Source organism: Streptomyces sp. NPDC031225 (assembly GCF_055570355.1).
Window position 1 is genome coordinate 72,157 of record NZ_JBVIHJ010000009.1, and the last position, 115,343, is coordinate 187,499.

92 protein-coding genes and 4 tRNA genes (1 of these 96 running past the window's edge) are annotated in these 115,343 nt (G+C 70.1%); 26 read left to right on the plus strand and 70 right to left on the minus strand.

What is annotated here, in order from left to right:
• Both ACZ48Z_RS17325 and ACZ48Z_RS17330 read left to right on the plus strand, forming a co-directional pair.
• Nucleotides 1-3,133: HAMP domain-containing protein (locus ACZ48Z_RS17325; protein WP_468736696.1), on the plus strand; the 3,133-nt coding region annotated here is incomplete at its 5' end.
• 13 nt (nucleotides 3,134-3,146) lie between these two features.
• Nucleotides 3,147-3,692, plus strand: coding sequence for a response regulator (locus tag ACZ48Z_RS17330; protein ID WP_468736697.1), 546 nt, complete (start codon nucleotides 3,147-3,149; stop codon nucleotides 3,690-3,692).
• A 116-nt stretch (nucleotides 3,693-3,808) separates the two neighbouring features.
• On the opposite strand, the gene ACZ48Z_RS17335 is transcribed toward ACZ48Z_RS17330, so the two are convergent.
• Entirely contained in the window at nucleotides 3,809-5,683 is a 1,875-nt protein-coding gene (locus ACZ48Z_RS17335; protein WP_468736698.1) for an AMP-dependent synthetase/ligase, read from the minus strand.
• Nucleotides 5,684-5,918: 235 nt separating this feature from the next.
• Nucleotides 5,919-7,787, minus strand: coding sequence for a translation elongation factor 4 (gene lepA / locus ACZ48Z_RS17340; protein ID WP_468736699.1), 1,869 nt, complete (start codon nucleotides 7,785-7,787; stop codon nucleotides 5,919-5,921).
• Nucleotides 7,788-8,017: 230 nt separating this feature from the next.
• On the opposite strand from lepA, the gene rpsT reads away from it, so the two are divergent.
• The gene (rpsT, locus tag ACZ48Z_RS17345) at nucleotides 8,018-8,278 is read left to right on the plus strand and encodes a 30S ribosomal protein S20 (RefSeq protein WP_468736700.1); all 261 of its coding nucleotides are present in this window, start codon (nucleotides 8,018-8,020) and stop codon (nucleotides 8,276-8,278) included.
• A 326-nt stretch (nucleotides 8,279-8,604) separates the two neighbouring features.
• Here rpsT and holA read toward each other — a convergent pair whose 3' ends face one another.
• The 8 genes from holA to leuS form a co-directional block, all read right to left on the minus strand.
• Nucleotides 8,605-9,594, minus strand: a complete 990-nt coding sequence (gene holA / locus ACZ48Z_RS17350) for a DNA polymerase III subunit delta (protein ID WP_468736701.1) — start codon at nucleotides 9,592-9,594, stop codon at nucleotides 8,605-8,607.
• A 168-nt stretch (nucleotides 9,595-9,762) separates the two neighbouring features.
• On the minus strand, nucleotides 9,763-10,008 hold the full coding sequence (locus ACZ48Z_RS17355) for a hypothetical protein (protein ID WP_468736702.1): 246 nt from the start codon (nucleotides 10,006-10,008) through the stop codon (nucleotides 9,763-9,765).
• Nucleotides 10,009-10,180: 172 nt separating this feature from the next.
• On the minus strand, nucleotides 10,181-11,050 hold the full coding sequence (locus ACZ48Z_RS17360) for an arylamine N-acetyltransferase family protein (RefSeq protein ID WP_468736703.1): 870 nt from the start codon (nucleotides 11,048-11,050) through the stop codon (nucleotides 10,181-10,183).
• Nucleotides 11,051-11,054: 4 nt separating this feature from the next.
• Nucleotides 11,055-13,760, minus strand: a complete 2,706-nt coding sequence (locus ACZ48Z_RS17365; protein ID WP_468736878.1) for a ComEC/Rec2 family competence protein — start codon at nucleotides 13,758-13,760, stop codon at nucleotides 11,055-11,057.
• An 83-nt stretch (nucleotides 13,761-13,843) separates the two neighbouring features.
• Nucleotides 13,844-15,112, minus strand: a complete 1,269-nt coding sequence (locus ACZ48Z_RS17370; protein ID WP_468736704.1) for a ComEA family DNA-binding protein — start codon at nucleotides 15,110-15,112, stop codon at nucleotides 13,844-13,846.
• Between the two features lie 128 nt (nucleotides 15,113-15,240).
• The gene (locus tag ACZ48Z_RS17375) at nucleotides 15,241-16,086 is read right to left on the minus strand and encodes a DegV family protein (RefSeq protein ID WP_468736705.1); all 846 of its coding nucleotides are present in this window, start codon (nucleotides 16,084-16,086) and stop codon (nucleotides 15,241-15,243) included.
• A 72-nt stretch (nucleotides 16,087-16,158) separates the two neighbouring features.
• Nucleotides 16,159-16,893, minus strand: coding sequence for a hypothetical protein (locus ACZ48Z_RS17380; RefSeq protein WP_468736706.1), 735 nt, complete (start codon nucleotides 16,891-16,893; stop codon nucleotides 16,159-16,161).
• A 116-nt stretch (nucleotides 16,894-17,009) separates the two neighbouring features.
• Nucleotides 17,010-19,889: a leucine--tRNA ligase gene (gene leuS / locus ACZ48Z_RS17385; protein WP_468736707.1), complete on the minus strand. Its 2,880-nt coding sequence runs from the start codon at nucleotides 19,887-19,889 to the stop codon at nucleotides 17,010-17,012.
• A 445-nt stretch (nucleotides 19,890-20,334) separates the two neighbouring features.
• Here leuS and ACZ48Z_RS17390 point away from each other — a divergent pair, with 445 nt between their 5' ends.
• Nucleotides 20,335-21,672 carry a cytochrome b/b6 domain-containing protein gene (locus ACZ48Z_RS17390; protein ID WP_468736708.1) on the plus strand — a complete coding sequence of 446 codons (1,338 nt, stop codon included), beginning with the start codon at nucleotides 20,335-20,337 and terminating at the stop codon, nucleotides 21,670-21,672.
• Nucleotides 21,669-23,282, plus strand: a complete 1,614-nt coding sequence (locus ACZ48Z_RS17395) for an NADH-ubiquinone oxidoreductase-F iron-sulfur binding region domain-containing protein (protein ID WP_468736709.1) — start codon at nucleotides 21,669-21,671, stop codon at nucleotides 23,280-23,282. The genes ACZ48Z_RS17390 and ACZ48Z_RS17395 overlap by 4 nt, the downstream gene beginning before the upstream one ends.
• 135 nt (nucleotides 23,283-23,417) lie before the next feature.
• On the opposite strand, the gene ACZ48Z_RS17400 is transcribed toward ACZ48Z_RS17395, so the two are convergent.
• The 3 genes from ACZ48Z_RS17400 to ACZ48Z_RS17410 form a co-directional block, all read right to left on the minus strand.
• Nucleotides 23,418-23,490 (minus strand) — tRNA-Ala (locus ACZ48Z_RS17400).
• Nucleotides 23,491-23,619: 129 nt separating this feature from the next.
• Nucleotides 23,620-23,853, minus strand: a complete 234-nt coding sequence (locus ACZ48Z_RS17405) for a hypothetical protein (protein ID WP_003976229.1) — start codon at nucleotides 23,851-23,853, stop codon at nucleotides 23,620-23,622.
• A gap of 247 nt (nucleotides 23,854-24,100) precedes the next feature.
• Nucleotides 24,101-25,573 carry an MFS transporter gene (locus tag ACZ48Z_RS17410; protein ID WP_468736710.1) on the minus strand — a complete coding sequence of 491 codons (1,473 nt, stop codon included), beginning with the start codon at nucleotides 25,571-25,573 and terminating at the stop codon, nucleotides 24,101-24,103.
• Nucleotides 25,574-25,707: 134 nt separating this feature from the next.
• Here ACZ48Z_RS17410 and ACZ48Z_RS17415 point away from each other — a divergent pair, with 134 nt between their 5' ends.
• The gene (locus ACZ48Z_RS17415; protein ID WP_468736711.1) at nucleotides 25,708-26,571 is read left to right on the plus strand and encodes a helix-turn-helix transcriptional regulator; all 864 of its coding nucleotides are present in this window, start codon (nucleotides 25,708-25,710) and stop codon (nucleotides 26,569-26,571) included.
• 54 nt (nucleotides 26,572-26,625) lie between these two features.
• On the opposite strand, the gene ACZ48Z_RS17420 is transcribed toward ACZ48Z_RS17415, so the two are convergent.
• The 7 genes from ACZ48Z_RS17420 to ACZ48Z_RS17450 form a co-directional block, all read right to left on the minus strand.
• Nucleotides 26,626-26,698: transfer RNA gene (locus tag ACZ48Z_RS17420), tRNA-Ala, on the minus strand.
• 105 nt (nucleotides 26,699-26,803) lie between these two features.
• Nucleotides 26,804-27,463 carry a histidine phosphatase family protein gene (locus ACZ48Z_RS17425; protein WP_468736712.1) on the minus strand — a complete coding sequence of 220 codons (660 nt, stop codon included), beginning with the start codon at nucleotides 27,461-27,463 and terminating at the stop codon, nucleotides 26,804-26,806.
• The gene (gene rsfS, locus ACZ48Z_RS17430; RefSeq protein ID WP_468736713.1) at nucleotides 27,460-27,903 is read right to left on the minus strand and encodes a ribosome silencing factor; all 444 of its coding nucleotides are present in this window, start codon (nucleotides 27,901-27,903) and stop codon (nucleotides 27,460-27,462) included. Before rsfS ends, ACZ48Z_RS17425 begins: the two co-directional genes overlap by 4 nt.
• 112 nt (nucleotides 27,904-28,015) lie before the next feature.
• On the minus strand, nucleotides 28,016-29,869 hold the full coding sequence (locus ACZ48Z_RS17435) for a LytR C-terminal domain-containing protein (RefSeq protein WP_468736714.1): 1,854 nt from the start codon (nucleotides 29,867-29,869) through the stop codon (nucleotides 28,016-28,018).
• A gap of 16 nt (nucleotides 29,870-29,885) precedes the next feature.
• Nucleotides 29,886-30,524 carry a nicotinate-nucleotide adenylyltransferase gene (gene nadD, locus ACZ48Z_RS17440; protein ID WP_468736715.1) on the minus strand — a complete coding sequence of 213 codons (639 nt, stop codon included), beginning with the start codon at nucleotides 30,522-30,524 and terminating at the stop codon, nucleotides 29,886-29,888.
• A 79-nt stretch (nucleotides 30,525-30,603) separates the two neighbouring features.
• Nucleotides 30,604-30,768: a hypothetical protein gene (locus tag ACZ48Z_RS17445; RefSeq protein WP_468736716.1), complete on the minus strand. Its 165-nt coding sequence runs from the start codon at nucleotides 30,766-30,768 to the stop codon at nucleotides 30,604-30,606.
• A 136-nt stretch (nucleotides 30,769-30,904) separates the two neighbouring features.
• Nucleotides 30,905-31,063 carry a hypothetical protein gene (locus tag ACZ48Z_RS17450; RefSeq protein WP_328747460.1) on the minus strand — a complete coding sequence of 53 codons (159 nt, stop codon included), beginning with the start codon at nucleotides 31,061-31,063 and terminating at the stop codon, nucleotides 30,905-30,907.
• A gap of 146 nt (nucleotides 31,064-31,209) precedes the next feature.
• Here ACZ48Z_RS17450 and ACZ48Z_RS17455 point away from each other — a divergent pair, with 146 nt between their 5' ends.
• Nucleotides 31,210-32,346: a M48 family metallopeptidase gene (locus tag ACZ48Z_RS17455; RefSeq protein ID WP_468736717.1), complete on the plus strand. Its 1,137-nt coding sequence runs from the start codon at nucleotides 31,210-31,212 to the stop codon at nucleotides 32,344-32,346.
• Between the two features lie 300 nt (nucleotides 32,347-32,646).
• Here ACZ48Z_RS17455 and ACZ48Z_RS17460 read toward each other — a convergent pair whose 3' ends face one another.
• From ACZ48Z_RS17460 to proB, 5 genes are all read right to left on the minus strand, one after another.
• Nucleotides 32,647-33,714 (minus strand): SCO2583 family membrane protein, encoded by a 1,068-nt coding sequence (locus ACZ48Z_RS17460; protein ID WP_468736718.1) that lies wholly within the window; start codon nucleotides 33,712-33,714, stop codon nucleotides 32,647-32,649.
• Between the two features lie 112 nt (nucleotides 33,715-33,826).
• Nucleotides 33,827-34,393, minus strand: coding sequence for an SCO2584 family spore wall biosynthesis protein (locus tag ACZ48Z_RS17465; protein WP_468736719.1), 567 nt, complete (start codon nucleotides 34,391-34,393; stop codon nucleotides 33,827-33,829).
• 95 nt (nucleotides 34,394-34,488) lie between these two features.
• Nucleotides 34,489-35,775 (minus strand): glutamate-5-semialdehyde dehydrogenase, encoded by a 1,287-nt coding sequence (locus ACZ48Z_RS17470; RefSeq protein WP_468736720.1) that lies wholly within the window; start codon nucleotides 35,773-35,775, stop codon nucleotides 34,489-34,491.
• 100 nt (nucleotides 35,776-35,875) lie between these two features.
• Nucleotides 35,876-36,373: a hypothetical protein gene (locus tag ACZ48Z_RS17475; RefSeq protein ID WP_468736721.1), complete on the minus strand. Its 498-nt coding sequence runs from the start codon at nucleotides 36,371-36,373 to the stop codon at nucleotides 35,876-35,878.
• Between the two features lie 214 nt (nucleotides 36,374-36,587).
• On the minus strand, nucleotides 36,588-37,694 hold the full coding sequence (gene proB, locus ACZ48Z_RS17480; protein WP_468736879.1) for a glutamate 5-kinase: 1,107 nt from the start codon (nucleotides 37,692-37,694) through the stop codon (nucleotides 36,588-36,590).
• 312 nt (nucleotides 37,695-38,006) lie between these two features.
• Here proB and ACZ48Z_RS17485 point away from each other — a divergent pair, with 312 nt between their 5' ends.
• Both ACZ48Z_RS17485 and ACZ48Z_RS17490 read left to right on the plus strand, forming a co-directional pair.
• Nucleotides 38,007-39,932, plus strand: a complete 1,926-nt coding sequence (locus ACZ48Z_RS17485) for a hypothetical protein (protein WP_468736722.1) — start codon at nucleotides 38,007-38,009, stop codon at nucleotides 39,930-39,932.
• A 155-nt stretch (nucleotides 39,933-40,087) separates the two neighbouring features.
• Nucleotides 40,088-42,106 carry a hypothetical protein gene (locus ACZ48Z_RS17490; protein WP_468736880.1) on the plus strand — a complete coding sequence of 673 codons (2,019 nt, stop codon included), beginning with the start codon at nucleotides 40,088-40,090 and terminating at the stop codon, nucleotides 42,104-42,106.
• Here ACZ48Z_RS17490 and ACZ48Z_RS17495 read toward each other — a convergent pair.
• The 18 genes from ACZ48Z_RS17495 to ACZ48Z_RS17580 all read right to left on the minus strand — a co-directional run bounded on the left by ACZ48Z_RS17495 (nucleotide 42,090) and on the right by ACZ48Z_RS17580 (nucleotide 66,645).
• Complete coding sequence (locus tag ACZ48Z_RS17495) at nucleotides 42,090-43,283, minus strand: glycosyltransferase family 2 protein (protein WP_468736723.1); 1,194 nt, start codon at nucleotides 43,281-43,283, stop codon at nucleotides 42,090-42,092. The genes ACZ48Z_RS17490 and ACZ48Z_RS17495 overlap by 17 nt on opposite strands.
• Nucleotides 43,284-43,390: 107 nt before the next feature.
• On the minus strand, nucleotides 43,391-45,436 hold the full coding sequence (locus ACZ48Z_RS17500; RefSeq protein WP_468736724.1) for a hypothetical protein: 2,046 nt from the start codon (nucleotides 45,434-45,436) through the stop codon (nucleotides 43,391-43,393).
• A 130-nt stretch (nucleotides 45,437-45,566) separates the two neighbouring features.
• Nucleotides 45,567-47,066, minus strand: coding sequence for an SDR family NAD(P)-dependent oxidoreductase (locus ACZ48Z_RS17505; protein WP_468736725.1), 1,500 nt, complete (start codon nucleotides 47,064-47,066; stop codon nucleotides 45,567-45,569).
• Nucleotides 47,067-47,219: 153 nt separating this feature from the next.
• A complete protein-coding gene (locus tag ACZ48Z_RS17510) occupies nucleotides 47,220-48,413 on the minus strand; it encodes a hypothetical protein (protein WP_468736726.1) in 1,194 nt (397 codons plus the stop codon).
• Nucleotides 48,414-48,502: 89 nt separating this feature from the next.
• Nucleotides 48,503-50,053 carry an alkaline phosphatase D family protein gene (locus ACZ48Z_RS17515; protein WP_468736727.1) on the minus strand — a complete coding sequence of 517 codons (1,551 nt, stop codon included), beginning with the start codon at nucleotides 50,051-50,053 and terminating at the stop codon, nucleotides 48,503-48,505.
• A gap of 202 nt (nucleotides 50,054-50,255) precedes the next feature.
• Nucleotides 50,256-51,773, minus strand: coding sequence for an FG-GAP-like repeat-containing protein (locus tag ACZ48Z_RS17520; protein WP_468736728.1), 1,518 nt, complete (start codon nucleotides 51,771-51,773; stop codon nucleotides 50,256-50,258).
• Between the two features lie 101 nt (nucleotides 51,774-51,874).
• Nucleotides 51,875-53,311: a GTPase ObgE gene (gene obgE, locus ACZ48Z_RS17525; RefSeq protein ID WP_468736729.1), complete on the minus strand. Its 1,437-nt coding sequence runs from the start codon at nucleotides 53,309-53,311 to the stop codon at nucleotides 51,875-51,877.
• A gap of 104 nt (nucleotides 53,312-53,415) precedes the next feature.
• The gene (gene rpmA, locus ACZ48Z_RS17530) at nucleotides 53,416-53,670 is read right to left on the minus strand and encodes a 50S ribosomal protein L27 (RefSeq protein ID WP_042172004.1); all 255 of its coding nucleotides are present in this window, start codon (nucleotides 53,668-53,670) and stop codon (nucleotides 53,416-53,418) included.
• Nucleotides 53,671-53,684: 14 nt separating this feature from the next.
• Nucleotides 53,685-54,005, minus strand: coding sequence for a 50S ribosomal protein L21 (rplU, locus tag ACZ48Z_RS17535; protein ID WP_030601628.1), 321 nt, complete (start codon nucleotides 54,003-54,005; stop codon nucleotides 53,685-53,687).
• 207 nt (nucleotides 54,006-54,212) lie between these two features.
• Nucleotides 54,213-54,815: a dTDP-4-dehydrorhamnose 3,5-epimerase gene (rfbC, locus tag ACZ48Z_RS17540; RefSeq protein ID WP_468736730.1), complete on the minus strand. Its 603-nt coding sequence runs from the start codon at nucleotides 54,813-54,815 to the stop codon at nucleotides 54,213-54,215.
• Between the two features lie 10 nt (nucleotides 54,816-54,825).
• Nucleotides 54,826-56,823: a glycosyltransferase family 2 protein gene (locus ACZ48Z_RS17545; RefSeq protein WP_468736731.1), complete on the minus strand. Its 1,998-nt coding sequence runs from the start codon at nucleotides 56,821-56,823 to the stop codon at nucleotides 54,826-54,828.
• Nucleotides 56,820-57,716: a dTDP-4-dehydrorhamnose reductase gene (rfbD, locus tag ACZ48Z_RS17550; RefSeq protein ID WP_468736732.1), complete on the minus strand. Its 897-nt coding sequence runs from the start codon at nucleotides 57,714-57,716 to the stop codon at nucleotides 56,820-56,822. The genes ACZ48Z_RS17545 and rfbD overlap by 4 nt, the downstream gene beginning before the upstream one ends.
• Entirely contained in the window at nucleotides 57,713-58,699 is a 987-nt protein-coding gene (gene rfbB / locus ACZ48Z_RS17555) for a dTDP-glucose 4,6-dehydratase (RefSeq protein ID WP_389109493.1), read from the minus strand. The genes rfbD and rfbB overlap by 4 nt, the downstream gene beginning before the upstream one ends.
• Nucleotides 58,696-59,763 (minus strand): glucose-1-phosphate thymidylyltransferase, encoded by a 1,068-nt coding sequence (locus tag ACZ48Z_RS17560; RefSeq protein ID WP_468736733.1) that lies wholly within the window; start codon nucleotides 59,761-59,763, stop codon nucleotides 58,696-58,698. Before ACZ48Z_RS17560 ends, rfbB begins: the two co-directional genes overlap by 4 nt.
• Nucleotides 59,764-59,974: 211 nt before the next feature.
• Entirely contained in the window at nucleotides 59,975-63,979 is a 4,005-nt protein-coding gene (locus tag ACZ48Z_RS17565) for an Rne/Rng family ribonuclease (protein ID WP_468736734.1), read from the minus strand.
• Between the two features lie 263 nt (nucleotides 63,980-64,242).
• Nucleotides 64,243-65,007 (minus strand): TIGR03936 family radical SAM-associated protein, encoded by a 765-nt coding sequence (locus tag ACZ48Z_RS17570; protein WP_468736735.1) that lies wholly within the window; start codon nucleotides 65,005-65,007, stop codon nucleotides 64,243-64,245.
• A gap of 48 nt (nucleotides 65,008-65,055) precedes the next feature.
• Nucleotides 65,056-66,102: a hypothetical protein gene (locus tag ACZ48Z_RS17575; RefSeq protein WP_468736736.1), complete on the minus strand. Its 1,047-nt coding sequence runs from the start codon at nucleotides 66,100-66,102 to the stop codon at nucleotides 65,056-65,058.
• Nucleotides 66,103-66,117: 15 nt separating this feature from the next.
• Nucleotides 66,118-66,645: a GNAT family N-acetyltransferase gene (locus ACZ48Z_RS17580; RefSeq protein WP_468736737.1), complete on the minus strand. Its 528-nt coding sequence runs from the start codon at nucleotides 66,643-66,645 to the stop codon at nucleotides 66,118-66,120.
• 184 nt (nucleotides 66,646-66,829) lie between these two features.
• Here ACZ48Z_RS17580 and ACZ48Z_RS17585 point away from each other — a divergent pair, with 184 nt between their 5' ends.
• A complete protein-coding gene (locus ACZ48Z_RS17585; RefSeq protein ID WP_468736738.1) occupies nucleotides 66,830-67,414 on the plus strand; it encodes a TerD family protein in 585 nt (194 codons plus the stop codon).
• A gap of 508 nt (nucleotides 67,415-67,922) precedes the next feature.
• Here the strand turns inward: ACZ48Z_RS17585 and ACZ48Z_RS17590 are convergent.
• The gene (locus ACZ48Z_RS17590) at nucleotides 67,923-68,522 is read right to left on the minus strand and encodes a TetR/AcrR family transcriptional regulator (RefSeq protein ID WP_468736739.1); all 600 of its coding nucleotides are present in this window, start codon (nucleotides 68,520-68,522) and stop codon (nucleotides 67,923-67,925) included.
• Nucleotides 68,523-68,660: 138 nt separating this feature from the next.
• On the opposite strand from ACZ48Z_RS17590, the gene ACZ48Z_RS17595 reads away from it, so the two are divergent.
• On the plus strand, nucleotides 68,661-69,395 hold the full coding sequence (locus ACZ48Z_RS17595) for an SDR family NAD(P)-dependent oxidoreductase (RefSeq protein WP_468736740.1): 735 nt from the start codon (nucleotides 68,661-68,663) through the stop codon (nucleotides 69,393-69,395).
• 316 nt (nucleotides 69,396-69,711) lie between these two features.
• Nucleotides 69,712-70,335, plus strand: coding sequence for an NADPH-dependent F420 reductase (locus tag ACZ48Z_RS17600; protein ID WP_468736741.1), 624 nt, complete (start codon nucleotides 69,712-69,714; stop codon nucleotides 70,333-70,335).
• A 457-nt stretch (nucleotides 70,336-70,792) separates the two neighbouring features.
• Here the strand turns inward: ACZ48Z_RS17600 and ACZ48Z_RS17605 are convergent, their stop codons facing one another.
• Nucleotides 70,793-71,917, minus strand: coding sequence for a glycosyltransferase (locus tag ACZ48Z_RS17605; protein WP_468736742.1), 1,125 nt, complete (start codon nucleotides 71,915-71,917; stop codon nucleotides 70,793-70,795).
• Nucleotides 71,918-72,174: 257 nt separating this feature from the next.
• Between ACZ48Z_RS17605 and ACZ48Z_RS17610 the strand changes: the two genes are divergently transcribed.
• Together ACZ48Z_RS17610 and ACZ48Z_RS17615 are read left to right on the plus strand one after the other, a co-directional pair.
• The gene (locus ACZ48Z_RS17610) at nucleotides 72,175-72,906 is read left to right on the plus strand and encodes a hypothetical protein (RefSeq protein WP_468736743.1); all 732 of its coding nucleotides are present in this window, start codon (nucleotides 72,175-72,177) and stop codon (nucleotides 72,904-72,906) included.
• A gap of 177 nt (nucleotides 72,907-73,083) precedes the next feature.
• On the plus strand, nucleotides 73,084-73,782 hold the full coding sequence (locus ACZ48Z_RS17615) for a DUF899 domain-containing protein (RefSeq protein WP_468736744.1): 699 nt from the start codon (nucleotides 73,084-73,086) through the stop codon (nucleotides 73,780-73,782).
• 29 nt (nucleotides 73,783-73,811) lie between these two features.
• Here ACZ48Z_RS17615 and ACZ48Z_RS17620 read toward each other — a convergent pair whose 3' ends face one another.
• From ACZ48Z_RS17620 to ACZ48Z_RS17675, 12 genes are all read right to left on the minus strand, one after another.
• Nucleotides 73,812-74,882, minus strand: coding sequence for a DNA polymerase III subunit beta family protein (locus tag ACZ48Z_RS17620; RefSeq protein ID WP_468736745.1), 1,071 nt, complete (start codon nucleotides 74,880-74,882; stop codon nucleotides 73,812-73,814).
• A gap of 76 nt (nucleotides 74,883-74,958) precedes the next feature.
• A complete protein-coding gene (locus tag ACZ48Z_RS17625; RefSeq protein ID WP_468736746.1) occupies nucleotides 74,959-76,932 on the minus strand; it encodes a TIGR03960 family B12-binding radical SAM protein in 1,974 nt (657 codons plus the stop codon).
• 88 nt (nucleotides 76,933-77,020) lie between these two features.
• Nucleotides 77,021-78,520, minus strand: a complete 1,500-nt coding sequence (locus ACZ48Z_RS17630; protein WP_468736747.1) for a CYTH and CHAD domain-containing protein — start codon at nucleotides 78,518-78,520, stop codon at nucleotides 77,021-77,023.
• Nucleotides 78,521-78,655: 135 nt separating this feature from the next.
• The gene (rodA, locus tag ACZ48Z_RS17635; RefSeq protein WP_468736748.1) at nucleotides 78,656-79,855 is read right to left on the minus strand and encodes a rod shape-determining protein RodA; all 1,200 of its coding nucleotides are present in this window, start codon (nucleotides 79,853-79,855) and stop codon (nucleotides 78,656-78,658) included.
• Nucleotides 79,852-82,101 (minus strand): penicillin-binding protein 2, encoded by a 2,250-nt coding sequence (mrdA, locus tag ACZ48Z_RS17640; RefSeq protein ID WP_468736749.1) that lies wholly within the window; start codon nucleotides 82,099-82,101, stop codon nucleotides 79,852-79,854. The genes rodA and mrdA overlap by 4 nt, the downstream gene beginning before the upstream one ends.
• A 158-nt stretch (nucleotides 82,102-82,259) precedes the next feature.
• Complete coding sequence (mreD, locus tag ACZ48Z_RS17645; RefSeq protein WP_468736750.1) at nucleotides 82,260-82,937, minus strand: rod shape-determining protein MreD; 678 nt, start codon at nucleotides 82,935-82,937, stop codon at nucleotides 82,260-82,262.
• A 12-nt stretch (nucleotides 82,938-82,949) separates the two neighbouring features.
• Entirely contained in the window at nucleotides 82,950-83,891 is a 942-nt protein-coding gene (mreC, locus tag ACZ48Z_RS17650; RefSeq protein WP_468736751.1) for a rod shape-determining protein MreC, read from the minus strand.
• Nucleotides 83,892-84,038: 147 nt separating this feature from the next.
• Nucleotides 84,039-85,058 (minus strand): rod shape-determining protein, encoded by a 1,020-nt coding sequence (locus tag ACZ48Z_RS17655; protein WP_004931372.1) that lies wholly within the window; start codon nucleotides 85,056-85,058, stop codon nucleotides 84,039-84,041.
• 325 nt (nucleotides 85,059-85,383) lie between these two features.
• Nucleotides 85,384-85,800 carry a nucleoside-diphosphate kinase gene (gene ndk, locus ACZ48Z_RS17660; protein WP_328747491.1) on the minus strand — a complete coding sequence of 139 codons (417 nt, stop codon included), beginning with the start codon at nucleotides 85,798-85,800 and terminating at the stop codon, nucleotides 85,384-85,386.
• Nucleotides 85,801-85,864: 64 nt separating this feature from the next.
• Nucleotides 85,865-86,221 (minus strand): DUF4233 domain-containing protein, encoded by a 357-nt coding sequence (locus tag ACZ48Z_RS17665; RefSeq protein ID WP_468736752.1) that lies wholly within the window; start codon nucleotides 86,219-86,221, stop codon nucleotides 85,865-85,867.
• A gap of 7 nt (nucleotides 86,222-86,228) precedes the next feature.
• Nucleotides 86,229-87,713, minus strand: coding sequence for a bifunctional tetrahydrofolate synthase/dihydrofolate synthase (gene folC, locus ACZ48Z_RS17670; protein WP_468736753.1), 1,485 nt, complete (start codon nucleotides 87,711-87,713; stop codon nucleotides 86,229-86,231).
• 184 nt (nucleotides 87,714-87,897) lie between these two features.
• Nucleotides 87,898-90,522 (minus strand): valine--tRNA ligase, encoded by a 2,625-nt coding sequence (locus tag ACZ48Z_RS17675; RefSeq protein WP_468736754.1) that lies wholly within the window; start codon nucleotides 90,520-90,522, stop codon nucleotides 87,898-87,900.
• A gap of 136 nt (nucleotides 90,523-90,658) precedes the next feature.
• On the opposite strand from ACZ48Z_RS17675, the gene ACZ48Z_RS17680 reads away from it, so the two are divergent.
• Nucleotides 90,659-91,696, plus strand: coding sequence for a hypothetical protein (locus ACZ48Z_RS17680; protein ID WP_468736755.1), 1,038 nt, complete (start codon nucleotides 90,659-90,661; stop codon nucleotides 91,694-91,696).
• A 71-nt stretch (nucleotides 91,697-91,767) separates the two neighbouring features.
• On the opposite strand, the gene clpX is transcribed toward ACZ48Z_RS17680, so the two are convergent.
• The 5 genes from clpX to ACZ48Z_RS17705 all read right to left on the minus strand — a co-directional run bounded on the left by clpX (nucleotide 91,768) and on the right by ACZ48Z_RS17705 (nucleotide 96,605).
• Nucleotides 91,768-93,054 (minus strand): ATP-dependent Clp protease ATP-binding subunit ClpX, encoded by a 1,287-nt coding sequence (gene clpX, locus ACZ48Z_RS17685; RefSeq protein ID WP_468736756.1) that lies wholly within the window; start codon nucleotides 93,052-93,054, stop codon nucleotides 91,768-91,770.
• A 160-nt stretch (nucleotides 93,055-93,214) separates the two neighbouring features.
• The gene (locus tag ACZ48Z_RS17690; protein ID WP_468736757.1) at nucleotides 93,215-93,895 is read right to left on the minus strand and encodes an ATP-dependent Clp protease proteolytic subunit; all 681 of its coding nucleotides are present in this window, start codon (nucleotides 93,893-93,895) and stop codon (nucleotides 93,215-93,217) included.
• Between the two features lie 69 nt (nucleotides 93,896-93,964).
• Nucleotides 93,965-94,585 carry an ATP-dependent Clp protease proteolytic subunit gene (locus tag ACZ48Z_RS17695; protein WP_389109426.1) on the minus strand — a complete coding sequence of 207 codons (621 nt, stop codon included), beginning with the start codon at nucleotides 94,583-94,585 and terminating at the stop codon, nucleotides 93,965-93,967.
• A gap of 325 nt (nucleotides 94,586-94,910) precedes the next feature.
• Entirely contained in the window at nucleotides 94,911-96,311 is a 1,401-nt protein-coding gene (gene tig, locus ACZ48Z_RS17700) for a trigger factor (RefSeq protein WP_468736758.1), read from the minus strand.
• Between the two features lie 217 nt (nucleotides 96,312-96,528).
• A tRNA-Pro gene (locus ACZ48Z_RS17705) sits at nucleotides 96,529-96,605 on the minus strand.
• Between the two features lie 175 nt (nucleotides 96,606-96,780).
• On the opposite strand from ACZ48Z_RS17705, the gene ACZ48Z_RS17710 reads away from it, so the two are divergent.
• Nucleotides 96,781-96,854 (plus strand) — tRNA-Gly (locus tag ACZ48Z_RS17710).
• Nucleotides 96,855-96,985: 131 nt separating this feature from the next.
• Here ACZ48Z_RS17710 and ACZ48Z_RS17715 read toward each other — a convergent pair.
• A complete protein-coding gene (locus tag ACZ48Z_RS17715) occupies nucleotides 96,986-97,417 on the minus strand; it encodes a DUF7144 family membrane protein (RefSeq protein WP_468736759.1) in 432 nt (143 codons plus the stop codon).
• 263 nt (nucleotides 97,418-97,680) lie between these two features.
• Here ACZ48Z_RS17715 and ACZ48Z_RS17720 point away from each other — a divergent pair, with 263 nt between their 5' ends.
• Complete coding sequence (locus ACZ48Z_RS17720; protein ID WP_468736760.1) at nucleotides 97,681-98,100, plus strand: DUF6083 domain-containing protein; 420 nt, start codon at nucleotides 97,681-97,683, stop codon at nucleotides 98,098-98,100.
• 272 nt (nucleotides 98,101-98,372) lie between these two features.
• On the opposite strand, the gene ACZ48Z_RS17725 is transcribed toward ACZ48Z_RS17720, so the two are convergent.
• Nucleotides 98,373-98,567 carry a hypothetical protein gene (locus ACZ48Z_RS17725; protein ID WP_328976437.1) on the minus strand — a complete coding sequence of 65 codons (195 nt, stop codon included), beginning with the start codon at nucleotides 98,565-98,567 and terminating at the stop codon, nucleotides 98,373-98,375.
• Between the two features lie 365 nt (nucleotides 98,568-98,932).
• Here ACZ48Z_RS17725 and ACZ48Z_RS17730 point away from each other — a divergent pair, with 365 nt between their 5' ends.
• Entirely contained in the window at nucleotides 98,933-100,057 is a 1,125-nt protein-coding gene (locus tag ACZ48Z_RS17730; protein WP_468736761.1) for an acyltransferase family protein, read from the plus strand.
• On the opposite strand, the gene ACZ48Z_RS17735 is transcribed toward ACZ48Z_RS17730, so the two are convergent.
• Nucleotides 100,054-100,518, minus strand: a complete 465-nt coding sequence (locus ACZ48Z_RS17735; RefSeq protein WP_468736762.1) for an HD domain-containing protein — start codon at nucleotides 100,516-100,518, stop codon at nucleotides 100,054-100,056. The two genes, ACZ48Z_RS17730 and ACZ48Z_RS17735, sit on opposite strands and share 4 nt — an antisense overlap.
• Before the next feature lie 117 nt (nucleotides 100,519-100,635).
• Nucleotides 100,636-101,817, minus strand: a complete 1,182-nt coding sequence (locus ACZ48Z_RS17740; RefSeq protein ID WP_468736763.1) for a SpoIIE family protein phosphatase — start codon at nucleotides 101,815-101,817, stop codon at nucleotides 100,636-100,638.
• A 148-nt stretch (nucleotides 101,818-101,965) separates the two neighbouring features.
• Between ACZ48Z_RS17740 and ACZ48Z_RS17745 the strand changes: the two genes are divergently transcribed.
• Nucleotides 101,966-103,195, plus strand: coding sequence for a GNAT family N-acetyltransferase (locus ACZ48Z_RS17745; RefSeq protein ID WP_468736764.1), 1,230 nt, complete (start codon nucleotides 101,966-101,968; stop codon nucleotides 103,193-103,195).
• A gap of 34 nt (nucleotides 103,196-103,229) precedes the next feature.
• On the opposite strand, the gene ACZ48Z_RS17750 is transcribed toward ACZ48Z_RS17745, so the two are convergent.
• Nucleotides 103,230-104,045: an Fpg/Nei family DNA glycosylase gene (locus tag ACZ48Z_RS17750; RefSeq protein ID WP_468736765.1), complete on the minus strand. Its 816-nt coding sequence runs from the start codon at nucleotides 104,043-104,045 to the stop codon at nucleotides 103,230-103,232.
• Nucleotides 104,046-104,187: 142 nt separating this feature from the next.
• Nucleotides 104,188-104,673 (minus strand): ribose-5-phosphate isomerase, encoded by a 486-nt coding sequence (locus tag ACZ48Z_RS17755; protein ID WP_468736766.1) that lies wholly within the window; start codon nucleotides 104,671-104,673, stop codon nucleotides 104,188-104,190.
• Between the two features lie 205 nt (nucleotides 104,674-104,878).
• Here ACZ48Z_RS17755 and ACZ48Z_RS17760 point away from each other — a divergent pair, with 205 nt between their 5' ends.
• Entirely contained in the window at nucleotides 104,879-106,291 is a 1,413-nt protein-coding gene (locus ACZ48Z_RS17760; RefSeq protein ID WP_468736767.1) for an amino acid permease, read from the plus strand.
• Nucleotides 106,292-106,351: 60 nt separating this feature from the next.
• Here ACZ48Z_RS17760 and ACZ48Z_RS17765 read toward each other — a convergent pair whose 3' ends face one another.
• Nucleotides 106,352-108,865 (minus strand): serine/threonine-protein kinase, encoded by a 2,514-nt coding sequence (locus tag ACZ48Z_RS17765; protein ID WP_468736768.1) that lies wholly within the window; start codon nucleotides 108,863-108,865, stop codon nucleotides 106,352-106,354.
• Nucleotides 108,866-109,105: 240 nt separating this feature from the next.
• Between ACZ48Z_RS17765 and ACZ48Z_RS17770 the strand changes: the two genes are divergently transcribed.
• Complete coding sequence (locus ACZ48Z_RS17770; protein ID WP_468736769.1) at nucleotides 109,106-109,825, plus strand: LPXTG cell wall anchor domain-containing protein; 720 nt, start codon at nucleotides 109,106-109,108, stop codon at nucleotides 109,823-109,825.
• Nucleotides 109,826-109,925: 100 nt separating this feature from the next.
• Here the strand turns inward: ACZ48Z_RS17770 and ACZ48Z_RS17775 are convergent, their stop codons facing one another.
• Nucleotides 109,926-110,501 (minus strand): biotin transporter BioY, encoded by a 576-nt coding sequence (locus ACZ48Z_RS17775; protein ID WP_468736770.1) that lies wholly within the window; start codon nucleotides 110,499-110,501, stop codon nucleotides 109,926-109,928.
• 424 nt (nucleotides 110,502-110,925) lie between these two features.
• On the opposite strand from ACZ48Z_RS17775, the gene ACZ48Z_RS17780 reads away from it, so the two are divergent.
• The 5 genes from ACZ48Z_RS17780 to ACZ48Z_RS17800 form a co-directional block, all read left to right on the plus strand.
• Entirely contained in the window at nucleotides 110,926-112,113 is a 1,188-nt protein-coding gene (locus ACZ48Z_RS17780) for an ROK family protein (RefSeq protein ID WP_468736771.1), read from the plus strand.
• 261 nt (nucleotides 112,114-112,374) lie between these two features.
• Nucleotides 112,375-113,442, plus strand: coding sequence for an ABC transporter substrate-binding protein (locus ACZ48Z_RS17785; RefSeq protein WP_468736772.1), 1,068 nt, complete (start codon nucleotides 112,375-112,377; stop codon nucleotides 113,440-113,442).
• Nucleotides 113,439-114,284, plus strand: a complete 846-nt coding sequence (locus ACZ48Z_RS17790) for an ABC transporter permease (RefSeq protein ID WP_468736773.1) — start codon at nucleotides 113,439-113,441, stop codon at nucleotides 114,282-114,284. Before ACZ48Z_RS17785 ends, ACZ48Z_RS17790 begins: the two co-directional genes overlap by 4 nt.
• The gene (locus ACZ48Z_RS17795) at nucleotides 114,260-114,985 is read left to right on the plus strand and encodes an ABC transporter ATP-binding protein (protein WP_468736774.1); all 726 of its coding nucleotides are present in this window, start codon (nucleotides 114,260-114,262) and stop codon (nucleotides 114,983-114,985) included. The genes ACZ48Z_RS17790 and ACZ48Z_RS17795 overlap by 25 nt, the downstream gene beginning before the upstream one ends.
• Nucleotides 114,982-115,343, plus strand: partial view of an LLM class flavin-dependent oxidoreductase gene (locus tag ACZ48Z_RS17800; protein WP_468736775.1) — the beginning only. It continues 976 nt past the right edge of the window; only the first 362 of its 1,338 coding nucleotides appear in the window; it begins with the start codon at nucleotides 114,982-114,984; its stop codon lies off the right edge, out of view. Before ACZ48Z_RS17795 ends, ACZ48Z_RS17800 begins: the two co-directional genes overlap by 4 nt.

Below are 115,343 nucleotides of genomic sequence, written 5' to 3' on the forward strand. Positions count from 1 at the left end.
ACTCAAGTCGACCATCAACACCATGGTCGACCAGCTCTCCGCCTTCGCCGACGAGGTCACCCGCGTCGCCCGCGAGGTCGGCACCGAGGGCAACCTCGGCGGCCGGGCCCAGGTGCGAGGCGTCTCCGGGGTCTGGAAGGACCTCACCGACAACGTCAACTTCATGGCCGACAACCTGACGTCGCAGGTCCGCAACATCGCGCTGGTGTCGACGGCGGTCGCCCAGGGCGACCTCGGCAAGAAGATCACGGTGGAGGCGAAGGGCGAGATCCTGGAGCTCAAGTCGACCATCAACACCATGGTCGACCAGCTCTCCGCCTTCGCCGACGAGGTCACCCGCGTCGCCCGCGAGGTCGGCACCGAGGGCAACCTGGGCGGTCAGGCGCAGGTGCGCGGGGTCAGCGGGGTCTGGAAGGACCTGACGGACAACGTCAACTTCATGGCCCTGAACCTGACTTCGCAGGTGCGGAACATCGCCCAGGTGACCACCGCCGTCGCCAACGGCGACCTCTCCAAGAAGATCACGGTCGACGCCCGCGGCGAGATCCTGGAGCTGAAGGACACCGTCAACACGATGGTGGAGCAGCTGCGGGCCTTCGCCGACGAGGTGACCCGGGTGGCCCGCGAGGTCGGTACCGACGGCCGGCTGGGCGGGCGGGCCCAGGTGCTGGGCGTCTCCGGCGTCTGGCGGGACCTGACGGACAACGTCAACTACATGGCGGACAACCTGACTTCGCAGGTGCGGAACATCGCCCAGGTGACCACCGCCGTGGCCAACGGCGACCTGTCCAAGAAGATCGACGTGGACGCGCGCGGCGAGATCCTGGAGCTGAAGACCGCCATCAACACCATGGTCGACACGCTCTCCTCGTTCTCCTCCGAGGTCACCCGGGTGGCCCGCGAGGTGGGGTCCGAAGGCCAACTCGGCGGCCAGGCACGGGTCGAGGGCGTCTACGGCACCTGGAAACGGCTCACGACCAACGTGAACGAACTGGCGTCCAACCTGACCACCCAGGTCCGGGCGATCGCCGAGGTCGCCTCCGCGGTGGCGCAGGGCGACATGTCGCGCGCCATCACCGTGGAGACCCAGGGCGAGGTCACCGAGCTCAAGGACAACATCAACCTGATGGTGGCCAACCTCCGCGAGACGACCCGGGCGAAGGACTGGCTGGAGTCGAACCTCGCTCGCCTGGCCGCCCTGATGCAGGGCCACCGGGACCTGATGGAGGTCGCCGACCTGATCCTGCGCGAGCTGACCCCGCTGGTCAACGCCCAGTACGGGGCGTTCTTCCTGGCCGATCCGGACGAGGACGGCACCTCACTGCACACCCCCGTTCCCGCGAAAGGCCTCGCGTTCATCGCGGGCTACGGCTCGGCGCAGGGCGCGACCGTCGACACCGGCGGCATGCCGGTGCACGGCCTGGTGCGGCAGGCGGCCCGCGAGAAGAAGCGGATCCTGGTGGAGGAGGCCCCGCCGGACTACATCAAGATCAACAGCGGGCTCGGGGAGGCGGCCCCGGCCAGCGTCGTCATCATCCCGATCCTCTTCGAGGACAAGCTCCTCGGCGTGATCGAGCTGGCGTCCTTCTCCCGCTTCTCCGACGTCCACCTGGCCTTCTTCGACCAGTTCGTGAACACCATCGGCGTCGCCATCAACACCATCATCGCCAACTCCCGCACCGAGTCCCTGCTCGGCGAGTCCCAGCGCCTGGCCCGGCAGCTCCAGGAGCGCTCGGACGAACTCCAGGAACAGCAGGCGGAGTTGCAGCGCTCCAACGCCGAACTGGAGGAGAAGGCGGCCCTCCTGGCCACGTCGTCCCAGTACAAGTCGGAGTTCCTGGCGAACATGTCGCACGAACTGCGCACCCCGCTGAACTCCCTGCTGATCCTGGCCAGGCTGCTCTCCGACAACCAGGACGGCCATCTCTCCGACCAGGAGGTCCAGTTCGCGACGACGATCCACCGGTCGGGCTCCGACCTCCTGCAACTCATCAACGACATCCTCGACCTGTCGAAGATCGAGGCAGGCCGGATGGACGTACGGCCCAAGAAGCTGCCGCTCATCAAGCTGCTCGACTACGTCCACGCCACCTTCCGGCCGCTCACCCTGGACCGTGGGCTCGCCTTCGAGGTGGCGGTCGGCGAGGACGTGCCGCGCGAGATGTACTCGGACGAGCAGCGCCTCCAGCAGATCCTGCGCAACCTCCTCTCCAACGCGATCAAGTTCACCGCGACGGGCCGGGTGGAGCTGCGGGTGAACCGCTTCCACGACCCCGAGCGCCGGTTCGTCCGCGACAACGACGAGGTCATCGCGTTCGCCGTCAGCGACACCGGCATCGGCATCGCGCGGGAGAAACTCCCGGTGATCTTCGAGGCGTTCCAGCAGGCCGACGGCACGACCAACCGCAAGTACGGCGGCACCGGGCTCGGTCTGTCCATCAGCCGGGAGATCGCGGGCCTGCTGGGCGGCCGTATCGTCGCCGAGAGCGAACCCGGCAAGGGCTCGACCTTCACGCTCTACGTCCCCGTCGTCAGCCCCGGCCACCCGGCGACCGGCCCGGCCACCGAGGACCACCTCCTGCCGGCCCCCGAGGACCTGTCCACCGAGTCCTACCCGACCGCCCACGACGCCGAGGACTCGTGGCCCGCGCCCACCAGGCTAGAGGCGTGGAAGGCGGGGCGGGCGGGGCAGGTGCTCTCCGGGCGGCGGGTGCTGATCGTCGACGACGACATCCGCAACGTCTTCGCCCTCACCCATGTGCTGGGCCGGGTCGGCATGCCGGTCCTGTACGCGGAGAACGGCCGCGAGGGCATAGAGACCCTGGAGCGCAACCCGGACGTGGAACTCGTCCTGATGGACATCATGATGCCGGAGATGGACGGCTACGAGACCATCGCCGCCATCCGTCGCACCCCGCGCTGGACCGGTCTGCCCATCGTCGCCCTCACCGCGAAGGCGATGCCCGGGGACCGTGAGAAGTCGATCGCGCGCGGCGCCAACGACTACGTGCCCAAGCCCGTGGACGTCGACCAGTTGCTGACCGTCGTCTGCGCGCTCCTGGACCCCGAGGGTCCGGAGGCGGAGGAACCGGCCGAGGCCGAGGAAGCGGTGGTCCCGCCCGCGGACGACTGAATGAGGCAGCCAGATGAGCGCTGAGGCAACGACCGACGACAGTGCGGGCATCCTCCTGGTCGACGACATGGAGGACAACCTGATCGCACTGGAGGCCGTCCTGGGGTCCCTCAACGAACCGCTGGTCCGCGCCCGTTCGGGCGAGGAGGCGATGAAGGCGCTGCTGCGGCGCCCGTTCGCCCTGGTCCTCCTGGACGTCCGCATGCCGGGCATGGACGGCTTCGAGACGGCGGCGAACATCAAACGCCTGGACCAGACGAAGGACGTCCCGATCATCTTCCTCACGGGCACGGAGGACGAACCCGGCTACGCCTTCCGCGGCTACGCGACCGGCGCGGCGGACTACGTGACCAAGCCGTTCGACCCGTGGGTGCTGCGCGCGAAGGTGAGCGTCTTCCTGGAACTGCACAGGAAGAAGCAGCAGTTGGAGCGGCTGCTGGCACGCCAACGGGCCGACTACGAGGAGGTGACCAAGCGCCTGACCGCACTGGAGGACGAGTTGACGGAACCCCAGCGCGCCCAGGTGAGGGAACTCCGGCTCCTTCTGGAGAAGCGCTGACTGTGTGCTTTCAGGGGCGCGGGGCTGTGTCGATATGCGGCTCCGCCGCGTGGCGCGACAAGCCACGACGAGCCGCAAGCCGCCAAGCAGTCCCTCGCCACCCCTCCGCTGACGCGCTACGCCTCGCGAGAGCCCGCGTACATCTCGTCGATGAGCCCCTTGTACTCCCGCTCCACGACAGGCCGCTTCAGCTTGAGGCTCGGCGTGATCTCACCGTGCTCGATGTCCAGGTCCCTCGGCAGCAGCCGGAACTTCTTGATGGTCTGCCAGCGCTGCAGCCCCTCGTTGAGCTCCTTCACATAGCCCTCGACCATGGCCACGGTCACCGGCGCGGCGACGACCTCGGCGTACGGCTTGCCCTCGAGCCCGTTCTCCTTGGCCCACTCCAGGATGGACACCTCGTCCAGCGCGATGAGAGCCGTGCAGAAGTTCCGGTCCGCCCCGTGCACCAGGATGTTGGACACGTACGGGCACACCGCCTTGAACTGCCCCTCGACCTCGGCGGGCGCGATGTACTTGCCGCCGGACGTTTTGATGAGGTCCTTCTTGCGGTCGGTGATCCGCAGATACCCGTCGGGCGACAGCTCACCGATGTCCCCGGTGTGGAACCACCCGTCGGCCTCCAGCACCTCGGCCGTCTTCTCCGGCAGCCCGTGGTAGCCCTCCATGATGCCGGGCCCGCGCAGCAGGATCTCGCCGTCGTCGGCGATCCTGACCTCCGTGCCGGGCAGCGGCTTTCCGACCGTGCCGGTGCGGTAGGCCTCACCGGGGTTCACGAAGGAGGCCGCGGAGGACTCCGTGAGGCCGTATCCCTCAAGGATGTGGATGCCGGCACCGGCGAAGAAGTACCCGATCTCCGGCGCGAGGGCGGCGGACCCGGACACACACGCCCGCAGGTTCCCGCCGAACGCCTCCCGGATCTTCGAGAAGACCAGCGCGTCGGCCACCTTGTGCTTGGCGCTCAGCCCGAAGGACGCGCCCGCGGTGCCGGTGCGCCGGAAGTTGTCCTGGCTCTCCTTGGCGTAGGCGCGGCCGACCTCGGCGGCCCACTGGAAGATCTTGTACTTGGCGCCGCCGCCGGCGCGGGCCTTCGCGGCGACCCCGTTGTAGACCTTCTCGAAGATGCGCGGGACGGCCGCCATGTACGTCGGCTGCACGATCGGCAGGTTCTCGATGATCTTGTCGACACGGCCGTCGACGGCGGTGACGTGACCGACCTCGATCTGCCCGGAGGTGAGCACCTTGCCGAAGACGTGCGCGAGCGGCAGCCACAGGTACTGCACGTCCTCGGCGCTGACCAGCCCGGTCGCGGCGATCGCCTTCGCCATGTACGCCCAGTTGTCGTGCGGAAGGCGCACGCCCTTGGGGCGGCCGGTGGTGCCCGAGGTGTAGATGAGGGTGGCGAGCTGGTCCTTGGTGATGGCGCCGACCCGCTCCTCGATCAGGTCGGCGTCCTTCTCCAGACGGGCCGCGCCACGGGCCTCCAGCTCGGCGAGGGTGAGGATCCAGTCGCTGGTCTCGACGCCTGCCGGGTCGATGACGACGACGTGGGTGAGGTGGGGCAGCTCGCCCTTCTTCTCGACCGCCTTGGCGAGCTGGGCCGCGTCCTCGGCGATCAGCACCCGGCTCTCGGAGTCGGAGAGGATGAACGCCGACTCGTCGGCGTTGGTCTGCGGGTAGACCGTGGTCGTGGCGGCGCCGGCACACATGATGCCGAGGTCCGCGAGGATCCACTCGAGCCGGGTCGAGGCGGCGAGGGCGACCCGCTGCTCCGGCTGCACCCCCAGCTCGATCAGTCCGGCCGCGATGGCGTGCACCCGCTCCGCGGCCTGCGCCCAGGTGAGCGACTTCCATGCGTCCGGGCCCTGGCCGGAGGCCGCGGGCACCGGGTACCGGTACGCCTCGGCGTCCGGTGTGGCCGCAACGCGCTCCAGGAAGAGGGTCGCCACACTCGGCGGACGGTTCTCGATCAGTGTCTGTGTGTCGCTCACGACATCCTCCGGGGCCCGCGACAGTGCGGCCGGCTCAGGTTTGGCGGCTGTTGTTTAACTCGCGAGTAACTATCGAGCAGAGATCAGACTAAGGCGCGCTCGACCCGTTCGTAAGGGGCGACGGCCTGTCACTTCCTACAGAGCGCGACGTTACGCACGCGTAGGGGCCCGGCGCACTTTCGCACGACGGACCCCTTTCCATCCGGTTCGACGGTCAACCCCGTGTAACCGACGGTTACTTCTTGCCCTTGCCCGACCCCGCGTTTTCATCGCTGGAGAGCACGGCGATGAATGCCTCCTGCGGAACCTCCACGGAACCCACCATCTTCATCCGCTTCTTGCCTTCCTTCTGCTTCTCGAGGAGCTTCCGCTTACGGGAGATGTCACCGCCGTAGCACTTGGCGAGGACGTCCTTGCGGATGGCGCGGATGGTCTCGCGGGCGATGACCCGGGAGCCGATGGCGGCCTGGATGGGCACCTCGAAGGCCTGCCGCGGGATGAGCTCGCGCAGCTTGGCGACCAGTCGCACGCCGTACGCGTAGGCGGCGTCCTTGTGCGTGACGGCCGAGAAGGCGTCCACCTTGTCGCCGTGCAGCAGGATGTCGACCTTGACCAGGCTGGAGGCCTGCTCGCCGGTGGGCTCGTAGTCCAGCGAGGCGTAACCGCGCGTCTTGGACTTCAGCTGGTCGAAGAAGTCGAAGACGATCTCCGCGAGGGGGAGCGTGTAACGGATCTCGACCCGGTCCTCGGACAGGTAGTCCATGCCGAGCAGGGTGCCGCGCCGGGTCTGGCACAGCTCCATGATCGACCCGATGAACTCGGTCGGCGCGAGGATCGTGGCGCGTACGACGGGCTCGTACACCTCGTCGATCTTCCCCTCGGGGAACTCGCTCGGGTTGGTGACCGTGTGCTCGCTCCGGTCCTCCATGACGACGCGGTAGACGACGTTGGGGGCGGTGGCGATGAGGTCGAGCCCGAACTCGCGCTCCAGCCGCTCACGGATCACGTCGAGGTGCAGCAGGCCGAGGAAGCCGACCCGGAAGCCGAAGCCCAGGGCGGCCGAGGTCTCCGGCTCGTAGACCAGCGCGGCGTCGTTGAGCTGCAGCTTGTCGAGGGCGTCGCGCAGCTCCGGGTAGTCCGAGCCGTCCAGGGGATACAGCCCCGAGAACACCATCGGCTTGGGGTCCTTGTAGCCGCCGAGCGCCTCGGTCGCACCCTTGTGCAGGGTGGTGATGGTGTCACCGACCTTGGACTGACGGACGTCCTTGACGCCGGTGATGATGTAGCCCACCTCGCCGACGCCGAGGCCGTCGGCCGCCTTCATCTCGGGGTCGGAGACACCGATCTCCAGCAGCTCGTGGGTCGCGCCGGTGGACATCATCCGGATCCGCTCACGCTTGTTGAGCTGACCGTCGATGACACGCACATACGTCACGACACCGCGGTAGGAGTCGTAGACCGAGTCGAAGATCATGGCGCGCGCGGGAGCGTCCTGGACGCCGATCGGCGCGGGGACCTCGGCGACGACCCGGTCCAGCAGCGCCTCGACGCCCAGACCGGTCTTGGCGGAGACCTTGAGCACGTCCGCGGGGTCGCAGCCGATGAGGTTGGCGAGCTCCTCGGAGAACTTCTCCGGCTGGGCGGCCGGCAGGTCGATCTTGTTCAGTACGGGGATGATCTTGAGGTCGTTCTCCATCGCCAGGTAGAGGTTGGCGAGGGTCTGGGCCTCGATGCCCTGGGCGGCGTCGACGAGGAGAACGGTCCCCTCGCAGGCGGCGAGCGACCGCGAGACCTCGTAGGTGAAGTCGACGTGCCCCGGGGTGTCGATCATGTTGAGGATGTGCGTGTTGCTCTTGTCGTGGGTCGGGGCCCACGGCAGACGCACCGCCTGCGACTTGATCGTGATTCCGCGCTCACGCTCGATGTCCATGCGGTCGAGGTACTGAGCACGCATCTGGCGCTGGTCGACCACGCCGGTCAGCTGGAGCATCCGGTCGGCGAGCGTGGACTTGCCGTGGTCGATGTGCGCGATGATGCAGAAGTTGCGGATCTGAGCCGGGTCGGTACGGCTCGGCTCGGGCACGTGGCTGGGGATCGCGGGCACGCAGGGTCCTGATTCTTGAGGCGTCCGCAGTGTCTGCGGTCTCGGGTCGGATCGATACGTAGCCTCCATGGTCCCACGGGCGGGGACCGGCGACCGGTTTGGGCCACTCGCGGGCCCGCTGGTACTGTGGGTAGCTGTGCCTCCTGCCCTCTCAGCACGAGGCACATCGTGTAGAAATCATCGGCACGGGACCACTGCGGCCCCATGCCTGAACCTGTAGAGGCTCATTCGTGGCGAACATCAAGTCCCAGATCAAGCGGATCAAGACCAACGAGAAGGCTCGGCTGCGCAACAAGGCCGTCAAGTCCTCCCTGAAGACCGCGATCCGCAAGGCTCGTGAGGCCGCTGCCGCGGGTGACACCGAGAAGGCCACCGAGCTGAACCGCGCTGCTGCGCGTGCGCTCGACAAGGCCGTCTCCAAGGGTGTCATCCACAAGAACCAGGCCGCCAACAAGAAGTCGGCGCTTGCTTCGAAGGTCTCGTCCCTCTAAGGCCGACCACTTCTGATCTGACCGGTCCCGTCTTCACGGGGCCGAACCGCCGGAAGGACCAGAGCGGGCCCTCTCTCATCCGCTCCCGACCGGCACCCAAGGAGCCACGCGCGGCCTGCGTTCGCCACGCGGGCGTGACTCCGACAGCTTGGACCGAAGGCCCCGACGCACTGCCCTTCCCCAGGGCAGGACGCCCGGGGCCTTCGTCATGCACTCCGGGGGCTTCGTCATGGACTCCGGGGGTTGTGGTGACTCCGGGGGCTCAGTGAGGTCGGGGCTCTGTGAGTTCGGGGGCTCAGTGGCTGTGGCTCCGGGGCTTTGGCGGGCTAGCCACGCCCCCTGGACCGCGCCGCCCGCGCGATCGCGACGACCGCCTTCTCCAGGGCGTACTCAGGGTCGTCGCCCCCGCCCTTCACCCCGGCATCCGCCTCAGCCACGGCGCGCAGCGCAGCCGAGACCCCGTCCGGGGTCCAGCCCCGCATCTGCTGCCGCACCCGGTCGATCTTCCACGGCGGCATCCCCAGCTCACGCGCGAGATCAGCCGGCCGTCCACCCCGGGCGGACGACAACTTCCCGATCGCCCGCACGCCCTGCGCCAGCGCACTGGTGATCAGGACCGGCGCGACCCCCGTCGACAACGACCACCGCAACGCCTCCAACGCCTCCGCGGTCCGCCCCTCCACGGCCCGGTCGGCGACGGTGAAGCTGGAGGCCTCGGCCCGCCCCGTGTAGTACCGCCCCACGACGGCCTCGTCGATCGTCCCCTCGACATCGGCGACCAACTGCGACACGGCGGACGCGAGCTCCCGCAGATCGCTCCCGATCGCGTCGACCAACGCCTGACACGCCTCGGGCGTGGCCGACCGCCCGGTCCCCCGGAACTCCTGCCGTACGAAAGCCAGCCGATCCGCCGGCTTGGTCATCTTCGGACAGGCGACCTCCCGCGCCCCCTCCTTCCGCGCGGCGTCGAGCAGCCCCTTGCCCTTCGCTCCCCCGGCGTGCAGCAGCACGAGGGTGATCTCCTCGGCGGGTGCACCGAGATACGCCTTGACGTCCTTGATCGTGTCGGCCGAGAGGTCCTGCGCGTTACGCACGACGACGACCTTGCGCTCCGCGAACAACGACGGGCTGGTCAACTCGGCAAGTGTTCCCGGCTGCAACTGCTCCGGGGTCAGATCCCGCACATCCGTATCAGCGTCAGCGGCCCGCGCAGCAGCCACCACCTCCTGCACAGCCCGGTCGAGCAGAAGCTCCTCCTGCCCCACACCGAGGGTCACAGGAGCGAGAGGGTCGTCATTCGCAGTCTTCTTGGCCATCGCGACAAGCATCCCACGGGCCACTGACAACACCGCCGCCGTCGGACCGGCGGCGGTCGGGTGCCCACGCGGCCCGGCGCAGGCCTACGACTCTCCGCCACCCGTCCCACTCCCCAACCTCAGCCGTCGGACCGGCGGCGGTCGGGCGCCCACGCGGCCGACACAGGCCTAGGGCTCTTCCCGCCACCCGTCCCACTCGGCCACGAACGCGTTCAGCTCCCCGGGATCCAGCCGCCCCGCCTCGTCCCGCAGCACCACGAGCCACTGCGCGTCCTCCGCATCGTCCTCCCCCGCCAACGCGTCCCGGACGACCTGCGGCTCCTCAGTCACCGCGAACCGCTCCCCGAGCGCCTCGACGACCGCCTCCGCGGCATCCCGGTCGGGCAGCACCAGCACATGTCTCACATCGCTCACGACACCATTTTCCAGGTCGGCTCCAACAGCCCGAGCACCCCCCGCCCATCCCGGTGCCGAGCAGTCCGCGCCAGCACATCACGCCAACCGCACGTGCGAACCGCAGACCCCGGACCACGGACCGCAGACCGCAGACCGCAGACCCGTCCCCACCTCATGTTCATGGGCCGAATCAACCGTCCACGTCGAGGCGGCCCCGCACAGTCGGCACACGGCCGAGCCGGATACCGAACCTCTCCCGGTACACCTCCAACACCTCCTCGTCCGTCCCCAACTCCCGTTCCTCCCGCGCCCCGTCGGCCGCCGTCACCTTGAAGACGCGCCCGCTGAGCGTGATCCGCCCTCCGTCCTCCGTCACCCTGGAACACACCAGGGACTGCGTGAAGTGCGAGGCCGGCGAGGTGCTGTGCCACCAGGCTCCGGCCACGAAGTCACCGAGCACCCGAGGCCTCGTCTCCAGCCGGTACTGGCGCCTGTCGCCCAAGAGGACATCCACATCCCCGGTGTCACCCCGTCCACTTGTCACCGCACCGTCCCCGTTCCCCGCCTCCGCCCTCACCGCAGCCGCATCCGGCCCCGCCTCGACGATCCGGAAGGTGCCCCCGGGGTCCTCCTGCTCGCCCCGCACCCCGAACGCCAGCGGGTAGTGGCTGTGCGCCCCGAACCCGACATCGGCCAGCCACTCGTCCCCGTCCACGGTCCGCACCCGCAGCGCGAGATGGTCGTACGGGATGCCGAGCCGCCCATCGTTCCCGTACACCCGGCCCGCGAGCAGCGTGACGTCGAAGCCGAGCGCGGCCAGCAACGCCCCGAACGCCCCGTTCAGTTCGTAGCAGAAACCGCCTCTTCCGGCGCCCACCACCTTGTCCACCAGCCGCTCCTCCTCCAGGACGATCTCCTCGCCGAGGTGGACCGACAGGTTCTCGAAGGGCACGGTCCGCAGATGGCGCAGATGCAGCCCGCGCAGGACCTCCGCGGTGGGCCGCGCCGGGTGCTGGGCTCCCAGGCGGCGGAGATATGCGTCTACCTGTGTGGGATTCATGCCGTCAGTCTCGCGCCACCCACAGCTCCCCACCGCCCGCACCACCTCCTGTACCGGCACCGGCGCCTCCACGTGCCCCTTCTTCGCCATCACCCGTCCCGACGACCGCCAGTGCCCCGTCCCGGTCCGTCCGCAGCACCACCGCACCCCCGGCTCGCAGCGCGGCAACCGTGGTTGGAGCCGGGTGGCCGTACGAGTTGTCGGCCCCCACGGAAATGAGCGCCAGCCGCGGGGCGGCCCGGCGTATCAGCTCCGGGTCCTGGTAGGCCGAACCATGGTGAGCGACCTTGAGCACGTCCACCCCGGCCAGCCGTGCACCCGCCGGTGACCTCAAAAGCGCCTGCTGGGAGGGGGGTTCGAGGTCCCCGAGCAGGAGGAAGCGCAACCCGGCGGAGCGGACGAGCATCGTGACACTGGCGTCGTTCGGCCCATCCGCCACCGCCGGTTCCGGGCCCGCCGGCGGCCACAGCACCTCCCAGGTCAACTCCCCCGTGCGCCGTTCCTCCCCGGCCACGGCACGCGTCACCGGAATGCGCCGGGCCGCCGCCTCCCGCCGTACGAACGCGGCCTGGTCCACCGGCTCCTCGAACCCCGTCGTCTCGATCGCCCCCACCGACCGCCCGCGCAGCACCCCGGGCAATCCGGCCACATGGTCGGCGTGAAAGTGGGTCAGCACCACGAGCGGCACTTTGGTGATGCCGAGCGTGCCCAGACAGTCGTCGACGAGCGTGGGATCGGGTCCGGCGTCCACGACCACACCCGTGTTCTCGCCCGCCGCCAGGACCGTCGCGTCGCCCTGGCCCACGTCACACATTGCGAGCCGCCAGCCGGGGGGCGGCCAGCCGGTGACCACCCTGGTCAGCGGTGGCGGCTGCACGACCGCCAGCACGAACAGCACCGCGCAGACCGCACACCACCAGGGATGCCTCAGCAACCGTCGCCCCACAAGCAGCACGACCACCGTGACAAGGGCGAGCAGCCCCGCTCCCGTCCAGCTGCCCGGCCAGTCCACTCCCCCGCCGGGCAGTGACGCCCCCGTGCGGGCGACATCCGCGATCCATCCGGCGGGCCAACTCGCGCACCAGGCAAGCCCCTTGGCCACCGGCATCGCGAAGGATGCCGTCGCCAGCGCCGCGAAGCCCAGCACCGTGGCCGGTGCGACCGCGAACTCCACGAGCAGATTGCACGGCACCGCCACGAGGCTCACCCGCGCCGACAGCACGGCGACCACCGGCGCGCACAAGGCCTGTGCGGCAGCCGCCGCTCCCAACGCCTCCGCCAGCCGCGGCGGCACCCGGCGCCGGCGCAACGCCAGGCTCCAGCGCGGCGCGAGCGTGAGCAGGGCTCCGGTGGCCAGGACGGAGAGCAGGAAGCCGTAACTGCGGGCCAGCCACGGGTCGTACAGGACCAGGAGCAGTACGGCCGTCGCCAGCGCCGGGATCAGCGATCTGCGGCGGCCGGTCGCGAGGGCGAGCAACGCGACGGCCCCGCAGGCCGCTGCCCGCAGCACACTCGGGTCCGGTCGGCACACGACCACGAATGCCAGCGTGAGCCCTCCGCCGAGCAGCGCGGTCGTCCGCAGTGACACCCCGAGGCGGGGCGCCAGTCCCCGTCGCTCGACGAGCTGGGCCAGTCCGGGGGGCCCGATGAGCAGGGCGAGCAGGATCGTGAGGTTGCTCCCGGAGACGGCGAGCGTGTGCGCCAGGTCGGTCTCCTTGAAGGCCTCGTCCAACTCCGGCGTGATGCGCGCGGTGTCCCCCACGACCAGTCCCGGCAACAACGCCCGGGCATCTCCCGGCAACCCGTCGGTGGCCTCCCGCAGCCCCGCCCGCAACCGCCCCGCGAACCGCTGCGCCCTGGAAGCCTCCTCCACGACATCGGGTCCCGCCCGGTCCCGCACCCTCAACACGGCCGCGACACGACCGCCCCCGACCAACGGCGGCGCGACACGCGCGGTGACCCGCACCCGTGTGGACGGCAGCAGTCCGAGCCAGGGTGAGCGCCGCGGATCGTCCACCGCGGCCGCAGAGCCGGACGTCACCTCACCGGCACCAGGCCGACCGAAGCCCACCACGTCTCGACCCGAATCCGAACCCGAGCCCGAGCCCGAGCCCCAACCCGCACCCGCGCCCGAGCCCCAACCCGCACCCGCACCCGCACCCGCACCCGCACCCGCGCCCGCGCCCGCGCCCGCGCCCGCGTCAACGATCAACAGCACCGGCGCGCGCGTCGTCTGCACTCTCCCGTCCAGGGTCTCCACCCGCCGGACGTCGGCTCCGATGACCACGGCGGTCGGAGCCGCGTGGTCGCCCGTGATCCGGGGCCGCGTGAGCCGGGGGTCGGCGGTCACCTCGACCTCGGCGGTCACGGTGGCGTACTGCCGGGCCAGCGCGGGCACCGGCCCCCGCCGCAGATCGGCGCCGTGCAGTCCGGCGGACACCGCGGCAGCCGCGACGCAGAGCAGCACGGCTGCGACCGGGATCCGACCCGCCCCACCAAGCCCCCGCAACCCACGCCACCGTCCCGACAACAACACACAGGCGACGACGAGACACCCGGCCACCAGCCCCGCGCCCCAGCCCGACGGGCTGTCCAGGACCACGGCGGCTGTCACCCAGGCTGCCAGCGCCGCCGGTACGAGCCGCAGATCCGTGGGCCCTTCCTGCCTCGGGTGGGCATCCCCGAGGCGCTTCCCGGAACCGGCGTGCACAGCTGACCGCGCACGCCCGCCGCCGACACCGCTCTCCCTCAGCCCCTCGTCCTCATCCCCACGCGACACCTCCGGCCCGTACCTCATGGCCGTACGAGATTCCTGAGGTCGGCGAAGCGACGATCGCCGATGCCGTTGACTTCGCGCAGTTCGTCGACCGAGCGGAAACCGCCGTGCTGGGTGCGGTAGTCGAGGATGTGCCGGGCGAGCACGGGCCCGACCCCGGGCAGGGTGTCGAGCTGCTCCACAGTGGCCGTGTTCAGGGAGACGGGGGCCGGCGCCGCACCGACCGGGCCGCCGCCCGTCGCCGGACCACCGACGCCGGGCGCGGGTGCGGGCGCCGCAGCCGGGCCACCGACGACGACCTGCTCGCCGTCCACGAGAAACCGCGCACGGTTGAGAGCGTCGGTGTTCGTGCCCGGCCGCACTCCACCTGCCGCTTTCAGGGCGTCGGCGACCCTGGATCCGGTCGGCAGCCGATGCACCCCGGGCTCACGGACCTTGCCGCTGACGTCCACGACGATCATGGCTCCGGCCGTTCCCGCCGTGTTCGAGACCCCGCCCGGGGCCGCCGGCTCGGCCTCCCCGCGCTGTCCGCTCCCCCTGCCCCCGTCCTCCCCGACCTCTCCGAACGGAGCCCCCGCGCGCACCACTTCCGGCGCCTGAACGCCCTGCGTGCGACCGCTCCAGAAGTGCTGTACGGCGAACACGGCGGCCACGACCAGCAGTACCGAGAGCGCGACCACGTTCCGCCGCTCCAGTCCGCACCGCGCCTGCAACCACACCGGCATCCGCTCCCGCAGAGCGAACCCGGCCCGCTCCCGCCAGGCCCCCCGTCCGGGGTCGGGGTGCCGCCAGTCGACGTCCTCCGGCACGTCGTCCCGCCAGGCAGCCTTCCCCGAACCGGCGTCACGCCGGCCTTCCTCCGAAGAACCAGCCTCCCGCCAGGCCACCGCCGCGGAACCCTCGGCGTCCCGCCAGGCCTCTTCGGCAGATCCAGCCGTCCGCCAGTCCTCTTCTTCCGCAACTCCCCTCTCCGGCCGAACCCCCGCCACGGAACCAACCGCGTCCCGAGCCGAGGAGGGACGGGAGCTCAGGACGGCCTCCGATCCGGTACTCGTCCCGCCGTCGTTCGTCCCCCGTTCACCCCCGCCCGGCGGCCCCTTCCCGGCGCGTTCGGCGAAGAGCACCTCCGCCCGCCGTTGGAGTTCGCCCGCCGAGGCGTCGTACCGCTGCCGTGCCCGGCTTCGGGCGGCGGGCGGACGACGGTGCCGTGAGCGCCCGTCGGAATGGGGGCCGCGTCCCGGCCCGCTGGTCGCCGTCGCTGTACCTGAGCGTGATCGAAGTGCCATGCGCCGAGGATCGACCACACACGCACTCTCGCGATGATCTTGGTCAATTCCCGGGGACTACCCACCGGTTGTGGAAAACTCCACCACTCGCACGAGTGACTCACGCACTCCGTGCGGCCTCATGTCCGTCAGCGGGGCGAGACCACGACACCCAGCAGCCCGGGTCCCGTGTGTGCCCCGATCACCGCCCCGACCTCGCTGACATGCAGGTCGACAAGTCCCGTCACCCGCGCCCTCAGACGGTCAGCGAGGGCCGCCGCCCGGTCGGGGGCCGCCAGATGATGCACCGCGATGTCGACCGGCGCGCTGCCGGCCCGGTCGGCCGCGATCTCCTCCAGACGGGCGATGGCCCTCGACGCGGTGCGCACCTTCTCCAGGGGCTCGATCCGGCCGGCGTCGAGCTTCAGCAGAGGTTTCACGGCGAGTGCGGAACCGAGAAGTGCCTGCGCGGCCCCGATCCGGCCACCGCGGCGCAGATAGTCGAGGGTGTCGACGTAGAAGTAGGCGGAGGTGCCCGCGGCCCGCTTCTCCGCGGCGGTGACCGCCTCGTCGACCGTGCCGCCCGTCTCCGCAGCCTCGGCGGCGGCGAGCGCGCAGAATCCGAGGGCCATCGCGATCATGCCGGTGTCAACCACGCGCACCGGCACCGGTGCCTCGCGCGCCGCCATGACCGCCGCGTCGTAGGTGCCGGAGAGCTCGGCGGACAGGTGCAGCGACACGATGCCCGCGGCGCCGGACTCGGCGACCTTGCGATAGTGCTCCGCGAAGAGCTGGGGGCTGGGTCGCGAGGTAGTCACGGAGCGCCGCTTCTGGAGCGCCTCGGCCAGTGAGCGGGCCGTGATCTCGGTGCCCTCTTCCAGCGCGCGGTCACCGAGGACCACGGTCAGGGGTACCGCTGTGATGCCGTGCCGCTCCATCGTCCCCTGCGGCAGGTAGGCCGTTGAATCCGTGACGATCGCGACATGGCGGGACATGAGCTGGAGGTTACCTGCCGTAGCGTCCGGGCGGCAGTCCGGCCCCTGTCACCCTGGACTGCCGCGGCGGGATCAAGTCGTGCTCTCGGGACGGGGTTTCTTCTGCCAGGGGTAGGCCGGGCGCGGGCCCGGCGGCGTGATCGCGGGCCGTGTCGGTTCCTCGGCGGTGCGGGAGCGGGGCGTCTCGGGCCACGTCTGCTGCTCGGCGCTGCCGTCGGCGACGGGGGTCTCGGGCCACGGGGGCGGCGTCGCGGCGGGCTCGGTCTTCGTCCAGTGCCGCAGGGCGCCGGACTCGACGTCGATCTGCGCGCTCAGCGTGTCCAGGTCGTCGTCGGCGAACCGGCGGGCCCGGTCGCGTGCCGCCCAGCGCAGGGAGTCCGCCGACTCGGTGATCCGCTCCGTGCGTTCACGCAGTCCCGGCAGGCGTCCGGCGAGGGTCGCGCGGTCGGGCTCGGACTCCAGGCGCTTGAGTTCGCCGTCCAGTTCGTGGCCGTGGGCGCTGAGCCGCTGGAAGAGGCCGAGGGACTCCTTGAGGGACTGGTCCTCGGCCGCGCCCGCATGCAGTGCTTCCTGGGTGGCCCGCATCGAGGTGCGCAGCTTCAGCCGCAGCTGGGCCAGTTCGCCCACCGGGCCGAGCTGGGCGAAGGACTTGGCGCGCAGGGTGTGGTCCTCGACCGTGCGCCGAGCCTGGGTGATGGTGCGGTCCACACCGCGCTTGGCGGCGCCGACCACCTTCACCGTCGCGTACGCGCCGAGCGCCACGAAGAGCACGAAAAGCAGGGCCACGATTGCGATCGCTGCTTCCACGAAACTCCTCCTCCGCCCCGACACGGCACTCACCGCTCTTCAAAGGTAAACGCGACGGGCAGGCCCGGAGTTCCGGAAGAACCCCGAACCTGCCCGCACGCAACCCCTAGGGGGTGTTACGCCGGAACGATGTTCACCAGCTTCGGCGCCCGCACGATCACCTTGCGGATGTCTGCCCCGTCCAGCGCTGCCACGACCTTCTCGTCGGCCAGCGCGACCTTCTCCAGCTCGTCGTCGGAGATGGCCGGGGAGACCTCCAGACGGGCCTTGACCTTGCCCTTGACCTGGACCACGCAGGTCACGGTCTCGTCGATGACGTACCGCAGGTCGGCGACCGGGAAGTCCTGGTGGACGACCGAGTCGGTGTGGCCCAGCTTGCGCCACAGCTCCTCGGCGATGTGCGGGGCCAGCGGCGTGATCAGCAGGACCAGGGACTCCGCGACCGCGCGAGGAACCGGGCCGCCCGCCTTGGTCAGGTGGTTGTTCAGCTCGGTGACCTTGGCGATGGCAGTGTTGAAACGCAGGCCCTCCAGGTCCTGGCGCACTCCGTCGATCGCCTTGTGCAGGGCGCGCAGGGTGGTCTCGTCGGGCTCGGTGTCGGTGACGGTCACCTCGCCGGTGGCCTCGTCGACGACGTTGCGCCACAGCCGCTGCAGCAGCCGGTACTGGCCGACCACCGCGCGCGTGTCCCACGGGCGCGAGACGTCCAGCGGGCCCATGGCCATCTCGTACAGGCGCAGCGTGTCCGCGCCGTACTCCTCGCAGATCGCCTCGGGGGTGACGGCGTTCTTCAGGGACTTGCCCATCTTGCCCAGCTCGCGCTTGACCGGCTCACCCGCGTGGAAGAACTGCCCGCCGCGCTCCTCGATCTCGGTGGCCGGAACCGGGAAGCCCCGGCTGTCGCGGTAGACGAAGGCCTGGATCATGCCCTGGTTGAACAGCTTGTGGAACGGCTCGGGCGACGAGATGTGCCCCAGGTCGAACAGCACCTTCGACCAGAAGCGCGCGTACAGCAGGTGCAGCACGGCGTGCTCGGCGCCGCCGACGTACAGGTCGACTCCGCCGTGCGGCTGCCCCGCGCGGGGGCCCATCCAGTACTGCTCGATCTCCGGGTCGACCAGCTGCTCACTGTTGTGCGGGTCCAGGTAGCGCAGCTCGTACCAGCAGGAACCGGCCCAGTTGGGCATGGTGTTGGTCTCGCGGCGGTACGGGCGGGGACCGCGTCCGTCGCCCAGGTCCAGGGTGACGTTCACCCAGTCCTCGTTGCGGGACAGCGGGGTCTCCGGGGAGGTGTACGCGTCGTCCGGGTCGAAGGTGCGGGGCGAGTAGTCCTCGACCTCGGGCAGCTCCAGCGGCAGCATCGACTCGGGCAGGGAGTGGGCGACACCGTCCTCGTCGTAGACGATCGGGAAGGGCTCGCCCCAGTAGCGCTGGCGGCTGAACAGCCAGTCGCGCAGGCGGAAGTTGACGGTGCCCTCGCCGATGCCCTTGCGCGCCAGCCACTCGGTGATGTGGGCCTTGGCCTCGGCGACGCCCAGGCCGTCCAGGGAGATGTCCTCGCCGTGCGAGTTCACGATCTTCGCGTCGTACGAGGCGAAGGCGTCGTCCCACGTCGAGGCGTCCGTGCCCCGGTCGTCGCTCGGCTCCACCACACAGCGGACCGGCAGCTCGAAGGCGCGCGCGAAGGCGAAGTCACGCGTGTCGTGGGCGGGTACGGCCATGATCGCGCCGGTGCCGTAGCCCATCAGCACGTAGTCGGCGATGAAGACGGGGATCTGCTCGCCGTTAACCGGGTTGGTCGCGAACGCGCCGGTGAAGACGCCGGTCTTGTCCTTGGCCTCGGCCTGGCGCTCGACGTCCGACTTGGAGGCGGCCTGCGCGCGGTAGGCGGCGACGGCCTCGGCCGGGGTGGCGTGACCGCCGGTCCACACGTCGTGCGTGCCCTCGGGCCAGGCGGCCGGGGTGAATTTGTCGACCAGCGGGTGCTCGGGGGCCAGCACCATGTAGGTCGCGCCGAACAGGGTGTCCTGGCGCGTGGTGAAGACCGTGATCGCCTCGCCGTCGACGGGGAAGTCGACGCGGGCGCCCTCGGAGCGGCCGATCCAGTTGCGCTGCTGCAGCTTGATGGCCTCGGGCCAGTCCAGCTCGTTCAGGTCGTCCAGCAGACGGTCGGCGTACGCGGTGATCCGCATGTTCCACTGGCGCAGCTTGGCCTTGAAGACGGGGAAGTTGCCGCGTTCGCTGCGGCCGTCAGCGGTGACCTCCTCGTTGGCCAGCACGGTACCCAGGCCGGGGCACCAGTTGACCGGCGCGTCGGAGGCGTACGCCAGGCGGAACCCGCTCAGGACGTCGGCCCGCTCGATGGCGCTCAGTTCCTGCCACGCGCGCGTGTGGCCCGGTACGGCACGCTCACCGGACTCGAACCGGGCGACCAGCTCGGAGATCGGGCGGGCCTTGTCCGCCTCGTCGTCGTACCAGGAGTTGAAGATCTGCAGGAAGATCCACTGGGTCCACTTGTAGTAGTCCGGGTCGATCGTGGCGAACGACCGGCGCTTGTCGTGGCCCAGGCCCAGCCGGCGCAGCTGGGACTTCATGTTGTTGATGGCGGCCACGGTGGTGACCCGCGGGTGCTCGCCGGTCTGCACGGCGTGCTGTTCGGCGGGCAGGCCGAAGGCGTCGAAGCCCAGGGTGTGCAGGACGTTGTGGCCGGTCATCCGCTGGAAGCGGGCGAAGACGTCGGTGGCGATGTAGCCCAGCGGGTGGCCGACGTGCAGTCCCGCACCCGAGGGGTACGGGAACATGTCCATGATGTACTTCTTGGGCTTGGCGGCCAGTACGGGGTCGCCCGCCAGGTCACCCTTGGGGTTCGGCGCCGCATAGGTGCCGTCGGCGTCCCAGACGTCCTGCCAGCGTGCCTCGATCTCGACCGCGACGGCGGCCGTGTAGCGGTGCGGCGCGGCCACCTCGGCGGGGGCGGCGGGGTTCGTCTCGCTCATGGTCCTCAAAGCTCCATCGATCGTCTCTGCCAGCGGCTGTGTCGTCCGGAAACGAAAAATCCCCTCGCACAGGAGGGGACGCCGCGCCGATTCCGACCACGTCTTCACCGGTGGTCGGGACTGATCAGCGCGGCTCACTAAGCAGAAGGCGTACGGCACGCATGGCGTCAGAGTACCGCAGCCGTTGAGCAAGCCGCGACGAACTTACGTATGCCTCTGTGGCACCGGGTGCCGCACTCGCCGCCGCAGTCGAGCGCACCGTCCTACCCGACAGGAACTGAACAAAGGTCAAAAGTTACTCCGCGTAACAGCTACTAAGGGGCATCGCAGCAGCCTCATAGTCGTTTGATAACAACGCAATAACTCAAACGTCGTACCCACCGGTATGGCGCCACTTAGAGTGCGGCAGCGGGACCGCCTTCCCGAACCGCTCGGAGTTGCCCCCATGAACGCTCGCAGTAGTTACAGCACGCCCCCCAAGGCCGGCCGGTCGGTCTACGGGGTGGCGACGGCCGTCTTTCTGCTGGCCATCCCCCTGGTCGTGATCTACGGAGGTGTCTGGCTCCAGGACTTCCTCAACTTCGGGGCGGGCGTGGTGACGCTCGTCCTGCTCACCTGTTCCGTGATCTGGGGACTCGTCGCGCAGGACCGGTTGATCCTCAACATCCGGCAGCGGATCGTCGCGCAGGGCATCCACCGGATCACCGCCGTGGGCTCGATCGCGTTCCTCCTGCTGCACATCGGGATCAAACTGGCCCTCGACCACACGACGTGGATCGCCGCGTTCATCCCCTTCGGGCTCGGCTTCTCCAGCAGTGGAGGGCTCATCGGCCTCGGCACCCTGGCCGGTCAGCTCATGATCTTCGTCGGCATCACCGGCGCGCTGCGCAACCGGTTCGCCTCCCCGGCGCCGGTCGCGGCACGCTGGCGGGCGATGCACATGCTGGCCTACCCGGCCTGGTGCGCCGGGCTGGTCCACGGTCTGTACGCGGGTCGCGCGGTGAAGGCCCCGATCTTCACGTACATGTACGTGCTCTGCCTGCTCGGCGTCATCGCGGCCCTCGCCCTGCGCTCGGCACCACGCCCGTTCAAGCGCAAGGTCACCGACCGGCTCGCCATGCTCCTCGGCGCCGAGGAGCGGCCGGGCCGCGAGGAACTGGAGGCCAGCCGTGCCAGGAGGGCCGCGGAGACCGCCGCCCCGCGCCGTGAGGGACGTCGTGCGGCCGAGTCCGGCGCCCGACGGTCCGGGCCCACCCTGCCCGGCTACGAGGGCCTGACACAGCAGACCGGCGCCACGCCCCTCTACGAAGCCCCCGCCCCCGAGCCCGCGGCGAACGGTTTCGCGGCCGCCTATCGCGCCGTGACACCCAACGCGCGCGCGCAGCAGCCCTATGAGACCGGCCAGACCGCACGCATGGACATGCCGATGGACATGCAGGCGGCCACAGATCCCATCGCGCGCGTGGACGGCGGCGGCAGCACGTCCGGCAGCTGGCCCATCCCGTCGCCGCCGCCGGTCGGTGAGGCACCCCCCTCCGCCTACGACCCGCTGCAGGACACGGGCTACAACATCCCGACTTATAACAGCAATTCGGGCAGTGCCAGCTATCTCTCGGGTGACGTGCGCGACACCGGTGAGTCGAACAACCTTTACGGCACGTACAACCCGAATGACACGTACAACAGCGGTCCCGCCACAGATCCAGCGCCCGGTCAGTCGTACGACTTCGACTCGCCGGGATCGGGCGAACCTTGGAACACGCCTTCCGGAGGCTATAGGTGAACGAGGCCCTGCCCGACGTACCAGAGGTCCGCGTGGTCGGACTTCCCCAGCTCACGTCGGGCTTCGACCTTGTCGAACGACTTGACCTGCCCATGCACCTCAAGGTGCACGGGCCGCTCGAACCCATGGGCGGAGAACAGCTCGCGAAGCTGTCCGAAGCCATCAACCTCAAGGGGCGCGGCGGTGCCGGCTTCCCCTTCCACAAGAAGCTGCGCTCGGTCGCCGAGGCCGCGATCAAGCGCGGCGTCCGGCCGGTCGTCGTCGTCAACGGCAGCGAGGACGAACCGGCCTGCCGCAAGGACACGGTGCTCATCAACCGTGCCCCGCACCTCATCCTCGACGGCGCCCTCCTGGCCGCCGAAGCCCTGGGCGCCCGCACGCTCGTCATAGGCGTCACGCGGGAGTCCACCCAGCGCTCCATGGAGGCCGCCCTCGCCGAGCGCGGCCTCAGCAACGGCCGCAGATCGGCTCTACGCGCACGCGTGCAGCGCAATCCCGTCCGTATGGTCACCGGCGCGGCGGCCTCGCTGATCCGTTCGATCGACGGCGGCCCGGCCATCCCGCCCGGCCGCAAGGTCAGCGCCTCGCAGAACGGCGTCGGCGGCGCACCCACACTTCTGTCCAACGCCGAGACCTTCGCGCAGCTGGCGATCGCCGCGCGCATCGGCCCGGAGCGCTACGGCAACACCGGTCTCTACGACGAGCCGGGCACCGTCATGCTCACGGTCTCCGGCGCCGTCGCGCGCCCCATGGTGCTCGAGGTCCCCACCGGCGTGCCGCTGCGCTACGTCTTGCAGCTGGCCGGCGCCCCGCCGGTTCCGCAGGGCGTGCTGACCGGCGGCTACCACGGCAAGTGGATCGACGCGGCGACGGTCAACGAGGCGGTCGTCTCCCGCAACTCCCTGGATGCCGTGGGCGGCGCACTCGGCGCCGGCGCGATCCTGCCGATCACTCAGGAGACCTGCCCGCTGGGCGAGTCACTGCGCGTGGCGCAGTGGCTGGCGGAGGAGAGCGCGGGCCAGTGCGGCCCCTGCTACCTCGGTCTGCCGGCCGCCGCACGCGGCCTGGAGGACATCCTCAACGGCGGCGGACCTGCCGCCCTGGAGGCGCTCAAGCAGGTCGCTAAGAACGTGAAGCGGCGCGGCGCGTGCTCGCACCCGGACGGCTCCGCGATGTTCCTGGAGTCGACCATCAAGGCGTTCACGGACGACTTGGCCGCCCATGTCCTCGGCAACGGCTGCGGACGGCCCGTGGAGGGCGTTCTGCCGCTCTTCGAGGGCGGCAAGATGCCCACGGGCATCGCGGGCGGCGGCGAGGCCGAGGAGACCGGCCCCAGCCGTCAGAAGATCTACGTCGACTGGACGCTGTGCCGGGGCCACGGACTGTGCGCCGACATCCTCCCCGAGGTCTTCGAACTCGGCGCCGACGGCTTCCCGACCGTCGCCCAGGCACAGGTACCGCGCTACGCGGAGGCCAAGGCTCTACGCGCGGTGCGTCGCTGCCCCGCCCTCGCCCTGCGCCTGGAGGAGGAGACCCAGCGCGACAAGGCTCCCGCCCGCAACCTGCCGGTCCTCTCCCAGGGCCGTGGGCGCCGCGCACTGGGCCGCTGAGCCGACAACACCGAGGGGGCCGTCCGATATCGGACGGCCCCCTCGGTCGTGTAAGGACAGTCTCCTGTGCGGAACAACTGCCCCTGGAAACACAAGAATCCCGCCGGATCAAGATGATCCGGCGGGATCTTTCTGTGGAGCTAAGGAGATTCGAACTCCTGACCCCCTGCATGCCATGCAGGTGCTCTACCAACTGAGCTATAGCCCCGTGTCGCAATCCGCCGGGTTCCCTCGGCGGCGACGCCAACATTACACGGTCCCCCGGGTGCAACACCAAATCGTTTCCCCCGGGCTCCAAGGGCCTTCGGGACCTTGCGGCCCACCTCGACCACGGGCCTCAGGCAGTCACGAACGAGTAGAACCGTTTGAGCGTGCAGTGTTCTTCGAGGAGGCGGCCGTAGATCGGCTCACCCTCCAGTTCGCGGTACGTCTCGATGGGGTCGCCTTTTATGATCAGCGCCCGAGCGCACTCCTCGCACCAGTACTGGTAGTCGGGATTGACCGGCTCCATGTCGCGTACGATCGGCGTCCCGCTGCCGCACCAGTCGCACTTTCGCCTGTGTGCACCCACTCGATCAGCTCCAGCTGTGGCCGCAGGCCGTGCACACGTAGGAAATTCCGCCGTTGTCACCGAGTACCTGGGCAACGTGGACGGAACCGCAGGAAGGGCAGATGAGGCGCACCGTCGTGTCCCTTGACGACGCCCCTTCGCGGAGGTGGCCGCCCTCCACGAGGATGCTCGCAGGCATCACTACTCCCTCCCGTCGGGCCGCGCCCCCTTCCGGCCGTTTGATTCTGCCACGGCCGGACCAATACGGTCAGCGACGCCTGAGTACCAGTCCGGACACGGCACCCACCACAGCGGTCCCGGCCAGCGCGAACATGCACGCCAAAAGCGTCTCCGCAGAGGTATACGCCTCAGAGGGCCCCAGTGACTCAAGCCGGTTCAAGAAGAGTGTGCCGAAGCCCGCGACACCGATCAGCTGGCCGAGCTGGGTGACCGTGGCGAGCAGGCCGCTGGCGTCCGCCGCGTGCGCGGGCGGCACCGTGGCCAGGGCCCGGGTGAGTGTGGGACTGAACGCGAGCGCGAGCCCCACTCCCACGCCGGCGTACGCGGCGTACACCCCCGCGCCTCCCGTGCCGCCGTCCTTCAGGGACAGGCCCACGCCCAGCGCGGCCGACGCGGTGACGGCGAACCCGACGGGCGTCAGATGACGCTGCCATGAAGCCGGCCAGGTGCGCCAGGTGAGCCCGACCATGCCGAAGATCACAGCGGTGGGCGCGAAGGAGAGCCCGGCCCGCAGGGCACTGAAGCCGAGGTCGCCCTGCACGTACAGGGTGAGAACGAAGAGGAAGCCGCCGTTGACCGCCATGACCGCCGTGATCCGGAAGACGGCGAGGCCCATCCCGGGGTGACGCAGCACGCTCGGCGCGATCAGCGGGGCACCGCCCTGCCGGGCCAGCCGTGACTCGTAGACGCAGAAGACCGTGAAGAAGAGCACGGAGGCGGACATGGACAGCCAGGACCACGCAGGCCAGTCCTCCTCCTGCCCGAGGACCAGCGGCACCGTGCACAGCGACACGGCCGCGCCGAGCAGCACCAGACCAGGGAGGTCGAGACCACGCGCCCGGTCCCGGGGCGTCGTACGGTCCCCGGGCAGCAGGAGCCGGCCTCCGAGGGCCAGCAGGACGAGACCCACCGGCACGTTCACGAGGAACACCGGCCGCCAGCCCGTGCCGAACAGGTCGGCGCTGACCAGGACTCCGCCGACGACCTGCCCGGCGGCGGCCCCGACCGCGATGACCGCTGAGTACGCACCGAGCGCCTTCATCCGGGCCTCGCCGGTGAAGTTGCGCTGGATCAGGCTGAGCACCTGCGGGATCATCACCGCCGAACCGGCGCCCTGCACCAGCCGGAAGACGATCAGTTCGGTGGAGCCCTGCGCCAGCCCGCAGGCCAGCGAGGCCACCGTGAACAGGGCGAGCCCGGTGAGGTGGACCCGGCCGTGACCGAACCGTTCGCCGAGCCGGGCGCCGGTGATCAGCAGCACCGAGTACGTGATGGCGTATCCGGCGACGACCAGCTGGAGTTCGGCGCCCGAGGCGTGCAGATCGGTGCCGATGGTGGGGGCCGCGACATTCACGATGAACACGTCGAGCAGGGCCATGAACTGGGCGGCGAGAACGAGGGCGAGCAGCGGCCGGGGCCGGTTGTCAGTGGTGGGTGCTTCACTTTCTGCAGGTGAGGAAACGGGTGCGGAACCCGGTCCCGTCCGGGGTGTTGTCGTCATGCCGTCGAGCCTGAGGGCATTGCGGTACGGGTGCCGAGAGCCCGCCGATGCTGGTACTGCCAGCACCTGGCAGGCGACGGTTCCGGCACCGAGGATGGTCGTGACGAGGGGGCAAGACGATGGGGGACGTGACGATGGGGGACGTGAAAGTGGCGACTGCACAGCGACGACGGCCCGAGCTGGCCTCGTTCCTGCGCGGCAGGCGCGCCCGGGTGACCCCGGCCGACGTGGGCATGCCGCCGGGTCTCAGGCGGCGCACCCCGGGGCTGCGCCGCGAGGAGGTCGCCCAGCTCTCCGGCGTCGGCGTGACCTGGTACACCTGGCTGGAGCAGGGGCGGCCGATCAACGCGTCCCCGCAGGTCCTGGACGCCGTGGCCCGCACCCTACGGCTCGACCCGCCGGAGCGGGAGCATCTGTACCGCCTGGCACAGGTGCCGTTCGCCCCCGACCCGCAGGGACTGAGGCGCTCGACCGGCCCGGAGGTGCAGGGCATCATCGACGCCCTCGCCCCGCTCCCGGCGGTCGTCTACACCTCGCGCTACGACATCCTGGCCACCAATCCGGGCTACCGCGACCTGTTCCTGATCCCGGAGATCGTCGACATCGGGGTGCCGAACGCGCTGTGGACGCTGTTCACGGTGTCCGAGGAGGCCTGTCCGGTGATGTACCGGGAGCGCGAACTGCCCGTCATGGTGGCGACCTTGCGGTCCTCGTACGGCAGACACGTGGGCGAGCCGGCCTGGGAGGGCTTCATAGGCGCGCTGGCGGCGGCCAGCCCGTACTTCGCCGAGCTGTGGGCGAGCGGAGAAGTGGTCCAGCCGGGGCCCCGGGTCAAGACGTTCCGTCACAAGGCCGTCGGTGAGCTGCGGATGACTTCGCAGTCGCTGTCGATCGACGGGATGCCGGAGTGCCGGATCGTGGTCTACACACCGGAGGACGAGGAGACACGAGAGAAAGCCGCACGGCTACGGGAACACGCAGAAAATCCCGCCTCCTGAAGAAGACGGGATCCTCATAACCGATCTTTGACAACTCAACAGAGTGTCGATGTGTGGAGCTAAGGAGAATTGAACTCCTGACCTCCTGCATGCCATGCAGGCGCTCTACCAACTGAGCTATAGCCCCTTGTGTTCTTCCCGCTCCGCGGGGGCGAACAAGAAGAACTTTAGCCTGCGACCAGCCGGAAAGTGAAATCCGGGTCCGGGCCCTGCTGAACGCCGGTTCCGCCGCTCAGTCGTCGTCGCCGAGCACCGGCTCCGGCAGGGTGCCGGCGTTGTGCTCCAGAAGGCGCCAGCCGCGGGCGCCCTCGCCGAGGACGGACCAGCAGCAGTTGGAGAGGCCGCCGAGGCTCTCCCAGTGGTGGGACTCCAGACCGAGCAGCCGTCCGATGGTGGTGCGGATCGTGCCGCCATGGCTGACCACGACGAGGGTGCCGTCGTCGGGCAGCTTCTCGGCGTGCCGGAGCACGACGGGGGCGGCACGGTCGGCGACCTCTGTCTCCAGTTCGCCACCTCCGCGGCGCACCGGCTCGCCGCGCTTCCACGCGGCATACTCATCGCCGTGCCGGGCGATGATCTCCTCGTGCGTCAGCCCCTGCCAGACGCCGGCGTAGGTCTCGCGCAGGCCCTCGTCGTGGGCCACGTCCAGGCCGGTGAGCTCGGCGAGCTCGGCGGCCGTGTTCGCGGCCCGCTGGAGGTCGGAGGCGACGATCGCGTCGGGTTCGAGCGAGGCCAGCAGCCGGGCGGCGCGGCGGGCCTGGCCGACGCCGGTCTCGGTGAGCTCGACGTCGGTGGTGCCCTGGAAGCGGCGCTCCACGTTCCAGGAGGTCTGGCCGTGCCGCCACAGGATGACGCGGCGGCCCCGCCCTTTGCGGCCGGCGGGAGCGGTCACCGCGGCTCCCCGAATCCGGCGTCGGCCTCCTCGGTCCGGAGCTCGGCGTGCTCCGCGGCCTTGCCGCGCGTCGCCTTGGCGTCGGCCGGCAGCTCCAGCTCGGGGCAGTCCTTCCACAGCCGCTCCAGGGCGTAGAAGACACGCTCCTCGCTGTGCTGGACGTGGACGACGATGTCGACGTAGTCGAGCAGGACCCAGCGGGCCTCGCGGTCGCCCTCGCGGCGCACCGGCTTGACGCCGAGCTCCTTCTGGAGCCGCTCCTCGATCTCGTCGACGATGGACTTGACCTGACGGTCGTTGGGTGCGGACGCCAGCAGGAAGGCGTCGGTGATCGAGAGGACGTCGCTGACGTCGTAGGCGATCACGTCGTGGGCAAGCTTGTCGGCGGCCGCCTGTGCGGCGGTGCGGACGAGCTCGAGAGAACGGTCAGTGGCGGTCACTACAAGGCTTTCGGTCGGTGGTCGATTGACGTCAAGGGTCTCACGGACCGCCGACGCCACCCCACGCGATGGTGGAGATCACGCGGGGTGGCACTACGGCCCGGAGCCGGGCCTAGGACGAGGTGTCCGGCTTGTAGTCCTGGCCGAGGATCACGGATACGTTCGCGCTCGACGCGATCGTGCCCTTCTTGACGGCGCCGGTGGACAGGCCCAGCGTCTTGGCGACCTCGGTGGCGTTCGCCTTGTCCGAGGCATCGGAGTAGAGAACCTGGGACGTGGCCCGGGAAGCGGCGGGCGTGCCGCCGTCGACGAAGGTGAAGCCGCCGTTGAGGAGGGTGACGCGGGCCTTCTCGGTGTTGTCCTTGGCGCCGGTGGCGTTCTGGACGGAGACGCTGACGGCCGCGTCCTTGTCGGGGCTCTTCGCCTTGCCGCCGAGGACGTCCTTGACCACGCTCGCGCTGGCCTCGGCGCTCAGGGTGCCGTCCTGCTGGACGGGCAGCAGCGCGGTCTTGTAGTCGCCGCCCTTGGCGAGGTCGGCGAGCTTGGCGAGGAAGGCGCCGAGGTCGCTGTCGGTCAGGGGCGGGTCGAGGATCTGCGCCAGCGTCTGCACGGTGGTGGTCGCGGCCGTCGGGTCGGAGGACAGCTTGCGCAGCACGCCCTGCATGACCTGGCCGAAGCGCTCCAGCTGGGCGTTCTGGGCCTCGCCGGAGGCGCGGTAGGTGGCGTAGGCGACGGCCATCTTGCCGCTGAGGGTCTGGCTCTTCCCCTTGTTCACCAGGGGTGCCTCGCCCTTCTTCTTGGCGGCCGGGTCGGGCACGGCGGTGTTGGTGTCGACGTCGATGTTGCCGACGAGGTCGACCAGGTTCTGGAGGTAGGGGGTGTCGAGCCGCCAGGTGCCCTGGATGTCGGTGCCCAGGACGGTGTTGAGGGAGTCGAGGGTTCCGGAGGAGCCGTCGTCGTCGACCGACTTGGCGAGGGTGGTCGTCGAGCCGTCGTCGGCCGTCAGGGTGAGGGCGTTGGGGATCAGGACGGTGGTGCCCTGCTTGGTGGTGGTGTTGTCGACGAGCAGCGCCGTGGAGGTGCCGCCCTTCGCGGTGTTGTGCAGATGGACGACGATCACGTCGCGGTTCTGGGCGCTCGCGGCGATCGTGGTGCCCCGCCTGGAGTCCGGCGTCGACAGGCCGGGCAGCTTTCCGGCCTGCCAGAGGTAGCCGACGCCGCCCGCCACGACCAGGGCGAGGACGACGACGAGGGCGACGAGCCGGCTGCGGGCGCGGCGCTTGGCCTCTTCGCGGCGTTCGGTGCGGTTCTCGGTGAAGTTGAGCCAGTCGATGACGTCCTCGGAGTCACCGTCGGGCTCCTCGATGAACGCGAACTGCGCGGTGTGGTACTGCCGTTCGTCGACGTCGGCAGGGTCAGTCCCGGGGCCGTCCGCACCGGGACGGCCCACGCGGTCCTCGTCGGCCGCGGGACGGAAACCCTGGCCGGCCTGGGTGTCCTCGGCGTAGCCCTGGCCGCCCTGTGTGGTCGGCTGCGTGCCCTCGCCGCGGGCGCCCTGCTGCGGGATGTAGGCCGTTTGCTCGGCGACGCGGGGCTGCTGACCGCTCGCGGCGGCCCGGCCGTAGGGGTCGTACGCCGTCGCCGAACCGCCGCCGTGCTGGGTCCCGTTGGCGTACGGGTCGTAGGGCGGCACGGGCGCCTGGTGCCCAGTGTCTCCGGTGCCGTAGGGGTCGTATGTCGGGACGGGGTTCTGGCTGCCCGTGTCGTACGGAGCGGGCTGCTGCCGGCCGCCGGTGGCGTACGGGTCGTAGCCGTAGCCCTGCTGTGCGTAGGGGTCGTACTGCTGCTGGGGGGCTTGCTGTGGCGGGGCCTGTTGGTAGACCGGCCTGCCGTAGTCGTCGTAGCCGACGAGTACGTACTGGTTCTCCTGGTCGTCGCCGTAGCCCGCGTCGTATCGGTCGTTCACCGGTGCCCCTCTCGGCTCACTCGCCGCGGTACAGCTCGCGTTTGTCGATGTAACGCACGACACCGTCCGGCACCAGATACCAGACGGGGTCGCCCTTGGCGACTCTCACCCGGCAGTCGGTGGAGGAGATGGCCAGGGCGGGGACCTCGACGAGCGAGACGCCGCCCTCGGGCAGCCCGGGGTCGGCCAGGGTGTGCCCGGGCCGGGTGACTCCGATGAAGTGCGCGAGGGAGAACAGCTCTTCCGCGTCCCGCCAGGTGAGGATCTGGCCGAGGGCGTCGGCGCCCGTGATGAAGAAGAGGTCGGTTTCGGGGTTCAGGGCCTTCAGGTCGCGCAGCGTGTCCGTGGTGTAGGTCGCGCCACCGCGGTCGATGTCGATGCGACTGACGGAGAACTGCGGGTTCTCGGCGGTCGCGATGACCGTCATCAGATAGCGGTCCTCGGCCGGGGAGACCGCGCGGTGGGTCTTCTGCCAGGGCTGGCCGGTCGGTACGAACACGACCTCGTCCAGGTGGAACTGCGCGGCGACCTCGCTGGCCGCCACGAGGTGCCCGTGGTGGATCGGGTCGAACGTCCCGCCCATGACCCCGAGGCGACGCTTGCCGGGGTTCGACGGGCCGTTGCCCTGGCCGGTAGGCATGTCCTGCTCTCCCATGCGTGCAGACCCTACCGGCCCGGCCTGAGGGCACCGTCAGACGGTGGCCCGGAGTGCCCTGCTTTGAGCACCCGGTGCCTCAGCGGTCGCGGTTGAAACGGGTGGTGATCCACAGCAGAAGCAGCAGAAGGATGAACGCGCCTCCGCCGGTCACCAACGGGTTGAGGCTCTCGTGGTTGCCGCCGTGCTCCTCGCCCTCGGCAGCGAGGGTGACCAACTGGGCAGCGGTGCTGTGGAAGCTCATCTTCGGCAGGACCTATCCGGTGGGCGGGATAAAGACGTCGGCCCATCGTAAGCGGGCACCGAGGCGGGGATCACGCCGACTCCACCGTTGGGAGGCGACGGGGCGTTCGGGGACTGCGGGGAACCTTCGCTCTCCCTCAGTCGTCCTTCCGCTTGTACCCCCGCAGCAGGAACCACGCGGTGAACGCACAGCCCACAAACATCACGACCAGTACGACCCGGAGCAGATTTCCGGACCCTTGCTGCTCGGCGGCGCTCGCGGCCTCGGTGAGCCAGGCGGCCCGGGTGTGCTCCATGACGTGGACTCCTTCGCTGTACTGCCCGTCCACGCTATCTCCGCCTAGGCTGGGGTCTGCTTCGGGGGCGCAAAGGGCCGCACAAGGGTCCGCAAAGGATCACAGAGGCCGAAGAGGCACAGCCAAAGACGCACATGGGGGAAGACATGTCCGACGACGGCCATCAGAACAACGGACACGAGAACGTGCCGAGCAGGCAGCGCAAGCGTTTCCCGGGAATCTCCTCGCGTGCGTACGAACACCCCGCCGACCGCTCCGCCCTGGTGGCGCTGCGCAAGCTGAGCGGTTTCGACACGGTGTTCAAGGCGCTCAGTGGTCTGCTCCCCGAGCGGAGCCTGCGGCTGCTGTTCCTGTCCGACTCGGTGCGCGTGTCCGACCAGCAGTTCGCGTACCTCAACGACATGCTGCGGGACGCGTGTTACATCCTGGACCTGGAGAAGGTCCCGCCGATGTACGTCAACCAGGACCCGCTGCCGAACGCGATGTGCATCGGTTTGGACGAGCCGATCATCGTCGTCACCACGGGCCTGGTCGACCTGCTCGACGAGGAGGAGATGCGGGCGGTCGTCGGGCACGAGGTGGGGCACGCCCTGTCCGGCCACTCGGTCTACCGGACCATCCTGCTGTTCCTGACCGGCCTCGCGCTCAGGGTGGCGTGGATCCCGCTGGGCAACATCGCGATCATGGCGATCGTGACCGCGCTGCGCGAGTGGTTCCGCAAGTCGGAGCTGTCGGCGGACCGGGCGGGCCTGTTGGTCGGCCAGGACCTGCGGGCCTCGATGCGCGGCCTGATGAAGCTCGCCGGCGGCCACCATCTGCACGAGATGAACGTGGACGCGTTCCTCAAGCAGGCCGAGGAGTACGAGGCCGGCGGCGACCTGCGCGACTCGGTCCTGAAGATCCTGAACATCCTGCCGCGCACCCACCCCTTCACCACCATCCGGGCGGCCGAGCTGAAGAAGTGGGCCGAGTCCCGCGACTACCAGCGGATCATGGACGGCCACTACCCACGCCGTACCGAGGACAAGAACACCTCGGTCTCCGACTCCTTCCGTGAGTCGGCGGCCAGTTACGCGACGAACGTCAAGAGCTCCAAGGACCCGCTGATGAAGCTGGTCAGCGACATCGCGGGCGGAGCGGGTGACCTGGGCGGCCGGGTTCGCCGGGGCTTCGGCGGCTTCTCGAGCTCCGCGCCGGGGCCGGACGAGCCGCCGACGGACACGCCCCGGAACGGGACGGACCAGCCGCCGACGGACACGCCGCGGAACGACGAGGAGGACTGACGCCTCCTGAGGACGCGGGGCCGTACCGACGCGGGAGCGTATCGATGTGCGGCTCCGCCACGGGGCCGGTGACCGGCCCCGAGCCGCCACGGTCCTGACCCCCGCCTGTCATGGGCGTGACCGACCCCCATCGCATCCTGGCGCCGGCCCGCCCCTGCCGCCGGCACCCACCCGCCGGAGGGCGGGACGGGCCGTGCGAGCCGCCGGCTCTGATCCCACCCACACTCCACCGGCTCGCACGTGCCACCGCCCCCCATCCGTCACCGGCCGGCCCCCGACGAAGCGACCGACAGCCGCCGGTCACACCTTCGGCTGTGCGCTGGTGGCCAGGGAACCGCAGAGCGCCGTCGCACTGCCCGTCGCGAACGGATCCGTGCCGGCCGGCCCACCCGCCTTCGCGCTCTGGCCGGCCAGCAAGGGGTGCAGCCGGTTCGTGGAGTCCTCCGCGCACGACAGCGGTCCGGCCTGGACGTAGGAGACGACCAGCTGGGCCGTGTGCATCCGCAGGTCGTCCCGGTCGAACCGGAAGTGCAGCTCGCGCCGGACGGTGAACAGCGAGACCTCGGCATCCGCGCCGACGGTCGACCGCAGCGCGTACACGAACGTGTGGTCCGCGGTGACCTCTAGTGTCGACGAGTCGGTCTCGGCGGCCTGGAGACTGCCCTGCACCCGGATCCTGTCGTCGGCCAGGTGTGTCTCGGCGGGGTCGAAGCGGACCAGCCACCCGGTCGGCGCGTGCCGCCCGTCCGGGGTCGGATGGGCGAAACTCTGGTCGAACTGGTCGAGTTGGTCGGTATCGAGGAGGACCCGCACCCCACGGACCTGGTCACCGGCGAGGACGTCGGGGTCGAGCGAGGACCGCACGATGTAGTCCTTGGCCGTGGTCAGCGCGCTCACGACCTGGCTGTCGGAGAAGTGCTCGGTGCGGCGGGAGACCGGGAGCGGGATGCCCTCGGCGCCGATACGGAACTGCGCGGCGGGGCTGTGCGCGTACAGGTACTCGGCGTCGGGGTGGCCCGGGACCCTGCCCTCGGGGGCCAGCGGGATGACGGTCATCCGCAGCGGCTCGACGGGCTGCTGGGCCGCGGAGGTCTGGTAGGGGTTGCGTACGCCCATGTAGATCGCGGTGCCGAGGGCGAGGGCGATCAGCAGGACCAGGATGAGCGCCTGCCGGGACAGTCCCCGGCGCAGCGGCGGGCGGCGGCGCACGGCGGGCGCGTGGTCGGCGATGCGCTCCTGCGCGGAGTACTCCTGGAGCCGGGCAGCGCGGACGAACGACTCGTCGAAGACGACGGATCGGTACTCTTCCTCGCCACCTCCGGGGCCGCCCTCGGGTGTCCCCTCAGGCGGGTCTCCAGGCCCTCCCATATCTTCAGAGTAGGTCTCGGGGAGCTCGGGTAAACGCCCCGCTGCGCGACAAGTTCTGACAGGTTCTCACCAGGTTCGTCAGAGGTCGGTCCAGGGAGTGCCCGGGGAGTGCTCAGGGAGTGCGCGGAACCGCGGAGACGGCCGGATGGGAGTAGTCGGCGGACGCCGAGGGGGTCGCCGTGCTCGCCTGCTCCAGGCCGGTGGAGGCGGGCGGCGGAACCCGGTCGCGGCTGCCGGTGGAGGAGCCCCGGTAGACCGCCGTGAAGGCCAGCGCGACCATGCCGATGCCCATGACCAGGGCGAGCATCCAGGCGACGGGGCGGTGCCAGCGGACCTGTTTGCCGTACGTCCCCGGGGCGCTGTAGCGGCCTTCGAGGATCTCGGTGTCGTCCAGGTCGTCGAGGTCGGGATCACGGCCGAAAGCGCCGCGTCCGTAGCCGTCCTCGTACCGCTCGCCTCTGGGGCGGGCGCGGCGGGCCTCGGCCTCGGAGGCCTCCGCTCTGGCCTGGGCGGCGGCCAGGAGGCGCTCGACGGCGGTCGGCTCGTGCACCACGGCCGCCTGTACGAAGGCCTCGTCGAAGACCACGGAGGCGAACTCTTCGTCCGACACCCCGCGGTCGTGGTCGTCGTCGGGCTCCCAGCCGTCAGGGAACGGCGTGCCCCCCACGTCCTCCGGCACGGATCCAGAGTAGACCTGGGGGGTCATTTTGGGCAGACGGTATGGAAATTCATCCGCCCTGTGAGACGCCGCCGGTTCGTCCCCGGCCGGCGGGCTCAGCGGCGGATGTGCCCGTCGCCGGTGACGATGTACTTCGTGCTGGTCAGCTCCGGCAGGCCCATCGGGCCGCGGGCGTGCAGCTTCTGGGTGGAGATGCCGATCTCCGCGCCGAAGCCGAACTGGCCGCCGTCGGTGAAGCGGGTGGAGGCGTTGACCGCGACGGTCGTGGAGTCGACCAGCTGGGTGAAGCGGCGGGCCGCCTGCTGGGAGGTGGTGACGATGGCCTCGGTGTGGCCGGAGGTCCACAGCCGGATGTGCTCGACGGCCTTGTCGAGGGAGTCGACGACGGCTGCGGCGATGTCGTAGGAGAGGTACTCGGTGTCCCAGTCCTCCAGGGTGGCCTCGACGACGGTCGCCTCGGTGTCCTTCGCGTACGCGAGCACGCGCGGGTCGGCGTGGACGGTCACCCCGGCCTCCGCGAGGGCGTCCAGGGCGCGCGGCAGGAACTCGGGGGCGATGTCCTGGTGGACGAGGAGGGTCTCGGCGGAGTTGCAGACGCTGGGGCGCTGGGCCTTGGAGTTGATCAGGATGTCGATCGCCATGTCGAGGTCGGCGTGGGCGTCGACGTAGACGTGGCAGTTGCCGGTGCCGGTCTCGATGACGGGGACGATCGACTCGGTCACGACGGTCTGGATCAGCGAGGCGCCGCCGCGCGGGATCAGTACGTCGACCAGGCCGCGGGCGCGCATCAGCTCGCGCACGCTGTCGCGGTTCTCGCCGGGCACGAGCTGGATGGCGTCGGCGGGCAGCCCGGCCCCGCCCACGGCGTCGCGCAGGACCCGCACGAGGGCGTTGTTCGACTCGTAGGCGGAGGCCGAGCCGCGCAGCAGGACGGCGTTGCCGGACTTCAGGCACAGGGCGGCGGCGTCGACGGTGACGTTCGGGCGGGCCTCGTAGATGATCCCGACGACGCCGAGCGGGACGCGGACCTGGCGCAGATCGATGCCGTTGGGCAGGGTCGAGCCGCGGACGACCTCGCCGACGGGGTCGGGCAGCGCCACGACATCCCGGACGTCGGAGGCGATCGCGCGCACCCGCTCCGGGGTGAGGGTGAGCCGGTCGATGACGGTCTCGCTGGTACCGGCCTCGCGGGCCTTGGCGATGTCCTTGGCGTTGGCCTCGACGATCTCGCTCGTACGGACCTCCAGCGCGTCCGCGATGGCGAGCAGCGCGTCGTCCTTCTCGGCCCTCGGCAGCGGGGCGAGGTCGGCGGCGGCGGCCTTGGCCCGGTAGGCGGCCTGGGTGACCGGAGTCATGGAGTCGTACGGCGAGAGCGAGGTCATACCGGAAGGGTAGTGCGCCGCGCGGGGCCGTCCAGCGGGTGTTCCACAGCGCGAGACGGGATCAAAGGGACACCGGTGGGCGGGTGTCGGAGGGCGGCGCTCAGTACGGGTGGACTCCGACCGGCGACGCCGGCGGCGGACCGTAGCCTTCCGCGATCCGCTGGTGGTAGGTCTGGCGGTCGATGACCTCAAGACCGACGATCTCCCACGGCGGCAGGCCCGCGGTCTGGCGGTGCTCGCCCCACAGGCGCAGGGCCACGGCGGCCGCGTCGTGCAGGTCGCGGGCCTCCTCCCAGTACCGGATCTCCGCGTGGTCGTTGGCGTAGCGGCTGGTCAGCAGGAAGGGGTGGTCGTGGGCGAGCTGTTCGAGGGCGCGCCGGAGCTCCTTGAGCGGGGCCTCCTCGCCGGAGACGCTGAGCGTGACGTGCCACAGCCGGGGCAGGTCCTCGGGTTCCTCACGCGCGAAGCGGTCCCCGGCGGCGACGCTCGTCAGCGCCCGCTCCTCACCGGCCGCCCGCGCGACGGAAGCGCCGGGGCCGCCGCGGGAGGCCGTCGCACCGTCGCGGGACGCCGCCGCCCCAGGGCGCACTCGTCTCACGACGGCCTCCTTTACGCACAGATCGACCCCATGGGTCGGCGGAATGTGTCCCTGAGACAAAGTTGAGCAGGCCGCAAGAGCTCGTGGGGCGGTTTTGCGGAACGTCCACCTCAGGGCGACGCTCTTGGCAGGGCGTTCACCCCGTTTTCGGGCACCCGGGGCACCCGGGGTGCCCGAAGCAGCCGGTTGGCCGGTGGCCATGGGCCGGTGGCCGTCAGGGGTGCAGGATCACCAGATCGTCCCGGTGGACGACCTCCCGCTCGTACGCGGGCCCCAGCTCCCGTGCCAGTTCCCGGGTCGAGCGGCCGATCAGCCGCGGGATCTCCTTGGCGTCGAAGTTGACGAGTCCGCGGGCCACCGCGTGTCCCGTGCCGTCCCGCAGTTCGACGGGGTCGCCCGCGACGAACTCGCCCTCGACGGAGGCGATCCCGGCCGGCAGCAGGGACGTGCGGCGATCGACGACCGCCTTCACCGCCCCGTCGTCCAGGGTCAGGGAGCCCTGCGGGGTGGACGCGTGCTGGAGCCACAGCAGCCGGTCCGCGGAGCGCTTGTCGGCGGGGTGGAAGTAGGTGCCGGTGTCGCCGCCGGACAGCGCGTCGGACGCGTGGACCGTGCTGGTCAGCACCACGGGGATGCCGGCGGCGGCCGCGATCCTGGCGGCCTCGACCTTGGTGACCATGCCGCCGGTGCCGACGCCCGCCTTGCCCGCGCTGCCGATCTCGACGCCCGCCAGGTCGGCCGGTCCCCGCACCTGAGCTATCCGCGAGGTACCCGGCTTGCTCGGGTCGCCGTCGTAGACGCCGTCGATGTCGGAGAGCAGGACCAGCAGGTCGGCGTGGACGAGATGCGCGACGAGTGCCGCGAGCCGGTCGTTGTCGCCGAAGCGGATCTCGTCGGTGGCGACGGTGTCGTTCTCGTTGACGATCGGCAGGGCACCCATCGCGAGGAGCTTGTCGAGGGTGCGGGAGGCGTTGCGGTGGTGGGCGCGGCGGCTCATGTCGTCGCTGGTCAGCAGCACTTGGCCGACGCGGACGCCGTAGCGGGCGAAGGAGGCGGTGTAGCGGGCGACGAGGAGGCCCTGGCCGACGCTGGCGGCGGCCTGCTGGCGGGCGAGGTCACGGGGGCGGCGGCGCAGCCCGAGCGGGGCGAGTCCGGCGGCGATGGCACCGGAGGAGACGAGGACGATCTCCTTCTCGCCTCCGCTGCGACTCTTGGCGAGGACGTCGACGAGCGCGTCGACCCGGTCGGCGTCGAGGCCGCCGGAGGCGGTGGTCAGCGAGGAGGACCCCACCTTGACGACGATCCTGCGGGCCTCGCCCACGGCCTGCCTTGCCCCTGCCACCTTGTGTCCTGTCCCCTCGCGCCACTTCGGGTACCTCGCCCGCAATGTACGCGAAGGGGACGCGGGGACGCGCATCCGTCCAGTCCCCGGACCCGGTACCGGACGCGTTTTCACCTCGGCCCGGTTCCCCTTCCGAGAAAAGCGGAATTACACCCTCCCGTTAATCGAAAGTGAATTCTTTCCGACATCAGGATGTACAACCATTCACCTTCCGCCCGTGTCGAACCGGCCATGAACATCCGTCGGCTGCGTGCCGTCCTCCGCGTTCCCGGGAAAAGCGAACTTCTCCTGGTGATCCTTTTCGCCGCCGGTTTCGCGGCGCTTCCCGTCCTCGCGCTGCTGCCGTCACTGTGGGGCTTCACGGCGGCGTGGGCCGTGACCTATCTGGCGGACGAGGCACTGCACGCGAAGGCCCCGGGGTTCGTCCGCCGCCTGGCGGCACTACAGCTCAGCCGCACCCTGCGGTTCGCCGTGCGCACCGTGATGCTGCTGGCCCTGGCCGACCGGATGGACGCGCCGGACATGGTGCTGGTCACCGGGCTCGCCGCCCTCAGCGCCCATTTCCTGCTGGTGACGATGTATTCGGCGGTGCATCATGCGATCCGCAGGAGACGCGTGCTCCCGGTGATCGTGCGCAATCTCGACATGAGCGGAATCGAGATCCCCGAACGACCGCCCGCTTATCTCTACCGGCGTTTCCTGCGCAAGCTGCTCCACCTCGATCTGCCGGCCCACGCGGGACTTCTCACCGCGCTGGCAACCGGAACGTGGTATTCGGCCTACGTCGGTTACGCGCTGACGACGGCCGCCTCGCTGGCCGCCCTCACCGCACTGCTGGGACGGTTCCGCGCGGTCCGCCGGATGCCCGGCCGGGACGCGGTGATCGGCGAGGTCAACCGCCAACTCGCCGGACACCGGCCCGAGGTGGCGCTGTACTTCAGCTTCGCCGCGGTCTCCCGCGACTTCATGTACCAGGTCAACATGTGGATCGAGACGCTTGAGCAGCTCGACCGGCGCCCGGTGATCGTCCTTCGCGAGCGGGCCTCGTTCCGCTTCCTCGGCCGGACCCGGATCCCCGTCATCTGCGTGCCCAAGGCGGACGACCTGGCCGAGCTGGAGCTGTCCGGCGTCCGGGTCGTCCTCTACCCCGGCAACGCCGGCAAGAACGTCCACATGCTGCGCGTCGCCGAGGCCAAACACGTCTTCATCGGGCACGGCGACAGCGACAAGCTCGCCAGCAGCAACCGCGTCAGCAAGGTGTACGACGAGATCTGGGTGGCCGGAAAGGCGGGCCGGGACCGCTACCGGCGGGTGCGCCACGCCATCAGCGACGAGGCCATCGTCGAGGTGGGCCGCCCGCAGCTGGCACCGGTCCGGCCGCACGCCGGCCACGTCCCGGGCCCGGTGCCCGTCGTCCTGTACGCCCCCACCTGGGAGGGCTGGAGCGACGACGACTGCCACACCTCGCTGATCCCGATGGGCGTACCCCTGATCGAGGGGCTCCTCGCGGAGAACGTCCGGATCATCTACAAGCCGCACCCCCTCACCGGCAAGCGCTCCCCCGAGGCGGCCGCCGCGGACCGGGCCATCAGGGAGCTGCTGGGAGCCGGCCACGACAAGGGCGTGGAGAGCGCGAGACCCCGGCTCCAGGAGATACGGACCCGCCTCGGCGAACTGTCCGGACACCACGAGGGCGACGACGCCCAGCAGTTGAGGGACGCGCGGGTCCCCGACCGGGACGGCGCCGCCGAGTGGCAGGAGCTGCGGGACGAGTGGCACCGGATCTTCTGGGAGAGCCGGAGCAGCGCACGCCACCACGTGATCCTCGACCAGCTCCCCACCCTGTACGAGTGCTTCAACCAGGCGGACCTGCTCATCAGTGACGTCTCCTCGGTGGTCGCCGACTTCGTGGCGAGCCTCAAGCCGTACGTCCTGACCAACGCCCAGGACCTGCCCGACGAGGAGTTCCGGGCCGCCTACACGACCGCGGGCGGCGCGTATCTGCTCGACCGCGCCTGCGGCCGGCTGCCGGAGATCCTGCGTTCGGTCCGCGAACCCCGCCACGACCCGATGGCCCCGCAGCGCCGTGTTCTCAAGGAGTACGTCCTCGGCCCGGACCACCCGTCCTCCATGAAGCGCTTCAACGCCGCCGTCAACGAGCTGGCCGTCCGCTCGGACGCGGAACGGGCCGAGGATCTCGTGACCCCGCTCGCGTGACCCCGCGCGGCCTGTCGCACCGGGTTCACCGCCACGCCGGGCAGCGGACACGCGCGTGTCGTCCGAAGGCCGGTACCCGTTAACCAAGGCGTCCGTCTCGCGACGACCTTGGAGTGACCTCAGTGCGCACACCCCTCCCCCGCCTCCGGTCCGCGCTGCGGCTGCCGGGCCGGCAGACCGCGACGAGAGCCCTCGTCGCCGCCGTCCTGGCAGCCGCCGTCGTCGCCCAGGCCGTCGCCGCCCTGCGCCCGCACGTCCCGTTGCTGCTCGCCGCCGTGGCCGCCTCCCTGGCCGCCGAGGGCGTCCTGCACCGGTGGCAGCGCGGCATGGTGTCCCTGTTCGCCAAAACGCACGCGGACATCACCGTGCGGCATGTCCTGCGCGACCTGCTGCTGGTCGTCGGCCTGCTGCGGCTCGCCCCGGAGGCCGAGGAAACGGCGTACACCCTGCTGGTGGCCGGTCTGCTCGCCTTCTACGCGCTGCACTGCGCGATCCAGTCGGCCTCCGTCCTGGTCCGCCGCACCCGCACCCTGCCGGTGCTCACCCGGAACATCGACGCCTCCGCGCTGCGTCTGACCCCGGCCCCGTCCGCCCTGCTGCGCCGCCCCGGCCCCCGCCTGCTGGTCCACGGTCTGCCCGCCACGACGGGGCTGCTGGTCACCGCGGCCACCGGTGAACCCGGGTGCGCGGCCTTCGGCATCGCCATGTCCCTCGGGCTCGCGCTCATCGGCCTGTACGACCTGCTCGTACGGCTGCTGCCGAGCCGTCGGCCGGCGGGCGAGCAGGAGGTGCTGGACTGGTTCGAGGCGTGGCTCGCGGAGTACCGGCCGACGGTGGGCCTCTACTTCTCCGGCGGGGCGTCCTCCGCCTACCAGGCCAACATGTGGCTGGAGCCGCTCGCGAAGCTCGACGCGAGGCCGGTCATCGTGCTGCGCGAGCGGTTCATGATGCAGAGGATCGCCGCGACCGACGTCCCGATCGTCTGCCTGCCGAAGGTGTCCACGCTGCTGCGCCTGGAGCAGTCCACGCTCCAGGTCCTCATCCACCCGTCGAACTCCGGCAAGACCTCGCAGGTCCTGCGCATCCCGACGATCAAGCACACCTTCGTCAACCACGGCGAGAGCGACAAGCTGTCCTCCTGCAACCCGTACGCGAAGGCCTACGACGAGGTGTGGGTGGCCGGCCCCGCGGCGCGCGAGCGGTACGCGGCGGCCGAGGTCGGCGTCGAGGACAAGGACGTGGTGGAGATCGGCCGCCCGCAGCTGGACGCCGTACGGCCGCACTCGGGGCCGCCCACGGGCACGTACCTGACCGTGCTGTACGCGCCGACCTGGGAGGGCTGGGACGGCAACCCGGGCAACACCTCGGTGGTCGAGGCCGGCGAGAACCTGGTGCGGGCGCTGCTGGCGGATCCCGGCGTCCGGCTGCTGTACAAGCCGCATCCACTGACCGGATCGGTGGACGCGAGGGCTGGTGCTGCGGATCTGCGGATCCGTGAGCTGGTGCGGGCGGCGAACCGGGAGCGGACGGCGCAACGGCCCGCCGACGACGGTGAACTCGCGCGAAGCACAAGCGAGTTGGACCGGCTCACCACGGCGTCCTTCCGGGCCGCCGCGGACTCGGTGGAGCGGATGCTGCTCCAGTCCACCCCGGAGCGCGGCCGCGCGGCCGCGGTGACCGGGGCCACCGCGGCCTGGGAACGGGCCTACTGGGCCTCGCTGCCGGAGGGGGAGCACCAGGTCGTGACCGCCGCCCGGCCCACGCTGTACGCCTGCTTCAACCGGGCCGACCTGCTGATCAGCGATGTGTCGAGCGTGGTCAGCGACTTCCTGGCGAGCGGGAAGCCGTACGCGGTCGCGAACACCAGCGGGCTGAGCGAGGGCGCGTTCCGTGCGGCCTTCCCCACCGCGGGTGCGGCGACCGTGCTGACGCCGGACGCGGTGGGTGTGCCCGCGCTGCTGGACGCGGTGCGGCACCCCGAGCGGGACACGTTCGCGGCGGCGCGGGCCGAGCTGAAGCGGCTGCTGCTGGGACCGGACGAACCGTCGTCGCAGGAACGGTTCGACATGGCCGTTCAGGCGCTGTGCGCGGTGGCCCGGGGACGGCGGCTTCCCGGGCAGCGGCGCGACGAGGAGACCGTGTCGGTCTCCGGGACGCTCACGCTGCCGGGATGAGAACCCTTCGCGCTTTGCGGACCGCCCGGCGCAGCAACTGGTCGACCCCCACCTCCCGGTAGCCCGGCACCTCGCGGGCCTCCCGCGGCTCGGCCAGATAGAGCGAGTCGGCGAGACCCGTCGTCCGGTCGCGGAAGAAGGGGTACGCGAAGTACACCCGCCGTCCCCCCTTCTCCAGCACCGTCTCCGGCGTCTTCTTCGCCTTCATGAACTCCAGGACCTCCACCAGGAGATCGGGACGCCCCGACGCCACCAACTGCAGCCGCAGGCGCTCGTGGACCCGGAGACGGTGGGCCACCTCGCCCGTCCAGTACGCGTCGACCAGGGGTTTCGCCAACGCCAGCTTCTCCTGGCGGACCGCCTCGCTGTCCTTCAGGAACTTCGGGCCGAACTGCGGGAGCAGGGTGACGAGGAAGGGGCGGACCATCAGCGCGTCACGCCTGGCACCCGCGGGGACCATGTCGGCGATCAGGTTCATCAGGGCCCGCGCGGAGTCGAAGCGCAGGGTGTGACTGCCGGTCCTGGTGACGTGCTTGCCGTCCTCGCGGCCCACCAGGTAGTAGCAGGTGTGGTCGGCGATCACGGAGACGCCGTCGGCCCGCAGATAGGCCTCCATCGTGAACAGGGCGTCCTCGCCGGTCCACAGGGACTCGTCGAAACGCATGCTGTGCCGTTCGAGGAACGCGCGGCGGAACAGCTTCTGCGCGCTCAGCGTGAACTTGATGTTGGACGAGAAGACGTCGGTCCGCTCCAGTGTGCTGCCCCACATCGACGTCGGCGGTTTGCGGTTGACGCCCTCGACCCGGCCGAGGACGACGTCCGTGCCGTTGCGGTCGGCCATCGCGACCATCCGTTCCAGCGCCTCCGGGGCGAGCCGGTCGTCGGCGTCGAGGAAGAAGACGTAGCGCCCGCTCGCCTTGCCCAGGCCGACGTTGCGCGGGCCGCTGGGGCCACCGGAGTTGTCCTGCCGGACCACCATGACGTCCAGGTGTGTCCGTGCCGCGAACTCCTCCAGGTACTCCCCGGTGCCGTCCGGGGAGCCGTCGTCGACGGCGATGACCTCGATGCGGGCGGGGTCGAGGGTCTGTGCCTCGACGGAGGCCAGGCAGTCGACCAGGTAGGGCATCGCTTCGTAGGCCCCGATGACCACGGTCACGTCAGGCTGCACAAGGGACACGGTTCCCCCAGTCACGGTGATTGCTTCCGGCACCGGGATATACGCAAAAGGGCCCGGTTTTCGGTAATCAGCGCCGAAAACCGGACCCTTTCTTTACGAAGTGCTGGTCAGACCACGGTCTCCGCAGCTCCCGCCGCCGCCCGTGACTCCTGGCCGACGTTGCGCGCCTCGGCCTTGATCGCCAGGTTCGCCACCGCGGTGTTGAACTGCTCGATCGAGGTCGGCTCGTCCGGCCCGAGCAGGTACTGCTTGAGCTCCACCCGGTCCTCGGCCAGCGGGTCGGCCGCCGGGTCGCGGACCGCGTCCAGGAGCCCGCCCAGTTCGGCCGCGCTGTTGGACAGGATCGTGGCGGCCCGCACCGCGGTGTTCTGCCGCTTGAACTCCTCCACGCCCAGCTCGGCGGAGTCCGTGACCGCGTACGGCTTGCCGCTCGCGATGAAGTCGGAGACCACGCTGGAGATGTCGGAGACCATCGCGTCGGACACGTTGAAGCAGTCGTACAGACGCGGCTCGGCACCGGTGATCACGCGGTGCTCCCACACCGCGAAGGAACGCCAGTACGCCTCGTTCCACTCGCCTCGCAGCCGGGCGATCTCCTCGTACTTGACGACGTCGACCACTCCGTCGCGGGAGGCTTCGGCCTCGTCACCCTTGTCGCCGCCACCGCCGGCCAGCATGGCGATCCGGGCCTCGATGCGGGCGAGGTCGGCCTTGGCCTGCGCCTGCGTGCTCGCGTCGGCCGGGAAGCGTGGGTCGGCGGCACGCTCGGCCGCCGCCTTCTCGATCAGGTCGGTGACCTTCTGGTGCGCGGCGCCGGCCTTGGCGAGGACCGTGCCGGTGAAGGGGTGCGGCTTGTAGAGGACCCGCACCGGAGGGTCGGCCTTCAGCAGCTTCCGCACGATGCTCTCGCCGGCCAGCATGAGCGAGGTGTTGCCCGGGTCGCCGTCCCAGCCCTCCCAGGTGGGCGCGTACAGGACCGTGGGCATACGGCCCTCGGGCACCCCCGCCCGGAGCTGGATCGGCGCCAGCTGCGGGCGGCCGACCTCGACGATGTCCTCGTCGCGGACGCCGACGTCGGCGATGGCGTAGCGGTCGCGGCCCGCGCGGCCGGCCACCCACACCTCGTCGTACGCCTTGCTGAACGGGTTGACGCTCGCCAGCTTGTCGCTGTCGCCGTGGCCGATGAAGACGTGCTTCATGGTGGGGACGCGCAGCAGGTGGATGTTCTTGCCGACGTTCGCCGCGTACAGCGCGACCCGCACCGTGGACAGGTCCATGTTCATCAGGTGCACCCCTCCGGGCACGCAGATGACGGGGACCGTGGTGGGCGCGAGGCTCTGCAGTATGGCCCGCTCACGCAGGATGATCAGCGGCCTGGAGTCCAGCTGCTCCATGGTCTCCAGCCACATGTTGACCTGATAGACGGACTCCTTGGAACCGGAGAAGTACAGCACCGTCTCCGGCTGGTAGTCGCGCAGCCAGTCGTCGACCTTGGCGAGGATCTTGTCGGCGTTCGGCGGGACCTTCTTGCCGCGCACGTACGGCATCAGCGCGACGACGTACAGGGAACCGAACGCGATCGTCACGGCGATGCCGAGGAAGGCGGGCAGCGGCGAGTCCAGCTGGGCGGCGACGATTATGCCGACCACGGCCGCGAGGTCGAGGTGGAGCATCTTCTCGGCGGAGCGGTTGAGCAGCCCCAGCGGCGGGGCGTCCGGGATGCGGACGCGCGAGGCCAGGTCGACGTTGCGGGTGGCCACCGGCAGCCGGCGGCGGTTGCGGATCAGGGTGACCAGCGCGCCGTGCGGGGCCTGGAGGCCGTAGAACGCGATGAAGCAGGCGGTCGCCGCGTAGAAGATCAGACCGTCCGACAGGTTCATGCGGGCCAGCAGCAGGATCAGCAGGAGCTGTCTGATCAGGAAGCGGATCGACAGACCGGCGCGCACCTTGCTGAGGCGGTTGACCAGATAGCTGCCCTGGCGGTGCAGATAGTGGTCCGCGAGGTAGGTCACGGCGGTCGCGGCCGCGAAGGCGGGAACGCTCGGGACGAGCGCGGCCACCATTATGGCGGGGAAGCCCGCCATCATGAGGACCGCCGCAGCAAGCTCGGCCGCGCTGCCCACCCGGGCGACGCGAATAGCGGTGCTTATCACTGAAAACCTGCTCTGGGAGGGATGCCGGTTGTTGACGAATTAGTGACGCTTAAGGCTTCAGGCCCCTGTGAATGCACCAGGAACGGGCAGCCACAGAGGCCTGAATTTGCGGAAGGCTATTTGTTCCCGATTATGCCACGCCGTCCTGACGGTCCAGGACACTGGCCAGTGCCTGCTCGAATCCGGAGGCCCGGCCCGCGGAGGCCGTCGGGTCCTGCTGGCGGACGTCGATGACGTGGCCGGTCAGCTCGGAGAGCAGCACGTCGAGCGAGGTGCGGGCCACCGCCTCGGAGGACAGCAGGCTGCCCGCGGGCTCCTGGCCGAAGGCCTTGGTGCGCATGGGTGTGGCGGTGCGCTCGGGGTTGATGCAGTTCACCCGGATGCCTTCACCCGCCCATTCGTCGGACAGGGCCTGCGTCAGGTTGACCATCGCCGCCTTGGTCGAGGAGTACAGGCTGTACTCGGCGCGGCCGCGGGTGTAGCTGCTGGAGGTGTACAGCAGCAGCTGGCCCTTGGTCTCGGCCAGGTACTTGTAGGAGGAGCGGGCGATCTGCACCGGGGCCAGGTAGTTGACCTTCAGCGCCTCCTCGATGGTGGCGTTGTCGGTCTCGGCGAGCTTGCCGATGCGCAGCACGCCCGCGGTGTTGACGACGTAGTCGATGCGCCCGGTCTCGCCGTACGCCTTGGACAGCGCGTCGTCGACCTCCTCCGGGTTCTCCACGTGGGTGCCGGTGGTGGAGCGCCCGAGGGCGTACACCTTCGAGCCGAAGGACTCGGCGAGTTCGGCGATGTCCTTGCCGATGCCGTACGAGCCGCCGAAGACGACGACGGTCCTGCCGGTCAGCAGCTCGCGGTAGGCCGCCTCGTCGACCTGCTCCGGCGCGGCCGTGGAGGCGAGCTGGAACAGCTTGTCGGCGATGAACACGTCGACGGGCTGAGTGACCTTCATGTTGTACTCGTCACCCGCGACGACGTGGATCGGCACGTCCGGCAGGTACTTGAGCACGACCGAACAGTCGTCCGTGGCCTGGAAGTTGGGGTCACCGGCGGCGACCTCGTAGGCGCGCTTGATGGTGGACAGCTTGAAGGCCTGCGGGGTCTGGCCGCGGCGCAGCCGGGAGCGGTCCGGGATCTCGGTGATGAACTCGCCGTCCCCGCCGTGGGTACGCGTGACGATGATGGTGTCCGCGGACGGGATGGCCACGTCGACGGCCTGGAAACGCTCCAGGGCGACCACGCAGTCGTCGATGACGCGCTGCGAGAGCAGCGGGCGCACGGCGTCGTGGAACAGGACGTTGCGGTCCTCGCCCTCAGCCAGGCCCTCACCGAGGGCCGCGATGGCGCGCTCGGTGGTCTCGTTGCGGGTGGCACCGCCCTCGATGATCTTCTTGACCTTCCGGAAACCGGCCTTGGCCACGATCTTCTCTATGTCCGGAACGTAGCCCGGCGCCATCAGGACGATGATGTCGTCGATGGAGTCGGCGTTCTCAAAGGTGGTCAGAGTGTGCTCGATGACTGCCTTGCCGGCGATCTTCAGCAGCTGCTTGGGGATCGAGAGACCCACGCGCTGACCGGTACCACCGGCCAGGATCACTGCGGTGGTACGGGGCTTGGCGATGTGCTGGGACACAGATGACCTACCTCGGGGCGACAGGGAACGGTGAAATGGTCCCACTTGCGGTTACCGCTGTGCAAGGTGACCGCCGTTCACTGCATATGTACGCGCTACCTGTCATTCATCTTGCACTGCCGGTGACGGCGACGATGGAGACGATGTATGAGTTCAGCGCCGACGCAGCTTCTTCAGGCACCGGTGTCCGAGTACCCGCATCAGTTCCTTCGACGACGTCTGGTGCACCGTGCGCGCCTTGGCCGGCGACGTGTGGCGCACCGGCGCACCGGCCGCCGCGGCGAGCGCCCCGTACAGCGCCCGGGCCGCCACCTCGGGCGAGATCCGGGGGGCGGGGATCCCGTCCGGCGCGGGCGCCTTCGGTACGGCGGCCAGGAGCCCGGGATCACCGATGACCCGCACGCCCATCTCACCGATGCGCCCGGCCATCTCGGCGCCGATCCCGGCGGCGGCTTCCACGGCCCACTCCGGAGTGAGGATCTTCACGTCCTCGGGTGAGGGGCTGCACGTGTTCTTCATATGCATGACCGCGCCGTTGCGGACGAGCTTGGAATACAACTCGTCCGGCAGTCCATTGCCGCGGAATTCCTTGTTAAGATTCCGCAGCATTTCGGTCTCGGCCAGGGTAAGAGAGCGATTCGCGGCATCCGGAACGGGCTGGAGGAGATTCTCGGGCAGCCCGAGGAGCTGCTCGAAAGTGCGCATCAGACCGTCCCGGTCGCGGTCGTCGACCACGACGACGGTGACCCGGCCGGGGCCGACCGCGCGGACCCAGCGCCCGACGAGCCGGTCGTGCCGGTGCCGGCGCCAGAAGCTGGGGGTGGGCTGCTCGTACGGCGCCTTCCTCAGCATGTGGGTGAGCCAGTCCTCGTAGCCCATGCGCAGGCCGTTCTGCACGTACTGCTGCCACTGCGAGGGCATGATCCGCACCAGCGGCCGCAGCGTGACCAGGATGTGCACGGGCTCCCCGCCGAGCTGCTCGACGATCCGGGCGATCGTGGCGTCGTCCTCGGCGTCGGCGAAGAACTCGCTGCTGATGACGGAGGTCTTCCGGCCCGTGGCCTCGACCTGCTCCAGCAGCCGCGTCCAGTGCTTGTCGGTGGGCGTGGTGTCGCCCATCATCGCGGGCCTCGCGCACGCGGCCAGGGCGGCCTCCATGGGGTGTCTGCTGTGCGCCGGGAACACGACGCCGTGCTCGGGCAGCAGGTCCTTGGCGGCGAAGAGCGCACCCTGGACGGAGGTCGTGCCGGTCTTGTGGGGGCCGATGTGCAGCAGGCGCGTTCCCGCGGGCAGCGCAGCGGCCGCTCGGTTCACCGGAAGGCCGTCTCTCGTACAGTCCGTCTCCATAGTCGGAGGACGGTAAGAGAATGACCTGGGTGTTGCCTGAGAGGTACGTGGGACTGTGCTGAGGACCACCCACCTCTCAGGCTGCGCACTCACACCAAACGGACTCCGGGCTTGCCCGCGTCCACCCGCAGCCGCGCCAGCGTGCCGGCCGTCGCCTGCGGCGTGACCACCGTGTCCACGCCCCGGACCCGCGCGTCGATGCCGTGCCGGTCGATGTCGAAGAGGTGGTAGCCGCGGTGGGCGTCGATGAACTTCCAGTGCGGGTTGTCGGCCATCAGCGGGTCCCACTGGGCGTGGAAGGCGGCCTGGTCCTGGTCGCCGTTGCTGGAGATGGACGTACCGACGAACTCGGCGCCGACCACCCGGGAGGACGGGTCGGCGTAGTCCTCCCTGAGGTCGCTGATCATCGTGAGGTGGCGGTCGCCGGAGAGCACGACGGGGTTGCGCACGCGCCTGAAGTCCTGCAGGAGGGCGTTGCGTTCGACCTGGTAGCCGTCCCAGGCGTCGTAGTACCAGAGCTTGCCGTCGCCGGGCAGGATGTCGGTCTCGGCCATCATGATCTGCGAGGCGATGAGGTTCCAGCGGGCTGGTGAGCCGTGCAGCGAGTCCAGCAGCCACTGCTTCTGCTCGGCGCCGAGCATGGTGAGCGAGGGGTCCTGGGCGGCCGCCTGGTTGGTGACCTGGTCGCTGCGGAACTGCCGGGTGTCGAGCACGTTCAGCCGGACCAGACGGCCGAAGTCCAGGCGCCGGTACATCTGGATGTGCGGGCCGTTCGGGACGGCGGTGGCCCGGACCGGCATGTGCTCGTAGTACGCCTGGAAGGCCGCGGTGATCCGGTTCACGAACTCGTCGTGCGGCTGCTTGGCGGGGTCCTGGGGGATCTCGCCGGCCCAGTCGTTGTCGACCTCGTGGTCGTCGAAGGTGACCACCCAGGGCGTGTTCGCGTGGATCTCGGCGAGGTCGGGGTCGGTGCGGTACTGGGCGTACCGGTTGCGGTACTGCACGAGGGTGTACGGCTCCCCCGTGCCCTCGTGGCGGCGCGGACCGGCCGACGACGGCGCCGACTCGTAGATGTAGTCGCCGACGAACAGCACGACGTCGGGGTCCTGGTCCAGCATGTCGGCGTACGGCGTGAAGTAGCCGTTCTGCCAGTTCTGGCAGGAGGCGAGCGCGACGCGCAGGGTGCCGTGGGCGGAGTTCCGGGCGGGCGCGGTACGGGTGCGGCCGGTGCGGGAGAGCTGGCCGTCGGCGCGGAAGCGGTACCAGTAGGTCCGGCCCGCACGCAGACCCCGTACATCCACGTGAACGCTGTGTCCGTATGCGGGCAGGGCCTGTGCGGTGCCCCGGCGGACGACCTTTCTGAAACGCTGGTCCTCGGCGAGCTCCCAGTCGACCGGTACGGCCCGGTCGGGCATGCCGCCGCCGTTGAGCGGGTTGGGGGCGAGCCGCGTCCACAGCACGATGCCGTCCGGCAGCGGATCGCCGGAGGACACGCCGAGGCTGAACACTCCGTCGGGCAGCGGGAGCTCCGCCGCCCTCGCGGTGCCCGGCAGCCACAGCTGGGCGGAGGCGGCGGCCCCGAGCACGGCCGCGCCGGTGGTCAGAAAGCGGCGTCGGCCGGGTGATGCTGCTCCATACATGGGCGAACTCCCTTGCGTCGCTGACCTCTTGGACACCCTGGAAGCTCACGCTTCGGGGTGATCCGTGCGTTGAACCAGGGTGTTCGCGTGCATGACAAATAGGTAGACAACAGAAGAGCCGTTGCGACTCGGGAATCACATGATGAACGTGATCCCGGCGCAACGGCCTTCAGGACACTGCCGACTGACGATCTTTTGGGTTCTAGTTGGCGAAGCCCGAGCCCAGACGGGCCTCGGCCGCGGTGGTGCCGAGGAGGGTGTGGCCGAAGGTGAACGTGCCGTCAGGCCCCAGAACGGTGGCCGGAATCGGCACACCACCGGGCGAGGCGACGTACTCCGCCCGGGACCGGAAGGACCACACGGACCCCGCACCGGCGTTCTCGCCGGGCGCGCCGACCGCCACGTCGGCCAGTCCGTCGCCGTTCGCGTCCCCCACATGGACGGCCCCGCCGAAGGCATCACCCTTCTCGGCGGCACCCGGCACCCCTGGACTGTCCTGCGTGACCACCTGGTGGGAGCCCGCCCCGGTCAGCCCGTCGGCCCGGCCGCTCAGCACGACGACCGCGCCGGCGTCCTTGACGGAGTTCGGCGCGGTGGCGGGGCCCAGGTCCTCGCCGGGAACGCCGGTGACCACGTCGAGGTACCCGTCCCCGTCGACGTCGGCCAGCCGGACGTCGGTGCCGAAGCCGTCGCCCTTCTCGGCGGTGCCGGGCACGCCGGGGTTGTCCTGGTTGACGAACTGGGCCGACACACCGTCAGGAGCGCCCGAGGTACCGGGTATCCAGGTGATACGGCCGCCCTTGGCGCGGTAGGTGTCCCCGTCGCTCTCGTAGCCTTCGACGGTCCGGCCCACCACGATGTCGGCGTAGCCGTCCCGGTTCACGTCGCCGACCGCGAGGTTCTCGCCGCCCTGGAGCGCGGCGCCGTCGATGTCGTAGACCAGGGTCCATGGCGTGAGGCCGTCCTTGGTGCCCCACCAGTACGCGATCCGCCGGGAGTCGAACGTGTCGGTGCCGTTCTCGGCGGCCACGACGTCCGTGATCCCGTCGCCGTTGAGGTCGCCGACGTCGAGGTCGAGGACACGGCTGTCGTACCTGTCCTTCACCACCTGGCGCTCCCCGGTGGCGGAGCCACTGCGGGTGAAGGGGCCGCCGGTCGCCGCCAGGTCGTGCTGGTTCACCACGGTCAGCAGGTCGCTCGCGCCGTCCCCGTCGACGTCGCCCGCAGCGAGCCGGCCCTGGGCGCCGAGCCGGTCGTGGGCCGCACCGGAGGCGAGGGTGGCACCGCCCGCCAGACCGCGGGCACCGCCCCAGACGACCTGCACCCGGCCGGAACCACTGTCCTCGCCGCCCACGCCCACGATCAGGTCGGTGTACCCGTCCCGGTCCAGGTCGGCGGTGGTGAGCGCGCTGCCGAACCGGTCGCCCGCCTCGGAACCGCCCGGGATGCCCGCCGTGTTCTGGCTGAACACCTGCTTCGTCGAGGACTTCAGGCCGCTCGCCGAGCCGTACAGGACGCCGACGAACCCGGCCTTCGCCCTCCCCGCGACGGTCCCGTCGGGCGCGGCCACCGCGAGGTCCGCGTAGCCGTCCCCGTTGAAGTCGTCCCGCACCTGATGAGGGGCGGCCGCGGCCCCCGCGGTGGCGGGCAGGGCGACCGCACCGCCGACCGCCAGGACGACGGCGAGCCCTGTACGCCACCCTCTTCGTTGTACGCGCATGCCGCGTCCCTCCTGTGACGGTCGTACGGATTGCTCCGTACGACTCGCAGGAAGGGCGGTTGGTTGCCCTCAGGGCTGACGGGACGTCACCCGGGGTTCACTCAGAAGGGTTCGAAGTCGTTGAACTCCTTTGTGGCCTCGTCCCGTTCGGCCTGCTTGTCCCGGCGGCGCTGGGTGGCCGGACGGGGCTCTTCGAGGCGGTGGTCCTCGCCACGGCGGCCGAGCATCTCGGCGCCGGCCATGACGGTCGGCTCCCAGTCGAAGACGACCGCGTTGTCCTCGGGGCCGATGGCGACGCCGTCACCCGAACGGGCGCCCGCCTTCATCAGCTTCTCCTCCACACCGAGGCGGTTTAGGCGGTCGGCGAGGTAGCCGACGGCCTCGTCGTTGCTGAAGTCGGTCTGCCGCACCCAGCGCTCCGGCTTCTCGCCGCGCACCCGGAACAGCCCGTCCTCCTCCAGGGTGACGGTGAAGCCCGCGTCGTCCACGGCCTTGGGCCGGATGACGATCCGGGTCGCCTCCTCCTTCGGCTTCGCGGCCCGCGACTTCGCGACCTGGTCGGCCAGCGCGAAGGACAGCTCCTTCAGGCCGATGTGCGCGACGGCAGACACCGCGAAGACCCGGTAGCCCCGCGCCTCCAGATCCGGCCGCACCATCTCGGCGAGGTCCTTGCCGTCCGGAACGTCGGTCTTGTTCAGGACGACGACACGGGGACGGTTGTCGAGGCCGCCGTACTCCCTGAGCTCCGCCTCGATCATGTCGAGGTCGGAGAGCGGGTCGCGGTCGGACTCCAGCGTGGCGGTGTCCAGGACGTGCACGAGGACACTGCAGCGCTCCACGTGCCGCAGGAACTCGAGGCCGAGGCCCTTGCCCTGGCTGGCGCCGGGGATGAGACCCGGCACGTCGGCGATGGTGTAGACGGTCTCGCCGGCCGTCACCACGCCCAGGTTCGGCACGAGGGTCGTGAAGGGGTAGTCGGCGATCTTCGGCTTGGCCGCGCTCAGCACCGAGATCAGCGAGGACTTGCCCGCGCTCGGGAAGCCGACCAGCGCCACGTCGGCGACCGTCTTGAGCTCCAGGACGATGTCCTGGAGGTCTCCCGGCACACCGAGCAGCGCGAACCCGGGCGCCTTGCGGCGGGCGGATGCCAGCGCCGCGTTGCCGAGGCCGCCGCGGCCGCCCTGGGCCGCGATGTACGTGGTGCCCTGTCCGACGAGGTCGGCGAGGACGTTGCCCGCCCTGTCCAGGATCACGGTGCCGTCCGGTACCGGCAGGACCAGGTCCTGGCCGTCCTTGCCGGAGCGGTTGCCGCCCTCGCCGGGCTTGCCGTTGGTGGCCTTGCGGTGCGGGGAGTGGTGGTAGTCGAGCAGCGTGGTCACGGACTGGTCGACGGTGAGGATGACGTCCCCGCCCCGGCCGCCGTTACCGCCGTCGGGCCCACCGAGGGGCTTGAACTTCTCCCGGTGGACGGAGGCACAGCCGTGGCCTCCGTTACCCGCGGCGACATGCAGTTCGACGCGGTCCACGAAGGTGGTCATGGGATGTGCCTCCAGTTACTTACGAGTCTGTTCTCTGTCCAACACGCGAAAGGCGGACCCGCTTCCCGGGAGGGAAGTGAGGTCCGCCTCGCGAAAGCTTCCGATCAGGCGACCGGAACGATGTTCACGACCTTGCGGCCACGGTGGGTGCCGAACTGCACCGAGCCCGCGGCGAGGGCGAACAGCGTGTCGTCGCCGCCACGGCCGACGCCCGCGCCGGGGTGGAAGTGGGTGCCGCGCTGGCGGACCAGGATCTCGCCCGCGTTGACGACCTGACCACCGAAACGCTTCACGCCGAGGCGCTGGGCGTTGGAGTCACGACCGTTACGGGTGGACGATGCGCCCTTCTTGTGTGCCATCTCTCCTCAGTCCCTTACTTCGCAGCCGCGGGGATCTCAGTGACCTTGATCGCCGTGTACTGCTGGCGGTGGCCCTGACGACGGCGGTAGCCGGTCTTGTTCTTGTAACGAAGGATGTCGATCTTGACACCCTTGTGGTGGTCCACGACCTCGGCCTGAACCTTGATACCGGCCAGCACCCACGGGTCGCTGGTCACAGCCTCGCCGTCGACAACGAGCAGGGTCGAGAGCTCGACCGTGTCGCCTACCTTGGCAGTGGAAATCTTGTCAACCTCAACGATGTCGCCGACAGCAACCTTGTGCTGGCGACCACCGCTGCGCACGATGGCGTACACGCGGATCTCACTCTCTCGCTCGGGGACGGCACCCCCGCAGTCCAGCCGCCCGGCAGAACAAGCGGCCTCTCCCGGCCGGAAAAGCCCGAGAGGAAGAGGTTTACGGGGATGAGGCGCGTCCAATAACTGTGGACACGCCGACGGTCAAGGTTACGGGGCCACGGCCGAACGGGTCAAACCGGCCCCGCCTCGTCTCAAACGTACGGGTCAGGAACCGAGGGAGCCGAGGCTCTCCCGGTAGGCCACGCAGGCCTCGTAGGAGGGCAGCAGGCCCTGCTCACGGGCCTCGGCCAGGGTGGGCGCCTGCTCGTCCTTGGCGGACAGCAGCGGGGCGATCCCCTCGGGCCACTCGATGCCGAGCTCCGGGTCGAGCGGGTGGATGCCGTGCTCGCGCTCGGGCGCGTACCCCTCCGAGCACAGGTAGACCACGGTCGCGTCGTCCGTGAGCGCCATGAAGGCGTGGCCGAGTCCCTCGGACAGGTAGACGGCGTGGTGGTCCTGGTCGTCCAGGCGGACGATCTCCCACTTGCCGAAGGTCGGCGAGCCGGTCCGGATGTCCACGATCACGTCGAGGACCGCGCCGCGCACGCACTTGACGTACTTGGCCTGCCCGGGCGGCACGTCGGCGAAGTGGACACCGCGCAGCGTGCCCCGGCTGGAGACCGACATGTTGGCCTGGGCCAGGCTCAGCGGGTGGCCCGCGGCCTCGGCGAACGCCGGGGCCTTGAACCACTCGTGGAAGCTTCCCCGGCCGTCGGGGAAGACCTTCGGCTCGAACACCCAGGCACCGGAGATCGAAAGGGGTCGCATCGCGGAGGCCTCAGCCCTTCTTCTGGTTGGTCAGTGCACGCTTGAGCCGACCGGCGGCCCGGCGCCACAGCGGGCGCGGCGCGGCCGCCTTCTTCTGGGGAGCGGCGGCGGCCTTCTTCGCGTCGGACGCGGTGTGCCGGTCGATCACCTTGGCGGTGCCGTCGGCGGCGACCACCACGTCGACCGGGAGCCGGGTCCACTTGCGCTCACCGCGGGCCGCGGACGGCACACCGACGCGGACGGCCCAGCGCAGGCCGGTGAGCTGCTCCAGCGGCAGCGTGGCGGTGACGGTACGGCCGTCCAGGGCGGCGTCGGCCGGGTACTTGCCGACGTTCTTGCGCTCGAAGCGCAGCTGGACGGGGTCTCCGCCGGTCGCGGCGACGTGCAGCGGCAGGGGCAGCCGTACGACGGAACCCTCGACCGTGGCGTCGGCGGGCGGCATGGCGGCGACCGCCTCGCCCTCCAGCTTGCCCGTGTGCTGGTCGACGTCGAGCGAGAGGTTGCCGGGACCGTCGGTCCAGTACGGCAGGACGAGCCTCTTGGGCTCTCCGGTGAGGGCGGCCAGGCGGCCGGCCTCGGCGTCCTCGCCGCGCACCGCGCCGAGCCGGGTCTCCTTGCTCCAGCCGCAGGACTTGATCCTGAGGTGCAGGTCCCAGATGCCCTTGTCGAGCGGGGCGCCGGAGGCCGCGGTCTCGGGGTCGAGCTCGGCGTGGGCGGAGATCCGCTGGCGGAAGACTCCGTCCCCGGCGGGCACCTCGTGCAGCTCGCTCCTGACGGGCAGGTAGAACTGCCGGGCGTCCTCGCGGTGCCGGGCCACCAGGTCGACGTCGCTCTTGGCGAGCGGGGCGTCCAGCTTGACGCCCTGGTCGTCCAGGGCCTTGAGGGCCTCGTCGGACAGCGGCAGGCCGAGCAGTTCGCGTTCGCCCTCCCGGCGGAAGGTCATCGGCTCGTCGCCGATCTGCAGCTCGGCCTCGAAGGCCACGTCCAGGACGCCGTCGCGCCACTCCAGCGAGGTGAGGCTGCCGGTGGGCTTGATCCCGGCCTCCCACTCGGCGAGCGCCCGGATGTCCTGGTAGCGGTCGGCGAAGATCAGACCTGCGACGACCTTCTGGGTGAGGCCGAGACGGGCGACGACGCCCGGTCCGAAGCGCTCGGTGACGACCTTGTGGATCTCGGTGTACAGCTCCTCGGCGTAGTCCTCGGGGAGCTTGAGCAGCCGCTGGCCGCGCAGCCGCTCGACCATCTCGTTGCGCAGCCACCGGCTGAACAGCTTGTCGCGCAGCGCGCCGGGCTCGGTCAGCGACTCGACGACGTCGAGGGCCTCGCGCAGGTTGCCGAAGTAGCCGACCGGGTCGAAGCGCTGGAAGCCGGCGTTGGAGCCGTCGTCACGGGTGATGTGGTAGTAGCACAGGTAGTCGCTGAGGACGGAGACGTTCTTCGCCCGCAGATAGGTCTCCACGACGAAGACGTGGTCCTCAAGGCGGCGGCGACCCTCCTTGAAGCGGATCTCGTGCTCGTTCAGGAAGTCCCGGCGGAACATCTTGTGCGGGGTGAGGCTGTCGATCAGCGGCGCGTTGGACACGTTGGCACGCGGCCGGTTGACCCGGAACAGCTCCTGCGGGACGGGGCGTCCGATACCCGCCATCTTGCCCACGACCACGTCGGCCCCGTTGGCCTTGCCGTACTCGTACATCCGCTCCAGGGCCTCGTCGCCGAGCCAGTCGTCGTGGTCGGCGAACATGACGTACTCGCCCTGCGCGGCCGCGAGGCCGGTGTTGCGGGGGCGGCCCGACCAGCCGGAGGACTCCTGGTGGATGACGTGGAAGTGCGGGTGCTCGGCGGCGAGCTGGTCCAGCCGGGCCGGGGTCTCGTCGGTGGATCCGTCGTTGACGAAGAACACCTCGAACTCGTCCGGGGTCAGGCTCTGCCGGAGCAGGCCCGTGATGCAGTCCTCGACGTATTTGCCGGGGTTGTAGACCGCGATGACGACGCTGACCTTGACCGTCACGCCGTGTTCTCCTTCAGATGGACCCGGTGGATCTCCGGGAAGGCCTCGGTGAGGGCCGTACGCCAGTCGCGCAGCGGCTCGATGCCGGCCTCGGCGAACCGCTCGTGACCGAGGACGCTGTAGGCGGGGCGGGGCGCGGGGCGCACGAACGCCTCGCTGGTGGTGGGGCGGACCCGGTCCGGGTCGGTGCCGAGCAGGCGGAAGATCTCCTGGGTGAAGCCGTGCCAGGTGGTCTCGCCGGAGCTGGTGCCGTGGTAGACGCCTGCCGGGGCGGTGCCGGCCAGGGCGCCGAGGCCCAACTCGACCAGCAGGCCCGCGAGATCGGCGCTCCAGGTGGGCTGGCCGCGCTGGTCGTCGACGACGTCGAGGGTGTCCTTGACGCCTTCCAGCTTGATCATCGTGCGGACGAAATTGGGGCCGCCGGCGCCGTAGAGCCAGGCGGTGCGCACGACGTACCCGCGCTCGATGCCGAGGACCGCCTTCTCACCGGCCAGCTTGGTGCGGCCGTAGGCGCTGCGGGGCGCGGTCGGTGCGTCCTCGGCGTACGGCTGCGTCGCGTCGCCGGCGAAGACGTAGTCCGTGGAGACGTGCAGCAGGACGGCGCCGGTGCGGGCGCAGGCCTCGGCGAGGTGGCGCGGCCCGTCACCGTTGATGGCGAGCGCCTCGTCCTCCCGGGACTCGGCGTCGTCCACGGCGGTCCAGGCGGCGCAGTTGACGACCACGGCGGGCCGGTGCTCCTCGAGAGCCGCGCTCACGGCGTCGGCGTCGGTGAGGTCGAGGGCGGCGCGGTCGAGGGCAACATACCGCTCCCCCGCCTCGGACAGCCGGGCCAGGACGTCCTGGCCCAGCATGCCGCCCGCGCCCGTGACCAGCCAGGTGCGGTTGTCGGTCACAGCGCGGCCCGCTCCTTCAGCGGCTCCCACCAGGCACGGTTGTCGCGGTACCACTGCACGGTCTCCGCGAGGCCCTGCTCGAAGGTCTTGCGGGGCTCGTAGCCGAGCTCCTCGCGGATCTTGGTGCAGTCGACGGAGTAGCGGCGGTCGTGGCCCTTGCGGTCCTCGACGTACTCGACGCTGGTCTCCCAGTCGGCGCCGCACGCCGTCAGCAGCAGCCCGGTGAGCTCCTTGTTGGAGAGCTCGGTGCCGCCGCCGATGTTGTAGACCTCGCCCGCACGGCCCTTGGTGCGCACGAGCTCGATGCCCTGGACGTGGTCGTCGATGTGCAGCCAGTCGCGGACGTTGCCGCCGTCGCCGTACAGCGGGACCTTCTTGCCGTCGAGGAGGTTGGTCACGAAGAGCGGGATGACCTTCTCGGGGAAGTGGTGGTGCCCGTAGTTGTTGGAGCAACGGGTGACGCGCACGTCCAGGCCGTGGGTGCGGTGGTACGACAGCGCGATCAGGTCGCTGGACGCCTTCGCCGAGGAATACGGCGAGTTGGGCTCCAGCGGGTGCGTCTCGGGCCAGGAACCCTCGTCGATCGAGCCGTAGACCTCGTCGGTGGAGATGTGCACGAAGGTCTTGATGCCCGCGCGGTGGGCCGCGTCGATGAGGGTGTGGGTGCCGACCACGTTGGTGCGCACGAACTCCGCGCCGCCGTCGATGGAACGGTCGACGTGCGACTCGGCGGCGAAGTGGACGACCTGGTCGTGCTCGGCCATCAGCTTCCCGACCAGCTCGGGGTCGCAGATGTCGCCCTGTACGAAGGCGAACCCCGGGTGCTCGCGCACCTCGTCGAGGTTGGCCGGGTTGCCCGCGTAGGTCAGCTTGTCGAGGACGGTGATCGAGACATCACCGGGGCCCTCGGGGCCGAGCACGGTACGGACGTAGTGCGAGCCGATGAAGCCGGCACCGCCGGTCACCAGAATCCGAGTGGTCATGAAGAGATCTGCACCTTGCTGTGATCACCGAGCACGAGCCGGTGTGCCTTGGGGTTGCGGGGCGCGGGCGTGACCTCGACGTCACGTCCGATGAGCGAGGCCTCCACGCGGCGCACGCCGGTCACGGACGAGCCGCGCAGCACGATGGAGTACTCGATTTCGCTGTCCTCGATCCGGCAGTTCTCGGAGACGGACGTGAACGGGCCGATGTAGGCGTCGTTCACCACCGTGCCGGCACCGATGATGGCGGGCCCGACGATACGGCTGCCGCTGACGCTGGCGCCGGCCTCGATGCGGACCCGGCCGATGATCTCGCTGGTCTCGTCGACCGTTCCCTCGTTCACCGGATCGACGGTCTCCAGGACGGACCGGTTGACCTCCAGCATGTCGGTGACGTTGCCGGTGTCCTTCCAGTACCCGGAGATGGTCGTGGAGCGCACGTCGCGCTTCTCGTCGATCAGCCACTGGATGGCGTGGGTGATCTCCAGCTCGCCGCGCCAGGACGGCTCGATGGAGCGGACCGCCTCGTGTATGGCCGGGGTGAACAGGTAGACGCCGACGAGCGCCAGGTCGCTCTTGGGCTCCTTCGGCTTCTCCTCCAGGCCCACCACCCGGCCCTCGCCGTCGAGTTCGGCGACACCGAAGGAGGTGGGGTTGGGAACCCGGGTCAGCAGGATCTGCGCCTCGGGCCGCTCGGCGCGGAACTCGTCCACCAGACCGGTGATGCCACCGACGATGAAGTTGTCGCCGAGGTACATGACGAAGTCCTCGTCGCCGAGGAACTCCTGCGCGATCAGGACGGCGTGGGCGAGGCCCAGCGGCGCGTCCTGCGGGATGTAGGTGACCTCGATGCCGAACTGGGAGCCGTCACCCACCGCCTCGCGGATCTCGTCCGCGGTGTCGCCGACGACGATGCCGACCTCGGTGATGCCGGCCTCGGCGATCGCCTCGAGGCCGTAGAACAGCACCGGCTTGTTGGCGACCGGCACCAACTGCTTGGCGGAGGTGTGGGTGATCGGGCGGAGGCGGGTGCCCGCTCCCCCGGAGAGCACGAGAGCCTTCACTTGAATCCCTATTTGTCTAAATTAAGCGTCAATCTCGGCTCACATCATAACCCTGGCGACAGGCCCGGGATTCACCGGCCATTCACATGACGGCTCCTCCGGCGACAACTGTCCGGCGGGCGTATTACCCACAGAATCACGGAATCCGCCCCCGGCGTACCGGGGGCGGATTTCGATCTTCGGATGGCCGAATCTATTCGGTGACCGTCCGTCAGTCCTCGTCGGCCGGGGTCGAGACGGACCGCGGCGACTGCTGCTCGGCCGCCACCGTCTTCTTCGACGCGGCCTTCTTCGCGGTCGTCTTCTTGGCGGCGGTCTTCTTCGCGACGGTCTTCTTGGCGACCGCCTTCTTGGTCGCGGCCTTCTTCGCCGTGGCCGTCTTGGCCGTCTTACGGGCCGTTCGCTTGGCCGGAGCCGCCTCCTCGGCGGGCTCCTCCGCGACGGCCGGGACCTCCGCCGAGGGCACGACCACGACGGCCGTCTCCTCGGACGCGGTGGCCGCGGTGGCCTTGCGGACGGCACGGCGACGCGGACGGGCCGGGGCGGCGCTCTCGGCGACGGCCTCGGGCTCCTCGGCCTGCGGCTGCTCCACGGGAGCCGCCTCGACGGTCTCCGCCGCGGCCGGAGCCGCTTCGGCGACGGTCAGCACGGCAGCCTCGGCGCCCGTCGGGGAGCCGGCCGGAGCCGACGCCCTGCGGGTGGCCCGACGACGCGTACGGCCCTTGGGCGCTGCCTCGTCGACGGCGGGCTCGCTCGCGGCAGCGGCCTCGACGACCGGGTCCTCCGCCGCGACCGGCTCGGCCTGTGCCTCGGCGGCCGTCTCCGGCTGCACGGGACGCACGGCCTCCGCCTCGACGGGTACCGCCTGAGCGGTCGGCGCCTCCAGGCTCTCATCGCTCTCAAAAGCCGGGCTCTCCTGGACGTCCGGCGCCTCGAAGCCGCCCGACCTCCTCGACCCGGCCCCCCGCGGCGCACCGGCCGGAGCCGACGCCCGGCGGCTCGACCTACGACGGCCACGCCCACGCGTGGCCGCGGCCTCCGCCTCGGCGACGCTGCTGTACAGCTCCTCGTCCGCCGCGAAGTCGGGCGGGGTGTACGCGATCGGCTCGGCCACCTCCGCGGCGACCTCGGCCTCGGACTCGACCTCCTCGACCTCCTCGACGGCCACGTTCTCGTGCGTGTGCTCGTGCTCGTGCCCGTCGCCGCCACGCCCGCGCTTCTTGCGCTTGCCGCCGCCACCGGCGGAGGTCGGCGTCTCCATGTGCACGATGACACCGCGGCCGTTGCAGTGGACGCAGGTCTCGGAGAAGGACTCCAGCAGACCCTGGCCGACCCGCTTGCGGGTCATCTGCACCAGGCCCAGCGAGGTGACCTCGGCGACCTGGTGCTTGGTCCGGTCCCGGCCCAGGCACTCCAGCAGACGCCGCAGCACCAGGTCCCGGTTCTGCTCCAGCACCATGTCGATGAAGTCGATCACGATGATGCCGCCGAGGTCGCGCAGCCTGAGCTGACGCACGATCTCCTCGGCCGCCTCCAGGTTGTTCCTGGTGACCGTCTCCTCCAGGTTGCCGCCCTGGCCGGTGAACTTGCCGGTGTTGACGTCGACGACGACCATCGCCTCGGTCCGGTCGATCACCAGCGAACCGCCGCTGGGCAGCCAGACCTTTCGGTCCAGCGCCTTGGCGAGCTGCTCGTCGATCCGGTACGTGGCGAAGACGTCGACCTCGGAGGTCCACTTCGACAGCCGGTCGGCCAGGTCGGGCGCGACGTGGGAGACGTATCCGTGGATGGTGTCCCAGCCCTCGTCACCGCTGACGACGACCTTGGTGAAGTCCTCGTTGAAGATGTCGCGGACGACCCGGACGGTCATGTCCGGCTCGCCGTAGAGCAGCGTCGGGGCGTTGCCGCTCTTCGCCTTCCGCTGGATGTCCTCCCACTGCGCCTGGAGCCTCTCGACGTCACGGCGCAGCTCGTCCTCGCTCGCGCCCTCGGCGGCGGTGCGCACGATGACGCCCGCGTCCTCGGGGACGATCTTCTTGAGGATGGTCTTCAGACGCGCGCGCTCGGTGTCGGGCAGCTTGCGGCTGATGCCGGTCATCGAGCCCTCGGGGACGTACACGAGGTAGCGGCCCGGAAGGGAGACCTGGCTGGTCAGACGCGCGCCCTTGTGCCCGATCGGGTCCTTGGTGACCTGGACGAGCACGGGCTGGCCGGACTTGAGCGCGGACTCGATACGGCGCGGCCCGTTGGCCATGCCGAGCGCCTCGAAGTTGACCTCACCGGCGTACAGGACGGCGTTGCGGCCCTTGCCGATGTCGATGAAGGCGGCCTCCATCGACGGCAGCACGTTCTGGACCTTGCCCAGGTAGACGTTGCCGACGTACGAGGTCGACTGCTCCTTGTTGACGTAGTGCTCGACGAGCACGCCGTCCTCGAGAACGCCGATCTGCGTGCGCTCGCCGTTCTGGCGGACGACCATCACGCGCTCGACGGCCTCGCGGCGGGCCAGGAACTCGGCCTCGGTGATGATCGGGACGCGTCGGCGCCCCTGCTCGCGGCCTTCCCTGCGGCGCTGCTTCTTGGCCTCCAGGCGGGTCGAGCCCTTGATGGACTGGACCTCGTCGGACGGCTCGGTGCTCTTCTCGCGCACGGGACGCGGCTCGCGCACCTTGACGACGGTCCGCTCGGGGTCACCGTCACCGGGCTCGACCTCGGTGGAGGAGTCCCCGGCCCGACGCCTGCGGCGGCGGCGGCGACGGCTGCTGGAGCTGGAACCGCCGGACTCGTCGGAACGGGCGTCCTCGTCGTCCTCGTCGTCCTGCTCGGCGCCTTCGTCATCCTGGGCGGACTGCCCGCCCTGCTCGGCGGCGAGTTCGTCGGAGTCCTCCGAGTCGTCGTCGGACGCGTCCGCGGACTCGCCCCGGCGACGGCGACGGCCCCCGCGACGGCGGCGCCGACGCGACCCGGTCTCCTCGGCCTCGTCCTCCTCCACGGAGTCCTCGCCCGCGTCGTCCGCGTCGTCCTCTTCCACGACGGTCTCGGCGGCGGCCTCCTGCACCTCGGGCTCGTCGGCGGCACCCCGGCGGCGACGGCGGCGCCGTGACCCGGTCTGCTCCTCGACGATCTCCTCGACCGGCTCGACGGCCTCGACGGGCTCGTCCTCCTCGGTCTCGGTCTCCGCGGCGGCCTCGGCGGCGGCCCGCTGCGCGGTCTGGAACTGCGGCTCGGTGAAGACGGGCGCCTGGAACACGGCGACCGCGGGCCGGGCCGGCCTGCGCGGCGAGTCGTCCTCGTCCTCGGCACCGCCTGCGGGCCGCGCGGGCGCGGAGAACCCGGTGGCGGCCTGACGAACGGCCCGGCGACGGCCACGACGGGGGGCCGCGTCCTCGACGGGGGCCTCGGCGGGCGCGGCGGTCTCGACGGCCGGCTCGGACGGCGCGGCCTCGACGGCCTCGCCCTCGGGAGCGTCGGCAGGAGTCGAGACGCGGCGCGTGGCACGCCGACGGGTACGCCGCGGAGTCGCGTCGTCCGCCTCGGCGGCGGGCGCGCTCTCCTCGGTCACGGTCTGGGCGGGCGCTTCCGCCGCCACCGGCTCAACGGTCTCGGAGACCTCGGCGGCCTCCGGAGCACCTGCGGGTGCGGAAGCACGCCGGGAGGCCCGGCGACGGGTACGCGCGGCAGGCTCGGCGGCGGGCGCCTCGTCGGCGGACGCGGGTGCGGCGGGCGTCTCGGCGGTCACCGGCGCCTCGGCCTCAGGAGTCCCGGCGGGCGTGGTGACGCGGCGCGTGGCGCGACGACGGGCACGGGGCGGAGCGGCCGCCTCGGCCTCGCCGGCGGGCGCGCTGTCCTCGGTCACGGTCTCGGCGGGTGCCTCGGCAGCCACCGCCACCACGGTCTCGGCGGCCTCGGTCGCGGCCGGCGCCCCGGCGGGCGCGGACGACCGGCGGGTGGCACGCCGACGCGGACGTCCGGCAGGCTCGGCAGGCTCCACGGGGGTGTTCTCGACGGTCTCGTCGAGCTTCTCCTCCTCGTCGGTGACGAGGTCCTCGGCCTCCGCGGCCGCTATGGCCGGAGCGACGATCTCCTCGCCGTCCGAGACGGCGGCGACCGGCGGTCCCGCCGGCCTGGACGCGGCCCGGCGCCGACGACGCGGCGGCAGGGTGTCGCTCGGGGTGTTCTGTTCGGAACCCTCGATGGGTTCGGTCGGTTCGAGCATGCGGGCATATCTCCCGTCAGGCTCCCGGGCGCCGCGCCTGGTCCGGCAGGGATGCCGGTGACGTCCGCGGCTCGCGCGATGCGCGGTGCCGCCGTCCGGGGCGCGGGCGCCGCACGGGAGCTCTCTAGTGTCCTGTCTCGCCGGTTCCGTACGCCCTGTTGGGTACGGCCTGGCGAAAGTCTTGTGGTCAGTTCGCTGCCCGACCCAGGTGGCTCCCGAGTACGAGGGCGGCGCTACGACGCCCGTCCTTCGCGGGACCTTCCTTACGCCGGCGCCTTCGCGGTGGCAGTCGCTTCGGCCGTTGAAAGGGCCTCGACTGCCTCGCGGTCGGGTGCGAGCGGGTCGGTCACCGTGCCGGTCTCTTCATCGAGCAGCCCCTGTGCCAGCCTGGTCACCGCTGCGGGGACCGGCGGCGCCAGGTCGGCCACTGCGCGGAGACCGGACAGGACGTCGTCGGGTCGAACGGCAGGCGTCACGTGCCGAACAACCAGCCGCAGTATCGCACAGGGCTGGTCGCTCGGCCTATCAGCAGATTCACTGTGTGTTTCAAGTTGCACGACCGCGGGGCGGGCGTCGAACGTTCGAAGGCCGTTCTTGGTCGTCCGCTGGACCTCTACGGCCTCGGCGGCGTTGAACGCGGCGACCGCGCGCCCGGCCTCTGCCGGATCCACGCCGTCCAGCCTGAGCTCCCACACGGAAGCGGTGAGCCGGTCGGCGAGGCCCGAGGTCCGGACCTCGACCGCGTCGACGATGTCGAGCCCGGTGGGCAGTGACTCGTCGAGGAGGAGCCGGAGCTTCTCCGGGTCGCGCGCCTTGGTGAGCGCGATCTCCAGATACTCCGCCTCACTGCCCGTGCCGGTGGGTGCGGCATTGGCGTACGACACCTTCGGATGCGGCGTGAACCCCGCCGAGTACGCCATGGGCACCTCGGCTCGGCGCAGTGCTCGCTCGAAGGCGCGCTGGAAGTCACGGTGGCTGGTGAACCGGAGGCGGCCGCGCTTGGTGTAGCGCAGTCGGATGCGCTGCACCGCCGGTGCGGGCGGCGGGCCTTCGGGCTGTCGCTTGCCCAGTGTCGCTCAGTCCTTCGTGAGTGCGGTCGTACTACTACCAAGAGTACGTGTGTCGACGCCCGCCGGTTCCCGTCGGGCCACCGCCTCACGCTCACGGGTCTCACCGAAGAGCATCCGCCGGATGTCGGCCCGGGTCTGCCGGACGGACTCGCGGGCGGATGCGAGCGCGGCCCGGGTGATCCGGCCCACACTGCGGGCGGCCTCGGCGACGGGGCGCAGCACCAGGTCGCGGACCACGTGGCCGACCGGGGTCAGCACCGTGAGGTACACCCAGCGCACCGGCTCGACGAAGATCCACCGGAAGAGGGTCCCGAGGAACCGGCCGACGGCGAGCGAGATGTGCCCGGCGATCCGCCAGGCGTGCCCGAGCGCGTCCCGGACCTCCCGGCCGATGACGGCGAGCACGCGCCCGACGGGCGCGAGGACCCAGCGCCACAGGGCGACGGCGGGCAGCACGAGCAGGATGCGGGCGGTCCAGTACAGGGCGACGCCGAGCCCGTTGACGATCGTGCCCGCCAGCCACACGAGCCCTCCGACGCACCAGGCGATCGCCCGCCCGACGGGCGTGAAGATCCACAGGAGCACGGCGCCAACGCCCTTGAGGAGCCAGGCGATGCCGTGTCCGACGGGGGCGAGCACACGCGCGTACAGCCACCCCGCCGCGGCCCCGATGCCCCGCGCGGTCCACGTCAACGCGGCCCCGATGCCCCGCGCGACCCAGGCGATGCCGTGTCCGACCGGGGTCAGCACATAGCGGTACAGCCACACCAGGGGGATGACGAGCAGTACCTTGCCGAGCCATCCGAGCGCCTTGGCGAGGGGCACGACGGCGTACCGCCACAGGGCCAGGCACGGCCAGACGACCAGGGCCCTCCACAGCGGCCGCAGCACGCTGTCCCGCAGGAACCGCCCGACCACCATGAGCGCGTCCCACACCATCCGCACGGGTACGACCAGTACGAGCACGACGATGCGCACGGGGATGCGGATCGCGACTGTCAGGCACCCCTCCGGCGAGGGCGCCTGCGGCGCGGACTGCTTCTCCAGGTCCATAACGACGTAGACGCCTCAGTTCCCCGTACGGATCCAGTACCGCAGCTTTCCGCCGCGCTGGTTCTCGAATTCTCCGCCATTGGCCTCGATCACCTTACGAGAAGCCGTGTTGGCGGTGTCGCACGTGACCAGGGCGCGGTCGATGCCCAGTTGACGGCAGACCGGCAGAGCGGCCCGGAGCATCGCCGTGGCGTGTCCCCGCCGCTGGGCGCCGGGGCGGACCGCGTAGCCGATGTGGCCGCCGAAGTCGAGCAGGTACGGGGTGAGCCTGTGGCGTACCGAGAGGCTGCCGAGGAAGGTGTCGTCCTGGACGTACCAGAGGTTGGTCATCGGCACCCAGTCCGGCCGACGGGGCCGTTCCGTCTCCGCGAGCAGCATGTCCACGTAGTCCGCGAATCCCGCCGGCTCGCGCCATGTCGTCGTGTGCCGGCCGATCTCGTGGCCCAGCAGCACGGCAGGGTCCTGGCCCTGGTCGACGCACTCCCGCACCGCATCGAGGAGGGAGGCATGGAACCGGACGTCGGGCGAGGTCAGCTGCGGCATCACCCCATCATGGCGACCCCGTGGTCCGCCGGGCCACCGGGTTTGCCCGGCACCCCGTGAGCGGTCGCCCTCGCGCCCGGCACACCCCCGGCGGACACCTGTCGGGGACGCTGACCCGGGCGGTCCCGGCCGTCGTGGCGGGCCCGTTCTGCAAGCTCGACGAGAGCACGTGCACTATGTCCCCATGATTACGCTTACGAAGGAAGACGGCCCCGCCGACCTGGACGGCGTGACCCATCTGTCCATAGGGGCCTCCTGGGACCCCACCGCGGGTGCCAGTGGCGGAGTGATGGGCAAGCTCCGTCGCAAGACCGGCACGGACCTCGACCTGATCGCCATCGCCATGCACGACGGCGACCCGGTACGCCTGGCGGGCCTGGACTCGCTCGACCCCATCGGCAACGGCTCCCTGCTGCACAGCGGCGACAACCAGACCGGCCACGGGGACGGCGACGACGAGACGGTCACCGTCGAGTTCGCGAAGCTCCCGCCGCACATCACGTCGGTCGTCTTCGTCGCCGCCGCCTACAAGAAGGGCAGTTCCTTCCAGAAGGCCCGCAACATCAGCTTCAAGGTCTACGACGCCACCGGCGGCAGCACCCAGCAGGTCGCCGACATCTGGCCGAGCATGCTCACCACGGACAACGGCTGCGCCGTGGCCAAGGCCGTACGGGTCGGCAACGCGTGGAAGCTCGAAGTCATCAATGTGACGGGCAAGATCAAGCAGGGCGACGAACTGGCGCTGATGCGCTTCGCCGTGAGCAAGTAACTCGTCGCCGTCGCCGCAGGAAGTGCCACAGCACCTGTCGGGCACCGAAGCGGCCGCAGCACGAAGGTCTTCCCCACTGCAGGGCCTCGGGCCCTTGACGAAGAGTGACTCGGTTCTGTGCACGGCAGCTGCTCCAGAACTACCGCCGCCGGCACAGGACCGAGGTCTTCACAGCACCGGAGCGCGAAGGCCGACCCGGTCCTGCGCCCAGAAGATGACCGACGCGGCACGCGCTGCGGTGGGAGCGGCCGACACCGGGCGCCCGCTCCCGACCTGACTCGAACCTCGATCCACCGCGTGCATTCCGGCTCAGGCCTGCGGGCACTTCCGCAAGGAGCAGGCTCCCCTCAAGCGCGTCCACCTGGCCACCCTCGCCGGCGACCCGCAGCTCGCGGCGGCCGCAAGCTGCGGGTCGTACCACCGCCGGCAGAGCGCCCTCGATGCTTTCGACGACCGCCTCACCACGGGATGAGTGCGACCGAACAGCGCGCCCAGACCCGCACACCGGTCATCGGCGGGCCGTGGCGGGGATGGCGGTGTCGATGAGGACGGCGGCGATGGCGGCGGCGGTGGGGAAAGCTTCGGCGTTGAGGACTCGGGTGCGGGCCGCGGCGCCGTCGAGGAGCAGCGCGAGCTGTTCGCCAAGTTGTTCGGGGTCGGTGGCACCGGCTTCGCGGGCGGTTTCGGCCAGGCGCGCGGCGATGGCCTTCTTGTAGTCACGCGCGTATTGGGACGCGGGGTGCTGGGGGTCGTGGAGCTCTACGGCCGCCGCGATGTAGGGGCACATGGGCGTGAGGTCCTCTGTCCCGGACGTCGGCAACTCGAAGGCGGCGAGCAGCCGTTCGCGGGGGGTGAGGTCGGTGCGGTCGAACACGGCGGACATGAGGCCGGGATCGAACCGGCGCAGGTATTCGGCAACGAGTTCGTCCTTGCCGGCGAAGTGCTGGTAGGCCGTGCGCTTCGAGACCTGGGCCACCGCGCACAGCTGGTCCATGCCGGTGCGGTTGATGCCCTGATCGCGGAACAGTTGCCGGGACGCGCCGATCATGCGCTCGAGCGCACCCCTGCCGCGGCGTCGGCCCTGGGGGCCCTTCTCCAACTCCGTCATACCTCCAGCGTAGCCCAGTTGGGTACGGATCGGTGTGCATAGCTTGCGCTCCGGTCGGCCCTCCCATACGGTTAAGCACACAACCCGGTATACATAAGGTCCGGGCTGCTCCGCACAGCAACCAGTTCTGGAGTGATCGTGGGAAAGCTCGATGGCAAGGTCGCAGTGATCACCGGCGGCACGACCGGCATGGCACTGGCCGGCGCCCAACTGTTCGTCGAAGAAGGAGCCCACGTCTTCATCCAGGGCCGACGGCAGGGAGCGCTGGACGAGGCCGTCAAGCTGATCGGCCGCAACGTCACCGGCGTACAGGGCGACGCATCCGACCTGGGCGACCTGGACCGCCTGTACGCCACGGTCAGGAAGGAAAAGGGCTCGATCGACGTGCTGTGGGCCAGCGCCGGGACGGGCGCGCCGGCCAACCTCGGCGAGATCACCGAAGCCCAGTTCCACGACGCCTTCTATCTCAACGCGCGCGGCACCCTGTTCACCGTGCAGAAGGCACTGCCCCTGCTCAACGACGGCGCCTCGATCTTCATGACCGGCTCGAACGCCTCCCTCCGGGGCTTTCCCGGATGGAGCGTGTACGCGGGCAGCAAGGCCGTACAGCAGGCCTGGGCCCGCGTCTGGCTCAACGAGCTCAAGGACCGGAACATCCGCGTCAACGTGCTCACCCCCGGCCAGGTCGCCACAGCCAAGCAGGAAGAACTGTTCGACGAGGCAACCATGAAGGCCTTCGAAGCCCTCATCCCCCGCGGAAAGATGGGCCGCCCCGACGAGATCGCACAGGTCGCACTCTTCCTCGCCTCCGACGACTCCAGCTACGTCAACGGCCTGGAACTGGTCACCGACGGCGGCACCACCGTCGTCTGACCACCACGCACGAGCAGCCGTCGCACGCACACACAGCCGGGCCGTCCGATCACACCACGAGCCCGCCGAACCCGTCCGCCGCCGTCCGCGCCGCCGGGGGCTCAGCGATGCCCGTGCCGCCGGACCGCACCGTCGTGACGGCCGTCCGCGAACCGTGAACGAGATCGCAGCCCGCTCGGCGGTGAGCCGCCACCGTCCGCGAGGCCGTCATGACGGCCGTAGAGACCGTCAGCGAGGTGCCGGCCGACGCGCTGAGCCCGACCGGGCGCGAACGAGACGAAGCGAAAGTTCGAGAACCAGGAAGAGGGCACACCTCATGAGCAGCATCAGCATCATCGGCACCGGAAACATGGCCCGCACCATCGGCGCGCGGGCGATAGCTGGCGGCAACACCGTCGAGGTCATGGGCCGCGACCACTCCAAGGCCGTCGAGCTGGCCAAGGCTCTCGGCGGCGGCGCCACGACAGGAGAGTGGGGCGCCGCCCCGGCCGGGGACATCGTCATCGTGGCCCTGTTGTTCGACGGTGTCGTTCCGGCCGTCACTCGGTACGGAGACGCCCTCGCGGGCAAGATCATCATCGACATCAGCAACCCCTTCAACTCCGCGTTCGACGGGCTGGCCCACGGTGAGGCAACCTCGATCGCGCAGGGAGTCGCCGACGTGGCCCCGGCCGGCGCCAGTGTGGTGAAGGCCTTCAACACCGTCTTCCGTGACGTCCTGGAGAAGGGCAGGCCCGACGTCTTCATCGCCGGAGACAGCGCACAGGCCAAGGCGGCCACGGAGGCGTTCGTCAAGAGCCTCGGACTGCGCCCGCTGGACGTCGGCGACCTGAAGATGGCGCACTGGCTGGAAGGAGCGGGCGTGCTCACGGTGGGCCTCGCCGGCCACGGAATGGGGCACTGGGACTTCGCCCTCGGCGTCACCGAATTTCGCGGCTGAGCCTGACCGTCCCGCTCCAAGCCACCAGGCTCACCCGAGCCAAGCTGCGGTCGCCGCTGAGGAGGGCCGACTGCCGAGGCGGATTCGAGCCCGAGGCAGACCGGATCCACGAGACGTTCCGGCTCGCTCGGATGCGGCAACCAGCCCAGGCCGAACAGGCCATGGGATGCCGGACCCCGGCACTGCCGCGGCAACTCGAAGCCGCCTGCACCAGCGCCGATGACCTCACCGCCGCAGCGGTGGCATCTTCTGACACCCGCCCGGACGCCGAGATCGTCACCAGCGAGCCAGGGCTCGGCCCACTCATCGGCGCCCGGGTGTTCGCCACGATCGCAGGCGACCGCGCTACGACGAGGCCACCGCGTACCCGCCACCCGAGGCTGCTTGAGCCGCCCTCAACTGCTCGGCAGACCCACCACATCGGCTGTCCGGGAACCGTGCCACTCCCGCTGTCTCTTCACTTCTTCCGGCCCTTGCCCGCCCTCGGCCTGCGCGCGGGGGACGAGGGCCTCGGCACACGCGGGGCGGAGAACTGGCGGTTGATCGCGGTCTGGGCGCGGATGGCGTCGGGCAGGTCCGGCAGCGCCAGCAGCCGGTCGCACGCCCGTACGGCGGCCTCGAAGTCCCCCACCCAGTGGGCGGTGACGGAGTACTCGAAGAGCAGGCCCCAGCGGTACACCCAGGACCGGGTGAACAGCAGATCGTCCGGTTCCGGCCGCCCGACGACCTGGCCGAGCAGGGCGTGCGCGGTGTGATGACGGCCCCTCAGGCGCAGTCCCGCGGCCAGCTCGTAACAGGCCTCGAGCCGCCCCGGACGCGCGTCCCAGGCCCGCGAGAACGCGTCCATCGCCGCCGGCCAGTCGTCGGTCCTCTCCGCATGCAGGATCCCGGCCTCGAGCAACGAGACGTAGACCTCCTCGCCCCAGCCGCCCATCGCGGCCCGCCGCTCGTACAGGGCGATCGCCTCCTGCGCGTGCCCGAGGTCGCGTTCGGTGTTGGCGAGGTAGAAGACGGTGCGCGGGTTGCCGGGATCGCGCGCGAACTCCTCTCTCAGCAGCCGCGCGTCCCGCTCGAACTTGTCGCTGCGGCACCCCCCGTCGGCATGGTCCTCCACGACGAGCGCGTCCAGGTTCTCCTGCACATCGGGTTCGTCGGTGCAGGGGTACTCGTGGGTGACGCCCTCGTAGCGCCAGAGCCGGTCGCCCCGCATGAGGTGCTTGAACCGGTGCTGGGCGCCGGGGACGTCGTAGCGCAGCATGTACGAGTCGGCCATGAGCCGGGGCAGCGGGGCGTCCCGGCGCAGCACGTGGTCGGCGTCGAGGGTGAGCAGGTAGTCGGCGCGTCCCCGGGCACGCCGGATGTTCCGGGTCCGGTTGTGCCCGAAGTCGACCCAGGGCTCCTCGTGGAGCTCGCCGGGAATGCCGTCCAGCACCGAGCGGATCAGCTCCTGGGTGCCGTCCGTCGAACCGGTGTCGTCGATGACCCAGTAGTCGATGAAGGGGCGGACGGCGCTCAGACAACGCTCGATCACGCGCGACTCGTTCTTGACGATCATGCACAGGCAGAGGGTCTGCTGTTTCACCGCGCCAAGGTCGCACGGGGACGCCGCAGGGCCGCCGATCCACGCGGAAGCCGAACGCTGCTACCCCCCGAACAGCGCACCATGCCCATCTGGGTACTCACGGGCAGAAAAATGCCCCATCAGAACGCATCGACTAGTCCGATACGTCGATAAACGGCGCGTTCCATGCGACTGAACCGGCCATACCACCTCTTTCCGGTCAAGCTCACACCCGGGTTCGGGGCAGCCCCGGACCGGTCGAGGCAAGGAGCATGGACATGAGACCTGAGGCCGGCGCATCCTCGCCGCTCGGACCACTGGCCCGAGACAGGTTCAAGAAGGCCGGAACGCTTGCGTCGCTCGCACTGGTCCTGGCGACCGGCCTGGCCGCCCCGGCCGCCGCGGCCGCCCGCACCGTGACCGACCACGCGCGGGCGACCGCTCCCGGCACCGGCGACAAGTGCAAGCCCGGCCACCACAAGGCCCGTGTCGGCGAGGCCACCGGCCACGGCGACTGCAAGGGCCCCACAGGTCCCACGGGCCCGAAGGGGGCCACCGGCCCCAAGGGCGCCACCGGAGCCACGGGCCCGACCGGCCCGACCGGAGCCACCGGCGCCACGGGAGCGGCGGGCCCCTGCGTGGAGATCGACGGCTTCCAGGACCAGCAGGTGTACGAGGTCCGGGGCGCGGTGAGCAACGGCTTCACGTACGCGGGCATCCGCGACGTCCGCCCCGCCCAGGACCACACCATGAGGTGGACCGATCTGAGCAACCTCCCCGGCTACCCGGTTCCCGCGACGTCCGGCGTCGCCTGCGGTGTGTCCATCAACGAGCACAGCCAGGGCAACCAGGAGCTGGCCGGCATCAAGATCGACATCATCACCACGACGGGCCTGGTCTTCGAGACCATCTGCACGGAGTCCAACACCAACAGCAATCCGGCCACCCTGACCTGTCCGGGCCCCTGGACCTCGCTGAACTCACCCTCGCCGGGCGACAGCAACTCGTAGCCCCCTCCCTCAGGAGACGTGCGACCAAGCACGAGGGCCCGTCCCCACCGTCAGGTGCGGCCGGGCCCTCACCCTTCCCCGACCCAACTCGTCGGCCGGCGACCGATGAGTTCCGGAGCCCGGCGGGGTCTGCCTTCCCACAAGCGAAAGCCGTGCACGAGCTCTGTGAGGAAACCCATGACCGCACACGCCCTGCCACCCGTCGTCGACGCCGCAACGTGGGAACAGCAGCTCCGGACGCTACGAGCCCGGGAGAAGGCCGCGACGCGGGAACTCGACGCCATCGCAGCCGAGCGTCGCCGCCTGCCGATGGTCGAGATGCCCGACTACACGCTGGAGGGCGAGGACGGCCCCGTCCGGCTGGCGGACGTCTTCGAGGGCAAGCCGCAACTGATCGTCTACAACCACATGTGGTTCGCCGGCAAGGAATGGCAGTGCCCGGGCTGCACGGGGTTCACCTCGCAGTACACCCGCCTGGAGTTCCTCGACAACTACGACGCCCGGTTCGTCATCGTCACCCAGGGCCCGATCAAGGAGGCCCTCGCCTACAAGCAGCGGGTCGGCAACCGGATGCCGTGGTACTCGACCGCGAACAGCTCGTTCGGGGCCGACGTCGGCGCACCGCCCGACGGTGGCTTCGCGGTCAACGTCTTCCTGCGCGACGGCGACACCGTCTACCGCACCTGGCACACCGACGGCCGGGGCACCGAACAACTCGGCCACACCTTCCCCCTGATCGACCTCCTCCCCTACGGCCGCCAGGAGGAATGGCAGGACTCACCCGAAGGCTGGCCCCAGTCCCCCACCTACAGCCGCTGGGCCGGGTCCAAGGACATCGCCGCGCTCTACGGCCCGGACGCCGGCCCCGCCCACTGAGCCCCGGCCTCCTCACAGGGAACGGACCGTCAGTCCTCCAGCCGGACCGGCATCAGCATCGAGAAGGTGCCCTCGTCGTCGGGCCGGCGGATCACGACCGGCACCGTGGGGGCACCGAGCTCCAGAACCAGACGGTCCCGGGCTCCGGCGGCCAGCGCGTCCAGCAGGTACTCACGGTTGACCGCGACGCGGTCCGGGCCACCGCCGTCACCGTCCGCGCAGAGGCTCACCGTGTCGCCGTCAGTCACCGTGAGCACGCTGAGGTCAGGCGCTCCGGCCTCGCCCGAACGGACCGGACCGGTCTCCAGGACCGCGCGGAAAGCCGCCACCTCGACCACGGCACGGCGCCCGTCGGCCACGGGAAGGAGACGACGGTAGTCGGGGAAGTCGTGGTCGAGGCACAGCCCGGCCGCCTGCCCGTCCCCCGCCTCCAGAGTCACGCGATCACCGTCGACCGAGAACCGCACTGATCCCCCGCCGTCGAGCAGCGCCCGCATCGCATCGGCGAGCGGGGCACCCACGATGACCTGCACACGGCTCCCGCCGTACCCGGCGATCCCGGCCCGCGCGACGGCCATGCGGTACCGGTCGGTGGCCACGACATGGAGGCTCTCGCCCTCGATGTCGAGCAGGACCCCGCCGAGCATCGGCAGCTCCCGATCGGTGCTCACCGCGAATCGGACCGCGTCCAGCGCGGCAGCGAGCTCGGGCGCGGCGACGGTCAGCCGGACGGTGGCGGTACGGAGCGAGGTCATGGAGTTCTCCCGGTGATCGAGCAGGGCACGGAGCGCGGAGAACTCGCTGCGGGCATCGGACAGCCCCTGCTCGAGCCGGCGCAGGTGCGCCGTGAGCAGTTTCCGGACGAGGTCGGTGTCCACTCGGGACCAACTGGCCAGCACCAGCCGGATGTCCGCCAACGACATCCCCCCGCGACGCAGCCTGGCCAGCAGCCGGGCCTCCTCCACCTGCTCCGGCTCGTACCAGCGGTATCCGCTCACCGGATCCACCCAGGCCGGAACCAGCACACCGGCACGGTCGTAGAACCGCAGGGCACTCACGCCGAGGCCGCTGTCCCGGGCCGTCTCCCCAATGCTGCGCATGTCGTTCTCCACACCCAGCACCCTGACCCCTGAACAAGGTCGAGGGTCAACCCACGCCCCTCAACACCCCCGCCCCTCAATGCACATGCCCACCAGGCACACCCTCAGCGTTCTTCACCGTCAACGGCAACAAGGTCTTGCCGGTCGGCCCGATCTGGATGTGGGTGTCCATCTGCGGACACACCCCGCAGTCGAAGCAAGGCGTCCACCGGCAGTCCTCGACCTCTGTCTCGTCGAGGGCGTCCTGCCAGTCCTCCCAGAGCCAGTCCTTGTCCAGTCCCGAGTCCAGGTGGTCCCAGGGCAGGACCTCCTCGTACGTCTTCTCGCGGGTCGTGTACCAGTCGACGTCCACGCCGAAGGCGGGCAGTGTCTTGTCGGCGCAGGCCATCCAGCGGTCGTAGGAGAAGTGCTCGCGCCAGCCGTCGAAGCGGCCGCCGTCCTCGTAGACGGCGCGGATGACGGCGCCGATGCGGCGGTCGCCCCGGGAGAGGAGGCCTTCCACGATGCCGGGCTTGCCGTCGTGGTAGCGGAAGCCGATCGAGCGGCCGTACTTCTTGTCGCCGCGGATCTTGTCGCGGAGCTTGGTGAGGCGGGCGTCGGTCTCCTCGGCGGAGAGCTGCGGGGCCCACTGGAAGGGGGTGTGGGGCTTGGGGACGAAGCCGCCGATCGAGACGGTGCAGCGGATGTCGTTCTGGCCGGAGGCCTTGCGGCCCTCGGCGATCACCTTCATCGCCATGTCGGCGATCTGCAGGACGTCCTCGTCGGTCTCGGTGGGCAGGCCGCACATGAAGTACAGCTTCACCTGGCGCCAGCCGTTGCCGTACGCGGTGGAGACCGTGCGGATGAGGTCGTCCTCCGAGACCATCTTGTTGATGACCTTGCGCATGCGCTCCGAGCCGCCCTCGGGGGCGAAGGTCAGGCCGGAGCGGCGGCCGTTGCGGGTCAGTTCGTTCGCCAGGTCCACGTTGAAGGCGTCGACGCGGGTGGAGGGGAGGGACAGGCCGATCTTGTCCTCCTCGTACCGGTCCGCCAGGCCCTTGGCGATGTCGCCGATCTCCGAGTGGTCCGCCGAGGAGAGCGAGAGGAGGCCCACCTCCTCGAAACCGGTCGCCTTCAGGCCCTTCTCGACCATGTCGCCGATGCCCGTGATCGAGCGTTCGCGGACGGGGCGGGTGATCATGCCCGCCTGGCAGAAGCGGCAGCCGCGGGTGCAGCCGCGGAAGATCTCGACCGACATCCGCTCGTGGACCGTCTCGGCCAGGGGGACGAGGGGCTGCTTGGGGTAGGGCCACTCGTCCAGGTCCATGACCGTGTGCTTGGACACGCGCCACGGGACGCCCGACCTGTTGGGGACCACGCGCGCGATACGGCCGTCCGGGAGGTACTCGACGTCGTAGAACGCCGGGATGTACACCGAGCCCGTCTTCGCGAGGCGGAGGAGTACCTCCTCGCGGCCGCCCGGCCGGCCCTCGGCCTTCCAGTCGCGGATGATCTTCGTCATGTCGAGGACGGCCTGTTCGCCGTCGCCGATGATCGCCGCGTCGATGAAGTCGGCGATCGGCTCGGGGTTGAAGGCCGCGTGTCCGCCGGCCAGCACGATGGGGTCGTCGAGGCCACGGTCGCGGGACTCCAGCGGGATGCCCGCCAGGTCCAGCGCCGTCAGCATGTTCGTGTAGCCCAGCTCCGTGGAGAAGGACAGTCCGAACACGTCGAAGGCGCCGACGGGGCGGTGGCTGTCCACCGTGAACTGCGGGACGTCGTGCTCCCGCATCAACGCCTCCAGGTCCGGCCACACGCTGTACGTGCGCTCGGCGAGGACGCCCTCCTGCTCGTTCAGGACCTCGTAGAGGATCATGACGCCCTGGTTGGGCAGACCGACCTCGTAGGCGTCCGGGTACATCAGTGCCCAGCGGACGTCGCAGGACTCCCACGGCTTGACGGTGGAGTTGAGCTCTCCGCCGACGTATTGGATCGGCTTCTGCACATGCGGGAGCAGAGCTTCGAGCTGCGGGAACACAGACTCCGCGGCCGCAGCGACTTCGGCAGGCATCTCGCACACCTTCGTGGGCTGGACTGAACTGACAGGGATGACCACCCAGCCTAACGCGGTGACGGCCACCCCTCGAACGCCCGGAAGGTCAGAGGGCCTGTACCCCGTCCTTGATCCCGTCCCAGAAGCCGGGCAGCTCGCTCTCCACGGTCGCCGCCCGCTGCTCCTCGCGGCCGTAGAGCAGCCCGTAGGTGAAGGCGCTCTCGCCCGACGCGTGGGCGACGGCGGACAGCTCGCGCAGGGTCTGCCGGGCCATGACGCTGTCCTGGTGCTCGCCCAGGAGGTTCTGCAGCGACTTCATGGACTTGACGAGGTCCTTGGCGGGTTTGCCGAGGACGGGGTGGGCCGTCTCCGCCGCGTACCGGGTGCGCTTGGTCTTCTTGCGGGCCTCATGGATCGCGATGTCCCGGTCGCTGCCGGGGTCGAGCTCCAGCGCCTGTTCGACGAGCCCGGTGACCTTCCCGAAGTCCTTCTTCACGGCCTTGGTGAGCACCGGCCCTGGCTTCTTCCCGGCCGCCTTCAGCAGCGGCGGGTCGGCGATCAACGTGTCCAGGGTGTCGAGCAGGGCGAGGTAGCGGCGGGAGTCCAGGACGCCGATCAGCCGCGCGCTCGCCCCGCCGGGCCGGTCACCGGCCCACATGGCGAGCCGTTCGGCGACGGATCCCGAGACCAGTGCCCGAGGCACCTGGTCGAGGGCGGCCGTGAGGCGTTCGCTCAGCACCTCGCGGTCGCGGTCGACGCCCAGTTCGCCGGCCAGCCATTTCAGTTCGTCGCCGATCGGGTCGGTGACGGCCCGGTCGAGGACGGTGCCGTACGACTTGAGGGCGCTGCGCAGCCGGCGGGTCGCGACGCGCATGCTGTGCACGGAGTCCTCGACGTCCCTGCGGACGGCCGGGTCGAGCTCGACGATCGCGTCCCGCTGGGTCCGTACGTACGCGAGGACGTGGTCGCCCGCGGTCACGGGGTCCCCGGTGACCGGGCGCTTCTTCCTGGGGGCCGTCTCCGCAAGAGCCCGGGCCAGTTTCGAGGACGACGCGGACGGCCGTACGCCCGCCTTGCGCAGCCGCTTCTCCACCTTGTCGAGGAAGGCCGGGTCGCCGCCGTCGGCGAGCTCCACCTCGATCTCGGTCCACTGGGCGTCGCCGAGGCCGCCGCTGAGCCGCTCGGCGTGCACGGCGTCCACGCTGACCTCGGCGAGGAGCCGGCCCTCCGCGTCGAGGAGGTGGCGTACGTCACGGTCCGAACGCAGGCGCACCACCGGCAGCACCTCGACGTCCCGGACCCGGGAGCGCACCAGAGCGGCGAGCTCGTCGGGGAGGGTGTCGGACATCGGGGCCCGGATCTCGTCGCGCACGCCGGGAGCGACGGGGAACTTCAGGTGCCAGCCGGCGTCGGATCCGCCGGTGCGGCGGCGCAGGGTGATCGAGGAGGTGATGAGGCGTTCGTCAACGGTGTCGTAATAGGTGGCGTCCAGATGCGCCACGCCCTTGTCCACGACTGCCTCGACCCCGGCGACTCCCGTCAGGTCGGGCAGTCCGCTCTCGTGGGACTCGTACTTCCGCTCGATCTCCCGCTTTGTGTCCGCCATGACCCGAATCTAGTGGCCGGGCGGCTGTTGTGGCAGGGGGCCACCGCCACCCGGCTCACCCCGACCGCCCCCGCTCACACTCCGGCGCGGCCGGCCTCGCGGCCCAGCTCACCCCCGCGGCCGGTTCATCCGGGCCTACGCCGACATCGGCCTCTGCACTCTGATCGACTGCAGCAGCCCGACTGCCACCCACACCGCGAACATCGACGATCCGCCGTACGACACGAACGGCAGCGGCAGTCCGGTGACCGGCATGATCCCGAGGGTCATGCCGATGTTCTCGAAGGCCTGGAAGGCGAACCACGCGACGATGCCGGCGGCCACGATCGTGCCGTACAGCTCGGTCGTCTCGCGGGCGATCCGGCAGGCCCGCCACAGGACGACCCCGAGCAGGACGATGATCAGGCCCGCGCCGACGAAGCCCAGTTCTTCACCGGCGACGGTGAAGACGAAGTCGGTCTGCTGCTCCGGCACGAACTGGCCGGTGGTCTGCGAACCGTGGAAGAGACCCGCACCCGTCAGTCCGCCCGAACCGATGGCGATGCGGGCCTGGTTGGTGTTGTAGCCGACGCCCGCCGGGTCGAGGCTGGGGTTGGCGAAGGCGGCGAAGCGGGCGATCTGGTACTCGTCCAGGATGTGCAGCTGCCAGACCGCGATCGCGCCGGTCGCGCCCGCGGCGAGCAGGCCGAAGACCCAGCGGTTGGAGGCGCCGGAGGCGAGCAGCACACCGAGCACGATGATGACCATGACCATGACCGACCCGAGGTCGGGCATGAGCATCACGATCAGCATGGGTACGGCGGCAAGGCCGAGCGCCTGGAGCACTGTGCGGTGGTCGGGGTAGGGCTTGTCGCCCGCGTCGACCCGGGCCGACAGCAGCATCGCCATGCCCAGGATGATCGTGATCTTCACGAACTCCGAGGGCTGGAGCGAGAAGCCGCCGCCGAGCACGATCCAGGAGTGGGCGCCGTTGACCGTGGAGCCCAGCGGGGTGAGCACCATCAGGAGCAGGAGGACCGAGGCGCCGTAGAGCAGGGGCACGGCGGTGCGCAGGGTGCGGTGGCCGACCCAGACCACGCCGATCATCAGGGCGAACCCGATGCCGGTGTTCATGAGGTGGCGGAGCAGGAAGTAGTACGGGTCGCCCTGGTTGATCTCGGTGCGGTTGCGGGTCGCCGAGAAGACGAGGATCGATCCGATCATGGAGAGGGCGAGGGCCGAGAACAGTATCGGCCAGTCCAGCCGGCGGGCGAGCGAGTCGCGGGCCAGCAGCCGGGTCCAGCCCGCGCGTGCGGGGCCGTATCCGGAGACCTGGAAGCTGTTCGCCCCGGTCATGTGAGCATCCTCCGGCTTCCCCGCCCGCGGCGGCGCCTGCGTGTGTCGCGGTTGCCGGGGGTCGCCGTGTTCACGGTCGCGCCCGGCTGTGTCTCGTCCGGCTCGGGAGCGCTCTGCTGGCTGGCCCGCTGGTCCTTGGCCGGGTCCTTGGCGATTCTCGGGGACTTGATGGTCCCGTCCGTCTGGATCTTCGGCAGGCTCTTCTGGGGGGTGGGGAGCAGGGCGTTCTTCTTGTCGATGGTGCCGTCGTCGGAGACGCCGTACAGGGCGTTGTAGATGCCGCGCACGGCCTCGCCGGAGGCGCCGGAGCCGGTACCGGCCTGGGCGATCGTCATGATGACCGTGTAGTCCTTGGAGTACGTGGCCAGCCATGACGTGGTCTGCTTGCCGTAGACCTCGGCGGTACCGGTCTTGGCGTGCAGCGGGATCTTGTCCTGCGGCCAGCCCCCGAACTTCCAGGCGGCCGTACCCCGGGTGACGACTCCTTCAAGGGCTGTGTCCATCCCCTTGAGGGCGGCCTGGCCGATCGGCAGCTTGCCGACGGCCTTGGGCTTGATCTCGTGGACGGTCTTGCCGTCGGCGCTGACGATCGCCTTGCCGATGGTCGGCTCGTACATGGTGCCGCCGTTGGCGAGCGCCCCGTAGATCTTGGCCTCCTGGATCGGGGTGACGAGGGTGTCTCCCTGGCCGATGGAGTAGTTGATCGAGTCGCCCTCGCGCATCTTGTTGCCTTCGAGGCAGTTCTCGTACGCGATCTTCTCGACGTAGGTGCCGTCCTTCTTGCCGGTCCTGCACCAGGAGTCCTTGTTGGCTTTCCAGTAGTCCTGCTTCCACTGGCGGTCCGGGACTCGGCCGGTGACCTCGTTGGGCAGGTCGATGCCGGTGGTCTTGCCGAGGCCGAACTGGTGGGCGGCCTTGTAGAAGTAGTCCTTGGGCTCACCCTTCGCGGGGTTGATGCCGCCGTCCTTCTTCCACTCCCGGTCGGCGAGGCCGTAGAAGACGGTGTCGCAGGAGACCTCGAGGGCGCGGCCGAGGGAGATGGGGCCGAAGTTCTCCCCCTCGAAGTTCTTGAAGACCTGGTTGCCGACCGTGTAGGAGCTGGTGCAGGGGTAGCCGCCGTCCCACTCGTAGCCGGCCTCGACCGCGGCGGCCGTGGAGACGACCTTGAACGTCGAACCGGGCGCGGACTGACCCTGTATGGCCCTGTTGAGCAGCGGGTAGTCGGAGTTCTTGCCGGTGAGCTTCTTGTAGTCCTTGGCGGAGATGCCACCGACCCAGACATTCGGGTCGTACGTCGGTGCGGACGCCATGGCGACGATCCGGCCGGTCTTGGCCTCCATCACGACCACGGCACCGGAGTCGGCCTTGTAGTTCTCGCCGGTGATCTTGTCGAACTGCTTGCGGGCGGTCTTCATCGCGTCGTTGAGCTCGTACTCGGCGACGCGCTGGACGCGGGCGTCGATGCTGGTGACGAGGTTGGCGCCGGGCTGGGCCTTGTCCGCCTCGGCCTCGCCGATGACGCGGCCGAGGTTGTCGACCTCGTAGCGGGTGACGCCGGCCTTGCCGCGCAGTTCCTTGTCGTACTGGCGCTCCAGGCCGGAGCGGCCGACCTGGTCGGAGCGCAGGTAGGGCGAGTCGGTGTCCTGGGCCTTGGTGATCTCGTCGTCGGTGACGGGCGAGAGGTAGCCGAGGACCTGGGCGGCGTTGGACTTGCCGGGGGCGGCGTAGCGGCGCACGGCCTCGGGCTCGGCGGTGATGCCGGGGAAGTCCTCGGCGCGCTCGCGGATCTGCAGGGCCTGCTTGGGGGTGGCCTCGTCGGTGATGGGGATCGGCTGGTAGGGCGAGCCGTTCCAGCAGGGCTGGGGCGTCTTCGCGTCGCACAGCCGGACCTTCTGCGTGACCTCGGCGGCGGTCATGCCGAGGACCTTGGCCAGCTTGGTGAGGACGGCCTTGCCGTCGTCCCTCATCTTCAGCAGGTCGGTGCGGGAGGCGGAGACCACCAGCCGGGTCTCGTTGTCGGCGAGCGGCACTCCGCGGGCGTCCAGGATCGAGCCGCGCACCGCGGGTTCGACGACCTGCTGGACGTGGTTGCCGGACGCTTCCTTGGCGTACGCGTCGCCCTCGCGGATCTGGAGGTACCACAGGCGTCCGCCGAGGGTGCCGAGGAGGGACAGCACGAGGATCTGGATGACGACGAGTCGGATCTGGACCCGTGGGGTCCGTCCGGTCTCGGGGATGTTGGTCACTGCGGTTGCCGCCCCCTCTCAGTGCGCCGACGTGTGTGCGCGTACGAATGATGAACGGCTGACCTGTGAAGCCGCGTTCCGCCCCGGCGAACCCGTTCGAGTGAACTCGCCGGTCCTCACAGCCGCTTCGACCGACCTCACAGCCACTTCGCCCGACCTCACAGCCGCTTGACTCCCTTGATGCGTCCCACCCGGGTCGTCCGGGTCCGTGCCCTGGTCTTCAGGCTGCCCAGGCCGCCGCGCTGGCCGCCGATCTTCAGGCCGGTGCCCGAGGAGAGCCAACCGGAGGAGATGTCCGCCGACTTGGCCCCGGAGCCGGTGTCGGCCAGCGGGTCGTTCTCGGCGCGGCGGGCGAGCGCCATGATGCCGGGGACGACGAACGGGGCGAGCAGCAGGTCGTACAGGGCGGCCGTGAACAGGAGGCTGGGGAGGCCGACATGGCGAGCCGCGGTGTCGCCGACGAGGGCGCCGACACCGGCGTACAGCAGGGTGGTGCCGACGGCGGCGGCGACCACGACAACCATGGGGCCGGTGGCCGACTTGAGCCGGCCGTTCTCCGGTTTGGCGAGACCGGCGAGGTAGCCGATGACGCACAGCACCAGGGCGTAGCGGCCCGCGGCGTGGTCGGCGGGCGGGGCGAGGTCGGCGAGGAGGCCGGCGCCGAAGCCGACGAGGGCGCCGCCGACATGGCCGTAGACCAGGGCGAGGCCCAGGACGGTGAGGAGGAGCAGGTCGGGGACGGCGCCCGGGAGGTGGAGGCGGGCGAGGACGCTCACCTGGAGCACCAGGGCGACGACGATCAGGGCCGACGAGAGCAGGATCCGGTTGACGCGCATCAGGTACAGCTCCTACTGCTGGATCTCGCCGTCGACCGGCGCGTTCGCGGACGGGGTGACGGTGACCGTCACCGTGGGCGTGGGCGTCGGCTTCGGTTTGGCGGGCAGCACCGTGTCGCGCGGGTCCTTCTTCGGTGCCTCGACGACGACGCCGACGATGTCGAGCTTGGTGAAGCTGACGTACGGCGTGACGTAGAGGGTGCGGGTGAGGTCGCCGCCGGAGGGGTCGACGCGGGAGACCACGCCGACCGGGACGCCGGGGACGAAGGGCTTGTCGGCCTGCGAGCCGAAGGTGACCAGGCGGTCGCCCTTCTTCACGTCGGCCTTGCCGTTGAGGAGTTCGACGCGCAGCGGGCGGTCGCCCTGTCCGGAGGCGAAGCCGAGTTCGTCGGTGGCCTCCATGCGGGTGCCGACGGTGAAGTCGGGGTCGTTGGCGAGGAGCACGGTGGCGGTGTTCGGGCCGACCGTCGTCACCCGCCCGACCAGGCCGTCGCCGTTGAGGACGGTCATGTCGCGCTGGATGCCGTCGTCGGCGCCGACGTCGATGGTGATGGTCCAGGAGAAGCCCTGGGCCGCCCCTATGGCGATGACCTCGGCGCCCTTGATGCCGTACTGGCCCTCACCGGCGATCTTGATCATCTTGTTGAGCTGTTTGAGGCGGCTGGCGTTGCGGTCGTCGCTGCCGAGCCTCGCCTTGAGGGCCGCGTTCTCCGTCTGCAACGCGGCGAGCCGGTCGTGCCGGTCGCCGGAGTCACGGATGGCCGACACGGCGTTGCCGACCGGGTCCACCGCGGCCGACACTCCGTCCTCGATCGGGCCGAACACGGTGGCCGCGCCCCGGCGGGCACCGTCGACAGGTGAGTCCTCCCCACCACGGATATCGACTGTGATCAGCGCGAATGCGACGGCGATCAGCAGCACCAGGAGCAGCCGGCTCTCTCGTGTGTCCCTCACGTGCGGCGGCCGTGCCTTCCTCAATAGAGTTTTTGTGGCAACAGAGTTCTTTGTGGCAACAGAGTCTTTTGCGGAGCTTATGCCTCTATATCAACGATCCGCCGCACGAGAGGAGATCATCTCGTACGGCGGAATCGAAGCGTTACGTCATCTGCGGGGCTGGGCGTCGAGCACCTGCTGGAGCGCCTCGAACTCCTCGACGCACTTGCCGGAGCCGAGCGCCACGCTGTCCAGCGGGTCCTCGGCGATGTGGATCGGCATGCCGGTCTCCCGCCGCAGCCGCTCGTCGAGCCCGCGCAGCAGGGCGCCGCCGCCGGTGAGGACGATGCCGCGGTCCATGATGTCGCCGGAGAGCTCCGGCGGGCACTTGTCGAGGGTCGTCTTGACGGCGTCGACGATGGCGTTGACGGGTTCCTCGATCGCCTTGCGGACTTCGGCGGCCGAGATGACGACGGTCTTGGGCAGCCCGGAGACGAGGTCCCGGCCGCGGATTTCGGTGTGTTCGTCAGCGTCGAGGTCGTATGCCGAACCGATCGTGATCTTGATCTGTTCCGCCGTCCGCTCACCCAGCAGAAGGGAGTACTCCTTCTTGATGTGCTGGATGATCGCGTTGTCCAGCTCGTCACCCGCCACCCTGATGGACTGGGCGGTGACGATGCCGCCGAGGGAGATGACCGCGACCTCCGTGGTGCCGCCGCCGATGTCCACCACCATGTTTCCCGTGGCCTCGTGGACCGGCAGGCCGGAGCCGATGGCCGCGGCCATGGGCTCCTCGATGATGTGCACCTGGCGGGCGCCGGCCTGGGACGACGCCTCGATGACGGCGCGGCGCTCGACGCCCGTGATGCCCGAGGGGACACACACGACGACGCGCGGCCTCGCGAGATACCGCCGCTTGTGGATCTTCAGGATGAAGTAGCGGAGCATCCGCTCGGTGATCTCGAAGTCGGCGATCACGCCGTCCTTCAGCGGCCGCACGGCAACGATGTTGCCGGGGGTCCGCCCGATCATCTTCTTCGCTTCGGCGCCGACCGCGAGGATGCCACCGGTGTTGGTGTTGATCGCGACGACGGACGGTTCGTTGAGTACGATCCCGCGACCCCTGACGTACACCAGCGTGTTGGCGGTCCCGAGGTCGACAGCCATGTCACGGCCGATGAACGACATTGAGTTCCCCATCAGGATTCGTGTGGCCTTCCCTGGGAGCTTTTGAGGGCTTTTCAGGTCGGCGAAGTGGGTGCAGTGACGTGAAGGCTTCCATCGTAGACGCGCCTGCCCGAACACTGCGCGAGGGTCTTCGCCATTGTCAGCAGATCAAACGCCGCCTCGCTTGTGGAGACGGTCCATAGGGGGCACCCGTTCCCCCGATCGGCGCGCATATGCCGAGGGACGGCCGAAAACATCCGGCCGCCCCAGGTCAGGCGAGGATTTGAACTGACGTCTCATCAGAAACGTCCACGAAAACTCCCTAAGACGGCTCTCCGTGATCCGGTCAGGCAGCCCCGCCCGGGAAGAAGATCTTCATCTCCCGCTCGGCCGACTCGACGGAGTCGCTCGCGTGGATGAGGTTCTCGCGGACGATGACACCGAAGTCGCCGCGGATGGAGCCGGGCGCGGCGGCGATCGGGTCGGTCGGTCCGGCCAGCGCGCGCACGCCCTCGATGACCCGCTCCCCCTCGACGATCAGCGCGACGACCGGACCGGAGGCCATGAACTCCACCAGCGGCTCGTAGAAGGGCTTGCCCTTGTGCTCGCCGTAGTGCTGCTCCAGCGTGTCCTGGTCCAGGGTGCGCAGCTCCAGCGCGGTGATCGCCCAGCCCGCCTTGCGCTCGATGCGGCTGATGATCTCGCCGGTCAGGCCACGACGGACGGCGTCGGGCTTGAGGAGGACGAGGGTGCGCTGGCTCACGAGGGGCTCCTTGCCTGCTGAGATGTGCGGTAGAACGAGGTTACAGGGCGTGTCGGCTCGTCCGTTACGCAGCGTCAGGTGTAGTGGAGTCCGCCTGGGCGGCGAATCTCGCCTTCGCCTCGTCGATCTTCCGGCCGTAGTGCACGGAGGCCCACCACAGGGCCGCGAAGACCGCCCCCATGAGGAACATGGCCGGCACGACGAAGCCGGAGACGATCAGGGCGAGCTGCAGTGCCCAGCCGAGGGCGATGCCGCCTGGCCGGGTCACCATCCCGCACAGCGCGAGACACGCGAACATGGCGATGCCGCTGACCGTCCACACCGTGGAGCCGGCCAGATCGGGGTCCTTCATCGCGACCAGTCCGGCGAAGCCGATGACGAAGAACTCGCCGATCAGGGTCGAGGCACAGAGCGTACGCATGACCGGCTCAGCCCCTTCCCAGCAGCAGCCGGGCCTCGCCGACCGTGATGACCGACCCGGTGACGAGCACCCCGCCGCCCGCGAACTCGCCGTCCTCCTCGGCCAGCGTGATCGCCTCCTCCAGGGCGTCCGGCAGCCGCGGTTCGACCTGGACGCGGTCCTCGCCGAACACCTCGACGGCGATCGCGGCCAGCTCGTCGGCGTCCATCGCCCGGTGGCTGGAGTTCTGCGTGATGACGACCTCGGCGAAGATCGGCTCGAAGGCTTCGAGGAGCCCCCGCACGTTCTTGTCGCCGCTCGCGCCCACCACACCGATCAGCCGGCTGAACTCGAAGGCCTCGGCAATGGCCTCCGCGGTGGCGCGGGCGCCCGCCGGGTTGTGCGCGGCGTCCAGGACGACGGACGGGGAACGCCGTACGACCTCCAGGCGGCCCGGGGAGGAGACGGCGGCGAAGGCCTTGCGGACGGTGTCGATGTCCAGCCTCTCCGGGCGCTGGGCGCCGACGCCGAAGAACGCCTCGACGGCGGCGAGCGCCACAGCCGCGTTGTGCGCCTGGTAGGGGCCGTGCAGCGGCAGATACACCTCTTCGTACTCACCGCCGAGGCCGCGCAGCGTCAGCAGCTGGCCGCCGACGGCGACCTGCCGGGACACGATCCCGAACTCCAGTCCCTCGCGCGCGACCGTGGCGTCGACCTCGACGGCCTTCTTCAGCAGCACCTGTGCCGCGTCCACCGGCTGCTGGGCCAGGATCACGGTCGCGTCCTGCTTGATGATCCCGGACTTCTCGACGGCGATCGCGCCGGGTGTCTCGCCGAGCCGGTCGGTGTGGTCCAGGTCGATGGGGGTGACCACGGCGACATCGCCGTCGATCACGTTGGTGGCGTCCCAGGAGCCGCCCATCCCCACTTCCACGACGGCCACGTCGACGGGGGCGTCCGCGAACGCGGCGTACGCCATCCCGGTCAGCACCTCGAAGAACGACAGCCGGTACTGCTGCTGGGCGTCGATCATCCCGATGTACGGCTTGATGTCCTCGTACGTCTCGATGAACCGCTCGGCGGAGATCGGGGCGCCGTCCAGGCTGATGCGCTCGGTGATCGACTGGACGTGGGGGCTGGTGTACCGGCCCGTGCGCAGCTCGAAGGCACCGAGGAGGGCCTCGATCATGCGGGCGGTGGAGGTCTTGCCGTTCGTCCCCGTGATGTGGATCGAGGGGTACGACCGCTGCGGCTCGCCCAGCACGTCCATCAGCGCGGCGATCCTGCTGACCGAGGGCTCCAGCTTGGTCTCGCCCCAGCGGGTGGCGAGCTCCGCCTCGACCTCGCGCAGGGCCTTGTCGACCTCGGGGTCCTCGGGGCGTCCGGGCACGTCGGCCTCCGGCGGGCCGCCCTGGGTGCGCAGGGTGCGGCTGCCGGCCTCGATGACCGCGAGGTCGGGGTCGCGGTCGGTCTCGTTCGCGATGATCTCGTCGAAGGGGTCGCTGTCACTCACGCAGTCAGTCTACGGAGGCCGACTGACAGAGTGCCTTCGGAGTGGGGTGGCTGGTGCCGCCTGGCGGGCGCGGGGAGGTCTGTGGCTGGTCGCGCCCACGCGGCGGAGCCGCGTTGACACAGCCCCGCGCCCCTGGGCAGGCGCAGGGCCCCGGAGTCCAGACGACCCCGGGGCCCCGTGTGCTTTACGCCTCAGGCAAGCGGTCCAGCTGCTGCTGGATCCTCTCGATGTCCTCGTCCGCCTTCGTCAGGCGGCCGCGGATCTTGTCCACCACGTTGTCCGGGGCCTTCGCGAGGAAGGCCTCGTTGCCGAGCTTGGCGTTGGCCTGGGCCTTCTCCTTCTCGGCCGCCGCCAGGTCCTTCGCGAGGCGCTTGCGCTCGGCGGCGACGTCGATCGTGCCGGAGAGGTCGAGGGCGACCGTGGCCCCCGCGACCGGGAGGGTCGCCGTGGCCGCGAAGGCATCGCCCTCCGGCTGCAGGCGCAGGAGCTGGCGGATGGCCGGCTCGTGCGGGGCGAGCGCGGTGCCGGCCAGTTCCAGACGGGCGGGGACCTTCTGACCGTCCTTCAGCCCCTGGTCCTTGCGGAACCGGCGGACCTCGGTGACGACCCGCTGGACCAGCGCGATCTCGTCCTCGGCGTCCTTGTCGCGGAACCCGCTGTCCGTCGGCCACTCGCCGACGACCAGGGACTCGCCGCCGGTGAGGGTGGTCCACAGGGCGTCCGTCACGAACGGGATGACCGGGTGGAGGAGTCGCAGCGTCACGTCGAGGACCTCGCCGAGGACCCGGCCGGAGACCCGCGCCTGCTTGCCGCCCGCGAAGAAGGTCGTCTTGGACAGCTCGACGTACCAGTCGAAGACCTCGTCCCACGCGAAGTGGTAGAGCGCGTCGGCGAGCTTGGCGAACTGGTAGTCGTCGTAGTACGCGTCGACCTGGGCGACCGTGGTGTTGAGCCGGGACAGGATCCAGCGGTCCGTCGCCGACATCTCGGAGGCGTCCGGCAGCGGGCCCTCGACCGTGGCGCCGTTCATGAGGGCGAAGCGGGTGGCGTTCCAGATCTTGTTGGTGAAGTTCCGGGAGGCCTTGACCCAGTCCTCGCCGATCGGCACGTCCGCGCCCGGGTTGGCGCCGTTGGCGAGGGTGAAGCGGACGGCGTCGGAGCCGTACGCGTCCATCCACACCAGCGGGTCGACCGCGTTGGGGTTCGACTTGGACATCTTCTTGCCGAACTCGTCGCGGACGAGGCCGGTGAGGGCGATGGTATGGAAGGGGGCGACCCCGTCCATGGCGTACAGGCCGAACATCATCATCCGGGCGACCCAGAAGAAGATGATGTCGTGGCCGGTGAGCAGGACGTCGGTCGGATAGAACTTCCGCAGGTCCTCGGTCTGTTCGGGCCAGCCGAGCGTGGAGAACGGCCACAGGCCGGACGAGAACCAGGTGTCGAGGACGTCCGGGTCCTGGTTCCAGCCCTCGCCGGACGGCGGCTCCTCGTCGGGTCCGACGCAGACGACCTCGCCGTCCGGGCCGTACCAGATCGGGATGCGGTGGCCCCACCACAGCTGGCGCGAGATGCACCAGTCGTGCATGTTGTCGACCCAGTCGAAGTAGCGCTTCGACATCTCCTCGGGGTGGATCCTGACCCGGCCGTCGCGGACCGCGTCACCGGCGGCCTTGGCGAGCGGGCCGACCTTGACCCACCACTGCATCGAAAGGCGCGGCTCGACCGTGGTCTTGCAACGCGAGCAGTGGCCGACGGAGTGCATGTACGGGCGCTTCTCGGCGACGATGCGGCCCTGCTCCTTGAGGGCGCCGACGACGGTCGAGCGGGCCTCGAAGCGGTCCAGGCCGAGGAAGGGGCCGTGGACGGTGATGACGCCGTGCTCGTCCATGATCGTCAGGGACGGCAGGTCGTGGCGCCGGCCGATCTCGAAGTCGTTCGGGTCGTGTGCCGGGGTCACCTTGACCGCGCCGGTGCCGAACTCGGGGTCGACGTGGGTGTCGGCGACGACCGGGATGGTGCGGTCGGTCAGCGGAAGCTTGATCTGCTTGCCGATGAGGTGCTTGTAGCGCTCGTCGTCCGGGTGGACGGCGACCGCCGTGTCACCGAGCATCGTCTCCGCGCGCGTGGTCGCGACGACGAGGCTGTCCTCGCCCTCGCCGTAGCGGATGGAGACCAACTCGCCCGCGTCCTCCTGGTATTCCACCTCGATGTCCGAGATGGCCGTCAGACAGCGCGGGCACCAGTTGATGATGCGCTCGGCGCGGTAGATCAGCTCGTCGTCGTAGAGCCGCTTGAAGATGGTGAGGACGGCCTCGGACAGGCCCTCGTCCATCGTGAACCGCTCACGGCTCCAGTCGACGCCGTCACCGAGGCGTCGCATCTGGCCGAGGATCCGGCCGCCGTACTCCTCCTTCCACTGCCAGACGCGCTCGACGAACTCCTCGCGCCCCAGGTCGTGCCGGGACTTGCCCTCCTCGGCGAGCTGCTGCTCGACCTTGTTCTGGGTCGCGATACCGGCGTGGTCCATGCCCGGCAGCCACAGCGACTCGTAGCCCTGCATGCGCTTGCGGCGCGTGAGGGCGTCCATGAGCGTGTGCTGGAAGGCGTGGCCCAGGTGCAGTGAGCCGGTGACGTTCGGCGGCGGGATGACGATGGTGTACGGAGGCTTGTCGCTCTTCGCGTCGGCGGTGAAGTAACCGCGCTCCACCCAGCGCTCGTACAGCGTCCCCTCTACCTCGGCCGGCGTGTACTGGGTCGGCAGTTCGGTGCTGGGCGCTGTGGGCTGCTGCTGAGCGTTCTCGGTCACGGGGTCAGTTTAGGGGCCTGGTGGGCCTGTCCCGAAACGCGTTTGTTCTGTAACGGTGGGGGCCCCGACGCGGTGCGCCGGCTGCGCCTGAGCCAGGATGTCGGGAACACATAAGCATCTGGAGGGGAACCCAGAGATGAGTCACAACCAGCCGGGCCCGTACGGGCAGCCTCAGCAGCCCGGGCAGCCGCAGCAGCCCGGGCCGTACGGCCAGCCGGGCCCCTACGGCCAGCCGCCGCAGGCCCCCCAGCCCGGCTACGGCTACCCGCAGGCCCCTCAGGGCCAGCCCCAGGCGCAGCCCGGCTACGGCTATCCGCAGCAGCCCCCGCAGGCCCCTCAGGGCCAGCCGCAGGCGCAGCCCGGCTATGGCTACCCGCAGCAGGGCGGCGTCCCGCCGCAGACCCCGCCGTACGGTCAGCCGCAGGCTCCCTACGGCCAACAGGACCCGTACGGTCAGCAGCCGCCGTACGGCCAGGCCCCCTACGGCGTCCCGCAGCCCCCGGCGCCCGGCGGCGGCAGCGGGAAGAAGATCGGCATCATCCTCGGCGCGGTGGCGGTCGTGGCCGCGATCGCGGTCGGCGCGTATCTGGTGATCGGGCGCGGGGGCGGCAGCGGCGGCTCCGACGTCTCCGACGACGGGGCGCACAAGCTGGCGGCTCCGGCGACGATCCTCGGCGGGGAGTACAAGAAGGGCAGCGACGCCGGGGTCGGCGCGCTGAGCGAGAGCGACGTCAAGGACGCCGAGTCGTGGGGTGTCAAGGACGCCAAGGACGTCAGCGCGACCTACTCCTCGGGCACCGGCCTCAGCACCAAGTCCCTGATGTTCGCGGGCGTTTACGGCACGATCGACGACCCGGAGAAGGTCGTCGACGCGATGTTCGCCCAGGCCAAGACGGGCTCCTCGAAGGACTCAGGCTCGGGCTCGTTCGTGGGCAGCCCCAAGGAGTTCACCCCCACGGGCTTCGAGAACGGCGTCATGAAGTGCCAGGAGATCAAGACCACCGAGTCCGGTCAGACCATCTCGATGCCGGTGTGCATCTGGGGTGACCACAGCACGGTCACCTACGTGTTCGCGTACGACATGGCCGCCCTGACCGAAGGCAAGAGCACCACGATGACGGAAGCGGCCGAACTGACGGCCAAGGTCCGCAACGATGTGCGCGTCGCGTCCTGACGGACGCCGACAGCCCAACCGTGAAGGGGCCCCGGTCGGTTGACCGGGGCCCCTTCACATGTCCTGTGTGGCTACGCCGTCTTCTGCTCGCCCGGACCACGCCCGCGCGCGTCCCGCGGGATCAGTGTCGGGTTGACGTTGGAGTGGACGACGTCCGCCGTGATGACGACGCGGGCCACGTCCTTGCGGGACGGGATCTCGTACATCACGCCCTGGAGGACCTCTTCCATGATGGCGCGCAGGCCTCGCGCGCCGGTCTGGCGGAGGATGGCCTGGTCGGCGATGGCCTCCAGTGCCTCACGCTCGAAGTCCAGCTCCACGCCGTCGAGTTCGAAGAGGCGCTGGTACTGCTTGACCAGCGCGTTGCGGGGCTCGACCAGGATCTGGAGGAGGGCCTCGCGGTCGAGGTTGTGGACCGAGGTGATGACGGGCAGCCGGCCGATGAACTCGGGGATCATCCCGAACTTGACCAGGTCCTCGGGCATGACGTCCTCGAACTGGTCCTTGGCCTCCAGCTCACGCTTGGAGCGGATCGTCGCGCCGAAGCCGATGCCCTTGGCTCCTGCGCGGGACTCGATGAGCTTCTCCAGGCCCGCGAAGGCACCGCCCACGATGAACAGGACGTTCGTCGTGTCGATCTGGATGAACTCCTGGTGCGGGTGCTTGCGTCCGCCCTGCGGCGGGACGGAGGCGGTGGTGCCCTCGAGGATCTTGAGCAGTGCCTGCTGCACGCCCTCGCCGCTCACGTCCCGCGTGATGGAGGGGTTTTCACTCTTCCGCGCGACCTTGTCGATCTCATCGATGTAGATGATCCCGGTCTCGGCCTTCTTGACGTCGTAGTCCGCCGCCTGGATGAGCTTCAGCAGGATGTTCTCGACGTCCTCGCCGACGTACCCGGCCTCGGTGAGCGCCGTCGCGTCCGCGATCGCGAACGGGACGTTCAGCATGCGGGCCAGCGTCTGCGCGAGGAGCGTCTTGCCGGAGCCCGTGGGGCCCAGCAGGAGGATGTTGGACTTGGCCAACTCGATCGCGTCGTCACGGCTGCTGCCGCCGCCGTTCTCGCCGGCCTGGACGCGCTTGTAGTGGTTGTACACCGCCACGGAGAGGGCCTTCTTGGCCGAGTCCTGGCCCACCACATAGCCCTCGAGGAACTCGAAGATCTCGCGCGGCTTGGGGAGTTCCTCCCAGCGCACCTCGCTCGTCTCCGCGAGTTCTTCCTCGATGATCTCGTTGCAGAGGTCGATGCACTCATCGCAGATGTACACACCAGGCCCTGCGATGAGCTTCTTGACCTGCTTCTGGCTCTTGCCGCAGAACGAGCACTTGAGCAGATCGCCGCCGTCACCGATGCGTGCCACGGTGTGCTTCCCCTTCGCCTGGGAGACGCCTAGGTCCAGCGGCTCCTGGTGCTGCCTTATGTCCGACGGTACCTTGCCGGGCCCCCCGTTCGGGCCCCCCTTGGCAGGGTTCACTTCGACGTGCACTGTGCCAAGGGGCGGCATATCCTACGGCTTCGCGTCAGCGGACGGAGGCGTTGTTCATCTTCCGGGTGGAGATGATCTGGTCGATCAGGCCGTACGCCAGGGCGTCATCGGCCGTGAGGATCTTGTCGCGCTCGATGTCCTCGCGGATCTTCTCGATCGGCGTCGTGGAGTGCTTGGCCAGCAGGTCTTCCAGCTGGGCGCGCATCCGGAGGATCTCGTTGGCGGCGATCTCCAGGTCGGAGACCTGTCCGCGGCCGGTCTCGCTGTAGGGCTGGTGGATCAGCACCCGGGCGTTCGGGAGCGCCATGCGCTTGCCCGGTGTACCGGCGGCCAGCAGGATGGCGGCGGCCGAGGCGGCCTGGCCCATGCAGACCGTCTGGACGTCGGGCTTCACGAACTGCATGGTGTCGTAGATCGCGGTGAGCGCCGTGAAGGAGCCGCCGGGGCTGTTGATGTAGACCGAGATGTCCCGGTCGGGGTCCATCGACTCCAGGCACAGCAGCTGCGCCATGACGTCGTTGGCGGAGGCGTCGTCGATCTGCACGCCGAGGAAGATCACGCGCTCCTCGAAGAGCTTCGCGTACGGGTCGTACTCGCGGACACCCTGCGAGGTGCGCTCGACGAAGCGGGGGATCACGTAGCGGGACTCGGCCACGGGGCCCGCGTACTCGGCGCGTGTGCGGTCGTAGAGGCCGTAGCCGGGGAAGTCGTTCACTGTCTGTCTCCTAGGGGCTGTGGCGGTCGGCTGGGGGCTCTCTGGGGCCGTTCGGGCCCCGCGGGGCGGTCAGGCCCCGGTGCCGCCGCCGCCCGGGATGCCGGCAGCCGTGCTGATCACGTCGTCGATGAGGCCGTACTCCTTGGCCTCCTCGGGGTCGAACCAGCGGTCGCGGTCCGAGTCACGGGTGACCTGCTCGACCGACTGACCCGTGTGCTGGGCCGTGAGTTCGGCCATGCGCTTCTTGGTGTGCAGCAGCCGCTCGGCGTGGATCTTGATGTCCGACGCGGAACCCGCGAGACCGGCGGAGGGCTGGTGGATCAGGATCTCGGCGTTCGGCAGCGCGAAGCGCTTTCCGGGGGTGCCCGCGCTGAGCAGGAACTGCCCCATGGAGGCGGCCAGACCCATCGCGATGGTCATCACGTCGTTCTTGATGAACTGCATGGTGTCGTAGATCGCCATGCCGGCCGTGATCGAGCCGCCCGGGCTGTTGATGTAGAGGTTGATGTCCTTGTCGGGATCGGCCGCGGCAAGGAGCAGCAACTGCGCGGTGATCTTGTTTGCGATGTCATCGTCGACCGGCTGGCCGAGGAAGATGATCCGCTCGTTGAGCAGCCGGTTGTAGACCTGGTCGCCGAGGCCACCACCGATGGAGGGCTCGCCGGCGGCGGAGGGCATCAGATTCGTCACGTATCCACCTGCTCGTCTTACGACGGCGCCGGGCCGTCTCACGTTTCCCTGCGTGTTCCCTGCGGGGCTGGAGCCATTGGAGGACTCCAATCGCCCTCTTGTTCATGGACCCTAACGCGCTGGTCCCTTCGGGGAATCCCGGATACGTGGCTGTTCGCCGGGGGCGTAGCGCGGGGCCCCGGGCGGTCGGGCGGGCCACGGGCCCTCCGGGGCCGGTCGCACGGTCCCCCGCATCCCTGGGCCGTCACCGGCCCCCGGACGCGGCGGGCCCCCGGGAGTGACTCCCGGGGGCCCGTCGTACTGCTGATCAGAGGTGCCGGGGGCGTCAGCCCTCGGTCTTCTCCTCGGCCTCGGCCGGGGCGTCCTCGGAGGCGGCCGGGGTCTCTTCGGCAGCGGCCGCGGCCGTCTCGTCCTCGTCGTCGTCCAGGTCGATGACCTCGCCGTTGGTGTCCTTGACCGTGGCGGCCTCGACCACGACGGCCAGGGCCTTGCCGCGGGCGACCTCGCCGACGAGGAGCGGAACCTGGCCGCCCTCGACGACGGCCTGGGCGAACTGGTCGGGGGACATGCCGGAGGAGGCGGCGCGGCGCATGAGGTGCTCGGTGAGCTCCTCCTGGTTGACGTTCAGCTTCTCCCGCTTGACGAGCTCGTCGAGGACGAACTGCGTCTTGATGCCCTTGACCGCGGCTTCCTTGGTCTCGGCGACGAACTCCTCCTCGGTCTTGCCCTGGATCTCCAGGTACTTCTCGAGGTCGAGGCCCATCTGGCCGAGCTGGTGGTGCTCCAGGTTGTGCTTGCGGGTGTTGATCTCTTCCTCGAGCAGCTTCTCGGGGACGGGCACCTCGACGAGCTCCAGCAGCTTCTCCAGGACGCGCTCCTGGGCCTGCGTGGCCTGGTCGTACTGCTTCATGTTCTCGAGGCGCTTGCGGCTGTCGGCCTTCAGCTCTTCGAGAGTGTCGAACTCGGAGGCGAGCTGCGCGAACTCATCGTCCAGCTCGGGCAGTTCACGAGCGGCGACCTGGGTGACCTTGACGGTGACCTCGGCCTCCTTGCCGGCCGCCGAGCCGCCCTTGAGCTCGGAGGCGAAGGTGGCCTCGCCACCGGCCTCCAGGCCCTTCACGGCGTCGTCGATGCCTTCGAGGAGCTCACCGGAGCCGATCGTGTAGGAGACGCCGCTGGCGACGCCGTCCTCCAGGATCTCGCCCTCGACCTTGGCCTCCAGGTCGATGGTGACGACGTCGCCGTCCTCGGCGGCACGCTCGACCGGGGAGGTCGAGGCGAAGCGCTCGCGGAGCTGCTCGACCGACTTCGCGATGTCCTCGTCGGTGACCTCGACGGAGTCGACCTCGACCTCGATGCCGGAGTAGTCCGGGATCTCGATGGCCGGGCGGACGTCGACCTCGGCGGTGAAGTTCAGCGTCTCGCCGTCCTTCAGCTCCGTGATGTCGACCTCGGGCTGGCCGAGGACGTCGATCTCGGCCTCGTTGACCGCCTCGGTGTAGAACTTGGGAAGCGCGTCGTTGACCGCCTCCTCCAGCACCGCACCGCGGCCGAACCGCTGGTCGATGACGCGGGCCGGGATCTTGCCCTTGCGGAAGCCCTTCACCGTGACCTGCTGGTTGATCTTCTTGTACGCCGCGTCGAGGCTGTCCTTGAGCTCCTCGAAGGGCACCTCGATGCTGAGCCGAACCCGAGTCGGGTTCAGGGTCTCCACGGCGCTCTTCACGGTTCGGTCTCCTTGGGGGCTGACTTCTTGGTTTCTGCCGGTGCCAGAACGGCTCCGGCGGATTCGCCGCCCGGGGGTCTTCCAGTGGAGATCCAGTGGATGAGGCACACGGGCGTGCAGCTTGCATAGTAACGGCAGCGGCGACACGCCCCAAAGGCGATCACGAACCCGCTCGCGCGAGGTGATCGCGCAGCCGGTCCGCGAGAGATCGCGCAGGTGGTCGGGGTGGCGGGATTTGAACCCACGGCCTTCCGCTCCCAAAGCGGACGCGCTACCAAGCTGCGCCACACCCCGTCTGGTGCGACACGTAGGGTACATGCCCGCAGGCAGCGGGGTTGCCGCATTTCACGAGTGCCGGGGCGGAGTGCGCCCGCGCGGGGGTGACCCGGGGGAAGGGATGTGCGGCGGGGCGGCACGACCCGCTACGATGCTTCCGTGCCGCCGGGCAGTGATCCACGGCGCATGCTGTGCGGGCGTAGCTCAATGGTAGAGCCCTAGTCTTCCAAACTAGCTACGCGGGTTCGATTCCCGTCGCCCGCTCCATACACATCAGGGCCAGGTCAGAGGATGTTTCCTCCGCCTGGCCCTGATCGTTTTCCGCGTGCCCCTGGGACTTTGGGTCTTGTTTCTTCCTGGCTTTCCGTGCCCGCTTGCGTGCCGGTGGAGGGGGCGTGTCACCAATCGCTTTCGGCTCCGGCGTGGAACCTCGTGAGCGCGAAGATGATCAGAAGGTCCAGTGCCATTACGGGGATGGCCCACAGCGGGTAGTACGGCACGAACATGAACTGGGTGATCAGGCTGATCCCTGCCGCCGCCGCACCGGCTCCGCGGCCCCAGCCCTGGTTGCTCACGACACCCAGACCGGCAATGACGAGTGCCAGGCCGGCCAGAATGTGAATCCAGCCCCAAGCGGTCAGGTCGAATCGATAGGCGTACTGGGACGCGGCGAACAGGTTGTCCCCCGCGATGCCGGATGCACCCATGAGAATGCTGAGCGGCCCGCTGAGCATCATCACCGCCCCTGCGAACAGGGACGCGCCGCTGAGGCTTCCGCTGCTTCCCGGCGCCCCATGCCCTCGCCGTGTCTCGCTCGGCACTGTCGCCATGACCCTCACCTTCCTGTACAGCGCGCTGACCGACGCATAACGCCCGTGCGACGTCAGCCACGCTCCCCTGCCAGGATCAGCGCAATCCCCCGGCGCCGCGACCGCAACCCGTCGGGCCGAATCGTCGGCACCAGGGTCGTGTACGCAGATGACCACCAAACAAGGCCAAATCGCGACCTACTGGGATCCGGTCAAGTTCGCTCACACTCGGACACATGGGGGCGACCAAGGATCAGGACACGCACTTATGCCATCGCTGCGGGATGACGAGCCTCACCGTGCGCGAGCGCGGGCGGATCGATCTCATGGCGAGGTTCTGCGAGGCGTGCTGGAACGTCTTCGCGAACGAGATGGCCACGACCGACGGGGCCACCGCTCCCCCGAGGCCGGACCCGGATCCCGACGACGTGTCGTGGATCGAGCCTCCGACCTGCCCCAGGTGTGGCGCATTTGTGCGCATCTACCCGACCACGTACGACCGATGGGTCAGTCTGGCCCCGGTGGAGTTGCCCGCCAAGGACGTCCCTGAGCCCTTCCGCTGGCGTCTGATGCGGCTGCCGGACCCATCCCGCGTCACGACCGATACCGTGGCCGTAAGGGTCCGTGGCATCGATCCGCTGCCCGGCGAGCCTGTCGTACCGGCGCACCGCATGATGTGCGTCCCCGAGCAGGGCGAGCCGTAGAGCACAGCAGGGAAGCAACCCGCGCCCCTGGCGTGCCCGATCGAGTGGCGCCGCGCGGGGAACAGCGGGCAGTACGTGTTTTGACATGCGTCGCCTTGGCCTGGTTCGGCTGTCAGGCCCTGTACGGCGAGGGGATGCCCCGCGTGGGCGCCGCTACAGCCGTGGGCGCGCGGAGCTGAACCGCCGTACGCGCCGCAGTGGTCAGAGCTCCGGCCCGGTCCCCGTGCGGGATCGGGCCGGTGGTCCTTGGTGCGCCAGCCGGTGGTTCGGGGCTAGAACTGGATCGAGTTGATGGTGTCCGCTATCGAGTCCAGGAAGCGTTGGATGTCGTCGGCCATGCCGGTCGAGGCGAGGAAGAAGCCGAAGAGCACCGCGACTATGGCGGGGCCGGCCTTGATGGACCCTCCCCGGATCAACACCACAAGGATGATCCCCAACAGCAGCACCACTGACAGCGAAATGGCCACAACTGATCACACCCTCGGTCGGTCCCGCTCTCCCGGCCCGGGGACGCGACCCCGCGACCCCCGCCAGAACCATCGTGCCACCAACGCGGCCCGCATATGCGGCGGGTGACCCAACGTTTGGCCATGCCCATACCTGCCCCACGTTCCCTGGCCGGTTCCTTTCGGTATGCGTCCATCGCGTCCGCACATCCCATTCGCAGACAATTCGAATCATCGGCACAGACGTGCCAAGGGTGTCGGAATGCGCCGGTTTCTGCTGATCAATCATGACAATGCAGGTGCGCTGAAACCAGCTTGGAAGTGGACAAGCGGCAACAACCCAGCTGGTTACACGGAAACACACAGCCGACACTAGGGTCCCTCAGATGTTTCCAGCCGCCGCCGACGCAGTCCCCCGTCCGCGCTCGCCGCAGAACCCGCCGCCCGGCAAGCAGCGCGACGCCTTCTTCGACAACGCCAAGTACCTGGCGATCGTCCTGGTGGCCGTCGCGCACTCCTGGGAGCCGGTAAAGGGCGACAGCCGGATCCTGGAGGGCGTGTACACGGTCGTGTACTCGTTCCACATGCCGGCGTTCATCATCATCTCCGGCTTCTTCTCGCGCAGTTTCGACATGCGTCCGGACCGGCTGAAACGGCTGATCACCGGTGTCGCCGTGCCGTACATCGTCTTCGAGACGGCGTACTCCCTCTTCAAGCGCTACGCCGACCACGACCCGGGCATGGAGATCAGCCTCCTCGACCCGTGGTTCCTGACCTGGTTCCTGGTGGCACTGTTCATCTGGCGGCTCACCACGCCGGTCTGGAACCTGGTGCGGTGGCCGCTGCCGCTCGCGCTCGGCATCGCGATGCTGGCGTCCGTCACCCCGGACATCGGCGACGACCTGGACCTGCAGCGGGTCCTCCAGTTCCTGCCCTACTTCGTGCTGGGTCTGGTCATGAAGCCCGAGCACTTCCGGATGGTGCGCCGGCGCTCGATGCGGATCGTGGCGGTGCCGGTGTTCGCGGCGGCCCTCGCCGTCGGCTGGTGGGCGGTGCCCCGCATGAACACCGCGTGGTTCTACCACCGCGACGCCGCCCAGAACATGGGCGCGCCCTGGTGGACGGGTCCGGTCATGGTGCTGGCCATGTTCGGCGCCTCGCTGCTGCTGACGGCCTGTTTCTTCGCCTGGGTGCCAGGCCGGCGGATGTGGTTCACCACGCTCGGCGCGGGCACGCTGTACGGCTATCTGCTGCACGGTTTCCTGATCAAGGGCGCCGGTTTCGCGGGCTGGTTCGACCACGCCTGGCTGCACCGGCCGCTGGGCGAGCTCTTCCTGAGCGCCCTCGCCGCGGTCGCCGTCACCCTGCTGTGCACCGCGCCCGTGCGCCGGGTCTTCCGGTCCGTGATGGAGCCCGACATGAACTGGGCGTTCAGGCGGGACGCAGCCGAGGCGGCCCGGGGACGGGAGGCGCCCCGGCAGGCCGCCCGTCGCGAGACGGTCGACGCCTAGACCGACGGCTGCCGAAGACCGAGAAGCGCGCGCATCCTCGCGTACTTCTCGGTCAGTCGTTTCCGCGTCGCCCCGTCCAGGACCGCCAGGCGCGCCGGGTCCGCGTTGTGCGCCAGGTCCGCCTCCTTCACCAGCAGGGCGCCCGGGGTCGCGAGGATGCGCTCCGCGTACGCCTCGGGCGGCTCTCCGGCCCGCTTGGTGAGCGCGAGCACGATGTCCTTCGTACGACGGCTCAGCGCGGCCTGGTCGAGCCAGTGCTCGGAGAGGGCGTCGTCCTCGACGGAGTCGTGCAGCCAGGCCGCCGCGATCTGCTCGTCGTCGCCGCCACGCGCGCGTACGCCGTCGGCGACGGCCCGCAGGTGTTCGGCGTAGGGCTGTCCCGCCTTGTCGGTCTGGCCCTCGTGTGCGGCGCGGGCGAGGGTCTCGACTTCGGCCAGGGTCAACTCGGGGGTGTGCGTCACGCGTTCAGTGTGCCGCCCCGCGGCGTCGCGCGGCACCTCATGGCGGCGAGGGCACCGTGGCTGAACGGCTGGATGCGCAACCCCTCCCCTGGGCGGGCGGGCGTGACGTGCCGTCGGTCAGCGTGGCATCGCCGCGGCCGTGGGCCCCTCCCGGCAGATCAGCAGCAGCGCCCGGTCGTCGTTGACGTCCTTCGCGACCGCCTCGATGAGATGCCAGGCCGCGCCGTGGAAGCCGCCGGCGACGTACCGGTCGGCCTCGCCCGTCAGCCGGTCGATGCCCTCCACTATGTCCCGCTCGGAGGTCTCCACCAGACCGTCCGTGAACAGCATCAGGACGTCCCCGGGGCGCAGCGAGCCCTTCACCGGGTCGAACTGCGCGCCGTCGTAGACGCCGAGGAGGGGGCCCTCCGCGGCCTTCTCCTCCCAGCGGCCGCTGCCGGCGCTGAGCTGGAGCCCCGGCGGATGGCCGGCCGAGTAGAGCTCGTAGTCGCCCGAGTCCAGGTCCAGGACCAGGTGGATCGAGGTCGCGAATCCCTCGTCCCAGTCCTGGCGGAGCAGATAGCCGTTCGCGGCGGGCAGGAAGGCGTGCGGGGGCAGCGAACCCAGCAGGCCTCCGAACGCGCCCGACAGCAGCAGCGCCCGCGAGGCCGCGTCCATGCCCTTGCCGGAGACGTCCGTGAGGACGACCTCCATGGTCCGGCCGCCGTTGGTCCGCGCCGCGACCACGAAGTCGCCGGAGAAGGACTGCCCGCCCGCGGGACGCAGCGCCATCTCCCGGTGCCAACCGTGCGGCAGCTGGGGCAACTTGCTCTGTACGCGGATGCGTTCACGGAGGTCGAAGAGCATGGTGCCGCCGCGCCGCCAGGGCACCCCGACCCGGCTGCGGAACTGGGCGATGAGCAGACCGAAGAAGCCACAGGCGGCCACGACCAGCACCACGCCGGGGGTGACCCGCGCCGCGCCCTCCGTGTACGGCCCCAGTTGGATCGACTCCACGATCAGCGCGGTCGCCGCCGCCGCGTACAGGCTGAGCAGGCTCGCCGGGCGCAGCAGCAGGCCGCCGGCGACGATCGGCAGGACCAGCGCCGCCGGTGAACACCACACGGAGTTCATCAGGGTGGTGGCGGCGATCAGCGGGACGGTGAGGAGCAGGCCGGCCAGCGCGACCCAGTCCGAACCGTCGCCGCGGAAGTAGTCGACGGCACTTCTGCGCAGGCCGGTGCGGACCCGGTGCCACTGCATCTTCAACCGGGCCGTGAACGTATCGGCTTCCGCGCGCCGCTCTCGTCCTGCTGCCATTAGTTCGGGACCTTATCCGTCGAACCCCCTGCTTGGCACAGGAGGTACGACTTGTCCCCCGTGCGAGCTTCGACTTCACAGGATTCTCAGCTGCGTGATCAGCCGAAATTCCCTCGCTCGTCCCGCGAAGCCCTGGTAGGCATGGTTCATGGGGACTGACTTGCGGGTGCTTCGGCAGGACGACTGGGACGAGTGGTACGACAACCTGATCCGCGCTTTCGGCGGGGTTCCGGAGTCGGCCGAGGAGCGGGAGCTGTTTCGCGGGCTGACCGCGTACGACCGGTCCATCGGGGCCTGGGACGGCGGCCGGTGGGTGGGCACGGCGGGGGCGTTCGCCTTCCGGCTGACCGTGCCGGGCGGCGCGTCGGTGCCGGCCGCGGGCGTCACGATGGTGAGCGTGGCGGGCACGCACCGGCGGCGCGGGGTGCTGACGTCCATGATGCGGCGGCAGTTGGACGACGTGCACTCCTGGGGCGAACCGCTGGCCGTGCTCACGGCCTCCGAGCCGGTGATCTACGGCCGGTTCGGGTACGGCGTCGGCACGTACCACCTCAACGCCGACATCGACACGACCCGTGTACGGCTGTCCGTGCCGTCCGGCACCGACGACGTACAACTGCGGTACGCGGCGCCCGCCGACGTGCTCGACGCGTGCGAGGCGGTGTACGCCCAACTTGTCTCGCGGCGGCCGGGAATGGTCGCCCGGAACCCCGGCTGGGAGCAACTGTGGCTGCTCGACCCGGAGAGCGAGCGGGACGGCGCCTCGCCGCTGCAGTGCGTGGTCGCGGAGCGGGACGGGGAGGTCGTGGGGTTCGTGCGCTTCCGGGTCAAGGCGGAGTGGGAGGCGGCCGGGCCCAAGGGCACGGTGGTGATCTCGGATCTGGACGCGCTGGATCCGGCCGCGCAGGGCGCGCTGTGGCGGTTCCTGTTCGACCTCGACCTCACCTCGCGGATCGACGCCCGGCGGCGTCCGGTGGACGAGCCCTGGCAGTACCTCGTCTCCGACGTCCGGCGCTGCTCACTGCTGGTGCGGGACTCGCTGCACGTACGGCTGGTGGACGTCGGGGCCGCGCTGCAGGCGCGGACCTACCAGGCGCCGGTGGACGTGGTGTTGGAGGTCGAGGACGCCTTCTGCCCCTGGAACTCCGGGCGTTGGCGGCTCAGCGGGGACGCCAAGGGCGCGTCGTGCGAGCGTACGACGGACTCGGCCGATCTCGCTCTGTCCGTACGGGAGTTGGGGGCGGCCTACCTCGGTGGCGTGAGCCTCGCCTCGCTGGCGGCGGCCGGGCTGGTGCGGGAGGTGCGGCAGGGGGCGCTGGCCGAGGCCGCGGTGGGGTTCGGGTCGGCGGTGGCGCCCTGGCTGCCGCACGGCTTCTGACGGGACCCGGCGGATCCGGGCGGGTGCCCGGAGTTCACCGCTTCTGGCAGGCCGGGCACCAGAAGAGGTTGCGGGCGGCGAGGTCGGCGGTGCGGATCTCGCCGCCACAGATGTGGCAGGGCAGGTTGGCCCTGCGGTAGACGTAGACCTCGCCCCCGTGGTCGTCGACGCGGGGCGGGCGGCCCATCGCCTCCGGGGTGTGTTCGGGGCGGACGGTGTCGATGCGGTTGTCGCGGACGCCCTCGCGCATGAGGGCGACCAGGTCGGACCAGATCGCGTCCCACTCGGCGGGGGTGATGTCCCGGCCCGCGCGGTACGGGTCGATGCGGTGCCGGAAGAGGACCTCCGCCCGGTAGACGTTGCCCACGCCCGCGATGACCTTCTGGTCCATCAGGAGGGCGGCGATCGTCGTACGGCTGCGGGAGATCCGTCGGTACGCGGTCTGCGGGTCGGCGTCGACGTCGGACCGCAGGGGGTCGGGGCCCAGGCGGTCGTGTATCGACTGCTTCTCGGCGGGGGTGATCAGGGCGCAGGTCGTGGGGCCGCGGAGGTCGACGTACGCCGTGGTGTTCGCGAGGCGGAGGCGGACCGTGTCGGTGGGCGGGGGTGCGGGGGCTCCGCCGAAGGTGACCTTGCCGAAGAGGCCGAGGTGGATGTGGATCCAGTCGGCGGCTCGGAAGCCGAGGAAGAGGTGCTTGCCGTGGGCTTCGGTGTGGGTGAGTTCGGAGCCGTCGAGGAGGGCGGCGGCGTCGGAGAACTTGCCCTGGGGGCTGGTGACGCGGGGTGCTGTGTGTAGGAACGCGGCGCCGTAGTCCTGGGCGAGGCGGTGGATCGTGTGCCCCTCAGGCACGGGTGCTCCCTGTTCGTCTGCGGGTGGGTGGGGGCGGGCCCCAGCGTTTTCGCCCCCGCCGCCCCTACCCGTCCCGTCCTTCGGGGGCTCTGCCCCTGGGCCCCCGCTCCTCAAACGCCGGAGGGGCTGATTACACCGGAGGCTACTGCTGCGGGTGGTGGGGTGGGATCGGGGGGAGGTCGCCCGTGGTCTCGTAGTCGGCCAGCATGTCGATGCGGCGCTGGTGGCGTTCGTCGCCGGAGAACGGGGTGTTGAGGAAGGTCTCGACGAACTTCGTCGCCTCCTCCTGCGTGTGCATGCGCCCGCCCACCGCGACGACGTTGGCGTCGTTGTGCTGGCGGCCCAGCGACGCGGTCTCCACGCTCCAGGCGAGCGCCGCCCGGACGCCCTTCACCTTGTTCGCCGCGATCTGCTCACCGTTGCCGGAGCCGCCGATCACGATGCCGAGGGAACCGGCGTCGGCGGCCGTGCGCTCGGCGGCGCGCAGGCAGAACGGCGGGTAGTCGTCCTGGGCGTCGTAGATGTGGGGGCCGCAGTCGACCGCGTCGTGACCGGCCGCCTTCAGCCAGTCGACGAGGTGGTTCTTGAGTTCGAAGCCCGCATGGTCGGAGCCGATGTACACGCGCATGGGATGAGTGTGACACGGCTGTTTCGGGGCAGCAGCCTCGGGTGTCGGCCAGGAAAAATGTGAGCCCACCAATAGAACCTCAAGGAAACCTCAAGTAACAATCTGGATTCAAAGGTTCACGGATTTCTTTGCCTCCGATTCACTGGACCGACCCGTACGCCGCTCGTACGGGGACCCCCACACCCGGTACGAAGGAATTCCCCGTATGACTGGTCTCCAGGCCGGACTCAAGAACCGTCACCTCTCGATGATCGCCATCGGCGGTGTCATCGGAGCGGGCCTCTTCGTGGGCTCCAGCTCCGGTATCGCCACCGCCGGACCCGGCATCCTGCTGTCGTACGCCCTCGTCGGCACGCTCGTCGTCCTCGTGATGCGGATGCTCGGTGAGATGTCCGCCGCGAACCCGACCTCGGGTTCGTTCTCCGCGCATGCCGACCGCGCGCTGGGGCGCTGGGCCGGCTTCTCCATCGGCTGGCTGTACTGGTTCTTCTGGGTCGTCGTGCTCGCCGTCGAGGCGACCGCCGGCGCCAAGATCCTCGAAGGGTGGATCCCCGCCGTACCGCAGTGGGGGTGGGCGCTCATCGTGATGGTGGTGCTGACCGCCACCAACCTCGTCTCCGTCGCCTCCTACGGCGAGTTCGAGTTCTGGTTCGCCGGGATCAAGGTCGTGGCGATCAGCGCGTTCGTCGTCATCGGCGGCCTGGCTGTCTTCGGGGTGCTGCCCGGTGTCGACAGCGACAAGGCGGGGCTCTCCAACCTCACCGACCACGGCGGTTTCCTGCCCCACGGGCCCGGCGCCATCCTCACCGGCGTCCTGCTCGTCGTCTTCTCCTTCATGGGCAGCGAGATCGCGACCCTGGCCGCCGGTGAGTCGGAGGACCCGCAGCGCGCCGTCACGAAGTCGACCAACAGCATCATCTGGCGTGTCGGCGTGTTCTACCTCGGCTCGATCTTCGTCGTCGTGACGCTGCTGCCGTGGAACGACAAGTCCATCGCCGAACAGGGTTCCTACGTCGCCGCGCTCGACTCCCTCGGGATCGCGCACGCCGGTCAGATCATGAACTTCATCGTGCTGACCTCGGTGCTGTCCTGTCTCAACTCCGGCCTGTACACGGCCTCCCGGATGGCCTTCTCGCTCGGCGAGCGGGGAGACGCGCCGAAGGCGTTCGCGCGGGTCAACGGCCGGGGTGTGCCGATGGCCGCGATCCTCGCGTCGGTGGTGTTCGGCTTCGTCGCCGTGTTCTTCAACTACCTCTCCCCCGACAAGGTCTTCCTCTTCCTCGTCAACTCCTCAGGTGCGGTGGCCCTGTTCGTGTGGCTGGTCATCTGCTTCTCGCAGCTGCGGATGCGGAAGATCATCCAGGACGAGGCGCCGGAGAAGCTGGTCGTGAAGATGTGGCTGTACCCGTATCTGACCTGGGCGACGGCTGCGTTGATCGTGTTCGTCCTCGGATACATGCTGACCGACACGGAGCACGACGGACGGGAGACCGTACTGCTGTCGCTGCTCGTCGCGGCCGTGGTGCTGGTCATCGCCGTGGTGAGGGAGAGGGTGCGGGGGCGGCGCAGGGCCTCGGACCCGGCGGGCGAGGTCACGGACAAGGTGTCCGTCGGCTGACCTGTGCGACGGTGTGGTGAAGGGCCCCGCGGCGTGTGCCGCGGGGCCCTTCAGCTGCGCCTACAGGACGGTGAAGCTGTCCTTCACCTTGCCGTACGTCCTGAGGGCCGGTCCCTCGATGTCGGGCTGGTACCAGGTGTTGACCTGGTACGACTTGTCGCCGACGTTGAAGCCGAGCAGTTGGGCGTGCCAGGGGACTCCGCCGAGGGTGAAGGTGTACTCCCAGACCACCGCGGGGTGGTCCTGGAACGTCGTCTCCTCCAGGCGGATCTTGTTGTAGTCCTGGCCCCGGTGGGCGTTCTGCTCGGAGGTCTCCCAGGTCTCCATCAGGTCGCCCCGGGCCAGGGAGGACTTGGCCACGAGTTCCTGCTTCCCGTCGGGCGAGGTGTAGTGGACCTCCGCCCCGGTCCTGACGTCCCGTCGCCAGCCGGTGGGTGTCGCCCACGCGAACCCTCCGGCCTCCTCGTGTGCGCCGGGTGGGAGGGAACGGGGGCGGGAGGTGCCCTCGACGGTGGAGGACGGGGAGGACGGCGAGCCGCCGGTGGACGAGCCGGACCGCGACGCGGACGCGGAGGCCGACACCGACGCGGCCGGGGAGTCGCCGGCCTTGTCATCGCCGGGCGAGCCCGAGGTGTTCGCGAGGAGTACGCCGACCACTGCGGCACCCGCGACGAGCACGCTCCCGGCGGCCACGAGAGCGGTCCGGCGACGGCCGCTTCGGGGCGTGGCCGGCGTTACGGGCACAGCGGGGCCGGGGAGTTCGCCGGGGGGCATGCGGAGGGGATGCGGACCGAGGAGGAGGCCTGAGCCGGGGTCGGGAGCTGCGGTCGGCTCCGGGTCGGGAGTTGCGGCCGGGTCGGGGGTGGCCGCTGCGTCGGGAGCCGGGACGGGGACCGCGGGGGCCGGATCCCGGCCGGAGTCGGGCCTGGGCTTGGGCCGGGGCTCGGGGGCGGGCCCCGTTCCGTCGCCCGGGCCGGAGTTCTGGTCGGGTACGGCCTGTCGGCCGCGGATCAGGGAGACGCCGGGGCGGGAACCGCGGGCGGCCGCCGGTACCGGTCCGACCCGGGTGGGGGCGGAGGCGGCGCGCGTGGGGGTGTCCCGGGTCGGCGCGTCCGGCATCGGGTAGTGCTCCGTGGGCGCGCCGGCCGAGAGGGAGTCCTGGGTGGGAGCGCTCGCGACGGGCGTACTGGTCGTGACGGCGCCCGCGCGGAGTACGGCTCCCACCGCGTTCCCGGACGGCGCCTCGGACCGAACCTCCGAACGTTCCCCGGAGACGGCCTCGGTGGAGGCACTGGCGACATGGGAAGCCGACGGCTCAGGTGCCGCTGACGAGGTGAACTGCTCGGCCGGCGTGGGTGGTTGGGGCTCCTCGCCCACGACGTCTGCGGCCAGGGGAGTCTCGTCGGCCACGTCGGCCACGTCGGCCACGGGGGCGGACCGGGCCTCCCCCGGGGCCGACGTGGCCGACGGCGCGTGTCCGGCCGGAACGGCATCCGATGGCTCCGCCCCCGCAGCGTCACGCTCCGGCACGGGCGTCCCGCCCACGGCCTCCGACTCCGGCACCCCCGACTCCGGCAGCCGCGGATCGCGTGCCGCCCGTACGACCCGGCTGTCCAGATAGGCGGGCGTGTGCGACTCACGCGGGGCCCAGTTCAACGGCGGTGTCGCCTCCGCCGGGTCCGGCGGGGCCGCCGGACCACTGGACGCGTCCGGCCCCTCGGCCCCCTCCCGCTCATCGTCCGCCTCGTGGACGCGTGCTCCCGGCTCCGCCGTCCCGGTGCCGTCTCCCGCGCTCACCCGCAGGGTCGGCGTGGGCGCGACCGTCGGGAACGCGACCGTGCGCAGGGCCGCCTCCACGTCGTCCAGGCCAGGGCGCACCGACGGGTCCTTCTCCAGCAGGGCCGCCAGGATCTCCGTCAACGGGCCCGCGGTGGCGGGGAGTTCCGGCTCCTCGTAGAGGACCGCGTGCAGTGTGGCGAGTGTGGTGTCGCGGGAGAACGGGGAGCGGCCGCCCAGGGCCGCGCAGAGGGTCGCGCCGAGGGACCAGACGTCGGACGGCGGGCCCTGGGGGCGGCCGGAGACCCGCTCGGGGGCCATGTAGTCGGGGGAGCCGACGAGCATGCCGACCATGGTGAGTGCCTTGGCGTCCTGGATCGCGGCGATGCCGAAGTCGGTGAGGACGATCCGGCGGCCGGTCCGGTCGCCGGACTCCACCAGGACGTTCCCGGGTTTGATGTCCCGGTGCAGGACTCCGCGCGCGTGCACCTGGCGCAGTGCCTCCACCAGGCCGAGGCCGAGCAGTGCCGCCGAGCGCGGGCTCAGCGGGCCGTCCTCGACGATCATCCGTTCCAGGGAGGGGCCGGTGACCAGCTCCATGACGATCCACAGGCGTTCGCCCTCGTCCACGACGTCGTAGACCCGTACGACGTTGGGGTGGTCGATGCGTGCGGTGGCCCTGGCCTCGCGCAGGGTCCGTTCACGGCGGGTGCGGGCGTCCTCGGCGTCGAGGCCGTCGATCCGCATCTCCTTGACCGCGACCTGCCGGTCGAGCATTTCGTCGGCGGCTCGCCACACCCGCCCCATTCCCCCCTGGCCGATACTCTCGACCAGGCGATATCGCCCCGTCACCAGGAGCCCTGGAACCCCGCCACTCCTTGTGTTTCCCGTATTTCCCGGCAATCCGCTGCACCCCCCTCAACGACGCCCCGATTGAAACACAATGGTCACACTTCGCGCCGTACCAGCATAGTGCGGAGAAATCTTGTGGTACCTCTTCAAGTACTGCGAATTCAGGCGCAGCCAAGGGGGACGAACATGAGTTCTCGTCGTATGACGACCATCGCCGGATCGCTGGTCACGGCATCTTTCTCGACGGTGATGATCCTTTCCTTCACCGCGAGTGCGGACGATCAAGGGCCCGCGAGCAGCAAGGGGGGAAAGGCCGTCGACGAGGCGCCTGCGGGCGTGAAACTGACGACGACACTGCCTGAGAAGATCTCCGTCGACAACAGCTCGCAGGAGACCGACCTCACGGCAACCGTGAAGAACGACGGGAGCAAGGACAGCGGAAAGATCAGGCTTTTGGTCGTCGGTTTCGACGGCCTTACGGTCAAGAACGTTCAAGGCTGTTCTCCGATTGATAAAAAGGATCTCCCGGAGGGCTCGAACAGCGGTTTCGCCTGCCCCGTCGACAATCTCGCGGCCGGTAAGTCGAAGTCGTACGCCGTCGATGCCACGTTCGATCTCGGAAAGACCGGGAAGATCTGTCTGCCGGTCCAGACCGGCGACGGAAAGAAGACGTTCTGGCAGCAGGGCCCGGTTCCGTTCGGCACGACCAACCCGTCGCCGAACGCTCCGGCCACCCCTCTGTTGCTGGGCACCGACAACAAGCCCGTGGCACCCGGCGGCGACGAGCTGCCCAAGACCGGTGTCGGGCGGGACCTGCTGCCGCTGGGGGCGGCGGGAGCGTCACTGATGGCGGCCGGCGCGGCCGGATTCTGGTGGTCGCAGCGGCGGCCCCGGCCCGTCTGCTGATCCCGCATCCCGCAAAGGTCCAGCGCGGGAAAACGCCGGAGGCATGACCTGACAGGTTCTGTCAGGTCATGCCTCCGGCATGTCCGTGGAGCGAGGGGCGTCAGCGCTTGACGAGCTTCCAGGCGGTGGGCAGGACGCCCATCGCCAGGGCCGCCTTGAGGGCGTCGCCGAGGAGGAACGGGGTGAGGCCGGCGGCGATCGCGGCGGACGCGGACATGTCGGCGGCGTAGGCGAGGTAGGGGACGCCGACGGCGTAGATGATCGCCTCGCCGACCAGCATCGTGCCCGCCGTGCGCAGCATCGAGCGGTCGGCGCCACGCCGGGCCAGGGCGCCGACGGCGGCGGAGGCCAGGACCATACCGAGGATGTAGCCGAAGGACACGGAGATCCCGGAGGTTCCCTGGGCGAACCACGGCAGGCCGGCGAGGCCCGCCAGCGCGTACAGGGCGAGGGAGGCGACACCGCGGCGGGCGCCGAGGGCCGTGCCGACGAGCAGCGCGGCGAAGGTCTGTCCGGTCACCGGCACCGGGGAGCCCGGCACGGGCACGGAGAGCTGTGCGGCGAGGCCGGTGAGGGCGGCGCCGCCGACCACGAGCGCGACGTCCCGGACGCGGGAGGCGGGGATCAGGTCGGCGAGGACCTGGCCGGTGCGAAGGGGGGCGACGGCGGTGCTCATGGGGACTCCGCGAGGGTGTGAACGGCGGGGGACGTCGTGACGCTATCCCAGCGCGCTCCGGCCGATCACCGTCAGCGCCCGACAAAGCGGGGAACGGCGGCTTGGTGGGCTTCGGACAAAGGATGCCGCTTACACCCGGTTCGGCGTGACCCCCGTCACTGAGGTGGGGTGGCTGACGGCACGGAGGCGGTGGTGGGCCGCACTGTGGGGATCCACCAAACGAATCCTAGTGGTCTGGTCGGATTCATGGTTCCTGCCCTACTCTTTCGGTCATGGTCGCCCAGTCCCGGTACTTCTCGTCGCGTCGTCATGTCGACCTGCGACGCGTGGGCACGGCCACCTGTCGCCGTCCGGTGTGAGGCGGGTTCCGGCGCGCCTCACTCTCCGAGACGTGTCGGCCCCCGTTCCTTAAGGACGGTTTTCCATGCCCCGCACCGAGGCACCCCCTGTCATCGCCCCCACCTCCACCTCCCGGCGCCGTACCAGCGCCAGCGTGGTCCTGCGGTCCGTGCTGGAGCACGGGCCGGTGGCGCGCAGCACCATCGCCCGGCTGACCGGGCTGTCCCCGGCGTCGGTGACGGACTACTGCTCCCGCTTCACCGAGCTCGGCCTGATCCGTGAGTCGGCCGCGCCCCGGCAGTCGAACGGCGTGGGGCGCCCGCACGTCCCCGTCGACCTGGACGACTCGCGGTTCGTGGTGGGCGGTGTGCACATAGCGGTGCCGTACACCACGGTCGCGCTGCTCGATCTGCGCGGCCGGGTACTGGCCCGGCGCGAGCTGAAGCACCAGCACACCGCGCCCGGGCCGGTGTTGGCGCGGGCAGCCGAGGGGCTGGCCGCGCTGCTGGCCGACTCTCCGGGCTGCCGGCCGCTCGGTGTCGGGGTGGCCGTCGGCGGCTGGGTGGACCGGGACTCCGGGACCGTCGTCGAGCATCCGCTGCTGGGCTGGCGCGAGGTGCCGGTGCGGGAGGTGCTCGGTGCCCGCACCGGCCTGCCGGTCCATGTGGACGGGCACGCGCGGGCGTTGGTCAACGCGGAGCGGCTGTTCGGGCGGGCGCGCGGCAGCCGGAGCCTGTTGCATCTGTTCGTCGGCAACGTGGTCGACTCGGCCTTCGCGACCAACGACGAGGTGCACCACGGGCCGCGCTCCCAGGCGGGCGCCATCGCCCATCTGCCGGTACCGGGCGGCACGGAGCCCTGCGCGTGCGGCCGGACCGGTTGCATACAGGCCGAGTTGAGTGAGCGGACGCTGTGTGAACGGGCGCGGCGGGCGGGCGTCATCGAGGGTGTGAACCCCATGCACGTGGTCACGGCGGCGGCCGCGGGCGACCAGGAGGCGGCGCGCCTGCTGGTGGAGCGGGCGGGTGCCGTCGGGCGGGCCGTGCGGCTGCTGCTGGACGTGCTGAACCCGGAGACGGTGGTCGTGACCGAGGTCGGCACGATCCACCGGGCGGACTGTCTCGCGGCGCTGCGCGAGGGGGTCGGTGACGAGCGTGCGGACTCCGTGGTGGCGACGAGTTTCCCGGACAGCGTGCTGGCTGTGGCGGGCGGTTCGGTGGCCCTCAACGTGCTCTACCGGGATCCGCTGACGCTGTCACCTCAGCGGAGTTAATTCAGAAACGCCGAATGTTGACAGGGCCTCCGTGCGACCGGGAGCATTCCTTCCATGAGCCCGCACCCGTACTGTCGCACCCTTTGTTGCTGACACGCTGCCCCGCGTGACGCGCTCATTCCTCCTGCGTTGATCTCGTTCTCCGCGACCTCGTTCCCACGAACTCGCACTGCGCGGTCCCGCCCTCCACGGTCTCGTTCTCCGTGATCTCTTTCGCTTTTTCTGCTGCGCTGCTTCGGCGCTGATTCCGGGAGTCCTCCCATGCCTGTTTCCCGTACGTCCGGCGTCGACCGGCGGCTGTTCCTCACCTCGGTCCTCGGTGCCGCTGCCGGTGTCGCCGGCCTCAGCGGCTGCGCCGGCAGCAGTGCCGCCGCCGACACCAAGGACGCGCTGTCCGCCCCGCTCGCCGCCAAGGTCCCGGCGGGTACGAGCCTGAAGATCGCCTCGTATCTGGGCACCCAGCAACTCCAGTTCAAGCTCGCCAAGTTCGGCGGCCTACCGTTCAAGGTGACCGACTGGGCGAATATCGGTGCCGGTCCGGATGTCATCAACGCCTTTCGCGCGGGCGCCCTCGACATCGGCAACAACGCGGGTATTCCGCCGATCCAGGCGCACTTCCAGGGTTACGACGCGAAAATCGTCGCGATCAACATCACCCGCAAACCGAACTACCTCTTCGCCACGAAACCCGGCAGCGACATCCGCACGGTCGACGACTTCAAGGGGAAGAAACTCGCGTTCTCGCAGGGACAGGCACAGGGAGTCGTCCTGCTGCGGGCGCTGAAGAAGGCCGGGCTCTCCTACGACGAGGTGAAACTCGTCCCGCTGACCAGCAACCAGTTCTTCACCGCCCTGCAGTCCGGCCAGGTGGACGTGGCCCCGCTCGCCAACAGCCAGGCGCCCGCCTACCTCCAGCAGTACGAGCCCAAGGGCGCCCGCGCCATCACCACCGACGTGGTCGACCTGCTCAACCTGCTCTGGGCGCCTGCCTCCGTGCTGAGCGACCGTGCGAAGGCCGCCGCGGTCGCCGCGTACATCCCGTACTGGGCCAAGGGCCAGGTGTGGACGTACGAGAACCCCGACCTGTGGAACGAGGAGTTCTACGTGAAGACGCAGAACCTGACCCTCCCCCAGGCGAAGGCGGTCACCGCGCTCGCGAACAAGCCGCTGTTCCCGCCGAGTTGGAGCGAGGCGATCAAGTGGGAGCAGGAGACCGCGGATCTGCTGGCGGAGGGCGGCTTCGTGAAGAAGTTCGACGTGGGCTCGCTCTTCGACCACCGCTTCGAGGGCATCGCCGCGAGGTCCGTGGCCGCGGAGTACCGGCGGTGACCGCCGTGACCACGGCTGCGGCCGTGACCGCCGCGGCCGCAAAGGACGCACCCCAGGTCCGCAGGCGACGCAGGCTCTCCCCCGGCAGGCGCCTGCCCGCCGCCCGGCTCGTGGGCCCGGTCCTCCTCCTCGCCGTGTGGGCAGCCGCGTCCGCCGCCGGCCGGCTCGACCCGGCGGCGGTCCCAGCGCCCTGGACGGTGGTGCGGACCGGCGCCCGGCTGTGGACCGACGGGACGCTGCCGACCGACATCCTGACCTCGCTCCGGCGGGCCGGATCCGGGTTCGCGATCGGGCTCGTCGCCGGTGTCGCCCTCGCCCTGGTCTCCGGACTCAGCCGGGCCGGGGAGGCGCTGATCGACGGGACGGTGAACCTCAACCGGGCGATCCCCACCCTCGGACTGATCCCGCTGTTCATCCTCTGGCTTGGCATCGGCGAGACCTTCAAGATCGCGATCATCGCGATCGTCGTCTACATCCCGATCTATCTGAACACGCACGCCGCGCTGTCCGGCATCGACCACCGCTTCGTCGAACTCGCCGAGGTGCAGGGGCTGTCGAGGTTCGCCTTCGTGCGGCAGATCGTCATCCCCGGGGCGCTGCCCGGGTTCTTCGTGGGACTCCGGCTCGGCGTCACCGGCTCGTGGCTGGGCCTGGTCGTCCTGGAGCAGATCAACGCCACCAGCGGACTCGGTTACATGATGTTCCAGGCCCAGAACTACGGCCAGAGCGATGTGATCCTCGTCGGTCTCGTCGTCTACGGCGTCTTCGGCCTGGTCTCCGACAGCGCGGTCCGTCTCATCGAACGGAGGGTGCTGTCATGGCGGCGCACACTGAGCAGCTGACCCGGCCGGCCGTCCGGCTCCGGGGACTGACCCGGTCCTTCGACGGGCGCACGGTCCTCGACCACGTCGACCTCGACATCCCGGCCGGGCAGTTCGTGGCCCTGCTCGGGCACAGCGGCTCCGGCAAGAGCACGCTGCTGCGGGCGGTGGCGGGGCTCGACCACGAGGTGGTGGGAAGCGGCCGGCTCACCGCCCCCGAGCGGGTGTCCGTGGTCTTCCAGGACTCCCGGCTGCTGCCCTGGCGGCGGGTGCTGGACAACGTGCTCCTCGGCACGGACGGCGAGGCCAGGGGCCGCGAGGCGCTCGCCGAGGTGGGCCTTGCGGGCCGCGAACGGGCCTGGCCGAACGAACTGTCCGGCGGTGAGGCACAGCGGGCGGCACTGGCCCGGTCGCTGGTCAGGGAGCCCGAACTGCTCCTGGCCGACGAGCCGTTCGGCGCGCTGGACGCGCTGACCCGGATCAGGATGCACGCCCTGCTGCGGGAGCTGTGGAAGCGCCACCAGCCGTCCGTGCTGCTCGTCACCCACGACGTCGACGAGGCGATCGTCCTCGCCGACCGGGTGCTCGTACTCGACCAGGGCCGCATCGGCCTCGACCTGACCATCGACCGCCCGCACCCGCGCTCCTACCGGGACCCGCGACTGGGCGAGTACCGCGAACGACTGCTGGCCGCACTGGGCGTCACGGAGGACCACGCATGACCGCACGACAGCTCCACCTCAACGCCTTCCTCATGAACACCGGGCATCACGAGGCCTCCTGGCGGCTCCCGGAGAGCGACCCGTTCGCGCACGTCGAGCTCGACCACTTCGTGCACCTGGCCCGGATCGCCGAGCGCGGCACCTTCGACTCGCTCTTCCTGGCCGACGGGCCGCAGTTGTGGAGCAACCTCGCGCAGCGGCCCGCCGGTGCGCTGGAGCCGCTGACCCTGCTGACCGCGCTGGCGACGGCCACCCAGCACATCGGGCTGATCGCGACCGCCTCCACCTCCTACAACTCCCCCTACAACCTGGCCCGCAAGTTCGCCTCGCTGGACATCATCAGCGGCGGCCGGGCGGG

Bases quoted from the DNA above. Each gene is read 5' to 3' on its own strand.
- ACZ48Z_RS17460 (WP_468736718.1), bottom strand. From the start codon at position 33,714: ATGGGAGGGCCTGGAGACCCGCCTGAGGGGACACCCGAGGGCGGCCCC.
- ACZ48Z_RS17415 (WP_468736711.1), top strand. From the start codon at position 25,708: ATGGGGGACGTGAAAGTGGCGACTGCACAGCGACGACGGCCCGAGCTG.
- ACZ48Z_RS17610 (WP_468736743.1), top strand. From the start codon at position 72,175: ATGAGACCTGAGGCCGGCGCATCCTCGCCGCTCGGACCACTGGCCCGA.
- ACZ48Z_RS17625 (WP_468736746.1), bottom strand. From the start codon at position 76,932: ATGCCTGCCGAAGTCGCTGCGGCCGCGGAGTCTGTGTTCCCGCAGCTC.
- ACZ48Z_RS17615 (WP_468736744.1), top strand. From the start codon at position 73,084: ATGACCGCACACGCCCTGCCACCCGTCGTCGACGCCGCAACGTGGGAA.
- ACZ48Z_RS17680 (WP_468736755.1), top strand. From the start codon at position 90,659: ATGAGTCACAACCAGCCGGGCCCGTACGGGCAGCCTCAGCAGCCCGGG.
- ACZ48Z_RS17620 (WP_468736745.1), bottom strand. From the start codon at position 74,882: ATGCGCAGCATTGGGGAGACGGCCCGGGACAGCGGCCTCGGCGTGAGT.
- ACZ48Z_RS17585 (WP_468736738.1), top strand. From the start codon at position 66,830: ATGATTACGCTTACGAAGGAAGACGGCCCCGCCGACCTGGACGGCGTG.
- ACZ48Z_RS17775 (WP_468736770.1), bottom strand. From the start codon at position 110,501: ATGAGCACCGCCGTCGCCCCCCTTCGCACCGGCCAGGTCCTCGCCGAC.
- ACZ48Z_RS17470 (WP_468736720.1), bottom strand. From the start codon at position 35,775: ATGACCTCGCTCTCGCCGTACGACTCCATGACTCCGGTCACCCAGGCC.
- ACZ48Z_RS17450 (WP_328747460.1), bottom strand. From the start codon at position 31,063: ATGGAGCACACCCGGGCCGCCTGGCTCACCGAGGCCGCGAGCGCCGCC.
- ACZ48Z_RS17455 (WP_468736717.1), top strand. From the start codon at position 31,210: ATGTCCGACGACGGCCATCAGAACAACGGACACGAGAACGTGCCGAGC.
- ACZ48Z_RS17445 (WP_468736716.1), bottom strand. From the start codon at position 30,768: ATGAGCTTCCACAGCACCGCTGCCCAGTTGGTCACCCTCGCTGCCGAG.
- ACZ48Z_RS17745 (WP_468736764.1), top strand. From the start codon at position 101,966: ATGGGGACTGACTTGCGGGTGCTTCGGCAGGACGACTGGGACGAGTGG.
- rpmA (WP_042172004.1), bottom strand. From the start codon at position 53,670: ATGGCACACAAGAAGGGCGCATCGTCCACCCGTAACGGTCGTGACTCC.
- ACZ48Z_RS17630 (WP_468736747.1), bottom strand. From the start codon at position 78,520: ATGGCGGACACAAAGCGGGAGATCGAGCGGAAGTACGAGTCCCACGAG.
- rodA (WP_468736748.1), bottom strand. From the start codon at position 79,855: ATGACCGGGGCGAACAGCTTCCAGGTCTCCGGATACGGCCCCGCACGC.
- ACZ48Z_RS17515 (WP_468736727.1), bottom strand. From the start codon at position 50,053: ATGTATGGAGCAGCATCACCCGGCCGACGCCGCTTTCTGACCACCGGC.
- ACZ48Z_RS17410 (WP_468736710.1), bottom strand. From the start codon at position 25,573: ATGACGACAACACCCCGGACGGGACCGGGTTCCGCACCCGTTTCCTCA.
- ACZ48Z_RS17565 (WP_468736734.1), bottom strand. From the start codon at position 63,979: ATGCTCGAACCGACCGAACCCATCGAGGGTTCCGAACAGAACACCCCG.
- ACZ48Z_RS17580 (WP_468736737.1), bottom strand. From the start codon at position 66,645: ATGCCGCAGCTGACCTCGCCCGACGTCCGGTTCCATGCCTCCCTCCTC.
- rfbC (WP_468736730.1), bottom strand. From the start codon at position 54,815: ATGCGACCCCTTTCGATCTCCGGTGCCTGGGTGTTCGAGCCGAAGGTC.
- ACZ48Z_RS17770 (WP_468736769.1), top strand. From the start codon at position 109,106: ATGAGTTCTCGTCGTATGACGACCATCGCCGGATCGCTGGTCACGGCA.
- ACZ48Z_RS17330 (WP_468736697.1), top strand. From the start codon at position 3,147: ATGAGCGCTGAGGCAACGACCGACGACAGTGCGGGCATCCTCCTGGTC.
- ACZ48Z_RS17510 (WP_468736726.1), bottom strand. From the start codon at position 48,413: ATGGAGACGGACTGTACGAGAGACGGCCTTCCGGTGAACCGAGCGGCC.
- leuS (WP_468736707.1), bottom strand. From the start codon at position 19,889: ATGAGCGAGACGAACCCCGCCGCCCCCGCCGAGGTGGCCGCGCCGCAC.
- ACZ48Z_RS17760 (WP_468736767.1), top strand. From the start codon at position 104,879: ATGACTGGTCTCCAGGCCGGACTCAAGAACCGTCACCTCTCGATGATC.
- ACZ48Z_RS17780 (WP_468736771.1), top strand. From the start codon at position 110,926: ATGCCCCGCACCGAGGCACCCCCTGTCATCGCCCCCACCTCCACCTCC.
- ACZ48Z_RS17740 (WP_468736763.1), bottom strand. From the start codon at position 101,817: ATGGCAGCAGGACGAGAGCGGCGCGCGGAAGCCGATACGTTCACGGCC.
- ACZ48Z_RS17720 (WP_468736760.1), top strand. From the start codon at position 97,681: ATGACGAGCCTCACCGTGCGCGAGCGCGGGCGGATCGATCTCATGGCG.
- obgE (WP_468736729.1), bottom strand. From the start codon at position 53,311: ATGACCACCTTCGTGGACCGCGTCGAACTGCATGTCGCCGCGGGTAAC.
- ACZ48Z_RS17590 (WP_468736739.1), bottom strand. From the start codon at position 68,522: ATGACGGAGTTGGAGAAGGGCCCCCAGGGCCGACGCCGCGGCAGGGGT.
- ACZ48Z_RS17755 (WP_468736766.1), bottom strand. From the start codon at position 104,673: ATGCGCGTGTACATCGGCTCCGACCATGCGGGCTTCGAACTCAAGAAC.
- ACZ48Z_RS17665 (WP_468736752.1), bottom strand. From the start codon at position 86,221: ATGCGTACGCTCTGTGCCTCGACCCTGATCGGCGAGTTCTTCGTCATC.
- ACZ48Z_RS17375 (WP_468736705.1), bottom strand. From the start codon at position 16,086: ATGTCCCGCCATGTCGCGATCGTCACGGATTCAACGGCCTACCTGCCG.
- ACZ48Z_RS17520 (WP_468736728.1), bottom strand. From the start codon at position 51,773: ATGCGCGTACAACGAAGAGGGTGGCGTACAGGGCTCGCCGTCGTCCTG.
- holA (WP_468736701.1), bottom strand. From the start codon at position 9,594: ATGGCCAAGAAGACTGCGAATGACGACCCTCTCGCTCCTGTGACCCTC.
- rfbB (WP_389109493.1), bottom strand. From the start codon at position 58,699: ATGACCACTCGGATTCTGGTGACCGGCGGTGCCGGCTTCATCGGCTCG.
- ACZ48Z_RS17390 (WP_468736708.1), top strand. From the start codon at position 20,335: ATGAACGCTCGCAGTAGTTACAGCACGCCCCCCAAGGCCGGCCGGTCG.
- ACZ48Z_RS17730 (WP_468736761.1), top strand. From the start codon at position 98,933: ATGTTTCCAGCCGCCGCCGACGCAGTCCCCCGTCCGCGCTCGCCGCAG.
- ACZ48Z_RS17655 (WP_004931372.1), bottom strand. From the start codon at position 85,058: ATGTCGTTCATCGGCCGTGACATGGCTGTCGACCTCGGGACCGCCAAC.
- ACZ48Z_RS17715 (WP_468736759.1), bottom strand. From the start codon at position 97,417: ATGGCGACAGTGCCGAGCGAGACACGGCGAGGGCATGGGGCGCCGGGA.
- nadD (WP_468736715.1), bottom strand. From the start codon at position 30,524: ATGGGAGAGCAGGACATGCCTACCGGCCAGGGCAACGGCCCGTCGAAC.
- mreD (WP_468736750.1), bottom strand. From the start codon at position 82,937: ATGCGCGTCAACCGGATCCTGCTCTCGTCGGCCCTGATCGTCGTCGCC.
- ACZ48Z_RS17785 (WP_468736772.1), top strand. From the start codon at position 112,375: ATGCCTGTTTCCCGTACGTCCGGCGTCGACCGGCGGCTGTTCCTCACC.
- ACZ48Z_RS17370 (WP_468736704.1), bottom strand. From the start codon at position 15,112: ATGGCACTTCGATCACGCTCAGGTACAGCGACGGCGACCAGCGGGCCG.
- ACZ48Z_RS17600 (WP_468736741.1), top strand. From the start codon at position 69,712: ATGAGCAGCATCAGCATCATCGGCACCGGAAACATGGCCCGCACCATC.
- ACZ48Z_RS17575 (WP_468736736.1), bottom strand. From the start codon at position 66,102: ATGGACCTGGAGAAGCAGTCCGCGCCGCAGGCGCCCTCGCCGGAGGGG.
- ACZ48Z_RS17795 (WP_468736774.1), top strand. From the start codon at position 114,260: ATGGCGGCGCACACTGAGCAGCTGACCCGGCCGGCCGTCCGGCTCCGG.
- ACZ48Z_RS17360 (WP_468736703.1), bottom strand. From the start codon at position 11,050: ATGAATCCCACACAGGTAGACGCATATCTCCGCCGCCTGGGAGCCCAG.